Annotated in this window: 82 protein-coding genes and 9 tRNA genes (1 of these 91 running past the window's edge); 23 read left to right on the forward strand and 68 right to left on the reverse strand. The window is 63.8% G+C overall.

Features of this window, described 5'->3' with window-relative positions; translation table 11 throughout:
- Positions 1-467 precede the first annotated feature (467 nt).
- The 6 genes from J4P02_RS09585 to J4P02_RS09610 all read left to right on the forward strand — a co-directional run bounded on the left by J4P02_RS09585 (position 468) and on the right by J4P02_RS09610 (position 5,198).
- Positions 468-653, forward strand: a complete 186-nt coding sequence (locus J4P02_RS09585) for a DUF1843 domain-containing protein (RefSeq protein WP_426189488.1) — start codon at positions 468-470, stop codon at positions 651-653.
- Between the two features lie 35 nt (positions 654-688).
- Positions 689-1,312: a DUF1842 domain-containing protein gene (locus J4P02_RS09590; protein ID WP_426189489.1), complete on the forward strand. Its 624-nt coding sequence runs from the start codon at positions 689-691 to the stop codon at positions 1,310-1,312.
- Between the two features lie 42 nt (positions 1,313-1,354).
- Complete coding sequence (locus J4P02_RS09595) at positions 1,355-1,972, forward strand: DUF1842 domain-containing protein (protein ID WP_426189491.1); 618 nt, start codon at positions 1,355-1,357, stop codon at positions 1,970-1,972.
- Between the two features lie 124 nt (positions 1,973-2,096).
- Complete coding sequence (locus J4P02_RS09600; RefSeq protein WP_426189493.1) at positions 2,097-3,563, forward strand: GDL motif peptide-associated radical SAM/SPASM maturase; 1,467 nt, start codon at positions 2,097-2,099, stop codon at positions 3,561-3,563.
- A 204-nt stretch (positions 3,564-3,767) separates the two neighbouring features.
- Positions 3,768-4,181 (forward strand): VOC family protein, encoded by a 414-nt coding sequence (locus tag J4P02_RS09605; protein WP_426189495.1) that lies wholly within the window; start codon positions 3,768-3,770, stop codon positions 4,179-4,181.
- Between the two features lie 237 nt (positions 4,182-4,418).
- Entirely contained in the window at positions 4,419-5,198 is a 780-nt protein-coding gene (locus J4P02_RS09610) for a helix-turn-helix transcriptional regulator (protein ID WP_426189497.1), read from the forward strand.
- Between the two features lie 52 nt (positions 5,199-5,250).
- Here J4P02_RS09610 and J4P02_RS09615 read toward each other — a convergent pair whose 3' ends face one another.
- The 5 genes from J4P02_RS09615 to J4P02_RS09635 form a co-directional block, all read right to left on the reverse strand.
- Positions 5,251-7,209, reverse strand: coding sequence for a MacB family efflux pump subunit (locus J4P02_RS09615; protein WP_426189500.1), 1,959 nt, complete (start codon positions 7,207-7,209; stop codon positions 5,251-5,253).
- Between the two features lie 2 nt (positions 7,210-7,211).
- On the reverse strand, positions 7,212-8,363 hold the full coding sequence (gene macA / locus J4P02_RS09620; RefSeq protein ID WP_426189503.1) for a macrolide transporter subunit MacA: 1,152 nt from the start codon (positions 8,361-8,363) through the stop codon (positions 7,212-7,214).
- 121 nt (positions 8,364-8,484) lie between these two features.
- Positions 8,485-20,049 (reverse strand): amino acid adenylation domain-containing protein, encoded by an 11,565-nt coding sequence (locus tag J4P02_RS09625; RefSeq protein ID WP_426189506.1) that lies wholly within the window; start codon positions 20,047-20,049, stop codon positions 8,485-8,487.
- A complete protein-coding gene (locus tag J4P02_RS09630) occupies positions 20,046-33,167 on the reverse strand; it encodes an amino acid adenylation domain-containing protein (protein ID WP_426189508.1) in 13,122 nt (4,373 codons plus the stop codon). Before J4P02_RS09630 ends, J4P02_RS09625 begins: the two co-directional genes overlap by 4 nt.
- Positions 33,168-33,418: 251 nt before the next feature.
- On the reverse strand, positions 33,419-39,784 hold the full coding sequence (locus tag J4P02_RS09635; protein ID WP_426189511.1) for an amino acid adenylation domain-containing protein: 6,366 nt from the start codon (positions 39,782-39,784) through the stop codon (positions 33,419-33,421).
- A 592-nt stretch (positions 39,785-40,376) separates the two neighbouring features.
- Between J4P02_RS09635 and J4P02_RS09640 the strand changes: the two genes are divergently transcribed.
- Entirely contained in the window at positions 40,377-41,177 is an 801-nt protein-coding gene (locus J4P02_RS09640) for a helix-turn-helix transcriptional regulator (RefSeq protein ID WP_426189514.1), read from the forward strand.
- A gap of 49 nt (positions 41,178-41,226) precedes the next feature.
- Positions 41,227-42,639 carry an efflux transporter outer membrane subunit gene (locus J4P02_RS09645; protein WP_426189516.1) on the forward strand — a complete coding sequence of 471 codons (1,413 nt, stop codon included), beginning with the start codon at positions 41,227-41,229 and terminating at the stop codon, positions 42,637-42,639.
- A 4-nt stretch (positions 42,640-42,643) separates the two neighbouring features.
- Here the strand turns inward: J4P02_RS09645 and J4P02_RS09650 are convergent, their stop codons facing one another.
- The 6 genes from J4P02_RS09650 to J4P02_RS09675 form a co-directional block, all read right to left on the reverse strand.
- The gene (locus tag J4P02_RS09650) at positions 42,644-45,736 is read right to left on the reverse strand and encodes an efflux RND transporter permease subunit (RefSeq protein WP_426189518.1); all 3,093 of its coding nucleotides are present in this window, start codon (positions 45,734-45,736) and stop codon (positions 42,644-42,646) included.
- Positions 45,733-46,941: an efflux RND transporter periplasmic adaptor subunit gene (locus tag J4P02_RS09655; protein WP_426189520.1), complete on the reverse strand. Its 1,209-nt coding sequence runs from the start codon at positions 46,939-46,941 to the stop codon at positions 45,733-45,735. The genes J4P02_RS09650 and J4P02_RS09655 overlap by 4 nt, the downstream gene beginning before the upstream one ends.
- A 122-nt stretch (positions 46,942-47,063) precedes the next feature.
- Positions 47,064-47,675, reverse strand: coding sequence for a TetR/AcrR family transcriptional regulator (locus J4P02_RS09660; RefSeq protein WP_426189522.1), 612 nt, complete (start codon positions 47,673-47,675; stop codon positions 47,064-47,066).
- A 487-nt stretch (positions 47,676-48,162) separates the two neighbouring features.
- Complete coding sequence (locus J4P02_RS09665; RefSeq protein WP_426189524.1) at positions 48,163-49,383, reverse strand: MFS transporter; 1,221 nt, start codon at positions 49,381-49,383, stop codon at positions 48,163-48,165.
- A gap of 72 nt (positions 49,384-49,455) precedes the next feature.
- The gene (locus tag J4P02_RS09670; protein WP_426189974.1) at positions 49,456-50,280 is read right to left on the reverse strand and encodes a hypothetical protein; all 825 of its coding nucleotides are present in this window, start codon (positions 50,278-50,280) and stop codon (positions 49,456-49,458) included.
- Between the two features lie 22 nt (positions 50,281-50,302).
- Positions 50,303-51,499 (reverse strand): MFS transporter, encoded by a 1,197-nt coding sequence (locus tag J4P02_RS09675; RefSeq protein ID WP_426189526.1) that lies wholly within the window; start codon positions 51,497-51,499, stop codon positions 50,303-50,305.
- Between the two features lie 95 nt (positions 51,500-51,594).
- On the opposite strand from J4P02_RS09675, the gene J4P02_RS09680 reads away from it, so the two are divergent.
- Entirely contained in the window at positions 51,595-52,506 is a 912-nt protein-coding gene (locus tag J4P02_RS09680; RefSeq protein WP_426189528.1) for a LysR family transcriptional regulator, read from the forward strand.
- Between the two features lie 10 nt (positions 52,507-52,516).
- Here the strand turns inward: J4P02_RS09680 and J4P02_RS09685 are convergent, their stop codons facing one another.
- Together J4P02_RS09685 and J4P02_RS09690 are read right to left on the reverse strand one after the other, a co-directional pair.
- Positions 52,517-52,909 (reverse strand): VOC family protein, encoded by a 393-nt coding sequence (locus J4P02_RS09685; RefSeq protein ID WP_426189530.1) that lies wholly within the window; start codon positions 52,907-52,909, stop codon positions 52,517-52,519.
- A gap of 55 nt (positions 52,910-52,964) precedes the next feature.
- Positions 52,965-53,885 carry a hypothetical protein gene (locus J4P02_RS09690; RefSeq protein WP_426189532.1) on the reverse strand — a complete coding sequence of 307 codons (921 nt, stop codon included), beginning with the start codon at positions 53,883-53,885 and terminating at the stop codon, positions 52,965-52,967.
- A gap of 273 nt (positions 53,886-54,158) precedes the next feature.
- Between J4P02_RS09690 and J4P02_RS09695 the strand changes: the two genes are divergently transcribed.
- Positions 54,159-54,449, forward strand: coding sequence for a hypothetical protein (locus tag J4P02_RS09695; protein ID WP_426189534.1), 291 nt, complete (start codon positions 54,159-54,161; stop codon positions 54,447-54,449).
- Between the two features lie 421 nt (positions 54,450-54,870).
- Here the strand turns inward: J4P02_RS09695 and J4P02_RS09700 are convergent, their stop codons facing one another.
- The 10 genes from J4P02_RS09700 to thrS form a co-directional block, all read right to left on the reverse strand.
- Positions 54,871-55,983, reverse strand: a complete 1,113-nt coding sequence (locus J4P02_RS09700) for an acyltransferase family protein (protein ID WP_426189536.1) — start codon at positions 55,981-55,983, stop codon at positions 54,871-54,873.
- A gap of 1,878 nt (positions 55,984-57,861) precedes the next feature.
- Positions 57,862-57,938 (reverse strand) — tRNA-Pro (locus J4P02_RS09705).
- Positions 57,939-58,023: 85 nt separating this feature from the next.
- The gene (locus tag J4P02_RS09710) at positions 58,024-58,380 is read right to left on the reverse strand and encodes a MerR family transcriptional regulator (RefSeq protein WP_007920509.1); all 357 of its coding nucleotides are present in this window, start codon (positions 58,378-58,380) and stop codon (positions 58,024-58,026) included.
- Positions 58,361-58,663, reverse strand: a complete 303-nt coding sequence (gene ihfA / locus J4P02_RS09715) for an integration host factor subunit alpha (protein WP_002553164.1) — start codon at positions 58,661-58,663, stop codon at positions 58,361-58,363. The genes J4P02_RS09710 and ihfA overlap by 20 nt, the downstream gene beginning before the upstream one ends.
- 3 nt (positions 58,664-58,666) lie before the next feature.
- Complete coding sequence (pheT, locus tag J4P02_RS09720; RefSeq protein WP_426189539.1) at positions 58,667-61,045, reverse strand: phenylalanine--tRNA ligase subunit beta; 2,379 nt, start codon at positions 61,043-61,045, stop codon at positions 58,667-58,669.
- A gap of 35 nt (positions 61,046-61,080) precedes the next feature.
- Positions 61,081-62,097 carry a phenylalanine--tRNA ligase subunit alpha gene (gene pheS / locus J4P02_RS09725; RefSeq protein WP_011060419.1) on the reverse strand — a complete coding sequence of 339 codons (1,017 nt, stop codon included), beginning with the start codon at positions 62,095-62,097 and terminating at the stop codon, positions 61,081-61,083.
- Positions 62,098-62,206: 109 nt separating this feature from the next.
- Positions 62,207-62,563 carry a 50S ribosomal protein L20 gene (gene rplT, locus J4P02_RS09730; protein WP_016963673.1) on the reverse strand — a complete coding sequence of 119 codons (357 nt, stop codon included), beginning with the start codon at positions 62,561-62,563 and terminating at the stop codon, positions 62,207-62,209.
- A 30-nt stretch (positions 62,564-62,593) separates the two neighbouring features.
- On the reverse strand, positions 62,594-62,788 hold the full coding sequence (gene rpmI, locus J4P02_RS09735; protein WP_002553160.1) for a 50S ribosomal protein L35: 195 nt from the start codon (positions 62,786-62,788) through the stop codon (positions 62,594-62,596).
- A 60-nt stretch (positions 62,789-62,848) separates the two neighbouring features.
- Positions 62,849-63,400 carry a translation initiation factor IF-3 gene (gene infC / locus J4P02_RS09740; protein ID WP_169893379.1) on the reverse strand — a complete coding sequence of 184 codons (552 nt, stop codon included), beginning with the start codon at positions 63,398-63,400 and terminating at the stop codon, positions 62,849-62,851.
- Positions 63,400-65,322 carry a threonine--tRNA ligase gene (gene thrS / locus J4P02_RS09745; RefSeq protein ID WP_426189542.1) on the reverse strand — a complete coding sequence of 641 codons (1,923 nt, stop codon included), beginning with the start codon at positions 65,320-65,322 and terminating at the stop codon, positions 63,400-63,402. Before thrS ends, infC begins: the two co-directional genes overlap by 1 nt.
- A 374-nt stretch (positions 65,323-65,696) precedes the next feature.
- Here thrS and J4P02_RS09750 point away from each other — a divergent pair, with 374 nt between their 5' ends.
- Positions 65,697-65,996, forward strand: coding sequence for a hypothetical protein (locus J4P02_RS09750; protein ID WP_426189544.1), 300 nt, complete (start codon positions 65,697-65,699; stop codon positions 65,994-65,996).
- Between the two features lie 293 nt (positions 65,997-66,289).
- On the forward strand, positions 66,290-66,502 hold the full coding sequence (locus J4P02_RS09755) for a cold-shock protein (RefSeq protein WP_003179963.1): 213 nt from the start codon (positions 66,290-66,292) through the stop codon (positions 66,500-66,502).
- 71 nt (positions 66,503-66,573) lie between these two features.
- Here J4P02_RS09755 and J4P02_RS09760 read toward each other — a convergent pair whose 3' ends face one another.
- Both J4P02_RS09760 and J4P02_RS09765 read right to left on the reverse strand, forming a co-directional pair.
- Positions 66,574-66,885 (reverse strand): I78 family peptidase inhibitor, encoded by a 312-nt coding sequence (locus J4P02_RS09760; protein ID WP_426189546.1) that lies wholly within the window; start codon positions 66,883-66,885, stop codon positions 66,574-66,576.
- A gap of 161 nt (positions 66,886-67,046) precedes the next feature.
- Positions 67,047-67,352 (reverse strand): hypothetical protein, encoded by a 306-nt coding sequence (locus J4P02_RS09765; RefSeq protein WP_426189548.1) that lies wholly within the window; start codon positions 67,350-67,352, stop codon positions 67,047-67,049.
- 165 nt (positions 67,353-67,517) lie between these two features.
- Here J4P02_RS09765 and J4P02_RS09770 point away from each other — a divergent pair, with 165 nt between their 5' ends.
- Entirely contained in the window at positions 67,518-67,730 is a 213-nt protein-coding gene (locus J4P02_RS09770; RefSeq protein ID WP_426189550.1) for a hypothetical protein, read from the forward strand.
- 33 nt (positions 67,731-67,763) lie between these two features.
- Here the strand turns inward: J4P02_RS09770 and J4P02_RS09775 are convergent, their stop codons facing one another.
- The 8 genes from J4P02_RS09775 to J4P02_RS09810 form a co-directional block, all read right to left on the reverse strand.
- Positions 67,764-68,792, reverse strand: a complete 1,029-nt coding sequence (locus J4P02_RS09775) for a nucleoside hydrolase (RefSeq protein WP_426189552.1) — start codon at positions 68,790-68,792, stop codon at positions 67,764-67,766.
- A 42-nt stretch (positions 68,793-68,834) separates the two neighbouring features.
- Positions 68,835-69,239 (reverse strand): D-ribose pyranase, encoded by a 405-nt coding sequence (rbsD, locus tag J4P02_RS09780; protein WP_426189554.1) that lies wholly within the window; start codon positions 69,237-69,239, stop codon positions 68,835-68,837.
- Positions 69,236-70,153, reverse strand: coding sequence for a ribokinase (rbsK, locus tag J4P02_RS09785; protein ID WP_426189556.1), 918 nt, complete (start codon positions 70,151-70,153; stop codon positions 69,236-69,238). The genes rbsD and rbsK overlap by 4 nt, the downstream gene beginning before the upstream one ends.
- A 24-nt stretch (positions 70,154-70,177) precedes the next feature.
- Entirely contained in the window at positions 70,178-71,197 is a 1,020-nt protein-coding gene (locus J4P02_RS09790; protein WP_426189558.1) for a LacI family DNA-binding transcriptional regulator, read from the reverse strand.
- Positions 71,198-71,200: 3 nt separating this feature from the next.
- Positions 71,201-72,178, reverse strand: a complete 978-nt coding sequence (locus J4P02_RS09795) for an ABC transporter permease (RefSeq protein ID WP_426189560.1) — start codon at positions 72,176-72,178, stop codon at positions 71,201-71,203.
- Entirely contained in the window at positions 72,175-73,728 is a 1,554-nt protein-coding gene (locus J4P02_RS09800) for a sugar ABC transporter ATP-binding protein (RefSeq protein WP_426189562.1), read from the reverse strand. The genes J4P02_RS09795 and J4P02_RS09800 overlap by 4 nt, the downstream gene beginning before the upstream one ends.
- A gap of 57 nt (positions 73,729-73,785) precedes the next feature.
- Positions 73,786-74,742, reverse strand: coding sequence for a sugar ABC transporter substrate-binding protein (locus J4P02_RS09805; RefSeq protein ID WP_426189564.1), 957 nt, complete (start codon positions 74,740-74,742; stop codon positions 73,786-73,788).
- A 268-nt stretch (positions 74,743-75,010) separates the two neighbouring features.
- On the reverse strand, positions 75,011-75,475 hold the full coding sequence (locus J4P02_RS09810; protein WP_426189566.1) for a hypothetical protein: 465 nt from the start codon (positions 75,473-75,475) through the stop codon (positions 75,011-75,013).
- A 340-nt stretch (positions 75,476-75,815) separates the two neighbouring features.
- Between J4P02_RS09810 and J4P02_RS09815 the strand changes: the two genes are divergently transcribed.
- From J4P02_RS09815 to J4P02_RS09825, 3 genes are all read left to right on the forward strand, one after another.
- Positions 75,816-76,904 (forward strand): asparaginase, encoded by a 1,089-nt coding sequence (locus J4P02_RS09815; RefSeq protein WP_426189568.1) that lies wholly within the window; start codon positions 75,816-75,818, stop codon positions 76,902-76,904.
- Positions 76,905-77,102: 198 nt separating this feature from the next.
- Positions 77,103-77,372 carry a DUF1654 domain-containing protein gene (locus tag J4P02_RS09820; RefSeq protein WP_426189570.1) on the forward strand — a complete coding sequence of 90 codons (270 nt, stop codon included), beginning with the start codon at positions 77,103-77,105 and terminating at the stop codon, positions 77,370-77,372.
- Positions 77,373-77,376: 4 nt separating this feature from the next.
- Entirely contained in the window at positions 77,377-78,066 is a 690-nt protein-coding gene (locus J4P02_RS09825; protein WP_426189976.1) for an endonuclease, read from the forward strand.
- A 51-nt stretch (positions 78,067-78,117) separates the two neighbouring features.
- Here the strand turns inward: J4P02_RS09825 and J4P02_RS09830 are convergent, their stop codons facing one another.
- Positions 78,118-78,471 (reverse strand): SPOR domain-containing protein, encoded by a 354-nt coding sequence (locus J4P02_RS09830; protein WP_426189978.1) that lies wholly within the window; start codon positions 78,469-78,471, stop codon positions 78,118-78,120.
- Between the two features lie 270 nt (positions 78,472-78,741).
- On the opposite strand from J4P02_RS09830, the gene csrA reads away from it, so the two are divergent.
- Positions 78,742-78,936 (forward strand): carbon storage regulator CsrA, encoded by a 195-nt coding sequence (csrA, locus tag J4P02_RS09835; RefSeq protein WP_007920550.1) that lies wholly within the window; start codon positions 78,742-78,744, stop codon positions 78,934-78,936.
- A 234-nt stretch (positions 78,937-79,170) separates the two neighbouring features.
- Here csrA and J4P02_RS09840 read toward each other — a convergent pair whose 3' ends face one another.
- The 5 genes from J4P02_RS09840 to J4P02_RS09860 form a co-directional block, all read right to left on the reverse strand.
- Positions 79,171-79,602, reverse strand: a complete 432-nt coding sequence (locus J4P02_RS09840) for a VOC family protein (protein ID WP_426189573.1) — start codon at positions 79,600-79,602, stop codon at positions 79,171-79,173.
- A 79-nt stretch (positions 79,603-79,681) separates the two neighbouring features.
- The gene (locus J4P02_RS09845; protein WP_426189575.1) at positions 79,682-80,143 is read right to left on the reverse strand and encodes a DUF2214 family protein; all 462 of its coding nucleotides are present in this window, start codon (positions 80,141-80,143) and stop codon (positions 79,682-79,684) included.
- Positions 80,144-80,307: 164 nt separating this feature from the next.
- Positions 80,308-81,774: a carbohydrate-binding protein gene (locus J4P02_RS09850; RefSeq protein ID WP_426189577.1), complete on the reverse strand. Its 1,467-nt coding sequence runs from the start codon at positions 81,772-81,774 to the stop codon at positions 80,308-80,310.
- Positions 81,775-81,819: 45 nt separating this feature from the next.
- Complete coding sequence (locus J4P02_RS09855; protein ID WP_426189579.1) at positions 81,820-82,449, reverse strand: lytic polysaccharide monooxygenase auxiliary activity family 9 protein; 630 nt, start codon at positions 82,447-82,449, stop codon at positions 81,820-81,822.
- A 343-nt stretch (positions 82,450-82,792) separates the two neighbouring features.
- The gene (locus tag J4P02_RS09860) at positions 82,793-83,143 is read right to left on the reverse strand and encodes a hypothetical protein (protein WP_426189581.1); all 351 of its coding nucleotides are present in this window, start codon (positions 83,141-83,143) and stop codon (positions 82,793-82,795) included.
- A gap of 363 nt (positions 83,144-83,506) precedes the next feature.
- On the opposite strand from J4P02_RS09860, the gene J4P02_RS09865 reads away from it, so the two are divergent.
- Positions 83,507-84,640: an RNA ligase RtcB family protein gene (locus tag J4P02_RS09865; RefSeq protein ID WP_426189583.1), complete on the forward strand. Its 1,134-nt coding sequence runs from the start codon at positions 83,507-83,509 to the stop codon at positions 84,638-84,640.
- On the forward strand, positions 84,640-85,257 hold the full coding sequence (gene prfH / locus J4P02_RS09870) for a peptide chain release factor H (protein ID WP_426189585.1): 618 nt from the start codon (positions 84,640-84,642) through the stop codon (positions 85,255-85,257). The genes J4P02_RS09865 and prfH overlap by 1 nt, the downstream gene beginning before the upstream one ends.
- 164 nt (positions 85,258-85,421) lie before the next feature.
- Here prfH and J4P02_RS09875 read toward each other — a convergent pair.
- Positions 85,422-85,498 (reverse strand) — tRNA-Val (locus tag J4P02_RS09875).
- A 185-nt stretch (positions 85,499-85,683) separates the two neighbouring features.
- Here J4P02_RS09875 and J4P02_RS09880 point away from each other — a divergent pair.
- On the forward strand, positions 85,684-86,967 hold the full coding sequence (locus J4P02_RS09880; RefSeq protein WP_426189587.1) for an NAD(P)/FAD-dependent oxidoreductase: 1,284 nt from the start codon (positions 85,684-85,686) through the stop codon (positions 86,965-86,967).
- Between the two features lie 205 nt (positions 86,968-87,172).
- Here the strand turns inward: J4P02_RS09880 and J4P02_RS09885 are convergent.
- From J4P02_RS09885 to truA, 12 genes are all read right to left on the reverse strand, one after another.
- Positions 87,173-87,249 (reverse strand) — tRNA-Asp (locus tag J4P02_RS09885).
- Positions 87,250-87,339: 90 nt separating this feature from the next.
- Positions 87,340-87,416: transfer RNA gene (locus J4P02_RS09890), tRNA-Asp, on the reverse strand.
- Between the two features lie 59 nt (positions 87,417-87,475).
- Positions 87,476-87,551 (reverse strand) — tRNA-Val (locus tag J4P02_RS09895).
- A gap of 168 nt (positions 87,552-87,719) precedes the next feature.
- A complete protein-coding gene (locus J4P02_RS09900; RefSeq protein ID WP_426189589.1) occupies positions 87,720-88,496 on the reverse strand; it encodes an SDR family oxidoreductase in 777 nt (258 codons plus the stop codon).
- Positions 88,493-89,704 carry an O-succinylhomoserine sulfhydrylase gene (locus J4P02_RS09905; protein ID WP_426189591.1) on the reverse strand — a complete coding sequence of 404 codons (1,212 nt, stop codon included), beginning with the start codon at positions 89,702-89,704 and terminating at the stop codon, positions 88,493-88,495. The genes J4P02_RS09900 and J4P02_RS09905 overlap by 4 nt, the downstream gene beginning before the upstream one ends.
- A 36-nt stretch (positions 89,705-89,740) precedes the next feature.
- Positions 89,741-91,246 (reverse strand): amidophosphoribosyltransferase, encoded by a 1,506-nt coding sequence (gene purF / locus J4P02_RS09910; RefSeq protein WP_426189593.1) that lies wholly within the window; start codon positions 91,244-91,246, stop codon positions 89,741-89,743.
- Positions 91,247-91,287: 41 nt separating this feature from the next.
- Positions 91,288-91,845, reverse strand: coding sequence for a CvpA family protein (locus J4P02_RS09915; protein WP_426189595.1), 558 nt, complete (start codon positions 91,843-91,845; stop codon positions 91,288-91,290).
- A 97-nt stretch (positions 91,846-91,942) separates the two neighbouring features.
- Positions 91,943-92,599: an SPOR domain-containing protein gene (locus J4P02_RS09920; RefSeq protein ID WP_426189597.1), complete on the reverse strand. Its 657-nt coding sequence runs from the start codon at positions 92,597-92,599 to the stop codon at positions 91,943-91,945.
- Positions 92,583-93,890: a bifunctional tetrahydrofolate synthase/dihydrofolate synthase gene (folC, locus tag J4P02_RS09925; RefSeq protein WP_426189599.1), complete on the reverse strand. Its 1,308-nt coding sequence runs from the start codon at positions 93,888-93,890 to the stop codon at positions 92,583-92,585. Before folC ends, J4P02_RS09920 begins: the two co-directional genes overlap by 17 nt.
- A complete protein-coding gene (gene accD / locus J4P02_RS09930; protein WP_426189601.1) occupies positions 93,887-94,807 on the reverse strand; it encodes an acetyl-CoA carboxylase, carboxyltransferase subunit beta in 921 nt (306 codons plus the stop codon). The genes folC and accD overlap by 4 nt, the downstream gene beginning before the upstream one ends.
- Before the next feature lie 259 nt (positions 94,808-95,066).
- A complete protein-coding gene (locus J4P02_RS09935) occupies positions 95,067-95,699 on the reverse strand; it encodes a phosphoribosylanthranilate isomerase (protein ID WP_426189603.1) in 633 nt (210 codons plus the stop codon).
- A 63-nt stretch (positions 95,700-95,762) separates the two neighbouring features.
- Positions 95,763-96,587 (reverse strand): tRNA pseudouridine(38-40) synthase TruA, encoded by an 825-nt coding sequence (gene truA / locus J4P02_RS09940; RefSeq protein ID WP_426189980.1) that lies wholly within the window; start codon positions 96,585-96,587, stop codon positions 95,763-95,765.
- Positions 96,588-96,806: 219 nt separating this feature from the next.
- Here truA and J4P02_RS09945 point away from each other — a divergent pair, with 219 nt between their 5' ends.
- Positions 96,807-97,466, forward strand: coding sequence for a M24 family metallopeptidase (locus tag J4P02_RS09945; RefSeq protein ID WP_426189605.1), 660 nt, complete (start codon positions 96,807-96,809; stop codon positions 97,464-97,466).
- 66 nt (positions 97,467-97,532) lie between these two features.
- On the opposite strand, the gene J4P02_RS09950 is transcribed toward J4P02_RS09945, so the two are convergent.
- The 7 genes from J4P02_RS09950 to leuC form a co-directional block, all read right to left on the reverse strand.
- Complete coding sequence (locus J4P02_RS09950) at positions 97,533-100,112, reverse strand: FimV/HubP family polar landmark protein (protein ID WP_426189607.1); 2,580 nt, start codon at positions 100,110-100,112, stop codon at positions 97,533-97,535.
- A gap of 203 nt (positions 100,113-100,315) precedes the next feature.
- Positions 100,316-101,326, reverse strand: coding sequence for an aspartate-semialdehyde dehydrogenase (locus tag J4P02_RS09955; RefSeq protein WP_426189609.1), 1,011 nt, complete (start codon positions 101,324-101,326; stop codon positions 100,316-100,318).
- Between the two features lie 168 nt (positions 101,327-101,494).
- Positions 101,495-102,607, reverse strand: a complete 1,113-nt coding sequence (gene asd, locus J4P02_RS09960) for an aspartate-semialdehyde dehydrogenase (protein ID WP_426189611.1) — start codon at positions 102,605-102,607, stop codon at positions 101,495-101,497.
- Between the two features lie 54 nt (positions 102,608-102,661).
- Positions 102,662-103,744 (reverse strand): 3-isopropylmalate dehydrogenase, encoded by a 1,083-nt coding sequence (leuB, locus tag J4P02_RS09965; protein WP_426189613.1) that lies wholly within the window; start codon positions 103,742-103,744, stop codon positions 102,662-102,664.
- Positions 103,745-103,795: 51 nt separating this feature from the next.
- Positions 103,796-104,560: a class I SAM-dependent methyltransferase gene (locus J4P02_RS09970; RefSeq protein ID WP_426189615.1), complete on the reverse strand. Its 765-nt coding sequence runs from the start codon at positions 104,558-104,560 to the stop codon at positions 103,796-103,798.
- Positions 104,561-104,620: 60 nt separating this feature from the next.
- Positions 104,621-105,265, reverse strand: coding sequence for a 3-isopropylmalate dehydratase small subunit (gene leuD, locus J4P02_RS09975; RefSeq protein WP_426189617.1), 645 nt, complete (start codon positions 105,263-105,265; stop codon positions 104,621-104,623).
- A gap of 11 nt (positions 105,266-105,276) precedes the next feature.
- Positions 105,277-106,695 (reverse strand): 3-isopropylmalate dehydratase large subunit, encoded by a 1,419-nt coding sequence (gene leuC, locus J4P02_RS09980; RefSeq protein WP_426189619.1) that lies wholly within the window; start codon positions 106,693-106,695, stop codon positions 105,277-105,279.
- A gap of 152 nt (positions 106,696-106,847) precedes the next feature.
- On the opposite strand from leuC, the gene J4P02_RS09985 reads away from it, so the two are divergent.
- Together J4P02_RS09985 and J4P02_RS09990 are read left to right on the forward strand one after the other, a co-directional pair.
- A complete protein-coding gene (locus J4P02_RS09985) occupies positions 106,848-107,738 on the forward strand; it encodes a LysR family transcriptional regulator (RefSeq protein WP_426189621.1) in 891 nt (296 codons plus the stop codon).
- Between the two features lie 78 nt (positions 107,739-107,816).
- Positions 107,817-111,095 carry an EAL domain-containing protein gene (locus tag J4P02_RS09990; RefSeq protein WP_426189623.1) on the forward strand — a complete coding sequence of 1,093 codons (3,279 nt, stop codon included), beginning with the start codon at positions 107,817-107,819 and terminating at the stop codon, positions 111,093-111,095.
- Positions 111,096-111,144: 49 nt separating this feature from the next.
- Here J4P02_RS09990 and J4P02_RS09995 read toward each other — a convergent pair whose 3' ends face one another.
- From J4P02_RS09995 to J4P02_RS10035, 9 genes are all read right to left on the reverse strand, one after another.
- Positions 111,145-111,591: an Hsp20 family protein gene (locus J4P02_RS09995; protein WP_426189625.1), complete on the reverse strand. Its 447-nt coding sequence runs from the start codon at positions 111,589-111,591 to the stop codon at positions 111,145-111,147.
- 114 nt (positions 111,592-111,705) lie between these two features.
- A complete protein-coding gene (locus J4P02_RS10000) occupies positions 111,706-112,665 on the reverse strand; it encodes a tRNA dihydrouridine synthase (RefSeq protein WP_426189627.1) in 960 nt (319 codons plus the stop codon).
- Positions 112,666-112,777: 112 nt separating this feature from the next.
- On the reverse strand, positions 112,778-113,212 hold the full coding sequence (locus J4P02_RS10005; protein WP_426189629.1) for an acyl-CoA thioesterase: 435 nt from the start codon (positions 113,210-113,212) through the stop codon (positions 112,778-112,780).
- 47 nt (positions 113,213-113,259) lie between these two features.
- Positions 113,260-114,093 (reverse strand): alpha/beta fold hydrolase, encoded by an 834-nt coding sequence (locus J4P02_RS10010; RefSeq protein ID WP_426189631.1) that lies wholly within the window; start codon positions 114,091-114,093, stop codon positions 113,260-113,262.
- Positions 114,094-114,122: 29 nt separating this feature from the next.
- A complete protein-coding gene (locus tag J4P02_RS10015; protein ID WP_426189633.1) occupies positions 114,123-114,662 on the reverse strand; it encodes a TetR/AcrR family transcriptional regulator in 540 nt (179 codons plus the stop codon).
- A gap of 183 nt (positions 114,663-114,845) precedes the next feature.
- Positions 114,846-114,921: transfer RNA gene (locus J4P02_RS10020), tRNA-Glu, on the reverse strand.
- 75 nt (positions 114,922-114,996) lie between these two features.
- Positions 114,997-115,072: transfer RNA gene (locus J4P02_RS10025), tRNA-Ala, on the reverse strand.
- Between the two features lie 53 nt (positions 115,073-115,125).
- Positions 115,126-115,201: transfer RNA gene (locus J4P02_RS10030), tRNA-Glu, on the reverse strand.
- An 80-nt stretch (positions 115,202-115,281) separates the two neighbouring features.
- A tRNA-Ala gene (locus J4P02_RS10035) sits at positions 115,282-115,343 on the reverse strand; it runs 14 nt beyond the window's last position.

The raw sequence follows: 115,343 nt of genomic DNA on the forward strand, positions 1-115,343 counted from the left end.
GCAGCTCGGCATGGATGCCGAGCTAGCCGCCCCAGGCCATGGATGGCCTGTGGCGGCGTGCCCCCGGAGCAATGCCGGAGCGAGGGCACGCCGAGCCTTAGCGAGGCGCCGGATGCGGGGGCAGGAGGCCTTTGGTTACTTTGGGCCTTTTCCAAAGTGACTCGCTGTAAAAGCGAAACCGCCAGTGGCAACACCCGCAACAACGGATATGTACCCCGACCTCGCCGTGAGAGCGAAACCGCCACACCCGCAGCAACGAACATGCCCCTCAAATCGCCATCGGCAATCACCCCACCTCCCCCATATCGCCCTTTCGAATACCCCAAACCACCGCCCATCCGCCGTGAATCCACCGGTCGGAAATCCACATGTTCAATGTGCCATTAACCGGCCATTTCCAAGGGCGCTGCTTAACTGCAAAGGCTGCCAAACAGCACCCCCATCAACCCCCACGGAAGGCAAACGCCATGAGCAATGCACAGCATGTGATTCCACCCTACGGGGTGGCGATTCAATCGGCGATCTCCGAAGGCAAGCTGCCCCAGATGAAAGCCCTGCTGGCCAAACGCGACCCGAGCAAGAACGAACCCAAGGAACTGCACCACGCCTACGAACAGCTGGCCAAGGAAGTCGCCCGCCTGGAACGCCACTGATCGCGGTTCCCTGTCATTGAATGGAGGCAACACACATGTCCGCTAGCAACCCGCAAGCCGAAGGCCTGTTTCCCCTCAGCTACCGCATCGGCAACTCGCAACCCGGGGCCCCGACCCTGATCCTCAACCTGCTGGTCTACACCCCCGAGCTCAGCGTGCGCGGCACCTCGAGCATCACCCCGCCCGTGGACCTGCACAGCGATGTCTGGGGCCAGTACACCTACCTCACCGTGATGGACCCCACCAGCAGCAAGATCCTGATCACCGCCCAGGGTAACCAGGGTGGCCCCGGCTCCAACTCGATCATCACCTTCAAGATCCATCTCGTGGTCGGCGACGACTGGCAGCAAGGCATCGCCAACTACCAGTACTACAACGGCCACAGCTGGGTCTCGGTGAACAACGTACCGGCCCACCTGCAGGAAAGCGTGCATTCGAGCAGCTACTCGCAGCCGCAGGCCAGCGGCCGCAGCAACCACCCGCTGCCACCCATCTCGGCGCTGTACGCCGCACCGATCCACGGTGCCATCGCCAGTGGCGACCTGGCGCAGATGAAGAGCCTGCACCAGCTGGCCACCCAACAGCTGGAGCAGTTGCCGCTGATCCGCACCGCACTGGACGCGGCCAAGGCCGAGATCAACAAGCACGAGCGGCGCTGAGCGCGAAGCTGATTCGTTCTTCCAAGAATAAGGAGTCACAGCATGACAATCGGACTGTTCCACACCCGTCTCATCGTCGCCAACCCGGTGATCGGAGGCCCGGTACTGACCCTCGACCTGCTGGTCAACACCCCGCAAAAAAGAGTCAGCGGCGTAGCCCGGGTGACCCAGGCCACCTCGCCACCGGTGCACTTCCTGGCCGACGTCTGGGGCGACTACTCCCAGGTCAAGCTCGACCCCGCCAGTGAGGGACATATCGTCCTCAACCTGGCGGGCAACCCCAGCGGCCCCACCAGCCAGATCGCCGAGACCTTCCACCTGCAGGGCATTCTCGGCCTGGACTGGGTCAACGGCTTTGCCAGCTACCGCTACAACTACCAGGGCCACTGGCATGTGGTGCAACACGCCAGCGTGAGCCCGGCCCCCGTGGAGCATCCGGCCCCCGTGCAGCCCAAGGGCCAGGCCAGCAAGGGCGACCAGGCCTACCAGCACCCGCATCCGCTGTACGCCGTGACCTTGCAGCAGGCCCAGGCCAGTGGCGATCTGGCGCGGCTCAAGGCGCTGGTGGTCCAGGCCGAGCAGCAACTGGCCAACAGTGACCAGCTGAGCCAGGCGGTGCAGCAGTTGCAGACGGAAATCAAGCGTCTGGAACAACGCTGAACCCAGGCCCCGGGGCCGCCCGCCGGCCTCGGGGCTGTCACCGCTCGCGCCATTGCCGCGCGCGCAAGGCGCGCCGGCTTCCATGCTTTGCTGCCGCGCGCCGCCGGGTGCGCAAGGACCTCTCATGTCAGACCTGCTCCCCGCCCGCTACCTCAGCGAAACCGATATCAAGCGCTATGTGCCGGTGCATGTGGTCTGGGAAATCACCCTCGCCTGCGACCTCAAGTGCCTGCACTGTGGCTCCCGCGCCGGGCATCGACGCCCTGGCGAGTTGAACACCCAGGAATGCCTGGAGGTGATCGACGCACTGGCCGCCCTGGGCACCCGCGAAGTCACCCTGATCGGTGGCGAAGCCTATTTGCGCAAGGACTGGACGCGGCTGATCCAGGCCATCCACGACCACGGCATGTATGTGGCGGTACAGACCGGCGGACGCAACCTGACCCCGGCCAAGATGCAGGCCGCGGTGGACGCCGGGCTCGACGGCGTGGGCGTGTCCCTGGACGGCCTGGCGCCGCTGCATGATGCGGTGCGCAATGTGCAGGGCTCCTTCGACAAGGCCCTGGACACCTTGCGCCGGGCCAAGCAGGCGGGGCTCAAGATCAGCGTCAACACGCAGATCGGTGCCGCCACCCTGCCCGACCTGCCGGCATTGATGGACACCATCATCGAGGCCGGCGCCAGCCACTGGCAGATCCAGCTGACCGTGGCCATGGGCAACGCCGTGGATCACCCCGAACTGCTGCTGCAGCCCTATCAGTTGCTGGAGGTCATGCCGCTGCTGGCGCGGCTGTACCGCGAAGGCCTGGAGCGCGGGTTGCTGATGAATGTCGGCAACAACATCGGCTACTACGGCCCTTACGAACACATGTGGCGCGGCTTCGGCGACGACCGCGTGCACTGGAGCGGCTGCGCCGCCGGGCAGACGGTGCTGGCCCTGGAGGCCGACGGCACGGTCAAGGGCTGCCCGTCCCTGGCCACCGTGGGTTTCTCCGGCGGCAACGTGCGCAACATGAACCTGCACGATATCTGGCACTACAGCGAAGGCATCCACTTCGGCCGCCTGCGCTCGGTGGACGATCTGTGGGGCTACTGCCGCAGTTGCTACTACAACGATATCTGCCGTGGCGGCTGTACCTGGACCTCGCACTCGCTGCTGGGCAAGCCGGGGAACAACCCCTATTGCCACTACCGCACCCTGGAGTTGCAGAAACAGGGCCTGCGCGAACGCATCGTCAAGCTCGAGGAAGCCGGGCCGGCGTCTTTCGCCGTGGGCCGCTTCGACCTGATCACCGAGCGCATCGACACCGGTGAACGGGTTTCCAGCGTCAGCGACAGCGGCCAGGTGATCAAGCTGGCCTGGGCCAACCAGGGCCAGGCCGCGCCAGCCGAAGGGCGGATTGCCCCACGCCTGGCGCTGTGCCGCGAGTGCCTGCAGTACATCCATGCCCACGAGCACCACTGCCCCCACTGTGGGGCCGATGTGGCCGCCGCCGAAGCCCGCCACCAAGAGGACCGGCAACGCCAGCAGGCACTGATCAGCACCCTGCACCAGCTACTGGGCCTGCCCCAGGAACAGCCGCGGCTCTGACCCCGTCAGCCCTGGCCGTGTCCCGGTCGTACCCACAGGGGGGGCGACCGGGCGCTTGGGCATGAGCAGGCCTGGGGTCATGGAAAAAGCGTCTAAAAAAACCTCCCGCATGTCGGTCATAAGGGCTTTGCTATCAAGGTCGCTCGATGCGCCGAAGGGCCTGTCGACACCACCCGCCCCACTGCCTGCGACCGGGAGCCGAACATGAAAATCAACCCCTACCTGATCTTCAACGGCGACTGCAAAGCCGCCTTCACCTTCTATGCCCAGGCCTTGCAGGGCCAGCTGGACATGCTGATGACCTTCGGCGAAAGCCCGGCCAGCGCGCAGGTGCCCGCCAATTGCCAGGACCTGGTGATGCACACCCGGCTCAGCGTCGGCGACCAGGTGCTGATGGGCTCGGACACCACCCCCGACCGCCCGGTCCCGGGTTTTCATGGCTGCTCGGTATCGCTGAACGTGGACAGCGCCACCGAGGCCGAACGGGTGTTCAACGCCCTGGCGGTTGGGGGGCAGATCCAGATGCCCCTGGAGGCCACCTTCTGGGCCGAGCGCTTCGGCATGCTGGTGGACCGCTTCGGCGTGCCATGGATGGTCAACTGCGAAAAAACCCAGTAACGCCCCACCCCGCGGTCTTTTCCGGCCTTGGCGGCGGGTGCCCTGTCCCCCGGCATCCGCTGCCCTGTGCCATTCATCGGCGTTTTTTTGCCACTTCATCAAACATCCAGCAAAACCCTGTACTAGGATACGAAGCGGCCGCTTATCGATCCGTTGAAAACGGAGGTAAATCAACAGTTAGGCAAACTCGTTGGTATAAGACAGGCTTTTCGCACCTTCACATTCATGGATGAAATGATGAACTCACAAGCACTGTTCCCCCATATCGGCAAGGTCATCGCCAGTACCGGCAGCCGCAGCTTCCCGCGCATGCTGCACGACCTGATCCTCACCCAGCTGCCCGTGGACGCCACCCACATCACCCAGTTGCGGCTCGACCCGCAACAGCAGCCCGACAACAGTGCCCTGCACACCCGCAACCCGCTGTATGGCAACCCCAGCGCCAACGACCCGCTGCTGCGCGCCGGCTTTCCCGAACAGGCAAGCGATACCGCGCCGCGCCCCCGCGATGCCACCGAGGCCCCGGTGCAACTGCACCTCACCGGCCACAAGGATTCCTATCAGTACGTGGTGTCGCTGTACCGCAGCAGCCAATCCCGCAGTTTCTCGGCCCAGGAGCGCCTGTTGCTCGAAGACTTCTCGCCGCTGCTGTTGCCCATGGTGGAAAAGCACATCAGCGCCCTGCAACCCCAAGGCGTCGCGGTCGGCCAGGAGGGTGATGCCAGCGAGGGCCTGGAAACCCTGCGCCTGCGCTTTGCCGAGCGCCTGGAGCAGTCCGGCTTGCGCCTCTCCACTCGCGAGCTGGAAGTCTGCGTCGGGCTCTTGGCCGGGCGCACCGCGCCGCAGTTGGCCGAGCAGTTCCAGCTCAAGGTCAATACCGTGGAAAGCTACCTGAAGCGCGCAGCCGTCAAGCTCGGCATCAGCGGCCGACATTCGCTGCTGCGCTGGATGTACTCGCCCCAGCCCGCCGCCGCAGCGCCGAGCGACACCTCCCCGGCCGGTCCTTCCCCGGCCTGAGTGCTTCCACCCCGCCGGCGTACCAGGCCGGCGGTCCGTGGCTCGGCCCTGGTCAGTCCCGGGCCAGGGCCTCGATCGGGTCCAGGCGCGCGGCATTGCGCGCCGGGACAAAGCCGAAGACGATGCCGATCAGGGTCGAACAGGCGAATGCGGTGATGATCGAGCCCAGGGAGAACACCATCTCCCATTCCTGGATAAACAGGGTGAACAGGTAGCCGATGGCGAACGACAGGCCGACACCGATGGCCCCGCCGATCAGGCAGACCATCACCGCCTCCACCAGGAACTGCTGACGGATATCCGACTGCCGCGCCCCCACCGCCATGCGAATGCCGATCTCCCGGGTGCGCTCGGTGACCGACACCAGCATGATGTTCATCACCCCGATGCCGCCCACCACCAGGGAAATCACCGCGATCAGCGACAGCAGCAAGGCCAGTGAACGGCTGGTGCGCTGCACCGTCTGCATGATGCTGTCGAGGTTGTTGGTGAAGAAGTCCTTGGTGCCGTGGCGCTGCTCCATCAGCTTGCGCACATGCTCTTCCACCACCTTGCTCGGTTGCCCGTCCTTGATCTTCACGCTGATGCTGTCCAGGTGGCGCTGGCCCAGCACGCGCCCGGCAGCGGTCTCGTAGGGCATCCAGACGTTGAGCAGGTTGCTGGCGGCGAACAGGTTCTTGTTCTGTGCCGTAACCCCGATCACCGTACACGGCAGGTTACCCACCAGGACTACCTGCCCCAGGGGGTCGACATCCGGGCCGAACAGGCGCTGGCGGGTGTTGTGGTCGATCACCAGCACCTGGGCCTGGCGCCGGGCATCGTTCTCGCTGAAGGCGATTCCGGCTGCAAGCTTGAGATCGCGCACCTTGAAATACAGATGGCTGACGCCGTTGACCGAGGCATTGAGATCGATATTGCCGTAGCGCAAGAGCAGGCTGCGGCCGACCATCGGCGTGGCGCTGTCGACGTAGTACAGCTGGTTCAGGGCGGTGACGTCGGCCGGCATCAGGGTCTGGATGCCGGCGGCCCGGCTGTCGCCGAAACTGGCCCCGGGAAAGATGTCGATGGTGTTGCTGCCAATCGCCTGGATGTCCTTGATCACATAGCGCTTGGCGCCCTCGCCGATGGCCACGATGGACACCACCGAGGTGATGCCGATGACGATCCCGAGCATGGTCAGCAAGGTGCGCATGCGATGGGACACCAGCGCCACCCAGGCCATCACGAAGGCCTCCTTGAACAGCCCGAGGCTGGCCACCAGGCGCCGCGCGGCGGCTGGCCGGGCACTCACCGGCGGCGTTTCCGCGGCCTGTGGCGGCGGTCGCAGGTTGGCCCGGTCGCTGAGGATCTCGCCGTCGCGCACCTCGATGATGCGCTCGGCATTGGCCGCCACCTTGGGGTCGTGGGTGACGATGATCACCGTGTGCCCGGCGCCATGCAGTTCCTGGAGGATGTCCATCACCTCCTTGCCGCTGGCGGTGTCCAGGGCCCCGGTGGGTTCGTCGGCGAGTATCACCTCGCCGCCGTTCATCAGTGCCCGGGCGATGCTCACCCGCTGCTGCTGGCCGCCGGACAACTGGCTGGGGCGGTGCTCCAGGTGCCCGGACAAACCCAGGCGCGCCAGCAGTTCCCGGGCCCGGCTGTGACGCCGTGGCTCCGGGGTGCCAGCATAGATCGCTGGCATCTCGACGTTGTGCATGGCATTCAGGTGCGGCAGCAGGTGATAGCGCTGGAAGATGAAGCCGAAGTGATCGCGCCGCAGCTCCGCCAGGGCCTGGTCGTCGAGATCGCGGGTTTCCCGGCCATTGACCTGATAGCTGCCAGCCGTGGCGTAATCCAGGCAGCCGAGGATATTCATCAGGGTCGACTTGCCCGAGCCCGAGGCCCCGGTGATGGCCACCATCTCCCCGGCCTCGATGCACAGGTCGATCTGCTTCAGGGCCAGGAACTCGCGGTCGCCGGCAACGAAACTGCGGCTGATGCCCTTGAGCTGCAACAGTGGCTGGCTCATGTTCAGGCCCCCGCCTTGCCCGGCAGCGGATCGCCGATCACCACCTTGTCGCCTTCGCCCAGGCCGTCCTTGATCTCCACCTTGACGTTGTTGTTGATCCCGGCGCTGACATTGCGCGTCTGCGCATGGCCCTTGGCGTCCAGCACCCGCACCGCGAAACTGCCGTCGGCGTTGCGCGGGCCCAGGGCCGCCACCGGCACCATCAGCACGTCCTTGGCGGTGGCCAGCACGATGCGCACCTGGGCGGTCATGGCGATGCGCAGCCGGTGGTCCGGGTTGGGCACGTCGAACAGGGCGTTGTAGAACACCGCGGTGTTCTGCTTGGGGGTGCCGGCGGGCGGGGTTTCGAGGAAGTTCTGCGGCGCCGGCTCCGTGCCTCGCAGCTTGGCGTAGTAGCGCCGCTCGGCCTCGCCGAGGATGGTGAAGTACACCTCCTGGCCCGGAACGATATGGATCACGTCGGCCTCGGAAACCTGGGCCTTGACGGTCATGGTGTCCAGGTCGGCGAGCTTGAGCAGGATCGGCGCCAGCTGGTTGGCGATCACCGTCTGGCCTTCCTGGGTCACCACCCCCACCACATCGCCATCGATCGGCGCGACGATGCGGGTGTAGGCCAGGTTGACCTTGGCGGTGTCGATCTGGATATGCGCGCTCTTGATCTGCGCATCCAGGGACAGCAGGTTGGCCCGTTGCACCTCGTAGTTGGACTCGGCGGTATCGAAATCCTGCTGGGAGATCGAAGCATCCACCAGCAGGTCGCGGTAGCGCTCGTAGATGGCCTTGGTTTCCTTGAGCTGGGCCGCGGTGGCGCGGCGCTTGGCTTGCAGGTTTTCCTCGTCGACCTGGGCCTGGCGCAGGGTGTTCTGCAGCACCAGCGGGTCGATCTCCGCCAGCCACTGGCCCTTCTTCACCTTGTCGCCGACCTTGACCTTGAGGGACTTCAACTGCCCCGACACCTGGGCCCCGACATCCACCTGCTTGATGCCCTCCAGCAGCCCCGAGGCCAGCACCGCGTTCTCGATATCCCCCCGTTCGACCTTGGCGCTCAGGTACAGCGGCGCCTCTGCCGGTGCCTGCACCGTATAGAAAATCAAGCCGGCGACCACCACCAGCAACAGCCCCATAGCGATTTTGCGAAACTTCGATTTTTCCATGACTGACCACGAGTACGTTGAGGGTGGGGCCCGCCGGCCAGCGGCAGGCCCCCTTGAGGAACGCCCTACTGCCGCAGCGAGGAGCGTTCCCGATGGATAAACACCCGGGTTCAGCCGGCACTCATGACACCACCTCGTCCCGGGGCAGTGCCAGGCCATCGAGCCACCAGGCCGCCAGGTGATAGACGTTCGGTGCCTTGAGCAGGCTGAAGTGGTTGCCCGGGCCGTACCACAGCCCCAGGTCCGTCACCTGCTGCCGCCAGCCGTGGATCATCGCCTGCTGCTCGCGGCGGTTGCCGGCGGCGTCCAGGCTCGGGTCGTCCGCCAGCACCAGGCGCACCCGCCCCTGGTAGGGCTGCTGCGGCTGGTAGCGAGTGCGCAGGGCCGTGGCGAAGGTTCGCGCCGGCCCTTGCATCGCCCGCGGGTCGGCCCGCGACGACAGCAGGCCGACCCGCACCATGCCGGCGTGGAGCAAATGCATCTGCATGCCATCGTCCTCGGCGGCGAAGCGTTCCGGGTCCAGCCCCATGCTTTGCCCCGCCGCCAACTGCATGGACTCAATCAGCCGCCAGAGCACCGCGGTGCCGGTGTAGGGCCGCCCGAGCACGCCATTGCCAGCGGGGGCTTCGCTGTCGATCAGGGTCAGCGACGCCACCGGGCGCCCGACGGCCTGCAAGGCCCCGGCCATTTCGAAGGCCACCCAGCCACCGTAGGAATGCCCGATCAGGTGCAAGGGCCCGGTCGGGTACTCGGCCTCGATCGCTTGCAGGTAATGCCGGGCCGCCACCTGCACCTGGCCATGGGGCGCGCCCTGGCCATCCAGGCCCCGGGCCTGCAGGCCAAAGATCGGCCACTCCGGGCCCAGGGCCTCGGTCAGGCCGATAAAGCCGGTGATGCTGTCCCCGGCCCCCGGCACGCAGAAGATCGGCGCCTGCCCGCAACGGCCGCTCTGAATCCGCAGCAACGGCTGGTAGGGCCGTGGCGAACGCGCCACAGCGGCGGCCCGGGCCTGTTCCATGGCCTGCAGCATGGCCTGGCCCAGCGCCTGGATATGCGGCGCCTTCATCATGCTCAGGTGATCGCCGGGCACGCTGATGCAGTTCAGGCAGTCCTGGGCCAGCACCTCGCCCCAGCCCAGGGTCGGGCTGCGCCGCGACAGCTCGCTGGGTCGCTCGGCGGCGCAGAACAGCTGCACCGGCACCTCGATCGGGTGCAGGCGGTAATGGGCCAGTGCATGCCCATGGGCCACCTCGCGGTCCAGGTAATGCCAGAGCTGCTCGGGGCTGGCCGTGGCCAGTTGCTCGAACAGCAGCTCGCGCTCGCGCAAGCCTTGCAGCAGGCTGGCGAAATCACCGAGTTCCAGCCCCTGCTCCACGGTTTCCAGGGCCGCCAGCGCGGCCTGCCCCGCCGCACCCTGGGCGCTCCAGTAGGCGCGGCACTGCAGCAACAGGTGGCGCTTGTGCGCATGCTCCCCCGACCAGCGCGCCCGGCCCTGGTCGGTCAGGCGCGGCACATAGCTGTCGATCAGGCCGAGGAACTCCACCTGCTGGTCCTGCCCGAGCAACTGCTGGACGATCTCATAGGCCAGCACCCCGCCGAACGACCAGCCCGCCAGGCGATAGGGCCCCTCGGGCTGAACCTGGCGAATCAGCGCCAGCAAGCGTGCGGCCAGGCATTCCAGGGTGCGCAACTGCGGCTCGCCGAGCGCCAGCCCCGGCAGGCCATAGAGGGGGAAATCCCCCAGCAGATGCTGGCCCAGGGCCGGGAAGTACAGGTCCAGCCCAGTGAATTCGTGCACCAGGAACAGCGCCGGGCCGCGGCCGCCGAGGCGCACCGGAATCAGCTCCGGCAGTGGCTGCGGGGCGCTGCTGCGGTTGCTCAACAAACGCGCCATGGCGGCCACGCTGGGGTGCTGGAACAGCTCTGCCAGGGTTGGATCGAGCCCCGCCTGGTGCAGCCGGGTGAGCAACTGGATGGCCAGCAGCGAATGCCCGCCGCGCTCGAAGAAGTGCTCGTGGCGCCCCACCTGCGGCAGTTGCAACACCTCGGCCCAATGCTGTGCCAGGCACTGTTCCAGGGGCGTCTGCGGCGCCTCGTAGGTCGGGCCCGGTTGCGCCTGCCAATCCGGTGCCGGCAGCGCCTTGTGATCCAGCTTGCCGTTGGCGGTCAGGGGCAATTGCGCCAGCAGGACATAGGCCTGGGGCAGCATGTAGTCCGGCAACTGGCCCTGCAGATGGCTGCGCAACTGCTCTGCGGTTGGCTCTGGCACCTGAGCCTGGAGGCTGTAGTAGGCCACCAGGCGCTTGTCGCCGGGTTGCTCCTCGCGCACCAGGATCAGGCTGTCGCGCAGGCCGGGGAAGCTGGCCAGGCGCGCCTGGATTTCCCCCGGTTCGATGCGCAAGCCACGGATCTTCACCTGGTCGTCATTGCGCCCCAGGTATTCCAGCAGGCCGTCCGCGCGCCAACGGCCGAGGTCGCCGGTGCGGTACAACAACGCCCCGGGTTCGCTGCCGAAGGGGTCGGCGATAAACTTCTGCGCCGTGAGCTGCGGGCGGTTCAAGTAGCCCAGGGCCACGCCCTGGCCGCCGATATGCAGCTCCCCCGCCACGCCCACCGGCAGTGGCTGGCCCAGGCTGTCGAGCACGTACACAGAGGTGTTGGACAACGGCCGGCCAATGGGCAGGCTGTCGACATCCGCGGCCAACGGCGGCGGCTCGTGAGTGACGGCGAAGGTGGTGGTTTCGGTGGGCCCGTAGCCGTTCACCAGGCGCAGGCCCGGCACCTCGGCCTGCATCCGTCGGAACGCCGCCGGATCGGCCCGCTCGCCGCCACACAGCAGCATGCGCAGGCCCCTGAAAGCCTGGGGAATCAGCTGCACATACTGGTTGAACAAGCTGGTGGTGAGGAACAGCACACTGGTTGCCGAAGCCTTGAGCAATTGGCCGAAGGCCTGGGGGTCGAGCAGGGTCGCCTGCTCGACCACCACCACTCGCCCGCCATTGAGCAAGGGCCCCCAGACCTCCAGGGTGCTGGCGTCGAAGGCCGGGTTGGCGGCGAAGGCCACTCGGTCATCGCGGCCCAGGTCACTGTAGCCGTCGTTGAGCACCAGCCGAGTGATGCCGCGGTGCGGCACCAGCACCCCTTTGGGGGTACCGGTGGAGCCCGAGGTGTACATGATGTAGGCCGCCGCATCGGCCGATTGCGCAAGATCCGGGTTGTGCCCCGGCAGCCGGTCGAAACCCAGGCGATCCAGCTCGACCCGTGGCACCCGGGACTCCAAGGCCTGGCTGCTGCAACTGAGCAACAGCCGCGCCTGGCTGTCCTCGAGCATGAACAGCAGGCGCTCGGCCGGGGCATTGAGGTCCAGCGGTACATAGGCCGCCGCGCACTTGCCAATGGCCAACTGCGCGATCAGCAGGTCCAGGCTGCGCGGCAGCAGCAGCGCCAGGTTATCCCCCGGCTGCACCCCCAGTTGCAGCAGATGATGGGCCAGCTGGTTGGCCCGGGTATTGAGCTGGGCGTAACTCAATTGCTGCTCGCCCTGCACCGCCGCCACCTGCTGCGGATCGGCCTGGACCCGGGCCTCGAACAGCTGGCGCAAGGTCTGCCCACGGGGGAAGTCGCGAGTGGTGGCGTTGAAGGTTTCCAGCAGTTGCTGGCGCTCGGCGGCCGGCAGCACCGGCACCCGGCCGACGGCCAGCTGCGGGGTCTGCTCCAGGGCCTGCACCAGGTGCTCCAGGGCACAGTGCAGGTAGCCGCAGATGCGCTCGGCCGCGACCCCGGCCGCCAATGCATTGAGCATGAAGCCATCACCCAGGTCGTCGATGCTCAGGGTCAGCGGGTAGTTGCTGCGCTCTTCGCCCTCGAGCAGCTCGATGCCCTCCCAGGCTTCACTGGCCTGCCCGGCAAAAGCGGGCGCGGATGCGCTGTGGCGGTAGTTGAGCAGGCTGCTGAACAGCGGCGTGCCCGGCGCCACTGCGCTGCAACGCTGGACCAGGGCCAGGGGCGCCTGTTCGTGGCCAAGCAGTTGCGCCAGGCGCTGGTGGGTGTCCAGCAGCGCCTCGCGCACCGCCAACTCGCCCAGATCGACCCGCAGCGGCAAGGTGTTGATAAACACCCCCAGGGCCCGTTCGGCGCCCTCGCCGCCCTGCATCCGCCCCAGCAGCACGGTGCCAAACACCACCTGCTGCTGCCCGGTCAGGCTGCCCAGCACCCGGCCCCAGGCCAGGTGCATCAGGCTCGCGGCACTCACCCCCAGTTGTCGCGCCTGCAAGCGCAGGCGTCGGCTCAACAGGCGGTCCAGGGGCTGGCGTGCCTCGCTGAGCTCGACGCTGGCCCCCGGCACCTCGTGCAGGCCCAGGGGCAGGGTCGGCTGCTCGATGCTGCCGAGCATGTCGCTAAAAAACGCTTCGTGGTCCGCCTCGCCCATGCCCAGCTGTGCCTGGGCCACATAGTTGCGATAGGGCACCGCTGCACCCAGGCGCTGCTGCTGGCCCAGGAGGAAGGCTTGCAGTTCGTGTTGCAGCACCTCCACCGCCACGTGATCGAGCACCAGGTGATGGAACAGCAGCAATGCCACCAACCGCTGCTGGCCCGGGTCCCGGGCATACACCAGTTGCAGCAGCGGCGCCTGGGCGATGTCCAGGCGGTAGTGGCGGCTGTCGAAGCGCGCCTGCAAGCGCGTCAGCACATCCTCCAGCCCGGGTTCCAGCTCGACTTCCCGGCAGCTCAGCGGCGCTTCGCGCCAGACCACCTGCAACGGCTGCGCAAGCCCTTCCCAGAACACAGCGCTGCGCAGGATGTCATTGCGCTCGATCACCCCCTGCAAGGCCCGGGCAAACGCCTGCAAGCGCTCCAGGTCGGCAAAGGCGAAACGCGCCTGCAAGACATAGGGATCGCCCTGGGCGGCGGCCAGATGGTGATAGAGGATGCCGGCCTGCAAGGGCGCCAGCGGGTAGATGTCTTGCACATTGGCCACCCCGCCCGGCACCCGGGCGACAAGGCTGTCGATGGCCGGCTGATCCAGCGCCACCAGCGGCAGCAGCTCGGGGGTGATGCGCGGGCAGTCGCGGTAGATCAGGTTCTCCGGCACCGCCACCTCGGGGCTGCGGCCCACGGCCGCGGCCAGGGCCGCCAGGGTCGGCTGGCTGAACAGCACCCGCACATCCGCGCTCAAGCCGACACGGCGCATGCGCGCGATCAGGCTGACCGCCAGCAGCGAATGGCCGCCCAGTTCGAAGAAGTGATCCTGGCGCCCGACCCGTTCCACTTTCAGCAACTCGGCCCAGAGCTGGGCGAGCATGCCCTCCACCTCGCCCACTGGCGCTTGGTATTCGCGCACCTGTGCAGCGTCCAGCCCCGGGGCCGGCAGCGCCTTGCGTTGCAGCTTGCCGTTGGGGCTCAGGGGCAGTGCCTCCAGGTGCACATAGAGCGCCGGCACCATGTACTCCGGCAGCTGTTGCAGCAGCGCCCCGCGCAGCTGTTCCACCGGCAGGCACTGGTCGCCCTGGTGGGTGGTGTAGTAGGCCACCAGGCGCTGGTCGCCGGGCACATCCTCGCGGGCCAGCAGCACCGCCTCCTTGACCCCGTCCAGCTGGGTCAGGCGCGCCTGGATTTCCCCCAGTTCGATGCGCAGGCCGCGGATCTTCACCTGGTCATCATTGCGCCCCAGGTACTCGATATTGCCGTCACTGCGGTAACGAGCCAGGTCGCCGGTGCGGTACATCCGCGCCCCGGTGGCCGCGCTGAAGGGGTCGTCGAGAAAGCGCTCGGCGGTCAACTGCTCGCGGTTGAGGTAACCCCGGGCCACTTGCACCCCGCCGATGTAGAGCTCCCCCACCACGCCCCATGGCACCGGTTGCAGTTGCCCATCGAGCAGGTACAGACGGGTGTTGGCAATCGGCTTGCCAATCGGTGTGTTGTCCGGGGTCTGATCCAACGGCCCGCTGCAATCCCAGGCGCTGACATCCACCGCCGCTTCAGTGGGGCCATAAAGGTTGTACAGCCCGACTCCGGGCAACTGCTGTTTGAAGCGTCGCACCAGGCTGCCCGGCAACGCCTCGCCGCTGCACATCACCTGGCGCAGGCCCAGGGGTTCAACGCCCTCGCCATGGGCCAGGAACACATCGAGCATCGAAGGCACGAAATGCAGGGTGCTGATGCCCTCCTCGACAATGATCTGGCGCAGGTAGGCCGGGTCCTTGTGCCCTTCGGGGCGGGCCATCACCAACCGCGCACCGGTGAACAGCGGCCAGAAGAATTCCCAGACCGAAACGTCGAAGCTGAACGGGGTTTTCTGCAACACCGCGTCCGCCGCGCTCAGCGGGTACTGCTCCTGCATCCACAGCAAACGGTTGACCACCGCCCGGTGCTCGTTCATCGCGCCCTTGGGCTGGCCGGTGGAACCGGAGGTGTAGATCACATAAGCCAGATGACTCGGGGTCAGCCCGGCGTCCTCCAGGTCGCTGTCGGCCTGCGCCTGCCATTGCGGCCGGTCCAGTTCCAGCACCGGCGGCCGGCAATCCCCCAGCAACGGCCGGGTGGCCGACTGCGCCAGCACCACCAGGGGCGTGCTGTCTTCAAGCATGTAGGCGATGCGCTCCGCCGGGTAGCTCGGGTCGATGGGCACATAGGCGCCGCCGGCCTTGAGGATCGCCAGCAGGCCAACCACCATCGGCAGCCCGCGCTCGACGCAGATCGCCACCCGGACATCGGGCCCCACCCCCAGCCCACGCAGATGCCGGGCCAGCTGGTTGGCCTGGCGATCGAGCTGCCCATAGCTCAGTTGCAGCTCGCCCGCCTTGAGCGCAATCGCCTCGGGGGTACGCCGCACCTGGGCCTGGAACAGCCCGTGCAGGGTCTGTTCCAGGGGGTAGTCGCGGGCCGTGGCGTTGCAGCCTTCGAGCAACTGCCGGCGCTCTGTGGCGTCGAGCAGCGGCACCTGCTCCAGCAGCTGTTGGTCGTCGGCCACCATGGCCCGCAGCACCCGCTGCAGGTAGCCGACATAACGTTGCACCGTGGCCTCGTCGAACAGCGCCGTGGCGTATTCCAGGCTGCCTTCGATACGCTCCTGCACCTCCCCCAGGCTCAGCGACAGGTCGAACTTGGCGAAATGGCTGGCTTCATAGATGCCCTCCAGGTGCAGGTCTCCCAGCACCAGTTGCGGGGCATCGCCGTTGTGCCAGGTCAGCAAGGTCTGGAACAGCGGGCTGTGGGCCAGGCTGCGCACCGGCCGCAGAATCTCCACCACCTGCTCGAACGGCAGTTGCTGATGGGCCTGGGCTTCCAGGCTGCGGGCCTTGACCTGGGCCAGCAGGCTGTCGACCCGCGGCGCGGCGCCCAGGTCGACCCGCAGCGCCAGGGTGTTGACGAACAGGCCGATCAGCCCTTCGAGCTCGACGCGCATGCGGTTGGCCACCGGGGTGCCGACCACCACTTCCGACTGCCCGCACAAGCGCCCGAGCAACAGGCCCCAGGCGGCCATCAGGGTCATGTGCAGGGTTGTGCCGTGGCGCTGGCTCAAGGCCCGCAGGCCGGCGGTCAGCTGCGCGTCCAGGCGCACCGCAACACTGCTGCCGGCGTAGTCTTGCTGGGCCGGGCGCGGTCGGTCGCTGGGCAGCATCAGCAAGGGCGGCGCACCATCCAGGGCGCGCCGCCAGTACTGCGCCTGCTGCTCCAGCACCGCGCCACTGAGCCAGCGCCGCTGCCAGTGGGCAAAGTCGCTGTACTGCAACACCAGCGGCGGCAGCGGATCGGCCAGGCCCTGGCTGAAGGCGGCGTACAGCGCCACCAGTTCGCGGGTCAACAGGTTCATCGACCAGCCATCGCTGACGATATGGTGCAGGGTCAGCAGCAGCACATGGTGATCGTCCGCCAGCTGGATCAGCCGCCCGCGGATCAACGGCCCGCGCTGCAGGTCGAAGGGCGCCGAGGCCTCGCCCTGTACCAGGGCCTGCAAGGCCTCCTGGGCCTGGGGATGGCCGCGCAGGTTTTCCAGTTGCAGGTCCAGCCCGGCTTCCGCCGGGGCGATCAGCACCTGGGCCTCGTCGCCGTATTGGGCAAAGCGGCTGCGCAGGCTTGCATGCCGCGCAACGATGCGTTCCAGGGCCCGTTGCAGGGCCGCGCCATCCAGCTGGCCACGCAGGCGCAGGCCGATGGGTATGTTGTAGGCGGTGTTGGCGCCTTCCATCTGCGCCAGGAACCACAGCCGCTGCTGGGCGAAGGACAACGCCAGCGGCTGGTTGTGCGGCGCCGGCAACAGCTCCGGCAGGCTGCTGCGCTCGGCCCGCTCCAGGGCCGCCGCCACCGCGCTGAGTTCGGCATTGGCGAACAGCTCACCCATGGCCAGTTCCAGCCCCAGGCGCTGGCGCACCTGGGACAGCATGCGCATGGCCAGCAGCGAGTGCCCGCCCAGTTCGAAGAAATGGTCGTGGCGCCCAACCCGCGGCACCTGCAGCAGCTCTTGCCAGATCTGCGCCAGGGCGTTTTCAGCGGGGCCTTGCGGGGCCTGGTAGACACGGCTGAACAGCGCGTCCTGGTCCGGGGCCGGCAGGGCCTTGCGATCGACTTTGCCATTGCAGGTCAGGGGCAAGGCCGCCAGCCGTACAAAGGCCACTGGCACCATGTAGTCCGGCAACTGCGCCAGCAGTTGCCCACGCAGTTCGCCCACCACCACTGCCGCGCCTTGCTGTTCAGTGAAATAGGCCACCAGCCGCGGGTTGCCCGGCGGGTCTTCGCGGACCAGCACCAGCGCCTCCTGAATCCCGGGGTACTGGTTGAGGCGGGTTTCGATTTCCCCCAGCTCGATGCGCACGCCACGGATCTTCACCTGGTCGTCGTTGCGCCCCAGGTAGTCGATACGCCCGTCCGCCAGCCAGCGCGCCAGGTCACCGGTGCGGTACATGCGCGCCCCGGGCACCTGGCTGAAGGGGTCGTCAAGAAAGCGCTCGGCGCTCAGCTCAGGACGCCCGAGATACCCCCGGGCCACCCCGGCGCCGCCGACATACAGCTCGCCGGCCACCCCCACCGGCACCGGGCGCTGCGCTTCGTCCAGCAGGTAGATGCGGGCATGGGCGATGGGCCGGCCGATATCCAGCCCCTGCCCGGCCAGCATCGGCCCGGAGGTGGCCACCACCGTGGCTTCGGTGGGGCCGTAGTTGTTGATCAGGGCAAAACCCTGGTCGTGGCTGAACTGACGCAGTCGGTCGCCGCCGATCAACAGGGTTTTCAGGGTCGGGTGCCCGAGCGCCTGGCTGAAGGCGTATTCGGCCACCGGCGTCGGCAGGAAGCTGACGTCCAGTGGCTGCTCGCGCCACCAGGCGAGCAAGGCATCCAGGTCCTCGCTGCCGTCGCGGGTCGGCGCCAGGTGCAAGGTGGCGCCCACGCACAGCGCCGGCCACAGCTCCCAGGCCATGGCGTCGAAACCGAAACCGGCGAGGCTGGAGGTGTGGCTGCCGGCCTCCAGGTCGAAGGCCCGGCAATGCCAGTCCACCAGGTTGCCCAGGCTCTGGTGCTCCACCATCACCCCCTTGGGCAGGCCGGTGGAACCCGAGGTGTAGATCACATAGGCGAGGTTGGCCGGGGTCAGCCCCGGCACCTGGAGGTTGCCCTCGGCGCCGTCTTGCCAGAGCGCGGGGTCGAGTTCGAGCAGCGGCAAGCCCAGCGCCGGCAGGCGCGAGCGCAACTCGGGCTGCACCAGCAGTACCCGCGGCCCGCTGTCTTGCAGCAGGTAGTTCAGGCGTTCGCCAGGGTGCGCCGGGTCGATGGGCACATAGCTGGCCCCGGACTTGAGCACCGCCAGCAGCCCGACCAGGGTCGGCAGGCTGCGCCGGGCCACTACCGCGACCCGGTCGTCGGGGCGCACCCCCAGGGCCAGCAACTGCCGGGCCAGCACATTGGCCTGCCGGTTGAGTTCGCCATAGCTCAGGCAATCGCCCTGATACCAGGCGGCCGGGGCTTCCGGTCGAAGGGCCGCCTGGGCCTCGATCCGGGCATGAATGGTCAGTGCCTGGGGCCAGTCGCTGCTGCTCGGGTTGAACTGCACCAGCACTCGCTCGCGTTCGGCCCGGGGCAGGATCGGCAACTGCTGCAGAGGCAATTGCGGCGTCTGTTCCAGGGCCTGGTCCAGGTGTTCCAGGGCGCACAGCAGGTAGTCGAGGATCGGCCCCGGCTCGACCTGGGTACTGGCCAGCAGGGTCAGGCCGAAGTCATCGGCGAAGTCATCGACGCTCAGGGTCAGCGGGTAGTTGGTGCGCTCCTCGCTGTGCAGGGTCTCGATCCCGGCCCAGGCCGCCCGGGCCTCGGCACTGGCCCCGGTACCGCTGTGGCGGTAGTTGAGCAAGGCGCTGAACAACGGGGTCGGCGCCTGGACGCCACTGCAACGCTGGGCCAGGGCCAGGGCCGCGTGTTCATGCCGCAGTAGGCGGGTCAGGCGCGCGTGGGTGGCCTTGAGCGCCTGCTCCAGGGGCTGCTCGTCGACATCCTGGCGAAACGGCAAGGTGTTGATAAAGATCCCCAGGGCCCGCTCGGTGGCTTCGGCGCCTTGCAGGCGGCCCATCAGCACGGTGCCGAACACCACCTTGCGCTTGCCGGCCAGGGTGCCCAGCACCCGGCCCCAGGCCAGGTGGAACAGGCTCGCGGCGCTGACCCCGGCCTGCCGTGCGCGACTGCGCAGACGCTGGCTCAGGGCCGCCGGCAAGCGTCGGCTGCACTCGACGATGGCGCGGCCATCGCCCTGCACGTCCTGCAGGCCAAAGGGCAGGGTCGGCTCGTCGATATCCCCCAGCATCTGTCGGAAGAAGGCTTCGTGCTCGGCTTCGCTGGTGCCCAGGCGGGCCTGGGCCACGTAGTTGCGAAACGCCAGGGGCGGCCCCAGGCGCTCGGCCTGGCCAGTGAGCAGGGCCTGCATTTCCTGGCGCACCACCTCCAGGGCACTGTGGTCCAGGGCGATATGGTGAAACAGCAGGGTGGCAAGGATGCGCTGCCCTGCAGGGTCCGCCGCATGCACCAGGCGCAGCAGCGGTGCCTGAGCGAGATCCAGGCGATAGTGCCGGGCATCGAAGCGCCCATGCAGTTGGGCCAGCACATCGCCGGCCGCGGGGTCGAGGGCGACTTCCTCGAGCACCAGCGCGGCTTCACGCCAGACCACCTGCATCGGCTGTTCCAGGCCTTCCCAGAGCACGGCAGTGCGCAAGATATCGTGGCGTGCAATCACCCCACGCAAGGCCTCGGCAAAGGCCTGCAGGCGCTCGCCGCTGGCAAAGGCGAAGTGCGCCTGCATCACATAGGGATCGCCCTGGGCGGCGCTGACATGGTGATAGAGAATGCCTTCCTGCAGGGGCGCCAGGGGGTAGATGTCCTGCACATTGGCCACCCCGCCCGGCACCCGGGCGACGATGCTGTCGATGGCCACTTGATCGAGCCCGGCCAGGGGCAGCAGGTCCGGAGTGATGCGCAAGGTATCGCGGGTGATGCCATTGACCGGCACCTGCACGGTCCCGGCCTTGGCCGCCGAATAGTCGCCGGCCCTGATCAGCTCGATCAGCTCGGGCTTGGCTTCGCGCAACCGGGCCAGCAGGGCCGGATCGCTCAAGGCCGCCTTGTTGCCCTGGACCACCAGTTGCTCATCCTTGAGCACCAGTTGCACATCCTTTTCCTTCAGTGTCGCCAAGAGTTCGATCAGGCTCACAGGACGATCTCCATGCGTTCAGTCATTGCTGCGTAGCCCGCCAGGGTCGGCTGCTCGAACAGCGCCCGGACATCGGCCTCCATGCCTTCCTCGCGCATCCGGCTGATCAGGCTCACCGCCAGCAGCGAGTGGCCGCCCAGTTCGAAGAAGTGATCCTGGCGCCCAACCCGCTCCACCTTGAGCAGTTCGGCCCAGAGCCGCGCCAGGGTGATTTCCACCTCGCCCACCGGCGCCTCGTACTCGCGCACCCGCGCCGCCTCCAGCCCCGGGGCCGGCAGGGCCTTGCGCGCAAGCTTGCCGTTGGGGCTCAGGGGCAGTGCCTGCAGGTGCACATAGAGCGCTGGCACCATGTACTCCGGCAGCTGTTGCAACAACGCCCCGCGCAACTGCTCCACCGGCAGGCACTGGTCGCCCTGGTGGGTGGTGTAGTAGGCCACCAGGCGCTGGTCGCCGGGCACATCTTCGCGAGCCAGCACCACCGCCTCCTTGACCCCGTCCAGCTGGGTCAGACGCGCCTGGATTTCCCCCAGTTCGATGCGCAGGCCGCGGATCTTCACCTGGTCGTCATTGCGCCCCAGGTACTCGATATTGCCGTCACTGCGGTAACGAGCCAGGTCGCCGGTGCGGTACATCCGCGCCCCGGGGGCCGCGCTGAAGGGGTCGTCGAGAAAGCGTTCGGCGGTCAACTGCTCGCGGTTGAGGTAACCCCGGGCCACTTGCACCCCACCGATGTAGAGCTCTCCCGCCACCCCCAGGGGCACCGGTTGGCGCTGGCCATCGAGCAGGTACAGAAGGGTGTTGGCAATCGGCTTGCCAATCGGTGTGTTGTCCGGGGTCTGATCCAACGGCCCGCTGCAATCCCAGGCGCTGACATCCACCGCCGCTTCGGTGGGGCCATAAAGGTTGTACAGCCCGACTCCAGGCAACTGCTGTTTGAAGCGCCTCACCAGGCTGCCCGGCAAGGCTTCGCCGCTGCACATCACCTGGCGCAGGCCCAAGGGTTCAACGCCCTCGCCATGGGCCAGGAACACATCGAGCATCGAGGGCACGAAATGCAGGGTGCTGATGCCCTCGGCGCGAATCACTTCACGCAGGTAGGCCGGGTCCTTGTGCCCTTCGGGACGGGCCATCACCAGCCGTGCGCCGGTGAACAGCGGCCAGAAGAATTCCCAGACCGAAACGTCGAAGCTGAACGGGGTTTTCTGCAGCACCGCGTCCGCCGCGCTCAGCGGGTACTGCTCCTGCATCCACAGCAAACGGTTGACTACCGCCCGGTGCTCGTTCATCGCGCCCTTGGGCTGGCCGGTGGAACCGGAGGTGTAGATCACATAGGCCAGGTGGTTCGGCGCCACATCCGAGTACAGTGGGCTGCTCAGTGCCGGGCTGGAAAGCGCTGTGCTGCCCTGGAACTGTTGCTCCAGGTCCACCAGCGGCACCGCCAGCTCCCCCAGCAGTTGGCGGGTCGCGCCCTGGGCCAGCACCGCCAGCGGCGCGCTGTCTGCGAGCATGTAGGCGATGCGCTCCGCCGGGTAGCTCGGGTCGATGGGCACATAGGCGCCGCCGGCCTTGAGGATCGCCAGCAAGCCAACCACCATCGGCAACCCGCGCTCGACGCAGATCGCCACCCGGGCATCGGCACCCACCCCCAATTGCCGCAACTGCGCGGCCAGCTGATTGGCCCGCTGATCGAGCTGGCGATAGCTCATTTGCAGTTCGCCCGCCTTGACCGCGATGGCCTCGGGCGTGCGCGCCACCTGGGCCTCGAACAGCCCGTGCAGGGTCTGTTCCAGGGCATAGTCGCGGGCCGTGGCATTGAACCCTTGCAGCAGTTGCCGGCGTTCCTCCGGCGGCAGGATGGGGGTATCCCGCAGCGGAAGCTGCGGCCTGTGTTCCAGGTTATGCACCAGGGCCAGCAAGGCCTGCTGCATGAAGCCGCAGATTCGCTCGGCACCGACCCGCGCCAAGGTCATGGCGGTGAGGCGGAAGCCCTGGCCCAGGTCGTCGACGTTCAGGCTCAGTGGGTAGTTGGTGCGTTCCTCGCTGTGCAGGGTGTCGATTCCGGCCCAGGCCTGTTGCACGGTTTCGCTCCAGGGCGCGTCGCTGCCATGGCGGTAGTTGAGCATCGCGCTGAACAGTGGCAGCGGCGCCGCCACGCCGCTGCAACGCTGGGCCAGGGCCAGGGAGGCGTGCTCGTGCCCAAGCAGGGCACTGAGCCGCGCATGGGTGGCCTTGACCGCCGCCCGGGTGCCGCTGTGGTCCAGGTCGACCCGCAGCGGCAGGGTGTTGATAAACATCCCCAGGGCCCGGTCAGCGCCCTGCCCGGCCTGCATCCGCCCCAGCAGCACGGTGCCGAACACTACCTGCTCCTGGCCCGAGGCCAGGCTCAGGACCCGCGCCCAGGCCAGGTGGAACAGGCTCGCGGCACTCACCCCGAGCTGCCGCGCCTGGCTGCGCAGGCGAATGCTGAGATCGGCGTCCAGGGCCTGTTGCGCTTCCTCGATGGCCTCGCCGTCGCCCTGCACATCCTGCAGGTCGAAGGCCAGGGTCGGGGTGTCGATGGCGCCGAGCATGTCCTTGAAGAAGGCCTCGTGCTCCTCGCGGCTGACCCCCAGGCGCGCCTGGGCCACGTAGTTGCGATAGGGAATAGCCGCACCGCTGGGTGCCTGGCCCAGCAGGCAGGCCTGGATCTCTTCGCGCACCACGTCCAGGGCGGTGTGGTCGAGAACGAGATGGTGAAACAGCAGGATGGCGACGATGCGCTGCGCGGCCGGGTCCCAGGCGTGCACCAGGCGCAACAGCGGCGCCTGGGCCAGGTCCAGGCGGTAGTGCCGAGGGTCGAAGCGCGCTTGCAGTTGCTCCAGCACCGGCCCGGCGGCCAGCTCCAGCGGCACCTCTTGCAGGGCCACTTCAGCCCGGCGCCAGACCACTTGCAGTGGCTGCTTCAAGCCTTCCCAGAGCACTGCGGTGCGCAGGATGTCATGACGCTCGACCACCCGTTGCAAGGCCTCGACAAAGGCCTCCAGGCGCTGTCGGTCGGCGAACGCCAACTGCGATTGCAGCAGGTAGGGGTCGCCCTGGCGCGCACTCAGGTGGTGATAGAGGATGCCCTCTTGCAAGGGCGCCAGGGGGTAGATGTCCTGCACATTGGCCGCCCCGCCGGGCACTGTGGCCAGCACCTTGTCGATGGCCGACTGCTCCAGCTCGATCAACGGCAAAAGCTCGGGGGTGATCTGCGTGCAGTCGGCGCCGATGGGGTTGGCCGGCACCAATACCTCGCGTCCACTGCCCACTGCCGCTGCCAGTGCGGCCAGGGTCGGCTGGCCGAACAGCACCCGCACATCCGCCGTCAGGCCCACCTGGCGCATGCGCTCGATCAGGCTCACCGCCAGCAGCGAGTGCCCGCCCAGCTCGAAGAAGTGGTCATGGCGGCCCACCTGAGGCACCTCCAGCAGCTCGCTCCAGATCTGTGCCAGGGCAATTTCCACCTCACCCTCGGGGGCCTCGAATGCGCGGCTCAGCCAGGCCTGCGGGCCCGGTGGCGGCAGGGCCTTGCGGTCGAGCTTGCCGTTGCCGGTCAGGGGCATGGCGGTGAGCCCCATATATGCCACCGGCAGCATGTAGTCCGGCAGGTGGCCCTGCAGGTGGTCGCGCAGGTCGGCGGCGTCCGGCCCCGTGCCGGCCTCGTCCTGGCGGGTAAAATAGGCCAGCAGGCGCCCTTCGCGCACCAGCACCAGGGCTTCCTTGAGCGCCGGGTGAGAGAGCAGCGCGGCCTCGATTTCCCCCGGTTCGATGCGCATGCCGCGCACCTTGATCTGATCGTCGTTGCGCCCCAGGAAGTCGAGGCTGCCGTCGGCGCGCCAGCGGGCCAGGTCGCCACTGCGGTACATGCGGGCATTGGGCTCGGCGCAGAACGGGTCGTCGAGGAAGCGTTCGGCACTCAGTTCCGGGCGGCCGAGATAGCCCCGGGCTACCACGACGCCGCCTATGTAGAGCTCGCCACTGACCCCCAGCGGCACCGGGCGCTGCGCCTGGTCCAGCAGGTAGATGCGTGCATTGGCCATGGGCCGGCCGATATGCAGCGCGCCCCCGGCTTCCAGCACCCCGGAGGTGGCCAGCACCGTGGCTTCGGTGGGGCCGTAGTTGTTGAACACCTGGAACCCCGGGTCGCGGGCAAACTGGCGCAGGCGGTCGCCGCCGATCAGCAGGGTCTTGAGGGTCGGGTGGCCACGCCCCTGGCTCAAGGCGTATTCGGCCACCGGGGTGGGCAGGAAGCTGACATCCAGCGGCTGATCACGCCACCACTGCAGCAGTGCATCCAGGTCCTGGGTGCCGACCTCGGCCGGTGGCAGGTGCAGGGTCGCGCCACTGCACAGGGTCGACCAGATTTCCCAGGCCATGGCGTCGAAACCCAGGCCGGCAACGCTGGAACTGTGGCGCCCAGGCCCCGTGCCAAAGGCCTGGCAATGCCAGTGGATCATGTTCTCCAGGCTCCGGTGCTCGATCATCACGCCCTTGGGCTGACCGGTGGAGCCGGAGGTGTAGATCACATAGGCCAGGTGCGCCGGAGTCAGTTGCGCAACCTGGGGATTGTCCGGCTCAAGCTCGGCCCCGTCACAGCGCCGCAGGTCGATCTGCAGCACCCCGGGCAGGCCCGGCAGTGGCTCGCCCTGCACCAGCAGCGCTCGTGGCGCGCTGTCTTGCAGCAGGTAGGCCATGCGCTCCGGTGGCTGGGCCGGGTCGATGGGCACGTAGCAGCCACCGGCCTTGAGAATCCCCAGCATGCCGGTGAGCAGGTGGGGCCCACGGGGCAGGCACAGCGCCACCCGGTCGTCGGGGCGCACCCCCAGTTCCAGCAGTTGCCGCGCCAGGCGATTGGCCCGGCGGTTGAGCTCGCCGTAACTCAACTGCAACGGCCCCTGCACCAACGCCACGGCCTCGGGCGCCTGGCGTACCTGGACCTCGAACAGGCCATGCAGGGTGTGCCCGCGCGGGTAATCGGCCGCGGTGGCATTGCAACCCTCCAGCAGTTGCTCACGCTCGGCCGCAGGCAACACCGAGAGTTGCGCAAGGTCCAGCTCCGGGCTCCACTCCAGGGCGTCCGCCAGTTGCTCCAGGGCGCAGAGCATATAGCCGCCCATGCGCGCCGCGCCGATCTCGGCCCGGGCCAGCAGGGCCAGTTCGAAGCCCTGGCCGAGGTCATCCACGCTCAGGCTCAGGGGATAGTTGCTGCGCTCCTCGCCCCCCAGCAGTTCCACCCCCTGCCAGATGCCCTCACCGGCTTGCGCGCTGTGCTCGGCGGCGCTGTGGCGATAGTTGAGCAAGGCGCTGAACAGCGGCGAGCTGGCCGACACGCCGCTGCAGCGCTGGGCCAGGGCCAGAGAGGCGTGCTCATGCCCGAGCAGGGCGCTGAGCCGGGCATGGGTGGCCCTGACCGCGGCGCGCACACCGAGGCCGTACACATCCACCCGCAGCGGCAGGGTATTGATAAACACCCCCAGGGCGCGGTCGGCGCCCTCGCCGCCCTGCATGCGCCCCATCAGCACGGTGCCGAACACCACCTGCTTGCGGTTGGCCACCTGCCCCAGCACCAGGCCCCAGGCCAGGTGCATCAATGCCGCGGCACTCACCCCCAGCTGCCGGCTCTGCTCGCGCAAACGCTGGCTCAGCGGTGCCGGCAATGGCAGCCGGGCTTCCTCGATATCACGGCCATCACCCTGCACATCGGCCACACCGAAGGCCAGGGTCGGCTCGTCGATATCGCCGAGCATGTCGCGGAAGAAGGCTTCGTGCTCGGCCTGCCCCGCGCCCAGGCGCGCCTGGGCCACGTAGTTGCGATAGGGCACCGGGGTGCCCAGCGGCTGGCCGCGAGCGAACAGCAACTGGTGCATTTCCTCGCCTATCACCGCCATCGCGGTGTGGTCCAGGGCCAGGTGATGGAACAGCAGGATCGCCAGCACCCGCGCCTGCCCCGGCTGGCGGGCATAGACCAGGCGGATCAGCGGCGCCTGGGCCAGGTCCAGGCGCCAGTGGCGAGCGTCGAAACGCCTGTGCAGTTGCTCCAGCAGATCCCCCTCGGCAGGGTCCAGATGCTGCTCCTCGACCCGCAGCTCGGCGTGTCGCCAGACCACCTGCACAGGTTGCGGCAGCCCCTCCCAGAGCACCGCGGTGCGCAAGATATCGTGGCGCGCGATCACCTGTTGCAGGCCCTCGGCAAACCCCTGCAAGCGCTCCAGGCTGTCGAAGGCCAGGCGCGATTGCAGCAGGTAGGGATCGCCCTGCTCAGCGCTCAGGTGGTGATAGAGAATGCCCTCTTGCAGGGGCGCCAGGGGGTAGATGTCCTGCACATTGGCCACGCCGCCGGGGACGCTGGCCACCACCAGGTCGATGGCCGACTGTTCCAGCTCGATCAGTGGCAGCAGCTGCGGGGTGATCTGCGCGCAGTCGAGGGCGATGCGGTTGGCCGGCACCTGCACCTCGCGGCCACTGCCCACCGCCGCAGCCAGGGCGGCCAGGGTCGGCTGGCTGAACAGCACCCGCACATCGGCGCTGAAACCGATCTGGCGCATGCGCTCGATCAGGCTCACCGCCAGCAGCGAATGGCCGCCCAGTTCGAAGAAGTGATCATGCCGGCCAATGCGCTCGACCTTGAGCAGTTCGCTCCAGATCCGCGCCAGGGCGATTTCCACCTCGCCCTCGGGGGCGGCATAACCGCGACTGAGCAGGGTGGCCGCATCCGGCGCCGGCAGTGCGTGCTGATCGAGCTTGCCGTTGTTGGTCAGGGGCAGCGCCTCAAGCTGCACATAGGCCAGCGGCACCATGTACTCGGGCAACTGTTGCAACAGGCTTTCACGCAGCTGTTGCGCGGTCAGCGCCGGGGCCTGTGGCGCCTGGGTGTAATAGGCCACCAGGCGCTTGTCGCCGGGTTCGTCCTCGCGCACCACCACCGCCGCGTCCTTGATTCCGGCACAGGCCGCCAAGCGGCTCTGGATCTCCCCGGGCTCGATGCGCAGGCCACGGATCTTCACCTGGTCGTCCAGGCGTCCCAGGCACTCCAGCAGGCCGTCCTCGCGCCAGCGGCCGATATCCCCGGTGCGGTACAAAAGCCCGTCGGGGCGCTCGCTGAAGGGGTCGCGAATGAACTTCTCGGCGCTGAGCTCGGGGCGGTTGAGGTAGCCCAGGGCCACGCCGTCGCCGCCAATCACGATCTCGCCCTGAGCGCCAATGGGCAGCAGTTGCTGACGGGCATCGAGGACATACACCCGGGTATTGGCGAGCGGCCGGCCGATGGGCAGGCTGTCGGCCTCGGCCGGCACCTGCCGCGGCTCGTAAGTCACGGCGAAGGTGGTGCTTTCGGTCGGCCCGTAGCCGTTCACCAGGCGCAGTTGCGGCGCTTGCGCCTGCATCCGCCGGAAGGCCGTGGGGTCGGCCCGCTCGCCGCCGCACATCAGCATGCGCAAGCCCTTGAGGGCCTGGGGAATTGCCTGCACGTACTGGTTGAACAGGCTGGTGGTGAGGAACAGCAGGGTCACCCCGGCAGCGCCCAGCAGCTGGCCGAAGGCCTGGGGTTCGAGCAGGGTGTGGTGATCGACCACCACGACCCGGCCGCCATTGAGCAAGGGCCCCCAGACTTCCAGGGTGCTGGCGTCGAAGGCCGGGTTGGAAGCGAAGGCCACCCGGTCGGCGGCGCTCAAATCGCTGTAGCCATCGTTGAGCACCAGCCGGGTAATGCCGCGGTGCGGCACCAGCACCCCCTTGGGCGTGCCGGTGGAACCCGAGGTGTACATGATGTAGGCCACCGCCGCGGAGGATTGCGCCAGCGCCGGGTTGTGCCCGGGCAATGGCGCCAGCGCCAGGCGGTCGAGGTCGATGCGCCGCAGCGGGCTGTCCAGGGGCTGGTCGCTGCGGCTGAGCAGGGCCACGCTCTGGCTGTCCTGCAGCATGAAAGCCTGGCGCTCGGCCGGGGCGTTGATGTCCAGGGGCACATAGGCGGCGGCGCACTTGCAGACCGCCAGTTGCCCGACCAGCAGCTCCAGGGAGCGCGGCAGCAACAGCGCCACCTTGTCCCCCGGCTGCACCCCCAATTGCAGCAGGTGATGGGCCAGGCGGTTGGCCCAGGTATTGAGTTCGGCGTAGCTCAGGTTCTGCTCGCCATGCACCGCCGCCAGCCGTTGCGGATGGGCAGCGGCTTGCTCCTCGAAACGCTGCGCCAGGGTCTGCTGATGCGGGTAGTCACGAGCACTGGCATTGAACTCCAGCAGCAGTTGCCGGCGCTCCGCTGCGGGCAGGATCGGGATCTCCAGCAGGGCCTTGGCCGGTGTCTGCTCCAGGGCCTGGACCAGGTGACCCAGGGCGCATTCCAGGTAGGCGCAGACCCGCTGGCCATTGACCTGCTGCACCGCCTGCACGCCAAGGCGCAGGCCGCTGCCGTCATCGTCGATATTCAGGGTCAGCGGGTAGTTGCTGCGCTCCTCGGAAGCCAGCACGCGAATCCCTTGCCAGTTCGCCGGGCTGTGCTGGTCGTCGCCATCGAGCCGGGTGTGCCGGTAGTTGAGCAGGCTGTTGAACAACGGCTGCGACGCCGGCACGCCACTGCAACGTTGGGCCAGGGCCAGGGAGGCATGTTCGTGGCCGAGCAACTGGGCGAGCCGGCCATGGGTCTCGCGCAGGGCTTGTTCCACCCCCAGGCTGCCGAGGTCGATACGCAGCGGCAAGGTGTTGATAAACATCCCCAGGGCCCGGTCGGCGCCACTGCCGCCGTGCATCCGCCCCAGCAGCACGGTGCCGAACACCACCGCTTCGCCTCCGGCCAACTGCCCCAGCACCTGGCCCCAGGCCAGGTGCATCAGGCTGGCGACACTGACCCCGAAGCGCCGCGTCTGTTCCCGCAGGCGCCGGCACAGCGCCGCCGCCAGCAGCAGCCGCTGCTCATGGATGCCGCTGCCGTCGCGCTGCACGTCTTGCAGGCCAAAAGCCAGGGTCGGCTGCTGGATATCGCCGAGCATCTGCCGGAAGAACGCCTGGTGCTGCGCTTCACTCTGGCCCAGGCGGGCCTGGGCCACGTAGTTGCGATAGGGCACTGGCACCGGCAGTTGCCCGCCCTGCCCTTGCAGCACCGCACCGATTTCGCTCACCAGCACATCCAGGGACGTGTGATCCAGGGCCAGGTGGTGCAACAGCAGCATGCCCAGCCAGCGCGGCGATTGCCCATCCCGGGCCACCACCAGGCGCAGCAGCGGCGCCCGGGTCAGGTCGAGGCGGTAGTGCCGGGGGTCGAAGCGCTGTTGCAACTGCTGCAGCAACGGGCCGGCGGCCGGGTCCGGCTCCACCACTTCGACGGCCAGCGGCGCCTCGCGCCAGACCACTTGCACCGGCTCGTCCAGGCCTTCCCAGGCCAGGCTGGTGCGCAGGATATCGTGGCGCTGGATCACCTGCTGCAGGGCCAGGGTGAAGGTTTGCAAGGCATTGTCACTGGCGAATTCGAACTGCACCTGGAGCACATAAGGGTCGCCTTCGGCGCTGCTCAGGTGGTGGTACAGAATGCCCGCCTGCAAGGGCGCCAGGGCATACAGGTCCTGGACATTGGCGGTGCGGCCCGGCACCAGCGCCACCACCCTGTCGATGGCCGCCTGGTCGAGGTCGGCCAGGGGCAGCAGTTGCGGGGTAATGTGCTGGCAATCGGCGCTGATCAGGTTGGCCGGCACCGGCACCTCGTGCTGCCCGCCCACGGCGGCGGCCAGGGCTTGCAGGGTCGGCTGGCCGAACAGCACCCGCACATCGGCGCTGAGGCCGACCTGGCGCATGCGCTCCATCAGCTTCACCGCCAGCAGCGAATGCCCGCCCAGCTCGAAGAAGTTGTCCTGGCGGCCGACTTCCGGCAGTTGCAGCAGCTCTTGCCAGATGCCGGCGATGGTCTGTTCCACCGCGCCCACCGGCGCTTGGTATTCGCCCCGGGCCACGGCTTCGCCGTCGGGGGCCGGCAGGGCCTTGCGGTCGAGCTTGCCGTTGCCGGTCAGGGGCCAGGCGTCGAGCAGCACATAGGCGGCGGGCAGCATGTAGTCCGCCAGGTGCTGGCGCAGTTGCTCTCGCAGTTGCGTGGCGCCGGGCTGCGCACCGGGCCGAGGGATCACATAGGCCACCAGGCGCGGGTCGCCACCGGGCTCTTGCCGGGCAATCACCCGCGCTTCGCTGACCCCGTCGCAGGCTGCCAGGCGCGCCTCGATTTCCCCCAACTCGATACGGAAACCACGAATCTTCACCTGGTCATCGTTGCGGCCCAGGTATTCCAGGCTGCCGTCGGGCCGCCAGCGGGCCAGGTCGCCGCTGCGGTACAGCCGCGCCCCCGGCTGCTCGCTGAAGGGGTGGGCGATAAAGCGCTGGGCATTGAGTTGCTCGCGGTTGAGGTAACCCCGGGCCACCCCCGCACCGCCCACATACAGCTCCCCCACCACGCCGCACGGCACCGGCTGGCGCTGGGCGTCGAGCACATACAGCTGCAGGTCGGGGATGCGCCGGCCGATGGGGCTGCTGCCCACCAGCTGCGCATCCGCCGCCTGCAAGGGGCAATAGGTCACGTGCACCGTGGTTTCGGTGATGCCGTACATGTTCACCAGCTGGGTGCCGACGTTTTCCACCCGCGCGTACCAGGGCTTGAGCAGGCCCGGTTCCAGGGCCTCGCCACCGAAGATCACCTGGCGCAGGGAGTGCTTGAGGCGGCTCTGGCCCTGGGCGCTGATCAGCGCGCGAAAGGCACTGGGGGTCTGGTTGAGGATGCTCACCGAGGCCTCGCAGAGCAGCCGGTAGCAGGCCTCGGGCGAGCGGCTGACGGCCTGGGGCACGATCAGCAACTGGCCGCCATGGATCAGCGCGCCCCAGATTTCCCAGACCGAGAAGTCAAAGGCAAAGGAGTGGAACAACGCCCACACATCGCGCCAGTTGAAGTCGAACCCGTCGCGGGTGGCGGAGAACAGCCGAGCCACGTTGCGGTGCTCGATCATCACCCCCTTGGGCAGGCCGGTGGAGCCGGAGGTGTAGATCACGTAGGCCAGGTGGCTCGGGGTCAGCCCCGGCACTTCGGGGTTGTCCAGGGACTCGTGGGCCAGGGTGCGGCTGTCGAGGTCGATCAGCGGCACCCGCAGGTCGGCCACCAGGGCCTGGGTCTGGGCCTGTACCAAGAGCGCCACCGGCGCGCTGTCCTCCAGGGTGTAGGCGATGCGTTCGCGCGGATAGGCCGGGTCAATGGGCACGTAGGCGGCGCCGGCCTTGAGGATACCCAGCAGGCCGATGATCATTTCCAGGCCACGCTCGACACAGATTGCCACCCGCTGGTCCGGACGCACGCCCAGGGCCAGCAGCCGGTGGGCCAGTTGATTGGCGCGCTGGTTGAGCTGGCCGTAGCTCAGGCGCTGGCCCTCGAAGATCAGCGCCGGTGCCTCGGGCTGGACCCGGGCCTGGGCTTCCACCTGTTGATGGATCAGCGGGCTGTCGGGGTAGTGCCCGAGCGGCGTATTGAGGCCATGCAGCAGGTAGTTGCGTTCGCTGGCCGGCAGAATGTCGAGGCTGTGCAGCGGCGCCTCGGGGTTGTCCTGCAGGGCCAGGGCCAGGCTTTCCAGGGCGCACAGCAGGTAGCCACCGATACGCTCGGCGCCGATTTGCCGGTCCACCAGGGCGGTGATGCGCAGGTCGTCACCCAGGTCGTCGATATTCAGGGTCAGCGGGTAGTTGGTGCGTTCCTCGGCCCCCAGCACCTGGATGCCCGGCACCAGTTCCTGGACCTCGGCGGCGTCGGCGGCCTGGCTGTGGCGGTAGTTGAGCATGGCGCTGAACAGCGGGGTTGGCGCGGCCACGCCACTGCAGCGCTGGGCCAGGGCCAGGGAGGCGTGTTCGTGGGCGAGCAAGGCGCTCAGGCGACTATGGGTGGCCAGCACCCCGTCGCGCACGCTCTGGGCGCCGACATCGACCCGCAGCGGCAAGGTATTGATAAACATCCCCAGGGCCCGTTCGCCATCTTCGCCGGCCTGCATGCGCCCCAGCAGCACGGTGCCGAACACCACCGCCTCGCGCCCGGACACCTGCCCCAGCACCCGCCCCAGTGCCAGGTGCAACAAGCTGGCGACACTCACCCCCAACTGCCGGGCCTGGGCGCGCAGGCGCTGGCTGAGCGGCCGGTCCAGGGTCTGCCGGTGCTCTTCGATCACCCGGCTGGCGTCCTGCACCTCGCCGAGGCCGAACGGCAGGGTCGGCTCGTCGATATCACCCAGCATGTCGCGGAAAAACCCTTCGTGATGCGCCTGGCTCTGGCCCAGGCGGGCCTGGGCCAGATGGTCGCGAAAAGCCACCGGTGCCGGCAGCTGGGCCGTGCGACCAAGCAGGAAGGCCTGGACTTCCTGGCGCACCAGGTCCAGGGCCGCGTGATCCAGGACGGTGTGGTGGAACAGCAGCAAGGCCACCTGGCGCGACTGCCCGGGGTCGGCCCCATGCACCAGGCGCAGCAGCGGCGCCTGGCGCAGGTCGAGGCGGAAATGCCGGCAGTCGTAGCGCTGCTGCAACTGTTCCAGGGCCGGGCCACCCGCCGGGTCCAGCTGCACGGCCTCGCACAACAGCGGCGCCTGGCGCCAGACCACTTGCAGCGGCTCGTCGAGGTTTTCCCAGACCAGCGCGGTGCGCAGGATATCGTGGCGCTCGATCACCCATTGCAGGGCCCCGGCAAAGGCCTGCAGCAACTCCGGGCTGGCGAAGGCGAAGCGCGCCTGCAGCACATAGGGGTCGCCGGCGCTGGCCGCCAGATGGTGGTAGAGCATGCCTTCCTGCAGCGGCGCCAGGGGGTAGATGTCCTGCACATTGGCCGCGCCACCGGGCACCCCGGCAACGATGCGCTCGATGGCCGGCGGGTCCAGTTGCACCAGCGGCAGCATCTCGGGGGTGATCCTGAAAGCCGGGCTCAACCAACTGCCGCCCTGCCCGGCCACCAGTTGCAACAACTGCGCCTTGTGCAGCACCAGGCTGTCCCACAGACCGTCGTCCAGGGACTGGTCGTCACCCTGCACCAGCAGGTCCTGATCATCCTGCTGCAAACGGATCGCTAGGGTCGAAAGTACGGCCATCAATTCGCTGAACTGCATGGGTAACCTGCCTGAGTATTCGCCATGGGTGGAAGGAAAAACTGCACGTTGCCGAGGCCGCCCGCTGCGCCAAATGGCAGCGGCCGGCAGGCGCTTGGGAACGGCACGGCCGCCGGGATTCGCGCCAGCCGTGAGACGCTAGAACATCCGTTGTGGACTGTCTGGCGGGGGAAGCCGGGACAATCTCCCGGCCTGTCCCGCAGGCCCGCCACGCCATGCGTCGGCCTTGCAGCCGGCGCCCGGCGCGGGGTTCAGAGGCGCCGCTGGCGCTTGAGCTGGGGGATGCCGTTGGCGGGAATCTGCAGGCGCTGGGAACCTTCCCGGGTGTGGCTGGCCAGCGCCGCCAGGGTCGGCTGGCTGAACAGCAGCCGGGCATCGGTGTGCAGGCCCTCCTGGTGCATGCGCGCCACCAGGCTGACCGCCAGCAGGGAGTGTCCGCCCAGCTCGAAGAAGTGGTCGTGGCGCCCCACTCGTTCAACCTGCAGCACCTCGGCCCAGAGCCTAGCCAGGGTGTTTTCCAGTTCGCCCTGGGGCGCCTCGTAGGCGCGGCTGAGCAAGGCTTCGGCCCCGGGCTCGGGCAACGCCTCGCGCGCAAGCTTGCCGTTGGCGCTCAGCGGTAGCGCGTCAAGCTGCACGAAGGCCGCCGGCAACATGTACTCCGGCAGGCGTTCCAGCATATGGCTGCGCAGGGCCTCGATGCCCGGCGCCGGCACCCCGGCATGCAGGCTGAAGTAGGCCACCAGGCGCTCGTTGCGCAGCAGCACCGCCACTTCACGCAAGGCCGGATGTTCGGCCAGGCCTGCCTCGATCTCCCCCAGCTCCAGGCGCAGGCCGCGCAGCTTGACCTGGAAATCGTTGCGACCGAGGAACTGCAGGTTGTCGTCGGCGTCGTAGCGCACCAGGTCGCCGGTGCGATAGAGCCGGTCGCCGGCCACGAACGGGCTGTCGATAAAGCGCTCGGCCTGCAGCTGCGGCAAGCCCAGGTAGCCTCGGGCGACCCCGACCCCGCCGATATGCAATTGGCCACTGACACCCCGCGGCACCGGCTGGTCGTGGGCATCCAGCACATACAGCCGGGTGTTGCTGATGGCGCGGCCGATCGGCAATTGCCCCGGCGGCAGCGGTGCCCCGGGTTCCAGGGTCCAGAAGCTGCTGTCCACCGTGGCCTCGGTGGGCCCGTAGACGTTATGCAGCCGGGCCCAGGGCAGGCGTCGGCGGAACAGCCCGGCAATCGCCGCGGTGAGTTCGCCACCGCCGCAGAACACCTCGCGAAGGCTGTGGCACTGCGCCGACTCGGGCAATTGCAGGAACTGCAGGAGCATCGCCGGCACGAACTTGATCATGCTCACCTGTTGCTCCATCACCAACTGCGCCAGGTAGGCCGGGTCGCGCTGGCCACCGGGCCGCGCCAGCAGCAGGCGCATGCCGCTGACCAGGGGCCAGAACAGCTCCCACACCGAGCCGTCGAAGCTGAACGGGGCCTTCTGCAGCAGAGTGCCGCCCGCCGAGTGCGGACACAGCTGGGCGCCCCAGTGCATCAGGTTGCCCAGGCCGCGGTGCTCCACCATCACCCCCTTGGGCGTGCCGGTGGAGCCCGAGGTGTAGATCACATAGGCCAGGTGCGAAACCCTCAACCCCGGCACCTGCGGATCGTCCTCGCTCTGGTGCTGCCAGGTGCTGCGGTCGAAATCCAGCAGGGCCAGGTCCTCGCTGCGCAGCAGCTCGCGGGTCGGCTGATGCACCAAGAGCACCCGCGGATGGCTGTCTTGCAGCAGGTAGCGCAGGCGCTCGGTGGGGTATTGCGGGTCCAGCGGCACGTAGGCACCACCGGCCTTGAGAATGCCCAGCAGGCCGATCAGCAGCTCTGGGCTGCGCTCGACGCAGATCGCCACGCGCACATCCGGGCCCACGCCCTGCTCGCGCAGTTGATGGGCCAGCTGGTTGGCCCGCCGATTGAGCTGGGCATAGCTCAGCCGTTGCTCGCCGGCCTGCAGCGCAATGGCTTCGGGGGTACGCCGCACCTGGGCCTCGAACAGCCCGTGCAGGGTCAGCTCGCGAGGGTAGTCGCAGGCCGTGTCATTGAGTTCCAGCAGCAGGTGCCGGGCCTCGTCGGGGGGCAGGATAGGCAGGCTCTGCAGCAGGGTTTGCGGCGCCTGTTCCAAAGCTTGCAGCAGGCCCGTGAGGGCGCACTCCAGGTAGTCCAGCAGGCGCTGCGCGCCGATCCGCCGTGGGGCCCGAGTGCCCAGGCGAAAGCCTCGGTCGAGGTCATCCACCGCCAGCATCAGCGGGTAGCTGGCCACTTCCTGGCTGCCGAGCAGTCGCACCTCTGGCGGCAGCACGGCCCCGGCGTCGAGCCCATGCCGGTAGTTGAGCAAGGCGTTGAACAGTGGCGTTGGTGCCGCCACCGCGCTGCAGCGCTGCACCAGGGACAGCGGCGCATGCTCGTGGGCCAGCAGTGCGCTGAGCCGCTGCTGGGTCTGGCGCAGGGCATCGACCACGCTCTGCCCCGCCAGTTGCAGGCGCAGCGGCAGGGTATTGATAAACAAGCCCAGGGCCTGGTCGGCCCCCGGGCCGGCCTGCATGCGCCCCAGCAGTACGGTGCCGAACAGCAGGTCCTCGCGGCCGCAACTGCGGCCCAGCAGCAGGCCCCAGGCCAGGTGGAACAGGCTGGCGGCACTGACGCCATGCTGCTGTGCCTGGGCCCGCAGGCGCTGGCTCAGCTCGGCATCCAGCAGGCTGCCGGCCTCTTGCAGGCCAGCCTGATCACCCAGGCGCTCGGGCAGTTCGAAGGCCAGGGTCGGCGCATCGACCCCGGCCAGGTAGTCGCGGAAGAACTCTGCATGGTCGGCCTGCCCCAGGCGGGTGCGGGCCACGTAGTCGCGGTAGGCGAAGGCCGGTTGCTGGGGCGGCTGGCCACGCATATGGGCGGCGATCTCCTTCAGCAGCACAGCGGTGGAGGTGGCGTCATTGACCAGGTGATGGAAGCGCAGCATGGCGATCCAGCGTTGGTGTTGCGGGTCAAAGGCCCAGGCCAGGGCCAGCAGCGGCGCCTGGCGCAGATCCAGCGGCCGCTGCCGTGGCCCGTAGTGCTGGCGCAACTGCTCCAGCAGCGAACCGCCCGCAGCGCCCGGCACAAACTCCTCCACCCCCATCGGGGCCTGGCGCCAGACCACCTGCAACGGCGTGTCCAGGGCTTCCCAGGCCAGGCTGGTGCGCAGGATGTCGTGGCGCTGGATCAGCGCCTGCAGGGCCTGGGTGAAATCCTCCAGGGCCTGCCGACTGCTGAAGGCGAACAGCGCGTGCTGCTGGTAGGGGTCCTGCTCGGCAAAGGTCATGTGGTGATACAGCAGGCCTTCCTGCAAGGGCGCCAGGGGGTAGATTTCCTGCACATTGGCCGCGCCGCCGGGAATGCCTTGCAGCACCTGGTCGATCACGGCCTGCTCCAGGGTCACCAGGCTGAGCAGCGACGGAGTGATCTGCCGGCAGTCGGCCGGCACCCGGTTGGCCGGGATCGACAACGGCTGGCGGTCCTGCACCGCTGCCGCCAGGCTGGCCAGGGTCGGTTGCCCGAACAGCACCCGCACATCAGCCACCAGCCCTGCCTGGCCCATGCGCTGGATCAGTTGCAGGGCCGACAGCGAGTGCCCGCCCAGTTCGAAAAAGTGGTCGTGACGCCCCACCTGGGGCACCTGCAACACCTCGGCCCAGAGTTCGGCCAGCACCCTTTCCACAGGCCCTCGCGGGGCCTCGTAGACGCGGCTGACCAGGGCCTCGGGGCCCGGCACCGGCAGCGCCTTGCGGTCCAGCTTGCCATTGGCGGTCAGCGGCAGCGCGCTGAGCCGGACATAGGCCGAGGGCAGCATGTATTCCGGCAAGTGCTGGCGCAGGTAATCTCGCAGCTCGCTGGGCGCCAGCGCTTCACGGGCGCAGAACCAGGCCACCAGTTGCCCGTCGCACACCTGCACCAGGGCCTCTTGCAGCGCCGGATGGGCGCCCAGGCGAGTTTCGATTTCCCCCAGCTCGATGCGCTGGCCGCGGATCTTCACCTGATCATCGTTACGCCCCAGGTACTCCAGGTTGCCGTCGGCCCGCCAGCGAGCCAGATCGCCGGTGCGGTACATGCGCGCCCCGGGCTGTTCGCTGAAGGGGTCGTCGAGGAAGCGCTCGGCAGTCAATTGCGCGCGCTGGAAATAGCCCCGGGCCACCCCGCCGCCGCCGATATACAGCTCGCCGACGCAGCCGATAGGCAGCGGGCGCTGCTGCGCGTCCAGCAGGTAGACCCGGGTGTTGGCGATGGGCCGGCCGATATGCAGCGCCTGGCCGGCCTCGATAAGCCCGGAGGTGGCCACCACCGTGGCTTCGGTGGGGCCGTAGTTGTTGACCAGGGCAAAGCGTTGCGCCGCAGGGGCCTGGCGCAGGCGATCACCGCCGATCAGCAGGCTGCGCAGGGTCGGATGGCCCAGCCCCTGGCTGAACAGGTACTCGGCCACCGGGGTCGGCAGGAAACTCGAATCCAGGGGTTGGGCGCGCCACCAGGCGAGCAGCCCATCGAGGTCTTCGCGATCCTCGCCGAGCGGCGCCAGGTGCAGGCTGGCACCGGCGCACAGGGTCGGCCAGACCTCCCAGGCCATGGCATCGAAACCGAAACCGGCCAGGCTCGAGGTATGCCGGCCGGGCTGCAGGTCGAAGGCCTGGCAGTGCCAGTCCACCAGGCTCGACAGGCTCTGGTGCTCGACCATCACGCCCTTGGGCTCGCCGGTGGAGCCCGAGGTATAGATCACATAGGCCAGGTGCCGCGCGGTCAGCCCCGGCACCTGTGGCGCCTGCGCCGTGCCCTGCTGCCAGGCGGCACTGTCGAGTTCCAGCAGGGGCACCTTCAGCGGCGGCAGTTGCTGGCGCAAGTGGCTCTGCGTCAGCACCGCCAGCGGCGCGCAGTCCTCCAGCAGGTAGGCCAGGCGCTCGGGCGGATGGGCCGGATCGATTGGCACATAGGCCGCCCCGGCCTTGAGTATCGCCAGCAGGCCCACCAGGGTTTGCGGGCTGCGCCGGGCGACGATCGCCACGCGCTGGTCGGGGCCGGCCCCCAGCTGTTGCAACTGCAGCGCCAGGGTATTGGCCCGCTGGTCGAGCTGCTGGTAGCTCAGGCGCTGTTCGCCGTCCACCAGAGCAATCGCCTGGGGCGTGGCGCTGGCCCGGGCGGCGACCCGGGCGTGAATCCGCTGTTCGGCAGCCGGGGCCCGGGCGGTGGCGTTCCAGGCTTGCAGGCGCGTTGCCTGTTCCTGGCAGAGCAGCGAGAACTGCGCCGCCGACAGGCTGACCTGTTCCAGGCCCTGCTCCAGCACATGGATCAACCCGGCCGCCAGGGCCTCGATCTCCCAGGCCTGGAAAAACCGCGCATCGTAGACGTAGTGCATCCAGGCGCTGTCATCGAAGCTGTTGCTGCGCAGGTGGATGGCCAGGGGCGTGGGCTCGTGGCGGTTGGACACCTTCACCGAAGAGGCCGCCGCCTCGCCGTAGCGGTACTGCAGGTCTTCCAGCTCATAGGACAGCGACAGCTCGAACAACTGCCCGCGTTCTTCGCGCAGCAGGCCCAGGGCCCGATTGAGTTCGCTCAAGGGGAAGCGCTGATGGCGAAAATCCTGTTTCAGCACGTCGCGCACCGCCCCCACCAGGGCCTCGAAGCTCAGCTCGCGGGGGAAATCCATGCGCACCGCACTGACCTGGGTGAAGGAGCCGATGGTCACCTTGAAGGCGGCATTGGGCCGGTTCAGCACCGGCATCCCCAGCACCCATTCTTCACGCTGGTGGCTGCGGGTGAAGTAGACATGCAGCGCCGCCAGCAGCACATGGAAGGCCGAGGCGCCGGCGCTGCGACCCAGGGCTTTCATGCGCTCATGCAGTTGCGCCGGGAAGGCCTGCACCAGGGCCGCGCCCGGCGTGCTGCCGGCGGCCGGCGCCGGGTAGCGCGGACGCAACAGCGGCTCCGGCAGGCTGCGGTACTTGGCCAGCCAGTAGTCGCGGTCGCGGGCATAGCGGCTGGACTGCTGGTAGCGCTCGTCGTCGTCGATGAAGTCGACAAAGGACGGCGCCTGGATGTCGGGCTGCTCGCTCCGCGCCAGGGCGCTGTAGAGCTGGCTCAGGGATTGCGACAGCTGGGCAAAACCCCAGCCATCGAGAATCAGGTGGTGGATCTCGGACTGCATCAGGTGATGCTCGGGGCCCAGGCGGAACAGGGAAAAGCGGCACAGGTACTGGCCATCGAGGGCAAAGGGCTGCTGCATCTGCGCGCGCACCTGCGCCTGGGCGCTGGCCAGTGGATCATCCACGCCACTCAGGTCGTGGAACACCAGCGGCAGCGGGCCGTCGTGGTCGAAGTACTGCAGGGGCAGGCCATCGCTGCTGCCTTCAAGCGACAGCCGCGTGCGCAGCGCATCGTGCTTGCGAATCAGCAACTCCACGGCGGCCTCGATCAGCTCGGGCCGGAACGGCCCCTTGAGCTCGGCGTAACCACCGATGTTGTACAGCGGCGAGTCGCCACGGCTGAGTTGGTCGAGCCAGATATCACGCTGGCCGCTGGTCAGCGGCAGGCCCTGGGCCCGGTTTGGCGCGGCGTTCATGAGGGCACCCGGGCGGCACGGGAAACCAGGCTGGCAGACATGGAGGGGGCGATCGGATCGCTCAGGGTGGTGGCAGATACACGCGTCATAAGATCCTTCTCATGTGATGGCCCGGACACCGGCGTCCGCGGATTTAAGCATCGCCCCCCTACCCTGTATGTCACCCGAAACCCGGACAGTCCGGGGGCCCGCCGGGCCTGGGCCGGCGGCCTTGGCAGCGCGTGCCCGGGCACTGCTACCCGGTGCTGCGGATCAGCTGATTTGGCTGTAGGAAATTGACTATCCGTAGACGAGGCTCCTGACCAGAATCGGCTTTGCCTACCCTGCCCCCCAATCCCCTGGCGCCAGCCCCCGCAGCGGGCCCGGAGCGAACGCCTGCGGGCCCTGGCCGGCCCTGCACGACCCCGGCGCAGAGCCTTCGCCAGGGTCGGCATGGCCCGGGGTGTCCCGGTTACCCCCTACAGACGCCCCATCACCGCATAGGCTTAAATCCATCCCCTGGGACCGGATCAGGTTCATCAGCAAACTGGCGCGCATCGCCGCGACCAGCCCGTTTCGATAGCGATCTGTCTTGATCAAGGATGATAAGGATATGAATCCGACCCGCAGTATCACCCCCATGGAAACCCCACACTTCTACCTGGAGCTGGGGCAATTGATTTCCAGCACCGGCCAGGGCCGATTCGCCGCGAAGATGCTGCATCTGGTGAACCAGTTGGTGCCGGTGAATCAGCTGGTGCTCAGCGAATGGACCCTCGACGAGCCTCAAGCCTGTTCCCTGGAGATCACCGTGCTCGGCCGCGCCGGGCTGCAGGACGACCTGCCGCTGCCCGAGCCACCGCGCCGGCATGACCCGCTGTTGCACAAGATGCTGGACATGGACGACTCACTGTTGATCCAGATGAATGCCCAGGCCCGTGGCCGGGATGCGCGCCAGACGCCGCACCAGTGCCACCTGGTGTCGCGCAAGGCCAACCGCCGCAGTGTCATCACCCTCTACCGTGCCGGCAGCCAGGGCGGTTTTTCCCTGGCCGAACTGTCGTTTCTCAAGAGCCTCTCGGCGACCTTGCTGCCGCTGCTGGAACGCCATGCCCAACTCCATCGGCAACAGGCCCTCAAGCAACTGCGCAGCTGGAGCGTGCAGCCGCTGGACGGACGCCAGCGCAGCCCGCTGCAACGGGAGTTCGACGAGCGCCTGTCACTGGGCGACATCAACCTCTCGGCGCGGGAAAAAGAGGTGTGCCTGGGGCTGCTGACCGGTGGCACTGTGCCGGAAATGGCCCAGCGCCTGAGCGTCAAGAACAGCTCCATCGAAACCTATCTCAAGCGCGCCGCCGCCAAGCTCGGGGTCAGTGGCCGTCACGGCCTGGCCAAATGGATGGTGGGCGCCTGAAACCCCGCGGCGCCCCCCTGGCGTTGCGGCCCTGTCACGAGGCTGATCCATGCGTCACTCCCCACTGTTCCTGGCGACCCTGGTGCTGGCCCTGGGGGGCTGCTCGCTGACTCCCGACTACCAGCGCCCAGAGGCGCCGGTACCCGCGCAGTACCCCTCGGCCGCGGCCGATACCGCAGCCAGCGGGACTGCGGGCAGCGACTGGCAGGGTCTGTTCCAGGACCCCTTGCTGCAGCAGTTGATCCACAGCGCCCTGGAGCACAACCGCGACCTGCGGGTGGCGGCCCTGAATGTGGCCGCCTACCAGGCCCAGTACCGGATCCAGCGTGCCGACCTGCTGCCGGCGGTGACCGCCGGGGTGTCCGGCAAGCGCCAGCGCCTGCCGGAGCAGATGACCGGCGGCAAGGCGCTGATCAGCCAGAGCTACGCGGCGAACCTGGGCATCAGCGCCTATGAGCTGGATTTCTTCGGCCGCGTGCGCAGCCTCAGCCAGCAGGCGCTACTGACTTACCTGGCCAGCGAGCAAGGCCGGCGCAGCACCCAATTGAGCCTGGTGGCCAATGTCGCCAGTGCCTACCTGACCTGGTGCGCCGACCAGCAGTTGCTGGAACTCAGCGCCAAGACCCTCGACACCTACCAGCAGAGCCTGCGCCTGACCGCACGCAACAGCAGCGCCGGCAAGGTCTCGGCCCTGGACCTGGCCCAGGCCCGCACCAGCGTCGACAGCGCCCGTGCCAGCCTGGCCCGCTATCAGCGCCAGGTGGCCCAGGACCTGAACAACCTGACCCTGCTGGTGGGCGCGCCGCTGCCCGCCGACCTGCCACCGCGCCCGCTGGCCGAGGAGATGCTGGCCCGGGTGCCGGCCGGGCTGCCGTCGAGCCTGTTGCAGCGCCGCCCGGACATTCTCCAGGCGGAGTTCAAGTTGCAGGCGGCCAACGCCAATATCGGCGCGGCGCGGGCGGCGTTCTTCCCCAGTGTCAGCCTGACCGCCAACGCCGGCAGTAGCAGCAAGGAGCTGTCGGGGCTGTTCAAGGGCGGTGCCGGGGCCTGGACCTTCCAGCCGCAGATCAGCCTGCCGATCTTCAATGCCGGCAACCTGCGGGCCAGCCTGGACTACGCCCGGCTGCAGAAGGACATCGGTGTGGCGCAGTACGAAAAGGCCATCCAGACCGCCTTCCAGGAAGTGGCCGACGGCCTCGCCGCGCGCCAGACCTACCACCAGCAACTCAACGCCCAGGACAACCTGGTGCAGGCCAGCCAGCAGTACTACGACCTGGCCGAGCACCGCTATCGCATCGGCGTGGACAGCAACCTGGTGTTTCTCGACGCCCAGCGCTCGCTGTTCAGTGCCCAGCAGGGCCTGATCAACGACCGCCTGGCACAGTTGCTGGCGGAGGTCGATCTGTACCGGGCCTTGGGCGGCGCCTGGGAAACGCAGCCGCACCTGGCGCGCAATCGCTAGCCGCTCAGGGCCGAGCGGCGGCACGATCCTCGGCGGTGACCGAGGTCAGCCGCGCCAGGCGTGGCGCCAGCCACTGGTTAAGGTCGTCGAGGTAGCTGAACAGCACCGGCACCAGCACCAGGCTGAGCAGGGTCGAGGTGACAAGCCCGCCGATCACCGCCACCGCCATCGGCGCGCGGAACCCGGCGTCGGCACCGCTGACCAGCATCGCCGGGACCATGCCGGCGATCATCGCCAGGGTGGTCATGATGATCGGCCGTGCGCGCTCGGCCCCGGACTGGATCAACGCCTGGTGCCGGGACAGCCCGGCGCGGCGTTTTTCAATGGCGAACTCCACCATCAGGATCGAGTTCTTGGTGACGATGCCCATCAGCATCAACAGGCCGATGACCACCGGCAGGTCGATGGCCGCGCCATACAGCAGCAGGCCGCCAATGGCCCCGCCGATGGACAGCGGCAAGGCGCTGAGGATGGTCAGGGGTTGCAGGAAATCGCGGAACAGCAGCACCAGCACCGCGAACACCATCATGATGCCCAGGGTCATGGCCAGGCCGAACTTGTCGAACATCTCGTTCATGTACTCGCCATCGCCGTACTCGACCCGGCGCACGCCTTCGGGCAGCTGCTGCAAGGCCGGCAGTTGCTCGATGGCCGCCAGCGCCGCGCCCAGGCTGAGCCCGGCCAGGTCGGCATCCACCGACACCCGGCGCAACCTGGCGAAACGCTCGATCCGCGCCGGGCCGCTGCCGTAGCCGATATCGGCCACGGCGCTCAACGGCAGCACCGCGCCGCTGGCGCTGCCCACACCCAGGTTGCCCAGGGCGTTGAGGTCGCCCTGTTCGATCAGCGGCATCAGCACCCGGATCGGCACTTGGCGGTCGTGGAAATTGAAGCGCGCCGAGCTGGCGTTGATCTCGCCCACCGTGGCGATGCGCGCCACATCGCCGATGGCCTGGGCGCTGACCCCGGCCCGGGCGGCTTCGTCCAGGCGTGGCTGGATCAACAGCTCCGGGCGCGCCAAAGGTTCGTTGACCTGCACATTGGCGATGCCCTGGAGGCCGCGCATCTGCCGTTGCAGGGCATGGGCGGCCTGGCTCAGCAGCGGGCCGTCGGGCCCCACCAGGATGATCGACAGGTCCCGCGCGGCGGTTTCGCCACGAAAGGCGTAGCGCAGGTCGGCAAAGCCATCGAGCAGCGGCCGCAGGGATTGCTCGAAGGCTTTCTGGCTGAGTTCGCGCTGGTGCGCCGGCAGCAGGCGCACCAGCAGTTGGCCGGTGGCGACATCGGTGGCCCCGGAGGCATCCTCGCCGCCGGCGGTGGCGAACACCGAGAGCACTTCGGGACGCTGGCGCAGTTGCCCGGCCATGCTGGCAAGCACCTGGTCGGTGCGAGCCAGGGGCGTGCCCGGCGGCAGGGCGACATCGATCCGGCTCAGGCTCAGGTCGTTGACCGGCATAAAGCCCGAAGGCAGCAGCGGCACCAGGGCCAGGGAGCCGAGCAGGAACAGCGCGGCCAGCCCCAGGCTGCTGCGCCGGTGGCGCAGGGCCCACTCCAGCAGCCGCAGGTAGCCGGCCAGCCAGCGACCGGGGGGCGCTGCAGCATGAGCGGTGCCCGCTGCCTTGGGTTGCAGCAGGTAGGCCGCCAGCAGCGGCGTCACCAGCCGCGCCACCAGCAGCGAGGCCAGCACCGCCGCGGAAACGGTGATACCGAAGGGGGTGAAGTACTGGCCGACAAAGCCGCCGATAAAGCTCACCGGCAGGAACACCGCGACAATCGTCGCGGTGATCGCCACCACGGCAAAGCCGATGGCGTCGCTGGCATCGATGGCCGCCTGATAGGGGCGCTTGCCCTGGTCGAGGTGACGCTCGATGTTCTCGATCTCGACGATGGCGTCGTCCACCAGGATGCCGATCACCAGGGTCAGGGCCAGCAGGGTGATGCTGTTCAGCGAATAGCCCAGCAGCGCCATCACGGCGAAGGTCGGCAGGATCGACAGCGGCAGGGCAATGGCGGCCACCAGGGTGGCGCGCCAGTTGCGCAGGAAGATGAACACCACCAGCACGGTCAGCAGCGCCCCTTCGATCAGGGTCATCAGCGTGGCGTCGTAGCTGGCCAGGGTGTAGTCCACCGAGGACCAGAGCGGGCGGATTTCCAGGTCCGGATGCTGCTGTTGCAGGCGCGCGATGGTCGCCTGCACCGCGGCGGCGACTTGGGTGTCGCTGGAGCCCTTGGCGCGAAATACCGCGAAACCCACCACTTCCTCGCCGTCCAGGCGTGCCTGGGAGCGGGCCTGGCTGGCACCATCGTGGACCCTGGCCAGCTCCTCCAGGCGCGCCCAGCGGCCCTCGGCCAGGGCGATCGGCATGCTGCCCAGGGCCTCTACCGTCAGCGCGCTGCCCAGGGTGCGGATCGACTGTTCGCTGTTGCCCAGCCGGGTGCGCCCGCCAGGCAGGTTGATATTGCTCTGCAGCAGTTGTGCATTGACCTGCTCGGCGCTGATGCCCAGGGCTTGCAGGCGCTCGGCCAGCAGCTCGACCTTGACCTCGCGCTCGACCCCGCCCAGGCGCTGCACCTTCTGCACCCCGGGCAGCGCCAGCAGTTCGCGGCTCAGGGTGTCGTCGACGAACCAGGACAGCGCCACCAGGGACCGCGCACTGCCCTTGACCGAGTAGTTGAGGATCGCCCCGCCTTCGACATCGATGCGGGTGATCATCGGTTCTTCGATGGTCTGCGGCAGGTCGGCGCGGATCAGCGCGATGGCATCGCGGATATCGTTGGCGGCGCGCCCGGGGTCGATCCCCAGCTGGAATTCCACGGTGGTTACCGAGATGCCGTCGGCCACCGTGGAGCTGATGTGGCGGATACCGGCCAGGCCAGACACCGCGCGCTCGACCCGCAGGGTCACCCCATGCTCGAGCTCGGTGGGCGCCGCACCGACCTGGGACACCAGCACCGTGATCACCGGGAAATCCACCCGGGGGTTGGCATTGATCGGCAACTGCAGGAAAGACAGCCAGCCGGCCACGCTGAGCACCAGGAACAGCACCAGGGTCGGGATCGGCCGGCGGATCGCCCAGGAAGAAATACCCAGGCTCATGGCTGCAGCTCCTCATCGTCGGCCAGGCGCACCTGGTCGCCGTCACGCACGAAGGCCGCGGCCCGGGCTACCACCCGCTCGCCCTCCACCAGCCCGGACAGCACCTGCACCTGGCTGCCGTCACGCTGGCCAACCCTGATCTGCCGCAGGCTGGCGTTACCCGCCTCGTCCAGCACCACCACCGAGGCCTGCTCGTCACTGGCAAAGGTCAGGGCCCGTTGCGGCAGCACCAGGCCCGGGGTCTGCTGCGGCAGTTCCAGGCTGGCGCTGGCGAAACTGCCGGCGCGCAACCCGGGCTGCTCGGCCAGGGTGATGCGCACCCGGCCACGGCGGCTGGCGGGGTCGACCTTGGCCGCCAGCAGGCGCACCTGCCCGGCCACCGGGGTTGCCAACCCGACCACTTGGACCGGCACCCGAGTGCCGACCTGCAGGGCGCGCAAGGCGCTTTCGCTGAGCTCGCCGTCGAGTTCCAGCTGGTTGTCGCGAATCAGCCGGAACAGCGGCTCGGCACCGCTCAAGGCACCGACCCGGGCCAGGCGCTCGGACACCACCCCGGCCACCGGGGCCAGCAGCGTGGCCTTCTGCCGTTGCGCCCGGGCATCCGCCAGTTGCGCCTGGGCCTGGGCCTGCTCGGCTTGGGCCGCCGCCAGGGCGGCCTGGGTGGAACGTGCCTGGGCCCGTTGCTGGTCCACTTGCTGGGCGCTGGCGGCGCCGATGCCGCCCAGTTGCTCCAGGCGCTGGTGGCTGGCCCGGGCTTCGGCGCTCAGGGCCTGCTGCTGACGAATCAGCGCCGCCGCCCGAGCGAGCGCGGCCTCGGCCTGGCGCACCTGGGCATCGAGATTGACGGTTTCCAGTTGCGCCAGGACTTGCCCGGCTTCGACCCGGTCGCCCTCCTCCACCTGGATCGAGGCCAGGCGCTGGTCCTGCAGGGCGGTGCCGACCGCGATCTCTTCCCGCGGCACCAGGTTGCCGCTGATAAACACGCGCTGGCCGACGTGCCCGGCCTGCACCCGCACAGTGCTGACCTTCATGGTCGGCGGTTGCTCTGGGCCGCCTTCCGGCAGTTGGGTTTCCGGCAGCCACAGGGCCAGCAGCGCCAGGCCCAGGGTCAGCAGCGTGCCCAGCAACAGCCGCGGGGTGTGTTTGGCCAGGCGCCGCAAACGCTCGGCGCGACGCTGTTCGGGGGTGGCGGCAATCGGGTTCATGGCATGGCTACTCGAGGGTTCAGCGGCGCCCGCATCACGGGCACAGGGCTCCGGCCGGAAACCGGCGCGGGAGGTGCTGGGGCAATTCGACAAGGGCCGACGGGCCCTTGCCGGGCGGCGGATCAGCCGGGTTCGGGCGGCTGCACCGCAAGGAAGCGGCGGATGATCAGGCGCAACATCGGTTCATGGGCTCGGGGCTGGAACCCCTCCTCCATCACCACCCGGGCAATCGCCCCTTCGCTCAGCGCCAGCAGCCACACCGCGGCCATGGCCGGGTCCAACTGCGGGTCGATCTGCCCGGCGGCCATGCCACGTCGCAACAGGGCGGCGAGGTCGGCCTTGACCCGCGCTTCATTGGCGGCGAACAGCGCGCCCACCTGCGGATTGCGCGTGGCTTCGGCCGCCACTTCGATGCTGATGCGCGCCAACAACGGATCGCTGCTGGCCTGCATCATCGCCAGGGCGATGCCCTCGATGGCGTCCAGGGCATGCTCGGTGCCGGCCCATTCGGCGAACAGACGGCTCATGGCCTGGTGGTCTTCCTCGGCGATGGCTTCGATGATCGCCGCCTTGCTCGGGAAGTAATGAAACAGGTTGCCCGGGCTCATGCCGGCGGCGGCGCAGATCTGCGCGGTGCTGGTGGAATGGAAACCCTGCTCGGCGAAACAGCTGACGGCTGCGGCGAGGATCTGCTGGCGGCGGAGTTCGGTCTTGCGCGGATCGGCGACTCTCATGCGGCACCTTGATAGCCCGGACTTTGCCGGTGCATTCATAGACTGACTGATCGATCTAGTATTGCCTCGCGGTGCAGCCGCAACCCTTGCCGCGAGGGCGTTCCGGTGCAACTGCAGGCAGTGCCCACAGGCTAGCGCGGAGGTTTTCCGCGAGCTGTAAATCTGTGTGAAAAATCGTGCAGGAATGCGTACGGCAGGCCGTGGCGGGAGTGCTTGGGGGAGTGCCATACCCACTGCAGAAGGCAGTGGGCATGGCACAGATGGGCACCGGATGAAGTGCCGTCCACCCTGACCAGTGGCCCCGCTTGACGCGTTGCCTATGGCCCCAGGCCGGGTGAACGGGGGCGATTCTAGGGAGTGATCCAGATGGCGTATGTAGGAAAATTCTTAATATCGCCTCTCCAGTTCCTTGCCATGATCAGAGTAATCAAACCGCACTGTAGAAACTGCGCTCGATAAATCATCCCTGGCATCAGGCCTTCCAGCCTCAGCCAGCTTGCCCCGACAAACCCGGGGCGGCATCCAGGCCCCGTTGCACTGACCAGGACAGCGGTAATGTCAGCAACAGGGTCGCCGACAGGGCCATCAGCGCCAGGGCAATGCCGATGCTGTCGCCCAGGCTGCCGAACAGCATCGGCGCCAGCGCCCCGCCGCCAATGGTGCCGGTGTAGAACAAGGAGAAGGCCTGTTCGCGCTGGCCGGCGCCGGCCAGGTCCGGCACCGCACCATAGAGCACCGAGGAGGTGCCGTTGAGTACCAGCCCGAGCAACGGCAACATCAACATCAGGCCGCCATAGGGCAGGAACACCGCCAGCACTATCAGGCTGGCGGTGCTGGACTCGGTGATCCACACGGTCTTCATCATGCCTATGCGCGCCCCGAGATAACCGCAGAACAGCTTGCCGAAGGCACCGCCGACAAACAGCAGGGTCAGGGCCAGGCCGATACCGGCGGTGCCGGCGCCCTTGGTCTTGAGCAGGAACGGCAGGAAGGTCAGGAAACCCATGCGCACGGCGCTGTCCAGGGTGCCGGTGAGAATCAGCGCGCGCAGGCCGCTGGCCGAGCCCTGGCCCCGGACCGTCTTCGGTGCCTGTTCATTCATCGCCAGGGTGCTGGCCCGGGACGGTATCAGCCACCACAGCAACAAGGCCGCCGCCAGCCCCAGCAGGCCGATCAGGCTGACGCTGGTGCGCCAGCTGACCAGGGTCAGCAACAGGCCCACCAGGCCGGGGATCAGGGTCTTGCCGATATCACCGGCAAAGTTGTACTGCGACAGGGCTTCCTTGACCCCGCCGCCGGCTTCGTGGGTGTCGGTGATCAGGGATGACGCCAGGGGATGCTGGGTACTGGCCCCCAGGCCGCCAAGCAGCAGTGCCAGCAGCAGCACGCCAAGCCCCGTGGCCTGCCCCGCCAGCAGGTAGGCCAGCCCCGCCAGGGCGGTGCCGCCCACCAGCAGAGGCTCGCGCCCCCAGCGCTTGGCGGCGCGGCTGGCCAGCAACTGGAAGCCGGCCATCATGCCCGAGTAGGCACCGCGCAACAGGCCGACCTGGGCATAGCTCATGGCGAACTGGGCCTGCCAGATCGGCAGCAGCACATAGATCACATCCGTCAGGCCGTCGTGTACCCCATGGGCGCTGCAGCCGGCCAGCAGGGAGCGGCGGCGGATAGCGCCATGGGCCGACGGGGGTTGGGACTGTGGTTTTTGCATGGCATGGACCGCCTGGACAATCGAGTGAAATGAGCCTTGAGCAGTGTGGGTGAACAAGGTGCCGGGGCGCTCTCAGGCGCTTGGCCGTTGCAGGCAATCACGCATGACCCGGGCTTTGCGCTGCAGGTATTGGACGAAGATTTCCCGCGCTGCGTGCTGGTTGATGCTGCAGCTCATGGCATCGGCGTAACCGGCCAAAGCCTCTAGGGCGTGGACATAGTGTTGATTGGGAGCCACTTCGGCCTGCACCTTGGCCCAGGCCACCGTAGCCCAGGCCACCGCCACCGGCATGCCCAGGTCGCGGGTCAGCCATTGTCGATACAGGGGGCCGATGAACCGGGCTTCGCCATGGCTGTAGATCCTGTGGATCAGGCTCAGCAGCAGCCCCTGGGACAGGTCGCGATCACGCAGGCAACGGGCCTCGATCCAGTACCGGAACATCTGCGCCGAAGGCTGGCTGTTGGCCTTCAGGCGCCACTGATCGCTGCCGCAGATAGTACTGGCCATGTTGTCGAACAGCTCCGGATACGGGGTATTGCCTGACGCCCCCAGCTCCTCGTCGGTGATCCGTTGCAGGCTGCCGCAGGCCCGATACAGCGCAGCGGCGGATTCGTCGGGGCCGGAACGCGCCAGTAACGTCAGGCGGTTGCCGAGGCCCGCCAGGCTGCCGAGATGATGATGAGTCAACGACCAGCTGGCGAAGAATTGGCACAGTGCCTGGGGCTCGGGCCGCATGGCGGTGAGAGCCTGGAAGGACTGTTCGATGCTCACCAGCCCGGCCTCTTCACTCCAGAAGGCTTCGAACAACATGTGCTTCAACGCACAGGCGGGCATGTCGTTCAGCAGCGGTTCGAGGTGTTTCAACAACTGGCTCTGCTGGCACAGCAGATCACTCATGCTCATCTGGAAATCTCCTTGTTCACGGATGCAGGTGTCGCTTGCAAGTACTCGGAGCGCTCTCGCTCGCCACTCCCGGCAACGGCTTCCAGCCGCCCCAGGCGATCAACCACGACAGCACCTGGAACACCACGATCAGCGCCACGCAGCCCGGCCAGCCCCAGCGGTTCCAGAACAGCGCCGGGACCAGGGCGCCGAAGCTGCCTCCCAGGTAGTAGAACGTCAGGTACAGGCCCACCGCGCCGGCCTTGTTGTGCCGCGCGGTGGCGGTGGTGAAGGCGTTGGCCGCGGCCTGGGCGAGGAATACTCCGGTGGAGCTCAGGGCCAGGCCCAGCACGATCAGCCACAGCGAGGGCAGCAGGGTCAGGGCCGAGCCGCTGACTCCAAGCAGGGCCGAGGCCACCAGCAATTGAGCCTGGGGCCGAGATTTGCCCAGGCGCCCGGCGATGGGTATCACCACCAGCGCCAGCAGAAACACCGTGTAGATCGCCCCCAGGGCCGCAGCGCCGAGGTCGAACGGTGCCTGGCTGAGGTAGATTCCGGCGTAGGTGAAGGTCGCCACTTGCGAGAACAGCACGCAAAAACCCACACCGTAGGCGGCCAGCAACGGCCTGCGGCACAGTTCGCGCAGCCCGCCGGGCACGCTTCTGACGGGTAGCACAGGGTTGGCCGGCAGCAGCCAGTGGATGGCCACTCCCAGCAGCAGGCTCAGGCCGGCCAACAGTACAAAGGCCTCGCGCCAGCCCTGGTACTGGGTCATCAAACCCGTGAGAAAGCGCCCGGCGAAACCGCCCAGCACGGTGCCGGCCACATACAGGCTGGTGACTTCGGTGACGCTGCCGCCACTCCAGCGCTGACCGATATAGGCCACGCTGGTGGCGAATACCACCGGGATCAGCATGCCTTCGGCAAAGCGCCAGACCAGCAACTGATTGAGGCTGCTGGCACAGGCTGCCAGCGCCGCCGGCAGGGCCAGGAGCAAGGCCGCCAGCACTATCACCGAACGTTGCTGGAAAGCGCCGCTGAAACGACTGACAAAGGGCGCGGTAATGGCCACCGCCAGGGTGGTGAGGGTGATGCTCCAGCCCACCTCCCGGGTGCTGGCGGCGAAGCTCTGGGCCAATTCCTGGAGGATGCCCTGGGTGGCATAGAGGTTGAGAAAAGCCGCGCAACCACAGAGAAACAGGGCGCTGCGGGCACTATGCTGACGCGAATTCATGAAGCCTCTCGTTTTATGCCGAGAGGCCTTTATAAAATGCGCCGTCGATCCAAGACCAATACCGATTTACGACCGATCAATACCCAGGGAACAGGATGCTCGATCTACGCAAATTGCGGTACTTTCTGACCGTCGCCGAAGAGCTGCACTTTGGTCGCGCCGCCCAGCGCCTGCACCTCGCGCAACCGCCTCTGACTCGACAGATCTCGGCCCTGGAAGGCGAGCTGGGCTTTCGCCTGTTCGACCGCACCAGCCGCAGCGTGTCGCTTACGGCCCAAGGCCGGCACTTTCTGCCCTATGCCCGGGCCGTGCTGGAGCAAATGGAACTGACTCAGGTGATGGCCGGCAAGCTGGCCAAGGGCTGCGCCGGGCAATTGGCTTTGGGCTACGCCAGCTCGATCGCCCTCTCGGATTTGTTCAGCCAGGCGCTGCAGGCCTTTGCCCTGCGCTTTCCCGATGTCCAGTTGACCCTGGTGGAAGGCGCCTCGGTCAGCCAGTGGTCGCAGATTGTCGATGGGCGCATCGATATCGGCATGGGGCGGATGCAGCCCCCCGATGAGCAACCTGAGATCCAGGCCCTGTCCCTGGGGGACGAGCCCTTGGTGGCGGCCATTTCCAGTGATAGCCCGTTGGCTGCCCGGGACCAGGTGAGCCTGGCCGAGCTCAGCGAGTATCCCCTGATCCTGTTTCCGGCGGACTACGGTTCAGGGCTCAACGAAGCGATCGAGCAACTCTACCGGCGCAATGGCCTGCCGTTGCGGCCAGGCCCCAGCGGGCGGCAGATCACCTCGATCATCGCCCTGGTGGCCGCCGGCCAGGGCATCGCCCTGGTACCAAGCTGCACCCAGACCCTGGCGAAAAACGGCGTGACCTACAGGCCCCTCAGCGACCCCGAGGCCACCGCGCAGTTGCTGGTGCTGACCCGTCGGCAAGGCCGCAGCCCATTGGTGGAGGCATTTCTGGCGGTGCTCGACGAGTTGCAGCGGACGCAGCCGAACAGCGGCTGACGCCAATGGCTCACTGCCCGACCGGGGTACACAGTTCGATCAGGATTCCGGCCGGGCAGCGCACATAGGACACCACCTGCCCCCAGGGTTTGTGCTGCACCGCGGCATGCTCAGTGGCACCGAAGGACAGGGCCTTGGCATGTGCCTGGGGCACGTCGTCGGTAACCAGGGCGATTTCCATGCCCAGGGCTTTCTGCCCGGGGTTGCAGAACTGATAACCACCTTCCCCGTGGGACTGCGCCAGGCCGTGACTGGCGAATGCCAGGGTGGTGGCGCCGCTGTCGAGCTCGCCGTAATCGCCGGACTCATGCAAAAAGCGTCGGGAGAAACCGAAGGCCTGCTCGAAGAAACGGATCGAGGCTTCGACATCGGGGACATAAACAATGGTGTAGCCGAACTTCATCGCGAGATTCCTTTCATTGATGTGTGCATGCAGCTGGCGGCGCCAGCCGGGCAACTTATCGACAAACCACCTGGGAGTCCACACCGCCCAGGGCGATCATCAGATCATTGCCGTTAGCATCAGTGCCCACGAATTCACTGCTATAGGAATACACCTGCCGATACGTCTTGCCGTCGTAACGGTAGTAACTCAGGAAGTGTTCCCCCACACTGACCCGGGCGCTGGTCATCAGGTCGGGCATGCTGTTGCAGGTGGTTTCGAGCACCGCCAGGGGGCCCTCCTCGGTCGCAAACAGCGGTTCGGGGGGCGTCTTGCTGGCCCGGAAAAGCCATTGCTGGGCATTGACCTGGTTACCGCTCATGGCACAGCTGACAAACAGCCACTTGCCATGGGGGCCACGACAGGTCGTCGCAAGTACTTCGTCTTCGGCGCATGCGTCCGTGATCGCTTTACTTGAATCCGGAGCCAACAGTGCCAGCACCTTGTTGGCAGGTGTCTCGGCCGGTTCGCCAGTGCACAGCCCCTTGCCCCTGGGCCATTGTTGCCGGGCACCGAGGTACACCGGTGACAGAACGGCAATTGTGCGATCCAGTTCCCGCGCCAGGCACTGAGTGTCCTGGCATCGACCGATGGCCTGCTCCTGCCGGACGATCTGCGGATCGAGCCGCCATGGGTCATTGATCATGGCCGGTGTCGCATTCAGCAGAAACCGCGCCTTGAACAGTTTTTCCACCAGGGCAGCATTGGCACAGGTGCCCGCCGGCAGCGCCTTTCGTGCGGCGGCGGCGCTGCGCTGCGCATTCTCGTCATCGGCGAACCCCAGTGCTCCTATATCCGCACAGGGCTTGAGCAACAGTTGCGAAGAAAGGTAGCCAGCGGTGGCCTGTTCGCTGCTCGGGATCAGTCGCTTGCCTTGTGCCCAGGCAGGCACGGCCAGCGCCAGGGCGCAGGCCAACAACATAATGTCGCGTTTCATTACTGCTCTAGCATCCATGTGATTTGCTGCGAAGGTTGCCGCTCTTTCGATCTGTCTTTGCAGGGCTCGGTGGCATTGCAGCGGCCGTACATCCTGTTGGCTGGTGGGCCACAGAGCCTGCTATATCAACAGATTCCTACGCGGCTGTGCGGAGTATATTGCGCGAGGGCGTTTGAGTCGCGGCGCGCCCCAGCAGCTCGTGCAACCGACTTCGTGTGAAGCTGAAAAATGCAACCAACCCTTGCTCTGTATGCCAACCACTGAGTGTCAACCATGGCGATATCAATCTTTTTCAATGGGCACACTGAAGACATTACATCTCGGGAAGAACTGAGGGAGGCACTGGAGCGCTTTGATGAAGTGCCCCAATTTGAGCTTTGGGTGTCAATCACCGACGGACCAAGCATCTGCATGTTGCGAAACGGCGAACATGCCTGGCTGATGTACCTGCGGTATGAGGGTGACAGCGGCTTTACATCGCAGGGTGATGCCAGCCAGTTGGACGATTGCTGCACTTGGCTAAAGTTTGATTCATGGCCTTCATATACCAACATCAGCCACTGAAAAATCGAGAAACTGGTGTCAGGATATTCCTCTCACCAAAATTTTTATTACCCGCTCAACGCTCTCCTTGCCCAAGGCAAGCGCAGGTGTGAACAACAACCAGACCAGCACTCGCGAGAAAACGGCTCTCTGCCATTGATCGACGATTAGCCTGACTGTAGCGCCTGCCAAGGTCAGAACCTCAATATAAAAAATAACCATCTGCCAAGCTTTTGGGTCGGATATTGCACCAATATCCTAGATTCGCCCGGTATGGTCCGCGCATTAATCTCATGGGCGGACCATCACCAAGCTGCGGACTACGCAATCTACTTAGGCCCACCTCCAAAATAAAAACCTAGTAGTTCAAGCACTGATAATCGATATGACTTTTCTCAGCAAAGGAAACCCGCTGAAGCGGTCTTTACCCTTTTTCACATATCTAAATCGGAGCAGAAGGTGTTTTGGCCCGGACAAAAAAAGGCAACATACTAAACTTTTTTCCGAACGCGCTACCTGGCTTTTCGATCACATGATAGGTGAGCAACGAAATACAACATGACGTGATCGTGACTATAGCGAAAAACGCAAAACTGTACTCATCCAGACCAGAGAACAACCTCGAGATCAAATTAATTATTGGCATATGGCAAAGATATATCCCATAACTAATAGCCCCAAGCATCATGACAGGTCTATTAGCCAAAAAAACCTTGAACAGACAGCTCTTAAGGGTTCCAAAAACAATAAGCACAAACGTAATTAACGACATCAGGAAAAAGTCATTTCTAAAAACCTTGTTAACTAATGACGGAAAAGCACAATAAAAAACCACCAAAGCAACAGTAGCACAAAGTACAACATCACCAATTTTCGACGACTGAGGAAAATGTGCTCTCAACCTAAACGCAGCCACACCCAAACAGAAATTAAATAAATATGGAACTGGGCTCCAATGCATCGCTAAAGCCGAATCAACCGCTGGAACTGGGAGTATGTTCGTATTCTTCACAGCAATCGCATAGATTGCTGCACTCGCGACAACCATCACTAGTGCCAATATATTATTTCTACTTAGAAAGACGAAGAGCGGCACAAACAAATACCAAAACACCTCTATCGAAATTGACCACTCAACACCCAGAATTGAATTTGTAATCCTGTAATCCGCAAAGCTAACAAATCCCAAATGCATAATAATATTATAGGCATCCACGACAACCCCAAATTTATTCTGCCAATAGGTCGCTGTTACAGACAGCATGATTGACAGCACAATCCAAAAATAATATAGCGGTGCAATTCGCCAAATCCGCTTATTTAGATAATCTAAATAACCACTCGATGTAACTAACGACTGAGCAACACTAAAACCTGATATTACGAAAAAAACATAGACTCCGGATTTCCCAAGGTCGACGAAATTATTCGCCATACCACCGAACTCCCTCAAACCCGCTCCACCAGTATGAATGAACAGAACTGCGATTGCGGCTAACGCTCGCATACCTGTTATGAAGTCAGTATCACCATACGATTTCGAAGTAAAAAACATCTATGCATCCCTATTCATCGACCCTGCATTATGTACTATTTCGTATGATAATTGCACCAAAACCGATACATTTCAGAGCATCGCCTTACGAATGCATCTAATCTTCAACCCAAATCAGCTCTCTCAAGACTGAAACTCTCCAGTCAATCATTGAAAACAAAGAGTCAATTTTCTTAGCTCACGGGCAGCTAAAGTGCCCCCAAGAGACTCAACCCCCTAGGCTTTGGTGGCTTCATCGTGACACATACGGAGTTGCGGACGACTAGATCAAGTGAATAAAAAAGGCTCCCCCACTAATAACTTATGTTCCTCTGACCACCGATAAAATATTGCATCATACCCCCTATCAAGTTGAACCCAATCATTGCATCCCGCATTAATGGACAGGCAGCATCACTTAGAATTAACTTTTAATCTGCTATCGCCAACCAACAACTGCACCACCATTGCAAAATTTAATACCACTTATCTTTTCGAGAACACGCACTTCAACGCCAACTACCACCCTGGCAGCAGCCGCAATTACGCGACAGCTCAAATTAATACAATTAGAAACTAAGCCCTACATATAACAATGTTCCACCTTACCCTCCCTCCTCCCCAAAGCACCTTCAATCTCATGCCAGCCAAACCTCAGAAGGGAGCCCACCTAGAAACCAACGATAGTGACCGGCTAGCGACTCAAATGATAGAAATCCATCTCCACCACAATCTTGCTAAAGCCCTGTTCGATGTCAGGAGTCCTGGTAGGTTGGTGACGAATCCTATTCAAATGTAGGTTGCTCAGGTGCTCAAAGAGCGTCATCCCGATGACCACCTTTCAGGTATCAGTGCATGAACCTTCGTACTCCGGACAGGATGCCATCCTGAATAAGCAATATCGTTCAGCCTACATCGTCACAAGTCGTTTTCGAGGCACGACAGCAGCTATTCATCAAGGATCAGTGCATTTCTATCCAGAAAAGAATTGTTGATCCATATCGGACCAAAATCCGCTTAAAGGGAGAGCGGCTGGCTAGCGCCATGCTCTCATCACAGCGTCGAATACGCCGGACAACTACCAAGGAGCCCTGACATTCTTCATAAGAAACATCCATATCATCGCTAAATTAGGCGAGCGGCCAGCTGGTTGTGCCCGGCTGACTGTTCGAGCGTCTCACATGCGGCGAGAAGGACTTCAATACCCCGACCAAGAAGATTAAAGATTTGCAGACGACAGCTGTCTTCTTTGGTGATGCAACCGTGAAGGCTGGAGCCATGGCCCAGCAGATGCATGAGCCAGGGGGGAAGCGCCCTTTGTGGCTGACGACGGCATTGCCCCAGATGATTTCCGGTCGCCGGCGCAGGGTACCTCATCGACGGGCATTGATAGTTTTCGGTCAAGACGCTCGGCAGAACCCCGTCAGCCAGGCAGCAGTAGCGGCGTTACACAAGAATGGATCGAACCTCTGGGGTATACGTTGTATGCCTATGTGGCGCTGGAGCCATTGTCCAGACCATACAGGCTACCCCGCCTCATGGTGGCGCAGTTCTGGGACAGTGGCTAAGGGACACGGAGTGAAAACGATAGCGGACGAAAAGCACTGGGATGATCATGACAGACACAGCGTCTTGCGCTGATTTGCTCGCGGCGCGCCAAGATCAGGCGCCCCACTACTCAGCAACCATAGCGGTTCATTGAGGATGAGACTTGAGCACACTGAGCACGTCATGCTCCCTTCATCGAAGCGGAGGTGGAGGTGGAGATCTGCGGCGAGATATGGAGCAATGCCCTCCAATAGATGCAGCTATCACAACTGCGCGGGAGGAAACATGGACGTGCTTTCCAGAAATGAAAAAGCCCAACCTTTTCAGATTGGGCTAAGTCATTGAAAAATATGGTCGGGACGGAGTGATTCGAACACTCGACCCCTAGCACCCCATGCTAGTGCGCTACCGGACTGCGCTACGCCCCGACTAGGCGTGAAACCTGTTTCACTTCTCAGGAAACGCTGAGGAATATACCGCAAGCTTTTGAAAAGTGGAAGTATTTACCCTGAATTATTTCTTGAGCACCACAAGCACATCTTCCAGCTCAGAGATCATCTGACGGATCAGTTGCTTGTACTGGGTAGTGTCGTCCTTGGCCTCATCACCGGAAAGTCGCAGACGCGCTCCTCCGATAGTGAACCCTTGGTCGTAAAGCAACGCGCGGATCTGCCGGATCATCAGCACGTCTTGGCGCTGATAATACCGGCGGTTTCCGCGGCGTTTGACGGGGTTGAGTTGAGGAAACTCCTGCTCCCAATAACGCAGCACATGCGGTTTGACCGCACAGAGCTCGCTGACCTCACCGATGGTGAAGTAGCGTTTACCCGGAATAACCGGCAGCTCGTCGTTATGACTTGGTTCCAGCATAAGCCTCAACTCGGGCCTTCAACTTCTGCCCTGGACGAAAGGTGACCACACGGCGAGCCGTGATCGGGATTTCCTCACCCGTTTTCGGGTTACGGCCAGGACGCTGGCGTTTATCCCGAAGGTCGAAGTTACCGAAACCGGACAATTTGACCTGTTCGTTATCTTCGAGAGCGTGCCTGATTTCCTCAAAGAACAGCTCGACCAATTCCTTGGCCTCGCGTTTGTTCAGGCCTAGCTCTTCGTAGAGACGCTCGGCCATTTCAGCTTTCGTCAGAGCCCCCATACGTCACTTCCTTAACGTGGCGTTCAACCTTTGTTCAAGCGAGGTGAGGATATTTTGCGTCGTGGAGTTCACCTCATCGTCATTAAGAGTGCGCGATGGATGCTGCCAGGTCAAGCCGACGGCAAGGCTTTTTCTATGCGGATCAATGCCTTTACCCTGATAGACGTCAAACAGCCTGAGGTCCGTCAGCCACTCGCCTGCATTTTCACGAATCACGTCCAATACCGCGCTGGCCGCCACATCACGATCGGCCAACAAAGCCAGGTCACGACGGACTTCCGGGAAGCGCGACAGCTCGTGGAACTTCGGCAAGCGACCTTGAGCCACCTCGCCCAGAACCAGTTCAAAGACGTAGACCGGACGATCCAGGCCCAGGCTCTTCGCCAACTCTGGATGGATAGCCCCCAGATAACCGACTTCACGACCATCACGCTCGATACGCGCAGTCTGGCCAGGATGCAGTGCTGGATGCTGTCCCGGCACAAAAGTGAATGCATCCAAAGCGCCGGCGAAACCCAGCACCGCTTCAACGTCCGCCTTGACGTCAAAGAAGTCCACGCCATCACGGCCTTGCGCCCAACCTTCCGGCAGGCGACTGCCACACACGACACCCGCCAGCATTGGCTGCTGCTTCAGGCCTTCCAACTGACCGACAAAGCGCAGGCCGCTTTCAAACATGCGGACGCGATCTTGTTGACGGTTCAGGTTGTGCTGAAGCGCCTTGACCAGGCCGGGCCACAACGAGGAGCGCATGGCCGCCATATCTGCCGAGATCGGGTTAGCCAACAGCAAAGGCTCGACACCGGGGCTGAACAGTTCGAACAGCTTCGGATCGATGAAGCTATAAGTGACAGCTTCCTGATAACCACGAGCCACCAGCAAACGCCGCAGCGCTGGCAAATCGCCCTGGGCTTCAGCCTTGGCCTGAGGGGCCAGACGAGCCTGCGGGTAACGAACCGGCAAGCGGTTGTAGCCATAGAGACGCGCAAGCTCTTCAATCAGATCGACTTCAATACTGATGTCGAAGCGATGACTTGGCACCTGGACGCGCCACTGCCCTGCCCCTTCGGCGGTCACAGTCAGGCCCAGGGCGCGCAGCAGACGCTCGACCTCGGCAGCATCCATTTCCATGCCCAGCATTTGCGTGATGCGCTCGGCACGCAGGGTCACTGGCGCAACCGATGGCAGATGCTGCTCGCTGACCGTCTCAATGATCGGGCCTGCCTCACCACCGGTGATTTCCAGCAACAGACCGGTTGCACGCTCCATGCCTTCACGCGCCAGTTGCCAATCCACGCCACGCTCGTAGCGATGGGAAGCATCAGTGTGCAGCCCATAGGAACGGGCCTTGCCCGCTACGGAAATCTGGTCGAAGAAGGCACTTTCCAGAAACACGTCACGGGTATTGGCAGTCACACCACTGTGCTCGCCACCCATCACGCCAGCGATTGCCAGGGCCCGAGTATGGTCGGCAATCACCAGGGTATCGCTGCGCAGGGTGACTTCCTGACCATCGAGCAGCACCAGCTTCTCGCCCTCTTCCGCCATGCGCACGCGAATGCCGCCATTGATCTCGGCGAGATCGAAGGCATGCAGCGGCTGGCCCAGTTCGAGCATCACGTAGTTGGTGATGTCCACGGCAGCGTCGATACTGCGCACGCCTGCCCGGCGCAGGCGCTCGACCATCCACAGCGGAGTGGGCTTGGACAGGTCGACATTGCGAATGACCCGGCCCAGATAACGTGGGCAGGCAGCAGGTGCCAGTACTTCTACGGGACGCACTTCATCATGTACGGCGGCCACGGCTTTGACTTCCGGACGCTGCACCTTCGCGGCATAAAGCGCGCCAACCTCACGCGCCATGCCGGCCAGCGACAGGCAATCGCCGCGGTTGGGAGTCAGATCGACCTCGATGCTGGCATCGTCCAGGCTCAGGTAGTTACGAATGTCCTCGCCCACGGGAGCATCTGCCGCCAGCTCCATCAGACCATCGTTGCCTTCACCAATCTGCAGTTCCGCCTGGGAACACAGCATGCCGTTGGATTCGATACCACGCAGCTTGGCCTTCTTGATCTTGAAGTCGCCAGGCAGTTCGGCGCCAATCATTGCGAACGGAATCTTCAGGCCCGGGCGCACATTGGGCGCGCCGCAGACCACCTGGAAGGTCTCCGAACCATTGCTGACCTGGCACACCCGCAGTTTATCGGCATCCGGATGCTGTTCGGTGCTGAGCACCTCGCCCACCACCACGCCACTGAAGGCACCGGCGACTGGCGTAACGCTGTCAACCTCAAGACCCGCCATCGACAGACGAGCCACCAGCTCGTCGCGGCTTACCTGCGGGCTAACCCAGCCGCGCAGCCATTGTTCACTGATTTTCATCCTGCTCTCCTAATAGATTCGTTACGGACGCGCGACTAGCGAAATTGCGCAAGGAACCGCAAGTCGTTGTCGAAGAACAGGCGCAAGTCATTGACACCGTAACGCAGCATGGCCAGACGCTCGGCGCCCATGCCAAAGGCAAAGCCCTGGAATTCTTCCGGGTCGATCCCGGACATACGCAGCACGTTCGGGTGAACCATGCCGCAGCCCATGACTTCCAGCCAACCGGTCTGCTTGCAGACACGGCAGCCTTTACCGCTGCACATCACGCACTCCATATCGACTTCGGCGGATGGCTCGGTGAACGGGAAGTACGAAGGACGGAAACGCACCGCCAGTTCTTTTTCGAAGAACACCCGCAGGAACTCTTCGATAGTGCCCTTCAGGTCGGCGAAATTGATGTCGCGATCGACCAGCAGGCCTTCGACCTGATGGAACATCGGCGAGTGGGTGATATCGGAGTCGCTACGATACACACGGCCTGGGCAGACGATGCGAATCGGCGGCTGCTGCGATTCCATGGTGCGGACCTGTACCGGCGAGGTATGGGTACGCAACAGCATGTTGGCGTTGAAATAGAAGGTGTCATGCATCGACCGGGCCGGGTGATGGCCTGGGATGTTGAGCGCCTCAAAGTTGTGATAGTCGTCTTCGACCTCTGGGCCTTCGGCGATGCCGTAGCCAATATGGGTGAAGAACTGTTCGATACGTTCCAGGGTCCGCGTAATCGGGTGCAGACCACCAGAGGTCTGGCCACGGCCCGGCAGGGTTACGTCAATGCACTCGGCGGCGAGCTTGGCGCTGAGTTCCGCCTCCTCGAAAGCCGCTTTGCGGGCATTGAGAACCTCTGTTACACGCTCCTTGGCAACGTTGATCAGCGCACCGACTTGCGGACGCTCTTCGGCAGGCAGATTGCCCAGGGTCTTCATCACCTGAGTCAGTTCGCCCTTCTTGCCAAGGAAGTGAACCCGGATCTGTTCCAGGGCATTGATGTCTTCAGCGTGTTGCACGGCCTCAAGAGCTTGAGAAACCAGCGCATCCAGGTTTTCCATGTACAGACTCCAGATACAAAATAGGGGAAGAGCTTGAAGGCTCTTCCCCTATTTATGACGTTTAACATCAGAGCCCACGAAAGTGAGCCCGGATGACTGTCGGGGGTACTTAAGCCAAGGTGGCTTTAGCTTTCTCGACAATCGCAGCAAACGCCGCTTTTTCGTTCACTGCCAGATCAGCCAGAACCTTACGGTCGATCTCGATGGACGCCTTTTTCAGGCCAGCGATCAGACGGCTGTAGGACAGGCCGTTGGTACGAGCACCAGCGTTGATACGAGCGATCCACAGAGCGCGGAACTGACGTTTTTTCTGACGACGGTCACGGTAGGCGTATTGGCCTGCCTTGATTACCGCTTGCTTGGCAACACGGAATACGCGCGAGCGAGCGCCGTAGTAGCCTTTAGCAAGTTTCAGAATTTTTTTGTGACGTTTACGGGCAATGACGCCACGCTTTACACGAGCCATGAGTTACTTCCTCTATTCTTGATCCAAAAATTAACGAAGGCGCAGCATGCGCTCGACTTTTGCCACGTCAGACGGATGCAGCAAGCTGCTACCGCGCAGTTGACGCTTACGCTTGGTCGACATTTTGGTCAGAATGTGGCTCTTGAAAGCGTGCTTGTGCTTGATACCGTTAGCAGTTTTCAGAAACCGCTTAGCAGCACCACTTTTGGTTTTCATCTTTGGCATGTTCGGATACTCCGCATTCAGTTGATAAACATAATCAGAAGGCCTGCCGTGCCCTGTTGATTACTTCTTCTTTTTCGGGGCGATGACCATGATCAGCTGGCGTCCTTCCATCTTCGGATGCTGTTCGACCGAACCGTACTCTTGCAGGTCAGCTTCAACCCGCTTGAGGAGTTCCATCCCCAGCTCCTGGTGGGCCATCTCACGGCCGCGGAATCTCAAGGATACCTTGGCCCTGTCCCCGTCACTCAGGAAACGTACCAGGTTGCGTAGTTTTACCTGGTAATCCCCTTCCTCCGTCCCTGGACGAAACTTGATTTCTTTAACCTGAATCTGCTTCTGGTTCTTTTTCGCGGCGGCAATCTGCTTCTTCTTCTCGAAGATCGATTTGCCGTAATCCATCACCCGACAAACAGGTGGGACCGCATCGGCGGAAATTTCCACCAGATCCAGCTTGGCTTCTTCAGCGATACGAAGCGCTTCATCAATCGAGACGATGCCAATCTGCTCGCCGTCAGCGCCAATTAACCGAACCTCGCGTGCCGAGATATTCTCGTTGATCGGGGCTTTCGGTGCAGCTCGTTTATCTTGTCTCATATCACGCTTAATAATAATTACTCCGAATCTTGGCGACCACGCCGGGAAACCGCTTGTGCGAGCAACGCCGAGAATTGGGCGACAGGCATCGAGCCCAAGTCTTCACCTTCACGGGTACGCACAGCGACAGTCTGCATCTCGACCTCCCGATCTCCAATAACCAAGAGATAGGGAACCTTGAGCAAAGTATGCTCGCGGATTTTAAAGCCGATCTTTTCATTTCTCAAGTCGGACTTGGCACGAAATCCGCTTTGATTGAGTGTTTTTTCCACTTCAAGGGCAAAATCGGCCTGCTTGTCAGTGATATTCATGATCACCGCCTGGGTTGGCGCCAGCCAAGCCGGGAACACGCCCGCGTAATGTTCGATCAGCATGCCGATGAAACGCTCGAACGAACCGAGAATCGCGCGGTGCAGCATGACCGGACGCTTGCGGTTGTTATCTTCGGCGATATAGCTGGCATCCAGGCGTTCTGGAAGGTTTGGATCGTACTGCAGGGTACCGCACTGCCAGTTACGACCCAGGCAGTCACGCAGCGTGAACTCGATCTTCGGACCGTAGAACGCACCTTCACCCGGCTGGTACTCCCACTCCAGGCCAGATTCGTTCAGAGCATCGGCCAGGGCACTTTCGGCGCGATCCCATAGCTCTTCAGAACCCACACGCTTGACCGGACGGGTCGACAGCTTCATCGCGATGTCACTGAAACCGAAGTCCTTGTAGACATCCAGGGTCAGCTTGATGAAGTCGGCAGCTTCTTTCTTCACCTGATCTTCGGTGCAGAAGATGTGCGCGTCATCCTGGACAAAACCGCGCACGCGCATGATGCCGTGCAGGGCGCCGGACGGCTCGTTACGGTGGCAGGCACCAAACTCGGCCAGACGCAGCGGCAGGTCGCGGTAGGACTTCAAGCCCTGATTAAACACCTGCACGTGACACGGGCAGTTCATCGGTTTGACCGCGTAGTCGCGACTTTCCGAGGAAGTAGTGAACATGTTCTCGGCGTAGTTGGACCAGTGCCCGGAACGCTCCCAGAGGATGCGGTCGACAACCTGCGGAGTCTTGATCTCGAGGTAGCCGTTTTCGCGCTGGACATTGCGCATGTACTGTTCGAGCACCTGGTAGATAGTCCAGCCATTGGCGTGCCAGAACACCATGCCTGGCGCTTCTTCCTGCAGGTGGAACAGATCAAGCTGCTTGCCGATCTTGCGATGGTCGCGCTTCTCGGCTTCTTCGATGCGCTGGATGTAGGCGGCCAGTTGCTTCTTGTCCGCCCAGGCAGTGCCATAGACTCGTTGCAGTTGCTCATTCTTGGCATCGCCACGCCAGTAGGCGCCGGACAGCTTGGTCAGCTTGAATGCCTTGAGGAAGCGGGTGTTCGGCACGTGCGGGCCACGGCACATGTCGACGTATTCTTCGTGGAAGTACAGGCCCATGGCTTGTTCATTGGGCATGTCTTCAACCAGGCGCAGCTTGTAATCCTCGCCACGACTCTGGAACACCTCGATGACCTCGGCGCGCGGCGTCATTTTCTTGATGACGTCGTAGTCCTTTTCGATCAACTGGTGCATGCGCTGCTCGATGGCGCTCAAATCGTCCGGAGTAAAGGGACGCTCATAGGCGATGTCGTAATAGAAGCCTTCATCGATCACCGGACCGATCACCATCTTGGCGGTCGGGTACAGCTGCTTCACTGCGTGGCCGATCAGGTGGGCGCACGAGTGACGGATGATCTCCAGTCCCTCTTCATCTTTTGGGGTGATGATCTGCAAAGCGACATCGTGTTCGATCAGGTCACAAGCATCGACCAGCTTGCCATCGACCTTGCCGGCCAGGGTGGCCTTGGCCAGGCCTGCGCCGATCGAGGCGGCAACTTCGGCTACGGACACGGCCTTGTCAAACGAACGCTGACTGCCATCGGGAAGAGTAATAGTGGGCATGGCGCCTCCTCTCCTAGTGGTGACCCCTACCAAAGGTCACGTGGGTTGGGATGAGCCAGTACAAGATCCGCCCTGCCTTTCCCGCGGGAAAGCCTGCCTCACAGTGGCAGAGACCTTTCGGCCTGCCAGGGACGAACCAGAGTGACTGGGATTCAAATAAAAGAAGGTATCGAGCGCACGGGTGGAACCCCTGCTAAGCCTGAAATACCCAAGCGCGGCATGCTAGCACAGATAAATCGCAGGCACTGCGCGGCAAATTTCCGAAATAGCACTTTCCGGTCTTTTATTGAAGAAAGTGAACTTGAGATGTACGTCGAACCTCAAATACCCCGAGAATCGTCGTCTTTGTTATCGACTTCAGGAGAACCCGACTCATGCGCCTTAACCGACTGTTCGCCCTCGCCGCCCCTATCGCCCTCCTCCTGCCCTTGAGCGCTCATGCCGCATGGCCTGCCGGTGCACGCGCCGACTACATGAAGGATTGCACCGCAGCCGCCAGCCAGAGCATCGACGCCAAGAGCGCCGAGAAGCATTGCGCCTGCGGCGCAGACAAGCTGAATGAGAAGTTCACCACCGATGAAATCAAGGAGCTGATGAGCAAAACCAAGCAGCCCAGCGCAGAACTACGCACCCGGGCGCTGGACGCCATTGCCGCGTGCCGGGTAACCAAGTAACCCGCCAATACGTTAAAAGGGCCGCCCTCAGCGCTGTCTCTCGCGCCTGAAACAGGACTTTTTGCATAATTTACGCAGTTTTTATGGGTTTTTTTATCACCTCCTGTTTTGCCTCAAAGCCCCTTAAACCGGGGCCTGTAGCCTGTACAGAAGACAAAACACTGACCTGTGTCGGGTAAACAACGACTACAGGGGGCTCCCAAGCCGAACATTTCGACTATGATAGCTCGGTGTGCCCAGTTGGCCTGAGCAGCACAGCACTACTGAAAATATATGTTTCTTGGAGATACACCATGTCTAATCGCCAAACCGGCACCGTAAAATGGTTCAACGATGAAAAAGGCTTCGGCTTCATCACTCCTCAAGGTGGCGGTGACGACCTGTTCGTACACTTCAAAGCTATTGAAAGCGACGGTTTCAAAAGCCTGAAAGAAGGCCAGACCGTTTCCTTCGTGGCTGAGAAAGGCCAAAAGGGTATGCAAGCTGCACAGGTTCGCCCTGAGTAATTTCTCAGCGAGCTAAAAAAACCCCGTCCAAGTGACGGGGTTTTTTATGGGTGCTCGGAAAACCTCAACCGTCAGCCACAATTGACCCGGTTCACCACCAGGTTGGCGTCGGTATTGAGGTTCAGGCGCTCGGAACGGTACTCCAGGGTGATCATGTCGTTGGGTTTGAGAAACCGAGCATATTGCGCACCAGCACGAGTACGGGCCTGCTCCAACAACTCGGGAGAGGCCTTCTTGCCAATGGCGAATTCGGCAGCTGTTGCTTCACAACGTGTGTGCCCGGACTCAGCAGCCACAGGCTCCTTTGTCGACCCGGTGGCGCTGCATCCACTGAGGACGACGGCGGCCAACAAGGTAGTGAATGAAGCGAGCTTCCAAGGCATGCAGCCTCCTTTCAAAAATTAAGCAGAGATCGTGCGACAGCCAATTTGGCTTTTGGTTTCAACACAAATGGCCTTTTGCCCTATACCACGGGCGGCGACCAAGTCTGCCTCAGGCGCCACAGCGGATTCACAGGACAATCGTCACTGAATATGAACGACGCTCAATAAACGTCGATGTAATCGAACGCCGGCTTCGGCCAGTTCTGTTTGAGCGCATTGAAGATCTGCATCACCCAGACCCCATCGCTGGCCGCTATCGGCCCCACATAGCCAGAGCCGGCCGCCCAGGTCTCCAGGCGAAACAGCAGTCCTTCGATCTCGGCACCACCCACGACTCCGGAAGAGATGTAGGCAATCCCGCCCCTGGTCACGCGCAACTGGGTATGCACCTTGTCGCTGGCCGAAGCCAGCAGTTGACGCACCGCCTCCAGGGTCAAGGCGTCAGGCTGATTCAAGTCGATCTGCACAGGGAGTTCCTTGCGTACAGGAAAAGCGCCAGTGTCGCACAGCCCGAACTTGATGCCTAAGTCGCAGTGCCAAAGCCCTGGCAACATGGTTAACTCTGCGCTTTGGCAAGCACCCGCCCAGGAACCGTCCTGGCAGCCGCCCTATCCGATTTTATGAGATATTTCATGGCCACCCTGAGCATCGACGCCGACATCAAAGCCAAATGGCCCCAGGGCCAGTGCTCCTACAGCCCGGGAAGCCCGGAAGAGCTGGCAATCATTGGCATAGACCTGCTGGTCAAGGAACTGGGAACCCAGTCCGCCCGGGCATTTATCGAGCAGGTCCTGGAAAAGTACCCGCCCGACCACCCGGGCGTCCTGACCCCGGATTGGGACTAGCACCCCGCGAGCTGGCACCCGCGGGGATACGCCTTACTTGAGACGCGCCAGGCGCTCGGTCAGCAGATCGAAGAAGCCCTGGGCATCACCGCTCTCAACCCAGAACACGTTCTTTTCCTGCTTCAGGCCGTCGTACCAGTCGACGATGGTCTGGCCGAAGGTCGGCCCTTCGCGGCTGTCGATAACCATATTGGCCTGACGCCCACTGAACAGCTCGGGCTTGAGCAGATAGGCCACCACCGTGGCATCGTGCACCGGGCCACCGGGAATGCCGTAGTGCTCCATATCACCCTTGACGTACTCGTTGAGGATATCCCCCACCACCTTGCTGGCATTGTTGTTCAGGGCCGCGATCTTCTGCAGGCGTGCCTCGCTGGTCAGCACCTTGTGGGTCACGTCCAAGGGCAGGTAGGTCAGCTTGACCCCACTCTTGAGCACCACCTCAGCAGCCTGGGGGTCGGCGAACAGGTTGAACTCGGCCACCGGGGTGATATTGCCGCCATTGAAGTGCGCACCGCCCATCACCACCACTTCCTTGATGCCCTGGGTGATGTCCGGCGCCTGGATCAGCGCCAGTGCCAGGTTGGTCTGTGGTCCGAGCATGGCGATGGTGATGCTGTGGGGCTTGGCCGCGCGCAAGGTATCGATCAGGTAGTTGATCGCACTGCCCTTGGCCAGAGGCGCCTTGGGCTCATGCACGGTAACCCCGGAAATCCCCTCCTTGCCATGGATGTTCTCGGCATAGATAGGCGTACGCAGCAGCGGCTTGGGCGCCCCGGCGTAGACCGGCACCTCATCGCGACCGGCCCACTCGCGCGCCAGCCGGGCATTACGCGAGGTCTTGTCCAGGCGCACGTTGCCCGCCACGGTGGTCAAGGCGCGGATATGCAACTCCTCGGGCGATGCCAGGGCGAAGAGCAAGGCCACCACATCGTCGGCCCCCGGGTCGGTGTCGATGATCAGATCGATTTTTTCCGCCGCCTGAGCGCCGGTAGCAGTAAGCAAAGACAAGAGCAGCAGACTCCTGAACCAGTGTTGAAACAGCTGAGCATAGCGGTGCATGGCGCACTCCTTGTGCAGAAAGGGAAACAGGCCGACAGCAGCCTAGAAGGTCACCCCGGCAACCAGGGCAATATTGCAATACGGCTGGCACTCTCCGGTACGGATCACCGCCCGGGCCTGCCGATTGAGCAGTTTGAATTCCTCGTGACTCATCAGTTGGCGCTGCCCCAGCTCACCGCCAGAGGCCAACGCCTCAAGCCCCGCCAGCGGCGTCGGCTGCTTGAGCAGGATCTCTTCGGCCAGCACATGGCGCTCCACCTGCATCTCGCTAAGCAGCACCTTGAGGGTGCCGAGAAAGTCGGGAACGCCATGGGTCAAGGCCAGGTCGATCAGCTCGACCCCGGGCGGCACCGGCAACCCGGCATCGCCGATCACCACGATATCGCCGTGCCCCAGGGACGCCACCAGGCGCGACAGGGCAATGTTGAGCAAAGGTGTTTTTTTCATGAAGGGATAAAGGCCTGAACGTCGGACTGCGTGGGAATGGAGGGCTGCGCACCGGCGCGGGTCACCGACAACGCCGCGGCGACCTGGCCGAAACCTATGGCCTCGGCCTCGCTTCTGCCGGCCGCCAGGGCCGCGGCGAAACCACCGACAAAGGTGTCCCCTGCCGCCGTGGTATCAATCGCCTGGACCTTGGGCGCCGGAAAATGCCGGAAGCTCTTGCCATCGGCAAACAGCGAACCTTGCGGCCCCAGGGTGATGATCACCTTGCCCGCGCCGGCAGCGATCAGGCGTGCGGCGGCCAACTCGGCACTGGCCAGGGAATCCACCGTCACTCCGCTGAGTGCCGAAGCTTCGCTTTCGTTGGGAATCAGGTAGTCGATCGAGGCGTACCACTGCGGCGGCAGCGGGCCATTGGCCGGCGCGGGATTGAGAATCAGCGTCTTGCCCAGCTCGCGCCCCCGCTTGAGGGTGTAGCCCACGGTGTCCAATGGCACTTCGAGCTGACAGATGATCACATCGGCCGCCTGCAGCACCGCATCGAACGCAGCCACCTTCTGCTCGGTCAGTTGGCCATTGCCGCCGGCAACTATGACGATCGCGTTCTGACTGCTGTCATCCACCACAATCAGCGCCACGCCGCTGGAGCCCGGCACCACGCTCACCGCCTGGCAATCGATGCCCTCGGCGAGCAAGGCGTCGCGCAGTTGCTGGCCATAGGCGTCGTCGCCGACACAGCCGACCATCGACACCTGCGCGCCCAAGCGCGCCGCTGCCACCGCCTGGTTGGCGCCCTTGCCGCCGGATACCGTGGCGAAGGACTTGCCCGTCAGCGTCTCGCCCCCTCGGGGCAGGCGCTCGGCCCGGGTCACCAGGTCCATGTTGAGGCTACCCACTACCGCTACTTTTGCTGACATACATCGCTACTCAATCAATGGGGTTCAGCGGTACTCGGCGAATGCGCCACCAAGCGGCGCCGTCGACTCCCGCAGGACAATACTCGGTGTCACGATGCGCTGGTCCACCGGCAGCTCCCGCGTGGCAATGCGGCGCAACAGCAACTCGGCGGCGGTCTCCCCCAACTGCAGGATCGACTGGCCAACCGTGGTCAAGGCCGGATAGACATAACGACTCATGAGAATGTCGTCGAAACCTATCACCGAGAGTTCGCCGGGTACGCGGATATTGCGTTCGGCCGCGGCGCGCAGCACGCCGATGCCCATCATGTCGTTGGCCGCGAAGATCGCGCTCGGCGGTTGCCCGTCGAGCAACTGCGCCGCCGCGTGATAACCGCCGGTGCTGCTGAAATCGCTTTCCAGAATGCGCCCGGCCGGCACTTCGACACCCGCCTCCTGCAATGCCTGGCGAAAGCCCGCCAGACGCATCTGCGCCACGCTGGTATCGGCCGGACCGCCAATGCAGGCAATGTCCCGATGCCCGAGCTCCAGCAGGTGCCGGGTGGCCAGGTAGGCGCCATGATGGTGATCGATGCGCACCAGGTCGGCGTTCACCCCTTCCAGGCCACGGTCGACTATCACCATCGGCGTGCGCACCCCGGCCAGCCCCTCGGCCAGGCCACGATCACCGCCCGCCGAAGTCACGATCAGCCCGTCGATGCGCTTCTCCAGCAATACCCGCAGGTAGTTGCGCTGCTTGTCCGGGTTGTCATCGGAATTGCAGAGGATCACGCAGTAACCATTGCGCTCACAGTAATCCTCGATACCCCGCGCCAGCTCGGCGAAATAGGGGTTGAGGCTGTTGGGCACCAACAGGCCGATGGTCGCGGTGGTCTTGGCCTTCAGGGAGCGGGCCACGGCACTGGGCACATAGTCGAGGCTCTTGATCGCCGCCTCGACCTTGCGCCGCACCTCTTCGCTGACCGGACGTGTCTTGTTCAGTACATGGGACACCGTGGTGTAGGAAATCCCCGCCAGCGCTGCCACATCCTTGATTGTTGCCATGAATCAAACCCGCCGATTGGCGCGCTGGCTGCGATAGGTATCCAACACCACGGCAATCACTATGACTGCGCCGGTGATGATGCGCTTGGTCGGTTCGGATGCACCGATTTGCGCCAGGCCTGCAGCCAGCACGGAAATAATCAAGACGCCGAAGAAGGTGCTGATCACCGAGCCACGCCCGCCCATCAGGCTGGTGCCGCCAATCACCACCGCGGCGATGACTTGCAGCTCCAGGCCGGAGCCCGCGTTCGGGTCTGCCGCTTCCAGGCGAGAAATCTGAAACAGTGCAGCGATGCCCGCCAACAAGCCCATCAGGCTGAACACCAGGATCTTGTAGGGTTTGGGGTTGATCCCCGCCAGGCGCACCGCCTCTTCGTTGGTGCCTATGCCGATCAGGTAGCGGCCGAACACGGTGCGGGTCAGCACCGCCTGGGCCAGGAAGATAATCAGCAGGGCAATGATAAACGACGGCGAAATGCCAAAGGCAATCGGATTCGACAGCCAGGCAAAGGCATCGCCGATATAGGCCGTGCGCGAGCCGGTCATCTGGTAGGCCACGCCCCGGGCCATCTCCAGCACCCCCAGGGACACGATGAACGACGGAATGCGCCAGGCCACGGTGATCGAACCGGTGACGGTTCCCGCCAGTGCCGCACAGGCCATGCCCAGCAGCGCCGCCGGCAACACGCCCCAACCCCAGCCGAGGATCGCCACGCTGACCGTGGACGCCGCTAGGGCCAGCACCGAGCCCACGGACAGGTCGATGCCACCGATGATCAGGACGAAGGTCATGCCCACCGCCAGCACCATCAGGTCGGGAATCTGGTTGGCCAGCGTGCTGAAGGTGTCATAGGACAGAAAATGGCTGCTGAGCAGGGAGAACAGAACGATCATCCCCAGCAGCGCCCCGGCCAGCCCCAGGTAAGTGCCCAGGCCATAGTAATGACCGCTTCGCTTGCTGCTTACCGCTGCAGTTTTCATGATGCATTCCTCGGCGCCGCTTCATTGAGCAACGCATCGCGTTTTTGATAGCCGGCAAAGGCGGCGGCCAGCAGTTCGTCCTGGGTCCAGCTGTCCCGGTCGAACGTGTCGATCAGGCGCCCGGCCGAGAGCACGCCGATGCGATCACAAATCAGCATCAGCTCCCGCAGGTCGCTGGACACCACCACCAGCGCCTTGCCCTGACGGGTCAGCTCGCCCAGCAGGCCATAGATATCGAACTTGGCGCCAACATCGATGCCCCGGGTGGGCTCGTCGAACAGCAGCACCGAGCAATCACGCTCGAGCCAGCGACCGATCACCACCTTCTGCTGATTGCCGCCGGACAGCTCGGACACCAGTTGCGCCGGGCCCGAACTGCGGATGCGCATGGCTTCGATCTGACGCTGGGCGAGCAAGGTTTCGTCCTCGGACTTGACCAGGCCGCCACTGGAAATCGCCGGCATATTGCCCAAGGCGATATTGGCGCTGATCGACTGGGTCAGCAGCAGCCCCTCGCCCTTGCGATCCTCGGTGATCAGGGCAATGCCATTGGCCACCGCATCCACCGGCGAAGCAATGCTCACCGTGCGGGCCGGCGAACCCAGGGCAATGCTGCCGCTGTCGGCGACATCGGCACCGAAAATCAGCCGCAACAGCTCGGTGCGCCCCGCGCCGATCAGCCCGGAGATGCCGAAGATCTCGCCGCTGCGCACCTCGAACGACACATCACGGACCTTGTCCGCGCGACTGAGGTTGCTCACAGTCAGCGCCGGCGCGCCGATCTTGCGCTCGCCCAGGTCGATATGCTCGCCCAGTTCACGGCCAACCATCAGGTTCACCAGCTGCTCGCTGTTGTAATTGGCCATAGGCTCGACACACACCAGGCAACCGTCACGCAGCACGGCAATGCGCTGAGCCACCCGGGCCAGTTCTTCCAGGCGATGGGAGATGTAGATGATCGACACCCCACGGGCCTGCAGGCGGGTGATCTGCTCGAAGAGCATCTCCACCTCGCGGGAGGTGAGCATGGCGGTCGGCTCATCGAGTATCAGCACATGACAATCGCCGATCAGGTTGCGGGCGATCTCCACCATCTGCTGATGGCCGATGCCCAGCTCGCCCACCAGGGTATCGGGGTCGATGGCATCCAGACCGACCTGGGCCATGGCCTCGATCGCCGCCTTGCGCAGTTGCTTGCGGCTGATCCAGCCACCGCTGCTGGGCAGGTTGTCGAGGAACAGGTTCTCGGCCACCGACAGGGTCGGCAGCAGATTGAGTTCCTGCATGACCATGCGGATGCCCAGGTCTTCGGCCTGGGTCCGGCTGCCGGGGCGGTAGTCCTGGCCATTGAACTGCATATGGCCGGTGGTGGGGCTGACCAGGCCGCCGATGATCTTCGACAAGGTGCTCTTGCCGGCGCCGTTTTCCCCGGTCAGGGCCAGCACCTCCCCACGCAACAGCGTCAGGTCGATGTCGCTCAATACGGGTTGCGCATAGGTCTTGCCGATACCGCTGACCGAGAGGACAGCGTTCGCAGCGGAAACTGACATAGGAAACTCTCCATGCGCTCGCCTGTGCAGGCGAGCGCCGTTGTGCCGCCGTAATGACTACTGGGTGACCAGCTCAACCGGAGTTTCGATCACGCCATTGGCGCTGCTGTCGACCTTCTCGCCCTTGATGATCTTCAGCGCGGTCTCGATGCCGAACACCGCCTGCTTGGCGGCGAACTGGTCGGCGGTGGCCAGCACTCGGCCGTCCTTGAGCATCGGCTTGATGGCGTTGATGTTGTCATAGCCCACCACCTTCACCTTGCCTGCCTTGCCGGCCGCCCGTACCGCGGAAACCGCGCCCACCGCCATGCTGTCGTTGCCGGCCAGCAGCGCCTTGAGGTTCGGGTATTCGCTGAGCATGGCCGAAGCTACACGGTTGCCGGCATCGATCTCCCAGTCACCGGACTGCAGCGACACGACCTTGATCTGCGCGGCGTCCATTGCATCCTTGAAGCCTGCGGTGCGTTGCTGCGCGTTGGTGGTGGTGGACACCCCTTCGATGATCCCCACTTCGTCACCGGCCTTGAGTTGCTTGGCCAGGTATTCACCCACCAGGCGCGCGCCCTTGCGGTTGTCCGGGCCTACGAATGGCACGCTGATGTTCTTGCTTTTCAGCACGCCAGGGTCGAGCTGGTTGTCGATGTTGATCACAGTGATCCCGGCATCCACCGCCTTCTTGATCACCGGCACCATGGCCTTGGAGTCGGCGGGCGCAATCACCAGGGCGTTGACCTTGGAGACGATCATCTGCTCGACGATGCGGATCTGGTTGGCCGTATCGGTTTCGTCCTTGATGCCGTTGGACACCAGATCGAAATCGGCGGAGTGCTCTTTCTGGTAAGCCTTGGCGCCATCTTCCATGGTCAGGAAGAACTCGTTGGCCAGGGATTTCATCACCAGGGCGACCTTGGGTTTTTGCGCGGTATCGGCCAGGGCCGAGGAGAGAGGAAGCGCGGCGGATGCGGCAGCCAGAACGGCAACAGCGAGTAAACGTCCAGCGAATGGCAGCTTCATGGATTCACTCCGATCTTATGATTATTGTGAGCAGCGAACGTGCGATGAGGCGGTTGCCGATAGCGCCGGGCGATCCGCGTCGTGCCTGGGAAAGATAGACGATTGTCGCCTTCCAAGGGTCGCGCAAACGTTTGCGTAAAACGAACTATGCGAAGCTCGCCTACGTTTGTCAACGCCAATCAGAGATCGGAAAAGAAGCTGGGCCGACCGCGAAAGCCGGCGACCAGAACGCCAAAGCCGCCCGGCGGCAAGCGCCGGGCAGAGGTGCTCAGACGGTGGTGCTGAGCAGGTTGCCCGCGCCCGAAGAGGTTTCCTTTTCCAATTCCTTCACCAGGTTGCCGGACACTTCCGCCAGCGCTCCAGCGGTATTGGAAATCTGCCCTTGAATGGCCATGACCGCGGTCTGCTTGGCTTCCGGGCTCGAGTAGTTCGCAGCCTGGGCCGCAGCCATTTGCTGCTGTTGCTCCTTGAGCTGCGCCTGCAATTCCTTCATGCGCTTGAGCAGCATCTGTACGACGATGCTATGGGTGCTCTTGGCTTCCTGCTCCGAATCATCGGACCCCGATTTTTCCGCCTGCTTGCCGGAACCGACCCTGAGGGTGCCGGACTCATCGGTCCCCAGTGCCTCCGAAGCCTGTTCGGCCGTGGCGCTACTCAAGGCATCGATGGTCGCCGGGGATTTGCCATTGATCAAGATGGTTGGTGATCCTGAAAATCCGACTGACAGTGACATGTGAGTTCCCTATTGAAAAAGTCCTGAATAGGCCATCGACCGCATCCGGGCATTCTTTAACCTCTCTGTAAATGCTCAACCCCGAGGCTTGGAGAGGGTTCTATCGGATTGCCGAACGGCCAGGCGCGAAATGTTCGGAAAGCCGGACGCAGGCTTTTCGCCCGCCATTAATAAATGAAATAAAATTGATATAAATCAGTAACTTAAAATACTTAGGCGACCAAGGTAGCGCTGGTACAGATCCTGCTCCATCCCCACTGCCCCGCCGCATACAGATCTGCGGCCGGGGTGTTTCTAGATGAACCTGCATCAGCACCGTCTCACTACTAGAGAGCAAATAATGAAATCTGCCTTCAAATCCTTCGCTCCGGGCGCCTTGGCCCTCCTCCTGCTTCTACCTGCAGCGCTGCAGGCCAAAGAGGCTGAAACCCAACAGAAACTCTCCAACGTCGTGGTCCTCGCCACCGGCGGCACCATTGCCGGTGCCGGCGCCAGCGCGGCCAACAGCGCCACCTATCAAGCCGCCAAGGTCGGCATCGAACAACTGATCGCCGGCATCCCCGAGCTGAGCCAACTGGCCAATGTTCGTGGCGAGCAGGTGATGCAGATCGCCTCGGAAAGCATCACCAACGAAAACCTCCTGCAACTGGGCCGCCGCGTCGCCGAACTGGCCGACAGCAAGGACGTCGATGGCATCGTGATCACCCACGGCACCGACACCCTGGAAGAAACCGCCTACTTCCTCAACCTGGTGGAAAAGACCGACAAGCCAATCGTGGTGGTCGGCTCCATGCGCCCAGGTACCGCAATGTCGGCTGACGGCATGCTCAACCTGTACAACGCGGTGGCCGTGGCCGGCAGCAAGAACGCCCGGGGCAAAGGCGTTCTGGTGACCATGAACGACGAGATCCAGTCGGGTCGTGATGTCAGCAAGATGATCAATATCAAGACCGAAGCCTTCAAGAGCCCATGGGGCCCGCTGGGCATGGTGGTGGAAGGCAAATCCTACTGGTTCCGCCTGCCCGCCAAGCGCCACACCATGGATTCGGAATTCGACATCAAGAACATCAAGAGCCTGCCTGACGTAGAAATCGCCTACGGCTACGGCAATGTCGGCGACACCGCCTACAAGGCCCTGGCCCAAGGCGGCGCCAAAGCTATCATCCACGCCGGCACCGGCAACGGTTCGGTGTCTTCCCGCGTAGTGCCGGCCCTGCAGGAACTGCGTAAGAATGGCGTGCAGATCATTCGTTCTTCCCACGTCAACGCCGGCGGTTTCGTACTGCGCAACGCCGAACAGCCTGACGACAAGTACGACTGGGTTGTGGCTCACGACCTGAACCCGCAGAAAGCCCGGATCCTGGCCATGGTCGCCCTGACCAAGACTCAGGACAGCAAAGAACTGCAACGCATGTTCTGGGAATACTGATGCACCCCGCTCGACCGGCCCCGGTCGAGCACCCTCCGCCACTCGCCCACTCGGGCGGGTGGCCCAGGCTCCAATGCCTTCTTTTCCCCTCCATACAGTAAAAAATCTCTGCGCCTTGTGAGACAAACTCGCAAAACGTGGTCAGAGGAACTTCTTGAATTCTAAGCAGTTGCGAAATGTCCTACAGTTAAATACTGTATGCACGTACAGCTTATTAAGGATTGTTCCGTGGCCACGACCCAAACGCCCCTCAGCTCCTACGAACGCCTGGGCATACGCATCCAGAAAATCATCAACTCCCCCACCGCACAGAAAGCCAAGGCCGCACTGATTTTCCGTCTCGCCGATGAACCCCAGGACGAATGGGAGCAACTGCTGGAGGAAATCGCCGAAAACGACAACGTCACCCTCGCTTATCGCGACGATGGCGGCGTGCAGATTTTCTGGGTCGTGCCGAAGGAAGACTGAGTTGATAAGTGTTCGTTGTTTTACCGCATTACTGCTGTTCCTTGCCTGCACCGCCCACGCCGACGCCCCTCGCACCTTCAACGAAGCCAAGAAGGTGGCCTGGAAGCTCTACGCCCCGCAGTCCACCGAGTTCTATTGCGGCTGCAAATACACCGGTAACCGGGTGAACCTGGCAGCTTGCGGCTATGTGCCGCGCAAGAACGCCAAGCGCGCGGAACGCATCGAGTGGGAACACATAGTGCCGGCCTGGCAGATCGGCCACCAACGCCAGTGCTGGCAACAAGGCGGGCGCAAGAACTGCACGCGCAGCGATACGACCTACCAGCGCGCTGAAGCCGATTTGCACAATCTGGTACCGAGCATTGGCGAAGTGAATGGCGATCGCAGCAACTTCAGTTTCGGCTGGTTGCCGGAGCAATCGGGACAATATGGCTCATGCCTGACCCAGGTGGACTTCAAGGCCAAGAAAGTCATGCCCCGCCCTTCGATCCGCGGCATGATCGCTCGCACCTACTTCTACATGAGCCAGCAGTACGGGCTGCAGCTGTCGAAACAGGATCGACAATTGTTCGAAGCCTGGAACAAGACCTACCCGGTGCAGGACTGGGAACGCCAACGCAACCAGAGCGTGGCCTGCGTGATGGGGCACGGCAACCCATTCGTCGGCGCGGTCAACCTCAAGAGCTGCGGCTGAACCAAGGGCGCCCGCAAGCTGCGGGCGCCACTGCCGGCTTTCGCCACAGGCTTATTCCGCGCCCGGGTGCTGGATAACCGTGACATCGATATTGCGCATCTTGGCCTTGGCCAGTTTCTCGATCACCTCGGCCTTCTTGGCGTCGGCCTCGGCCTGGGAAGCAAATGGCCCCACCAACACCCGCTGCTTGCCGTCCAGGGTCACCACCCTGGAAATAACCCCGTGCTCGATCAGCCAACCGGTCAGATCGCTCACTGCCTGGGGCAACTCGCTGCCCACCAGCACATCCCACTGCGCTGCGGTGGTGGCCTGAGCCGGTTGAACCTGGGTTACAGCCGCGCTCTTACCGGCCTCGGCCCGCTTGCCTTCGCCACAACCCGCCAAGGCCAATACGGCCATCATCATCGCTACTGTGCGCACAACTCACCCCTAGAAAGTCTGAGGTGGCGATTTTAGCACTCGAGGCACGAGAGACTCCGTCACAAAATCGGACCGAAACAGGAAGAATGAAATTTATTGGCTCTGTATAGTTGCGCCTGGGGAATTAATAGATTGCCTGCGCGTCAGAAAGAGGCATCCACTGCGTGGAACTTCGCACTAATCTATATCTATACCTAAGACCGATCTCTGCACTGTTTAAATCTGGTGCCCTACCAAGCTATCAAGGAGAAGATCATGCTGATACTCACCCGCAAAGTCGGTGAAAGCATAAATATCGGTGATGACATTACGATCACCATTCTCGGCGTCAGCGGCCAACAGGTTCGCATTGGCATCAATGCACCCAAAGACGTTGCAGTACACCGTGAGGAAATCTATCAACGAATCCAGGCCGGACTCACTGCCCCGGACAAACGCGAAACCCCTTGAACAGCATGAGCACCCGCCCTTTGCCCTTGCACAAAGGCTGGCGCGGCGCGCCTTTTGTGAGCCTTGAGCCTTTCTCCATAAACCGCTTGCCGGTCCCGAGCAGATCGCGACTATTGCAGACGCCCAGCCACTTTCCCCAGCTCCATCCTTGATCCTCGCCCGTCCTCGGACGGCGAATCCGATCACTGATTCCCCCTGCGCGACGCCGCACTCTTGCAGGCGTCGCACCGGGAATCAGCCTTCCACCAGCGACCTTGCGCCAATATTCTGGTTAAAGCGCAACAGATAGCCATCCGGGTCCTGCACCAGCAGATTCAACTGACCGCGCAACCGCTCGTCCTGCCGATACCAGCACTCCTGGATTTCTCGGCGCAGGGCGATCCCGGCCTGGGCCAGAGCAGCGGCCAGCCGGTGAATGTCAGGACACTCGATGGACAGGTTCATGCCACGACCAAAAGGCGCCTGCAGGGGGCCGACACGCCATGCCGAGTCCTCCTCGTCGTCCTGCTCCAGCATCAACTGGCTGCCGTGAAAGGAGAGAAAGGCAAACAACTGTTCCGGGCGCTCATACTCCACCTGGAAGCCCAGGGTATCGCGATAGAAAGTCAGGCTGCGCTGCAGATCCGTAACCAGCAGCTCCGGCACCAGCTTGTTCATTTGCAACATCGTCAGCATCCATTGCCCATTGTTCGAGCCGCGAGCCTACTCCCAAGTCGAACCCGAGTGCAGCAGCGCTTACCAATGATTACAAATGCTCCCAGGTCACCCCTCGCGCCATGCCACTGGCCGCCACCACCATCAGCAGCACCAGCAACCCCTGGAGATGACTGATGCCAGCGAACAGCCGAGCCCTCCCGGTATCCAGTGCCTTGCCACGGACCTGCGCAATCCGCCATTTGATCAGGGTCAGCATGGGCAGCACTTCCAGCAACAGAATGCTGATGAACAAGGCCATCTTCAGCTGGAACAACGGTTGCTGCAGGTAATAGTCCGTACCCTTCTCGTAGCCGGCGAACGCCCTCATCCAGCCGCTGACCAGCAGCACCAGAGCCGACACGCCCCAAAGATTGTCGGCCCATAGCGCCGCCCTGGGCAGCGCGGTGCCGTCGGCCAAACGGCGCAATGCCGTGCCACGGGCCAGCACCGCGGCGAAAGCACCGGCAAACGCCAGCAAATGCACCGCCGCCAACATCCAATGCATCAACATTGTCTCGCCTCCAGTTGCTCGAGCGACAGATTCGCGCAGCTGATTAATAGCTCATGTCCCGGGCCTACGCCTGGACCATCACAGCAAAAAAAACGGCCCGCATGCGGATCGGCAAGATCCGTGCGGGCCGTCGGGTCATTCAATCCAGCAATGACCCGCAAGGTTCAACCATGGCGCTCCAGCAGCACCTTGCTCCACAAGGTGAAGGCCGCCGTTGGGGTCCAGGCCGGATTGGAGGTGTGCTCCTGCAGGCACAGGTACCTGTTGCCTTCGTAGCTCACCCCATCGCCCTTGAGATAGCGCTGGCTGGTGCTCCACTCAGGGAAGCTTGGATCGACCACACCGCCTGTGGTCCTGGCACTCAGGCTGCGGCTGGGCAACGACTCACGCCCCTGGGTATCAGTGGCCGTGACGAAGTAGCTGTACTGGGTATCGGCGCTCAAGCCCTGATCCTCGATGTTCGGAGTGGGCGTGCGAGCCACCGCATTGCCGTCCCGATACAAGGTGTAGAACTCCACCGGGCGCACTCCACCGGCAACACCCCAGCCCAGACTGATGCTGTTGCGACTGCTGCCCAGCAGCTGCAGGTTGCCCGGTGCGCCAGGGCGCTCCGGTTCGCCGACCTCACCGTGGATCAGCGGCGCATAACGGTTACGGAACTCCCAGTTGTAGTGCACGCCCTGGCGATTGATTCCGGCATCCCAGTTCACCGACCAGGTCATCAAGCCCTTGATCCCATGGCCCGCACCCTGCAAGCGCTTGAACGCATTGTTCAGCGCCGCCGGGTCGATGACATAGCCGGTGGCAGCGGCATCGACGTTGCTCGGCAGGCCGATCACCAGCTTGTCCGCGGCAATCCGGGTGAAGCCCCGGGTACCCGAGGCCAGGCTATCGCTCAGGTAGAAGAGGAAGTCCTCCTTCATCTGATCGTTGTTCTGGGCGATCCAGGCGCCCGCGCCGCCATTGGCCTCCTGTACCCAGAGCCCATCGCCGCCCTGGTTGTAATACTGCGGCGCGATAAAGTCGTAGTAGCCCTCCAAAGCCTGCAGATAGGCCACGTACTTGCCATTGCTGGTCAGGTACGGGAACTCCGGCGCCATGCTGATGATGAAATGCTTGCCCTGGCCGGCGTAATGATCCTTCACCAGCTTCAAGGCCGCCGGCAGCACGCTCTTGTTGTCGGCAAAGTCGATGGCGCTCTGCTCCAGGTCGATATCCAGGCCATCGAAGCCGTAGGTTTCCACCAGACGGATGATTTCATTGGCCAGGGGCTGCTCGCTGCCCTTGTGCAACTCGATATGCGCATCGGCGCCCCCCAGGGAAATCAGCACCGCCCGCCCCTGGCTGTTGAGCACCCCGACCTGACGCCGGAATTCGGCATCCGACAGGTTGTAGGGCTTGAACGTGGGAATGCCGTTGCCCTTCATAAAGGCCACCGCCACCACGTTGTACTCCTTGGGCACATCCACCAGGTTGAGGTTGGCGAACTGGCCGCGCTGGTAGCCGTCGGCCGGGCCGGCGGCCCAGTTGTGCCAGAAACCCATGAGGATCTTCTTGCCGGCAATGCTCGGCATCAAGGATGCGGCATCCGCGGCTTGAGTATTGATCGACGTGAAATCGATTTTGTCCATGTTCTATTCCTTCAGAACCATTAAACACTGTTGTAAAACTGCGACTTACTTGAAGTCCAGATCGAAAGCCTGATAGAAACCATTACCGGTATTGGCCACATTCCAGATCAACACCACTACATGGTGGCCCTTCTTGTTCTTTGGCAGCACCACTTCATGGTCGGTCTTGGCTTTCAACACCGAACCAAACTTGTCGTATGGAACTTCAGTATAGAAGTCCTGATAAAACGCCTTGGGCTCCAGTTGTGCACGACTGATACGCTGCTGCGGGTCCCAGCCATCTTTGGTGATGAACCAACTGTAGCCACGGGTCACGTGCGGTGCGGTATATACCCATTGCACCCGGAACACCTGGCCTGGGTCGACACTCACCAGCGGCCAGTTGAACGGACGCTTGAGTTTCTTCGACATTTCCTCGTTGGTGAAGTTGATGCAGTCACGCTCATCAACCTTGCCGCCGCTGAGAATATGGCCATCGGCGGGTGGCGCAAAGCTTGGCACATCGCTGTCGTAGGGCTTCGGGAACGGTCCGGCGGCCAACGCCGGGAAGTTTTTCCCGCCTTCCATTTCGTTTACCTGCCAGGTAGCCAGCACTCCCAGTTCCACGGCGACCGAGCCGCGACTGGAAGGCGAAACAACACGACCGTGTTTGAGTTGAGCTTGTGGGTTGTTCATATCTTTCACTCCATTGATTAATTAACGCTCGCTGTTTTGTCGAGCACTTGTAACTTAGCGCACTTTTTTCGACTTTTTTCATCGAGTTAAAAATTAACCAACCGGAACAATTTACAAAACTTCGCGCCAGCCCTATTAAACCCTGAACTTTCTTATTTGCACTGACAATTCAAAGAGTCAATGTATTACAAGCTTTTCTATGCGCGAATCGGCTATTTTCGCAAATAAACAAGATCCAGCCGTGCAACTAGTTGAAAAGCCCGCCGCCAGAAAAAACAAAACCCGGCCAAGGCCGGGTCGAAGATTGAAAAGTTCAGGCTATCGCGCCATGCGCCAGAACCAACTACAGGCAAGTTGCCAAAGCCGCCAGACGCCGCTTGGTGACAGCGCCTTCCGTAGCGGCATAGAAGCTCACCAGAGTTGCCGACGCCTGCGCCTTGATATCGACAAAGCTTTCCGCGCCACGGGTGTACACGGTGTAGCCGCCACCCTTGCCGGGCTGCAGGTAGGCCGCAGCGTCGACGCCGAATACCGCCTCGTCCTGCCAGGCGAACTGCACGCACTGCGCCACCAATTGATCGGCCTTGGCCGAGGTCAGGGTCTTGTTGGGAGTTTTTGTCCGAGCTTCGTCCATGCTGGAACTCGCGCAACCGGCCACTGCCAGTGCAATCATTGCCGCCATCAAAACCCGCATGCTGCCACCTCGTCCGGAAAACCCGGGAGTATCGCTCAGGCAGCGGAAAAAAGCCTTCAGGGGCCGAGAAAAACCCTCAGGGGCCTTACCGCCGCCAATGGCAGCTGACTCCTGCCCAGAGAACCTCAGCGTCGCCGCCCCTACCGTTCATCAGCAAATCCCATTGCCAGAGCCCGGGCAAAGGATTAACCTTCGCGCCCCTTTCCACACTTTTGCCAAGGAGATCCACCATGCAACAGCTGATCACCCCTTGCAGGACGTGCCTGGTTTAAACGCTGTATCCGCTACTTAGCTAGCGTCTTCGCTTAACCCCTCGCTGCGTCCTGCCATTACCTGAATATTTTTTCCAATCAGGAATTGGACATGGACACTTGCATCCGTCATTTGTCGAACGGCGTCTCTCTGATCGCCTCCGACACCACCTGGATCGAAGACAAAGCGCTCCAGCAACTGCACACCACCGCTCAACTGCCCGGCATGCGCCAGGTTGTCGGCATGCCGGACCTGCACCCAGGCCGAGGCTATCCGGTGGGCGCGGCATTTTTTTCCACCGAGGTGATTTACCCGGCCCTGGTGGGCAACGACATCGGCTGCGGCATGGCGCTGTGGCAAACCGACCTTTCCAGCACTCGCCTCAACCTGGACAAGCTGGAACGCAAGATCGGCAACATCGACCTGCCCCTCGATGAGCAGTGGGATGAACAACGGGCAGAGCTGGCTCTGCCCGCCAACGGCCACGAACACTCGCTGGGCACCATAGGAGGCGGCAACCACTTTGCCGAGCTGCAGCAGCTCGACCAGGTCTACGACGCCAGCGCACTGCAAGCCCTGGAGCTGAATCCAAAAGCCCTGTTGCTGCTGGTGCACAGCGGCTCCCGGGGCCTGGGGGAAGCCATTCTGCGCGGCCACGTCGAGCAGCACGGGCATGCCGCCCTGGTGGTGGACAGCGCCGCCGGCACCCAGTACCTGCAACAACACGAGCAGGCCCTGCGCTTTGCCGAAGCCAACCGACAACTGATTGCCGAACGCCTGCTGCACAACCTGCGGGCCAAGGGCAGCTGCGTGCTGGACATCAACCACAACCTGGTGTCTGCGGCGAACATCGATGGCACGGCAGGCTGGCTGCATCGCAAGGGCGCCACGCCCTCGGATCAAGGTCCAGTGGTGATACCCGGCTCCCGCGGCGACTACAGCTATCTGGTGCAACCCATTCCGGCCACTACCAGCCTGTACTCGCTGGCCCACGGCGCGGGGCGCAAATGGCTGCGCAGCGACTGCAAGGGCCGCCTGGCGGCACGCTTCAGTTTCGACCAGCTCAAGCGCACCCAACTGGGCAGCCGAGTGATCTGCGAAGACCGTGGCCTGATGTACGAAGAGGCTCCTGAAGCCTACAAGAGCATCGACAGCGTGGTCGGCAGCCTGCGTGACGCTGGACTACTGCACGTCATCGCCCGGCTCAAGCCGGTACTGACCTACAAACGCCGAGGGTGCTGCTGATGCTGTTATTGCAACTGTCCTCCGCCCAAGGGCCCAGCGAGTGCGAACTGGCGGTGACCAAGGCCCTGCGCCGACTGCATCAGGAGGCCGAGGCGCAAGGCGTGCGCCTGGACATCATCGAGCAGGTTGCCGGCTATGAACGCGGTAGCTACAAGTCGGTGCTGCTCAGCCTCGATGGCGAGCACGCCATGCAACTGGCCAGGCACTGGAGCGGAACCTTGCTGTGGACCTGCAAGAGCCCCTGCCGCCCCGACCACAAGCGCAAGAACTGGTATTTCGCCGGCCAACTGTTCGAGACCCCACAGGACAGCGTGGACGGTCAGATCCGCTTCGAAACCATGCGCGCGTCCGGCCCCGGCGGGCAACACGTCAACACCACCGACTCAGCCATACGCGCCACGCACCTGGCCAGCGGCATCAGCGTGAAAGTGCAGTCCGAACGCAGCCAGCACGACAACAAGCGCCTGGCACGCCTGTTGATCCAGCAACGGCTGGCAGAACGACAAGAGCAATCCGCGCAAGCCCAGCGCCTGCAGCGTCGCGATGCCCACCATCGGGTCGAACGCGGTAACCCGCTGCGCACCTTCAATGGCAGCGCCTTTACAGCCGTAGGCTGACTCACCCTCGAAGGAAGCCGCGCCATACCGCGGCTTCCACTATCAACCAAGGCATTCCCTGGATTAGCGAGTCACTCACTTGAAACTTCAGGACCGCCAAAACAAAAAAGGGGTTCACCTTTCGGTGAACCCCTTCTAGACCGCCCAGCAGAGCGGATTTTGTTTGGTAGGCGCGATTGGACTCGAACCAACGACCCCCACCATGTCAAGGTGGTGCTCTAACCAACTGAGCTACGTGCCTGCTGTGAGGCGGCATTCTACGGAATTCCAAAGGGGTGTCAACACCTTTTTTGCAGCTAAGCCTATGAATATGCGAATTTTTTAATTTTGTGCCTGTGAAGAAGTTTTTCCCCGTCTGGCAGCCCTTTTGCAACTCAGGTAGCATCGACGCGGTCGTAAAATATATTAAACACACGAGGTCGCAGGATGGCGCATATTCCCTACCCAGAGTCTTACTACGCGGCTTCCGCCAATGCGGCCCCCGAACGCCTACCACTGGAAGGCGAGGTTGAAACCGATGTGTGCGTGATAGGTGCGGGCTACACCGGCCTGTCCAGCGCCCTGTTTCTGCTGGAGCACGGTTTTCGTGTCACCGTGCTGGAAGCCGCCAAGGTCGGTTTCGGCGCCTCCGGGCGCAATGGCGGGCAGATCGTCAACAGCTACAGCCGCGATATCGATGTGATCGAACGCAGTGTTGGCCCCAAGCAGGCACAGTTGCTCGGGCAGATGGCCTTCGAGGGCGGCAAGATCATCCGCGAGCGCGTGGCCAAGTACCAGATCCAATGCGACCTGAAGGACGGCGGCGTGTTCGCTGCCCTGACCAGCAAGCAGATGGGCCACCTGGAGTCGCAGAAACGCCTGTGGGAGCGCTATGGCCACTCTCAACTGGAACTGCTGGACGAGCGACGGATTCGCGAGATCGTGGCCTGCGATCAATACAAGGGCGGCATGCTCGACATGAGCGGCGGCCATATCCACCCACTGAACCTGGCCCTGGGCGAAGCAGCGGCCGTGGAGTCCCTGGGCGGCACCCTCTACGAACAATCCCCAGCCGTGCGCATCGAGCGCGGCGCTAATCCCGTGGTGCATACGCCACAGGGTAAAGTGCGCGCCAAGTTCATCATCGTTGCCGGCAACGCCTACCTGGGCAACCTGGTCCCGGAGCTGGCCGCCAAGTCCATGCCCTGCGGCACCCAGGTGATCACCACCGAACCCCTGGGCGACGAATTGGCCGCCAGCCTGCTGCCACAGGACTACTGCGTGGAGGACTGCAACTACCTGCTGGACTACTACCGCCTTTCCGGCGACAAGCGCCTGATCTTCGGCGGTGGCGTGGTATATGGCGCCCGCGACCCGGCCAACATCGAAGCGATCATCCGTCCGAAGATGCTCAAGGCCTTCCCACAGCTGCAGAACGTGAAGATCGACTACGCCTGGACCGGCAACTTCCTACTGACGCTGTCGCGCCTTCCCCAGGTAGGTCGCCTGGGAGACAACATCTACTACTCCCAGGGCTGCAGCGGCCACGGCGTGACCTACACCCACCTGGCCGGCAAGCTGCTGGCCGAGGCCCTGCGCGGCCAGGCAGAGCGCTTTGACGCCTTTGCCGACCTACCCCACTACCCTTTCCCCGGCGGCCAACTGCTACGCACGCCATTCACCGCCCTGGGCGCCTGGTACTACAGCCTGCGAGACAAGCTGGGCTTCTGACCAGGTGCTTTTTCAAGCACAAAAAAACCGCCTCACAGGCGGTTTTTTCATGATCGATCAGCGCATTCAAAAAACCCCGACGGATTTCAAGAACGGCAGAAACAAAAAACCCCGGTCTTTCGACCAGGGTCTTTGCTATCTATACAAAACAGGCCTTAGGCCTACTTCGCTGTTTCAAGGCGTTCAGTGGTCCTTGAAACTGATATGGCGCAGCGGACGGGACTCGAACCCGCGACCCCCGGCGTGACAGGCCGGTATTCTAACCGACTGAACTACCGCTGCGTATCGCTTGGACTTGCGTCCAGTAACTCGTCTGATCGAAGTACCTTAGGGCTTCCGATCTCAAACCAGGCGAACCTGACTTGTAAAATATGGCGCAGCGGACGGGACTCGAACCCGCGACCCCCGGCGTGACAGGCCGGTATTCTAACCGACTGAACTACCGCTGCGCGTCGGTTGGAGGCTTCCGTGGAAGCTTCCGTCTTTCTTGCGAAAGACACTCAGGAAGTGGTGGGTGATGACGGGATCGAACCGCCGACCCTCTGCTTGTAAGGCAGATGCTCTCCCGGCTGAGCTAATCACCCTTTGCTTCGCTGAGGCCGCGAAATTTACGCAGCTAGCGATGCTAAGTCAATAGCAGGATTGAAGTTTTTTCAAAAACAGCTGCAAGCGCATAGCTGCAAGCCACAAGAAAAACCACTGACACCCTGCCGCTTACCGCTTACCGCTGAAAGCTTGAAGCTTGATCTGCCTTACGGCTGATAAATCATTTTCTTGCTCATGCCACCGTCCACCACGAACTCCTGGCCGGTGACGAACCCTGAACTGCGCGACAGCAGCCAGGCCACCATCGACGCCACATCCTCCACCGTACCCACCCGCCCTGCCGGATGCTGCGCGTGGTCGGTATCGGACAGAGGCTCGGCACGCCGTACCGCGGGATCACGGGCATCGATCCAGCCGGGGCTCACCGCATTCACGCGAATTTCCGGCCCAAGGCTGATCGCCAAGGCATGGGTCAAGGCCAGCAGGCCACCCTTGCTGGCCGCATAGGCCTCGCTGTCCGGTTCAGACTGGCGAGCCCGGGTCGACGCCAGGTTGACGATGGAACCGCCATGAGCGCGCAGATAGGGCGCACAATGCTTGGCCAGCAACATCGGCCCACCCAGGTTCACCGCCATTACACGATTCCAGTACGTCAGGCTCAGGCTTTCCAGGGTGATATTGTGCGGATCGGCCACCGCTGCATTGCACACCAGCGCATCCAGGCGCCCGAACTGCCCCAGCACCTCGGCCACGCCCTGGGCCACCTGCTGCTCATCGGCCACGTCCATGGCGATGAACCAGGCATTGCTCCCCAGAACCTTGGCCACCCTGGAGCCACGCTCGCGATCCAGGTCGGTCAACACCACCTGCCAGCCTTCGCTGAGCAGCCAGGCCGCAATACCCAGGCCAATGCCCCGCGCCGCGCCGGTCACCAGCGCGACACGTCCATTGCCACCGCCCTGGGGCGTGGACAACTCGATCACAAGGCAGCCAGACCGCGAGCCAGATCGGCTTGCAGGTCAAGCACATCCTCCAGGCCCACGGCAATCCGGATCAGGCTGTCGCGAATCCCCGCAGCCTCGCGCTCCTGGGGAGCCAGGCGGCCATGGGAAGTGGTGCTCGGATGGGTGATGGTGGTCTTGCTGTCACCCAGATTGGCGGTGATCGAGATCAGTCGAGTGGCATCGATAAAGCGCCAGGCGCCCTCCTTGCCACCCTTGACCTCGAAACTCACCACTGCACCGAAACCCCGCTGCTGACGCTTGGCCAACTCGTGTTGCGGGTGACTGGCAAGGCCTGCGTAATGCACTTTCTCAACGCCATCCTGCTGCTCCAGCCATTCGGCCAGGGCCAAGGCATTGGCGCAGTGGGCGCGCATGCGCAGGCTCAGGGTTTCCAGGCCCTTGAGGAAGATCCAGGCATTGAAGGGGCTCAGGGTCGGGCCTGCGGTACGCAGGAACCCCACCACTTCCTTCATCTGCTCGCTGCGCCCGGCCACCACCCCGCCCATGCAACGACCCTGGCCGTCGATGAACTTGGTTGCCGAATGCACCACCACGTCCGCCCCCAGCTTCAGCGGCTGTTGCAGCGCCGGGGTGCAGAAGCAGTTGTCGACCACCAGCATCGCGCCCTTGGCGTGAGCCACTTCGGCCAGGGCGGCAATGTCCACCAGCTCGGCCAACGGGTTGGACGGCGACTCGACGAACAGCAATTTGGTATTGCCCTTGATCGCCGCATCCCAGCCGGACAGGTCCGCCAGGGGCACGTAATCGACTTCCACGCCAAAGCGCTTGAAGTACTTCTCGAACAGACTGATGGTCGAGCCGAACACGCTGCGCGACACCAGCACATGATCGCCAGCGCTGCACAGGCTCATCACCACCGAGAGAATGGCCGCCATGCCGGTGGCCGTGGCCACCGCCTGCTCCGCCCCTTCCAGTGCGGCAATGCGCTCTTCGAAGGAACGCACCGTGGGGTTGGTGTAGCGCGAATAGACGTTGCCCGGCACCTCGCCGGCGAAGCGCGCCGCCGCATCAGCGGCGGTGCGGAACACATAGCTGGAGGTGAAGAACATCGGATCACCGTGCTCGCCTTCCGGCGAACGGTGCTGACCGGCGCGCACCGCCAGGGTATCGAACGCTACGCCTTCAAGGTCGCTGTCCAGCCGACCGGCATCCCAATCCTGACTCATGCCGCCTACTCCTAATGCCTGTTCAAATGCTCTGGATCAGTTGTTGTACAGATCGATGATGGCGCTCACCGCCTGAGTCTTGACCTTGGACGCGTCGTTACGAGCGTTCTCGATCTTGTTCAGGTAGGCCTCGTCGACGTCGCCGGTGACGTACTTGCCGTCGAACACCGCGCAGTCGAAGTTCTCGATCTTGATCTTGCCGCCACCCACGGCCTCGATCAGGTCCGGCAGGTCCTGATAGATCAGCCAGTCGGCGCCGATCAGGTCCGCCACGTCCTGGGTCGAACGATTGTGCGCGATCAACTCGTGAGCGCTCGGCATGTCGATGCCATACACGTTCGGGTAGCGCACGGCCGGGGCCGCGGAGCAGAAGTAGACATTCTTGGCGCCGGCTTCGCGGGCCATCTGGATGATCTGCTTGCAGGTGGTGCCGCGCACGATGGAGTCGTCCACCAGCATCACGTTCTTGCCGCGGAATTCCAGCTCGATGGCATTGAGCTTCTGGCGTACGGATTTTTTCCGCGCAGCCTGGCCCGGCATGATGAAGGTGCGACCGATATAGCGGTTCTTCACGAAGCCTTCGCGGAACTTCACACCCAGGTGGTTGGCCAGCTCCAGGGCGGCGGTGCGGCTGGTGTCGGGAATCGGGATCACCACGTCGATATCGTGCTCGGGACGCTCACGCAGGATCTTCTCTGCCAGCTTCTCGCCCATGCGCAGACGCGCCTTGTACACCGAAACGCCGTCGATGATCGAATCCGGGCGCGCCAGGTAGACGTGCTCGAAGATGCACGGAGTGAGCTGCGGGTTGGTGGCGCACTGACGGGTATAGAGCTTGCCCTCTTCAGTGATGTACACCGCTTCACCCGGAGCCAGGTCGCGAATCAGGGTGAAGCCCAACACATCCAGGGAAACGCTTTCCGAAGCGATCATGTACTCCACGCCTTCGTCGGTATGACGCTGGCCGAAGACGATCGGACGAATACCGTGCGGATCACGGAAACCGACGATGCCGTAGCCGGTGATCATCGCCACCACCGCATAACCGCCAACGCAGCGGTTGTGCACGTCGGTCACCGCGGCAAACACGTCTTCCTCGGTAGGCTGCAGCTTGCCGCGCTGGGCCAGCTCGTGGGCAAACACGTTGAGCAGCACTTCAGAGTCGGAGCTGGTGTTGACGTGGCGCAGGTCGGACTCGTAGATCTCCTTGGCCAACTGCTCGACATTGGTCAGATTGCCGTTGTGCGCCAGGGTGATGCCGTACGGCGAGTTGACGTAGAACGGCTGGGCCTCGGCCGAGGTCGAGCTGCCCGCGGTCGGATAACGCACATGACCGATGCCCATGTGACCGACCAGGCGCTGCATGTGCCGCTGCTGGAACACGTCACGCACCAGACCATTGTCCTTGCGCAGGAATAACCGGCCATCGTGGCTGGTCACAATACCGGCAGCGTCCTGGCCGCGGTGCTGGAGCACGGTTAGCGCGTCATACAGCGCCTGATTGACGTTCGACTTACCGACGATACCGACGATGCCACACATGCGACGCAACCCCTACTTAATGAAACTGAACTGAACCCATCTTACTGAGGCGTTTTGGCCGGTAAGAGGTGCTCCTTGAACGGTATGTCAGCGGGTACGCTGATACCGCTGGCCAGCCACTGACTGCTCCACCCCAGAAAGAGGTTCTTGGACCAGTCTGCAACCAATAGAAATTGTGGCACCAGTCGCGACTGCTGCCACCAGGAATCCTGCTGCACCGGCCCCAGGCTCAAGAGCCCGACCGCCACGACCACCAGCAACGCGCCACGCGCCGCGCCGAAGGCCATGCCGAGGAATCGATCGGTCCCGGAGAGGCCGGTGACGCGAATCAATTCGCCGATCAGATAGTTGATCATTGCCCCCACCAGCAAGGTGGCGACAAACATGATTGCGCAGCCCGCGATCACGCGAGCCGAAGGAGTTTCGATGTAGGCGCCGAGGTACTCGGACAATGAGCCGCCGAACATCCAGGCTACGGCTCCGGCGATGATCCAGGTAAGCAGCGACAAGGCTTCCTTGACGAAACCACGGCTCAAGCTGATCAAAGCGGAGATGGCGATTATTGCAACGATCGCCCAGTCGACCCAGGTAAATGGCACGGTGCAGCCTACAGACGGATAAGGCGGCGCATTTTAACAGAGCGCTTGGCTGTCGGTAAGCTGCGATTCACTGTGCTTTTGCAATCAGGCACTTGCCTCAGCCACGCTCAGGCTGAAAGCGCACCACGAAGCCCTTGAGGTTGTGCTGGCGACCCAGCAGGTCACGCAGGCGATCCGCCTCGGCACGCTCGATCAGCGGCCCGACAAAGACCCGGTTCTTGCCATCGGCGGAACGGATATAGGCGTTATAGCCCTGGCTGCGCAGGGTTTTCTGCAGGGATTCCGCACCCTCGCGGCTCGACAGGCTGGCCAACTGCACCGACCAGCTGACGGATAAGCCATTGGCGTCGATCCGGCTGGGACGGGTATCGGGCTTGGCACTGGCCACCGGTTGCGGTTGCGGCTGCGGCACAGGCACTGGCGTCGCCACCGGCTTGGGGGCCGGCACCGGCTTGCTGGCCACCACGGGCGCCACCACTGGCGCGATAGGCTGGGAGGGTGCAGCTTGCTGCTGAACCACCGGCTCGGCTACCGGCACCGGCTCCTGCGGCAGAACCTGCTGCTCCGGCACCACCACCGGCTCGACCTGAACCTGCGGCATCACCGACGCCTGCGGCGCGGCAGGCGCTTCCACCGTCACCTGACGCTGCTCGTCCTCACGGGAGAACAGCATCGGCAGAAAGATCACCGCCAATGCCACCAGCACCAGGGCTCCGACCATCCGCTGCTTGTAGACCTTATCCAACGTAGCCATGTGCAGCTTCCTCCGTGGAGCGCCGGGCCAGCCATTCGAGCGCCTCGGCAACACAATAAAAAGATCCGAACAGGAGGATTTCGTCATCCTCGCCGGCTTGCCCGCACTGAGCCTCCAGGGCCTCAACCACGCTGGCATAGGACGTCACGGCCGCGCCAAGGTTCTCCAGCGCGGCTTGCAGTTCCTGCACGGGACGCGCCCGAGGCGAGTCCAGGGGCGCTACCGCCCAATGCTGGACCACCGCCTGCAGGCTGGCGACCACCCCAGGCAGATCCTTGTCCGCCAACAGACCGAACACCGCCAGGCGCCGACCAGTCAGCGGACGGCGTGCCAGACGCTCGGCCAGGTACTGCGCCGCATGCGGGTTATGGCCGACATCCAGCAACAGGCTCAGGCGCTTGCCCTGCCAGCTGATCTGCCGCCGATCCAGGCGCCCGGTGACCCGGGTCTGCTGCAAGGCCGCGCGAATCTGCTCAGGCTGCCAGGGCAGACCGCTGAGCAGGTAAGCCTGCAAGGCCAGGGCGGCGTTTTCCATGGGCAGGTCCAGCAGCGGCAAATCCCGCAGCTCGACCGGATTGCCCTGGGCATCAAGGCCGCGCCACTGCCAATGCGCATCGGTAAGTGCCAGGTCGAAATCCCGGCCCCGCAGGAACAGCGGGCAACCCAGCTCCCGTGCCTTGTCCAGCAAGGGTTGCGGCGGGTTCAGGTCGCCGCACAGCGCTGGCGCGCCAGGACGGAAGATCCCGGCCTTCTCGTAAGCCACCGATTCCCGGGTATCCCCCAGGTACTCGATATGGTCGACGCCGATGCTGGTGACCAATGCCAGGTCGGCATCCACCAGGTTGACTGCATCCAGGCGCCCGCCCAAGCCGACTTCCAGCACCACCGCATCCAGATTGGCCCGCTGGAACAGCCAGAAAGCCGCCAGGGTGCCCATCTCGAAATAGGTCAGGGAAGTGTCGCCGCGACCGGCCTCCACCGCGGCGAAGGCTTCGCACAGCTGCGAGTCGGAAGCCTCGACGCCATCGATTTGCACCCGCTCGTTGTAGCGCAGCAGGTGCGGCGAACTGTAGACCCCCACCTGCAGGCCCTGGGCCCGCAGCAGCGAGGCGACAAAGGCACAGGTAGAGCCCTTGCCGTTGGTACCGGTAACCGTGATCACCCGGGGCGCCGGCTTGCCCAGCCCCATCCGGGCCACTACCTGTTGCGAGCGCTCCAGCCCCATGTCGATGGCCGAAGGGTGCAACTGCTCAAGGTAGGCGAGCCATTCGCCCAGGGTGCGCTGGGTCATAGGTTGGCTGGAGCCGGTGGCACCACGATCGGCTCGACGGGCGCAGCCACGAACTCCGGCGTCGGCAGGCCCATCATCTGCGCCAGCAGGTTGCCCAGGCGTGGGCGCAATTCCTGACGGGAGATGATCATGTCGATGGCGCCGTGCTCCAGCAGGAACTCGCTGCGCTGGAAGCCTTCAGGCAGTTTTTCCCGCACGGTCTGCTCGATCACCCGCGGGCCGGCGAAGCCCACCAGGGCCTTGGGCTCTGCAACAATCACATCGCCGAGCATCGCCAGGCTGGCGGAAACACCCCCGTAGACCGGATCGGTCAGCACCGAGATAAACGGAATGCCTTCTTCACGCAGACGCGCCAGCACGGCGGAAGTCTTGGCCATCTGCATCAGGGAGATCAGCGCTTCCTGCATCCGCGCACCACCGGAGGCAGCGAAGCAGACCATCGGGCAGCGGTTTTCCAGGGCATGGTTGGCGGCGCGGACAAAGCGCTCGCCGACGATGGCGCCCATGGAGCCGCCCATAAAGGAGAACTCGAAGGCCGAAACCACGATCGGCATGCCCAGCAGGGTGCCGCTCATGGAGATCAGCGCGTCTTTCTCGCCGGTCTGCTTCTGCGCCGCGCTGAGGCGGTCCTTGTACTTCTTGCCGTCACGGAACTTCAGGCGGTCCACCGGCTCCAGGTCGGCACCCAGCTCAACCCGGCCTTCGGCATCGAGGAAAATGTCGATACGGGCCCGCGCGCCGATGCGCATGTGGTGGTCGCACTTGGGGCAAACGTCCAGGGTCTTTTCCAGCTCCGGACGATAGAGCACCGCCTCGCAGGACGGGCACTTGTGCCAAAGACCTTCAGGCACCGAGCTTTTCTTCACCTCGGAACGCATGATCGAAGGGATCAGTTTGTCTACTAACCAGTTGCTCATGCTTTCTTTCTCCAGTACCGGCGGCCCGAACACTGTGGTTCAGAGCCCCGCGTATGCCCTTGAGCTAAATTCATGTGTGCGGCGATGAACCCTTCGCTGCCGCGGTCAGCACCTGGCTCGACCTGCCTGCAACGAAGCTTCCCTCAGCCATCCCGACAACCCGCAATAGAGCGGTTGCCAATCGATTTCGACCCCGCCTGAAAGCGACGCCTGCCTGTTTTGTACAGTGGTGTTATGGACGGCGGCAGATTGCCAACCGTCACATCGACTCATTGCTGTGACGCACCGCCCGCATAAATGCCTGGATCTTCTCCGGGTCCTTGATGCCCTTGCTCTGCTCCACGCCGCCGCTGACATCCACCGCATAAGGACGAACTTGGGCAATGGCCTGGGCCACGTTCTGCGCCGACAGGCCACCCGCAAGAATGATCGGTTTGCTCAGGCCCTGCGGTACCAGGGACCAGTCGAAGGCCTCACCGGTTCCCCCGGGCACGCCCTCGACATAGGTGTCGAGCAAGATTCCGCTGGCCCCTGGATAAGCCCTGCAGGCCGCGGCGATATCGTCCCCGGCCTTGACCCGCAGCGCCTTGATGTAAGGACGGTGATAGCCCTCGCAATCCGCCGCCGTTTCATCACCGTGAAACTGCAGCAGGTCCAGCGGCACGGCATCGAGGATTTCCCCCAGCTCGCAACGACTGGCATTGACGAACAGCCCGACCGTGGTCACGAACGGCGGCAAGGCGGCGATGATCGCCCGCGCCTGCTGCACCGTCACCGCTCGCGGGCTCTTGGCGTAGAACACCAGCCCGATGGCATCGGCCCCTGCCGCCACCGCCGCCAACGCATCCTCGATGCGGGTAATACCGCAAATCTTGCTGCGAACAGCTGGCATATCGTTTGAACCCCAGGGGCAAATTCGGAAAGTTCCGGATGGTAGCAAATGCTTTTCCGGGCGTCAGCCGTCCAGGCCCGAGAAACCCGTGAGGAAATGTGGCCCGATAAATCGTTCGGGCAATGGGAACTCATCCTTGTATTCGACCTGTACCAGGTACAGCCCGAAAGGATGGGCGGTGACCCCGCCGGTGCGGCGGATGCGGCTTTCCAGCACTTCCCGCGCCCACTCCACCGGACGCTCGCCAGCACCGATGGTCATCAGTACACCGGCAATGTTGCGCACCATGTGATGCAGGAAAGCGCTGGCACGAATATCCAGGACGATCATCTTGCCGTGACGGGTGACCCGCAGGTGATGGATCTCCTTGATCGGCGACTTGGCCTGGCACTGCCCCGCCCGGAAGGCGCTGAAATCATGGGTGCCCACCAGGAACGCCGCCGCCTGGGCCATGCGCTCGACATCCAGCGGCCGATGATTCCAGGTGACCTCTTCATTGAGATGGGCCGGACGGATCTGATCGTTGTAGATCACATAGCGATAGCGCCGGGCGATTGCCTTGAAACGCGCATGAAAATCCGCCGGCATCTCCTGGGCCCAGCTGACGCTGATGTCGTGGGGCAGATTGATATTGGCCCCCATGACCCAGGCCTTCATCGAGCGCACCGCCTGGGTGTCGAAATGCACCACCTGGCCGCAGGCATGCACACCGGCATCGGTACGCCCCGCACAGGACAGGGTGATGGGTGAATCCGCCACTCGCGACAACGCCTGCTCCAGGGTGGCCTGGACACTGGGCACGCCAGAGGCCTGACGCTGCCAGCCGCGATAGCGCGAGCCTTTGTATTCAACACCCAGAGCGATTCGGGAAAAGCCTGCGGCCGCCATTTCGGCGGCCGGGTTATCTATGTTTGCCAAGAACTTACAGCCTGCTGATATACGCAAAGGCGCACATTATAAGGCCGCGACCCGCCAACGGCATGCACCGCCGCGCTTTAGTTGCAGATTGATTCTTCCGTCCAGAGATTGCGCCCAGCCCCAGGCCAGCGCTATATAGCCATTCATATAGCGAAAAAGAACAAAAACACCCTGATCGAGAGCCGATAAATGATCACCACCGACAAACAAGCCGTGGGCCTGGCCTACAGCCTGGAAGGCATGCTGCATGCCAAACGCATGACCTGGGAAGCCGTGGCGCAGATGGCCAGGCGGATCAAGCCGGGCATGCACGAATCCGCCGCCAGGGAAATGGGCCTGCAAGTGCTGCAAGAGCTGGGCATGGAACGGATCTGGCACCCGCTGCTTATCCGCTTTGGCGCCAACACCCTGAAGACCTTCAAGCAGAAATCCGCAGGCGACCCGGTGCTGGCCGACAACGACCTGTTCTTCATTGACCTGGGCGTGGTCTGGGAGCGCCACGAAGGCGATTGCGGGGCCACTTTCGTGGTCGGTGACGATAGCGAAATGCACGCCTGCGCCGCAGCGGCCAAGCAACTCTTCGATCAGGTGCACCAGCACTGGAAAACCCACCAGGTGGCCGGCGCCGAACTCTACCGTTATGCCCAGAAGCAGGCCCGCGAGCTGGGCTGGGTGCTCAACCTGGAGATCAAGGGCCACCGGGTCAGCGACTTTCCCCATGCCATCTATCGTGCCGGCGACCTGGGGGACTTCGCCGACTGCCCGCAAGTAGGCCTGTGGATCCTGGAAATCCAGATCGCCCACCCTACCCGCCCCTTCGGCGCCTTCTACGAAGACCTGTTGGTCTGAACCCGCCCCGCACCAACAAAAACGGCAGCCTGATCGGCTGCCGTTGTGTTTACCTCTGGAGCAACTTCAAGCCAGGCGCGCCAGCATCTCCTGAGCTTCGTTCTTCTGCCCTTCACTGCCCTCGCTGAGCACTTCACCGAGGATGTCCCGAGCGCCGTCGTTGTCACCCATATCGATATAGGCCTGGGCCAGATCGAGCTTGGTGGCCACTTCATCGTTGCCGGACAGGAAGTCGAAGTCCGCCTCGTCGCCACCCATCGCGGCGTCTTCAGCGGTGAAGCTAGGGCCCTGTGGCGAATCGAGATCCATGGCCAGGCGATCCAGCTCGGCGTTGACGTCGTCCAGTTCGGAGGCGAAGGCATCCTTGGGCTCGGCGGCGTCCATTTCATCGGCCAGGGACAGGTCGAAGTCCGCCGAAAGATCCAGGTCATCCAGGGCGGCTTCGGTAACGGTCGGCACATCGCCGGCCGGCAGGTCCTTGAGATCGTCGTCCAGGCTCAGCAGGAAATCGTCGTCGCTCTGAGGCGCCGCTGGCAGCTCGGCCCCCAGATCCAGATCGAAATCATCCAGATCGTCGAGGTTTTCCGCAGCCGCGGCCTGCTGCTCGAGCACCGCACCGAAGCTCAGGTCATCGTCCTGGGGAAACTCATCCAGCTGGACTTCAGGCTCGGGCGCAACCACCGCCGGCGAGGTCGCCTCCAGGTCATCCAGGCTCAGATCGAAATCTGCATCCAGACCTTCGAGCGCATCTACAGGTTCAGACGCTGGCGGCTCGTCCTGCAGCAGCTCCTTGACGTACTCGGCGTCCAGCTCGGCGGCAACCGCCGCAGCCGCCAGACCGGCAGTGGCTGCCACGGCGACCATTGCCGGGAAGCGGCTCTTGAGCTGCTCGACCCGGGCATGATTGTCACCGTTGGCCACCAGCTGCCGCTCCTCGGCGACAAAGGCACTGCGATCACCCTGGTGCGCGTAGACCTCCATCAGCTTGAGTCGCAGGTCGCTGCGCTGCGGCTCCAGCTTGACCGCCTCCTCAAGCAGCGCCGCCGCCTGATTCAAACGCCCGGCATCCAGATGGTTCTGCGCCTGGCCCAGCACATCGGTGGCGCGCTCGACCGGCGCTGCCGGTACCGGCGCAACCACGGCCACCGGCGCTGGAGCTGGAGCTGGAGCTGGAGCTGGAGCTGGAGCGAGCTTGACGCTTGGCGGCGGAACTTCAAGGCCTTCGAAGCTGCCTTCCGGCAGGTCCAGCTCTTGCTCGAAATCGGTGTTTTCCTCGGACAACGCCCGCGCCATGCGCAGGTGTTTTTCCGCTTCCTGCTGCGCCTTGCGTCGGCGCGCCCACAACAGCAGCAACAGCAGCAACGCCACCAGCGCACTGCCGGCCGCCAGGCTCACCAGGATCGGGTTGCTCAGCAGGTCGCTGTATTGATTCTCTTCGGCCTGGGGCGCCGCTTCCGGTGCGGGAGTGGCCACTGGCTCCACCACAGGAGTTGCGGCAACCACAGGTGCCGCCGGAGCTTCAGGCTGAGCCACCAGTTGCGCCGGCATGGCCGGAGCCGGAGTTGGCGCCGCTGGTGCTGCGCCTTCGGCTTGCAGCTTGGCCAGCTGGTTGTTCTTCAACTCGATCAGGCGCTGCAGCTTGTCCAGCTGGCTCTGCAGATCCGTCATGCGTTCCTTGAGCTCGGCATTGTCGCGACGGGTGGTGTCCAGGCTTTCCTGGGTCACCGCCAGCTTGTTGCTCAACGCCTTGCTGTCTCCCGCAGCACCCTTGCCACGATGCTTGCCGTTTTCCGCAGAAACCAGGCTCAGGTTGTCCTTGGCGTTGACCTGCTTGGGCGCCTTGTCGGCCCCCCCGCGGCGGGTCGCGTCCACTTGCTGCTGGGCCCGGGCGCCGCCACGGCGACCCTGACGCCAGGCGGCATTCTGCGCCGCAACCTCGGCAATCGCCTTGGGCTGCGGCAAGGCAGTGCTCTGCACCACATCGGGCAGGCGCAGCACTCGCCCGGTCTTCAGGCGATTGATGTTGCCGTCGATAAAGGCGTCCGGGTTCAGGGCCTGGATGGCCAGCATGGTCTGCTGGATCGAGGCACCGTTGCGATTCTTGGCGGCAATTTCCCAGAGGGTGTCGCGGGATGCCGTGGTGTACTGCGCCGGCTTGTCAGCCTTGGAACCCCGAGTGACCGGCGCATTCACCGGCGCTGCGCCAACAGGCGCAGTCTGCGCCGCTGCAGCGGTTTGCGAGGAGAACTTGTAAGGGTCCAGCAGCACGCTGTAATCGCGCAGCAGGCGACCGTTGGGCCACATCACCTGCACCAGGAACTTGACCATAGGTTCCGACAGCGGCTGGCTCGACGTTACCCGCAGCACGCTCTTGCCACCGGGGTTGAGCACCGGGGTAAAGCGCAGGTCATTGAGAAAGGCCTGGCGATCGACGCCGGCCTTGGCGAACTCGTCTGCCGGGGCCAGGCTGGGCACCACTTCGGCGGCCGTCAGGTCTTTGACATCGAGCAATTCGATTTCTGCTACCAGAGGCTGGTTCAGACTCGACTTCAGGGTCAGCTCCCCGAGCCCAAGCGCCTGCGCCATACCGGAGGACAGCGCCGAGGCGGCCGCTATTGCTAACACCAGTTTGCGAACTTGAACCATAGCCTCATCCTTTGTTTGAACGTTCCTCGGCCAGCGAGAAGGTTTTGTAGCGGCTGCCAATAGGCAATGCGCGGCATCATGAACGACCGCCGCGCGAAATTATTTACTGCAGGCTCAAGGAGCGCCCGACGGCCACTCCCAGAGCGACCTGCCAAGCATAGCGCCCAGCTAGATTCATTCTGCAAATTGTTGCCAAGTATCTTTTACAGCAGGTCTTTTATCAACAATTCAGCCAGCTGCACAGCGTTCAACGCCGCGCCTTTACGGACATTGTCCGAGGTCAGCCACAGATTCAGTTCCGTCGGATCGTCGACACCGGTACGAACCCGCCCCACATAGACTACGTCCTGGCCCACGGCGTCACCCACGGCGGTGGGATAATCGCCGGGCTCCACCAGTTCCAGACCGGGAGCCGCCTCCAACGCCGCGTTCACCGCAGCCAGATCGACCTCGGCAGCCGACTGCAGAGTCACGCTATAGCTATCGCCAAAAAACACCGGCGCTTGAATGCAAGTGACAGAAATCTTTAATAAAGGTTGCCCCAGCACTTCACGCAACTCTCGGACCAGGCGCTTTTCCACCAGGGTGTGGCCCTGGGCATCCGGCGTGCCGACCTGGGCCAGCAGATTGAACGCCACCTGGCGATCGAAGAAACGCGGCTCCATGGGGCGCACGTTCAACAGCTCGGCGGTCTGTCGCGCCAGTTCGCTGACGGCTTCACGGCCCTGGGTGGACATCGCCAGGCTGGCGCAGAGGTTCACCCGCTGGATATCCAGCAGGCCTTGCAGGGGCGCCAAGACCACCGCCAGGGCCGTGGCCGAGGCGCTGGGGCTGCTCAACTGCACCGGCTTGCGCAACCCCGCCAGCACCTGGGCGTTGGCCTCGGGCACCACATTGGGCGCCTCGGCCGAAGGCAGGGCCCCGGACAGATCGATCACCGCGCAATTGGCCGCCGCGGCGCGGGGCGCAAAGCTCAGGGTCACCGCTGGACCGGCGGCAAAAAACGCCAGCTGGACCTTGGCGAAGTCGAACTCGTCGACCTCGCGCACGCGGATATTCTTACCGCGAAAAGCCACCGCCTGCCCCGCCGATTCGCTACTGGCCAGCAGATGCAGGTTGGCGATGGGGAAGTCCCGTTCTTCGAGAATCTGCACCAGGGTTTCGCCGACCGTGCCGGTGGCGCCGATCACGGCGATATCAAGGGTTTGGGTCATGCTGCAGCCTCAGGCGAAACGGGGGGAGCGGCACTTTACCCGGCACCGGGTGACGAGGCAATTCGCACCGGGATCAACGGCTATTGCATCGGTGCACTGGCAGCGGCAACCGGCATAAAAAAACCCGCGACCTGGGCAGGACGCGGGTTGTTTCAAGCACTCAGCGGATCAACGCTCCAGCAAGATCCGCAGCATGCGCCGCAGGGGCTCAGCCGCGCCCCACAGCAGCTGGTCGCCCACGGTGAAAGCACCGAGGAACTGCGAACCCATGTTCAGCTTGCGCAGACGACCCACCGGAATGTTCAGGGTGCCGGTGACCTTGGTCGGGCTCAGCTCCTGCATGCTGATCTCGCGCTGGTTCGGCACCAGCTTGACCCAGGGGTTGTGCTGGCTGATCAGCCCTTCGATATCGGCGATCGGCACGTCCTTGTTGAGCTTGATGGTCAGCGCCTGGCTGTGGCAGCGCATGGCGCCGATACGCACGCAGATGCCGTCCACCGGGATCGGGCTCTTGAAGCGACCGAGGATCTTGTTGGTCTCGGCCTGGGCCTTCCACTCTTCGCGGCTCTGGCCGTTGGGCAGTTCCTTGTCGATCCAGGGGATCAGGCTACCGGCCAATGGCACGCCGAAGTTCTCGGTCGGGTAGGCATCGCTGCGCATGGCTTCGGCCACCTTGCGGTCGATGTCGAGGATGGCGCTGGCCGGGTTGGCCAGGTCATCGGCGACCGCCGCGTGGGTAGCGCCCATCTGCTTGATCAGCTCGCGCATGTTCTGCGCACCGGCGCCCGAGGCCGCCTGGTAGGTCATGGCGCTCATCCACTCCACCAGGCCGGCTTCGAACAGGCCGCCCAGGCCCATCAGCATCAGGCTGACGGTGCAGTTGCCGCCCACGTAGTTCTTGGTTCCGGCATCCAGCTGCTGGTCGATGACCTTGCGGTTCACCGGGTCGAGGATGATCACCGCGTCATCCTGCATGCGCAGGCTGGAGGCGGCATCGATCCAGTAGCCTTGCCAGCCGGCTTCACGCAGCTTGGGGAAAACTTCGCTGGTGTAGTCGCCACCCTGGCAGGTCAGGATCACGTCGAGGGTTTTCAGCTCTTCAATGTTGTAGGCGTCCTTCAGTGGAGCAATATCCTTGCCCACCGACGGCCCTTGGCCACCGACATTGGAAGTGGTGAAAAACACCGGTTCAATAAGATCGAAGTCCTGCTCTTCCAGCATCCGCTGCATGAGGACGGAACCGACCATACCGCGCCAACCGATCAGACCTACACGTTTCATCGCAACTACACCTATACAAAAGTGGGCCACTGTCTGTGCAGTGGGCCCAGAAGATTACAGATTCCGCAGCGCGGCGACTACTGCATCGCCCATTTCCTGCGTACCGACCTTGGTGCAACCGGCCGACCAGATATCGCCAGTGCGCAAGCCCTGGTCCAGCACCCGGCTCACCGCCTGCTCGATGGCGTCTGCCGCCACGTTCAGGTTGAAGCTGTAGCGCAGCATCATCGACACCGAGAGGATGGTCGCCAGCGGGTTGGCAATGCCCTGGCCGGCGATATCCGGCGCCGAACCGTGGCATGGCTCGTACATGCCCTTGTTGTTGGCATCCAGGGAGGCCGACGGCAGCATGCCGATGGAGCCGGTGAGCATCGAGGCTTCATCGGACAGAATGTCGCCGAACATATTGTCGGTGACTATCACGTCGAACTGCTTCGGTGCGCGCACCAGCTGCATGGCGGCGTTGTCGACGTACATATGGCTCAACTCGACATCCGGGTAGTCCTGGGCCACCTGCTCGACCACTTCGCGCCACAGCTGGCTGGAGGCCAGGACGTTGGCCTTGTCCACCGAGCAGAGCTTCTTGCCGCGCACTCGGGCCATGTCGAAACCGACCCGGGCAATGCGGCGGATTTCACTCTCGCTGTACGGCAGGGTGTCGTAGGCCTGGCGCTCGCCATTTTCCAGCTCGCGAGTGCCGCGCGGGGCACCGAAGTAGATGCCGCCGGTCAGCTCGCGAACGATGAGGATATCCAGGCCGGAGACGATTTCCGGTTTCAGGCTCGAAGCATCGGCCAGTTGCGGATAAAGGATCGCCGGACGCAGGTTGCCGAACAGGCCCAGTTGCGCGCGGATTTTCAGCAGGCCGCGCTCGGGGCGAATATCACGCTCGATCTTGTCCCATTTCGGGCCGCCCACGGCGCCCAGCAGCACCGCATCGGCTGCACGGGCGCGATCTAGGGTCTCGTCGGCCAGGGGCACGCCATGCTTGTCGATGGCCGCGCCGCCGATCACATCGTGGCTCAGTTCGAAGCCCAGGCTGTACTTGTGATTGGCCAGTTCCAGCACCTTGACCGCCTCGGCCATGATTTCCGGACCAATACCGTCACCTGGGAGAATCAGAATCTGCTTGCTCATGCGTTCCTCATTTGCTCTGTCGGCCCGCCCGCAGGCGTGCCCGGAAAAGTTCTAGCGTTCGGCCCACAGCACCAGTACATCAGTACTGAACGAACCATCGGCCTCGATCTGAAAATATTCGCGCACTTCATTGCCCATCGCCTGCTGCAATTGGCGGATCGCCACCCGCAGCGGCTCCGGCGTACGCATGCGCTCGACCCAGGAGCTGTATTCCAGGCGCAGGCGCTGACGCGCGGTACTGCGGGTATGCAACCCGGCCTCACTGACCTGGCGCAGCCACTCCCCTGCCGAATAGTCGCGCACATGGCTGGTGTCGCGCAGCACTTCGACGCTCTGCAGGTAAGTGTCCAGCAGCGCATTGCCCGGCGACAAGACATCGATAAAGGCCACCACGCCACCCGGCTTGAGCACCCGGCGCACTTCCCGCAGGGCCAGGCCCAGGTCGCTCCAGTGGTGCGCCGAGTAGCGGCTGAAGACGAAGTCGAACTCGCCATCTGCGAACGGCAGGCGCTCGGCGGCGCCCAGCACCGTGCGGATATTGCCCAGGCCACGCTCCTGCGCCGCTGCAGCCACCACATCGAGCATCTGCTGGGAGAGGTCGTAGGCCACGACCTCCTTGACCTGCGCCGCCACATGAAAGCTGACATGGCCGGCACCACAGCCCAGGTCCAGGAGCCGGGCGGCGTTGTGGCCCGCTACTTCGGCCTGCAGCAAGGCGAACTCGGCGCCCTGGGCATGCACGGCACTGCTCAGGTAGGCCGCGGCCTGTTCACCGAACTGCTTCTGTACCACCTGGCTATGGGCGTTGCTGGTCATGCTCTGGTCCTTTTGCTCAAGGGGAACGGCGTTCGCTGGCAAGCCAGCGCCTACAGATGATCAGGCGTCGCGGAACAGCCAGGGCTGGCTGGCGCGGTGCTTGGCTTCGAAGGCGGCGATGGCATCGCTGTCCTGCAGGGTCAGGCCGATATCGTCGAGGCCGTTGAGCAGGCAATGCTTGCGGAAGGCATCGATCTCGAACTTCAGCACCTTGCCATCGGGACGGGTCACGGTTTGCGCCTGCAAATCGATCTGCAACTGATAGCCCGGGGTGGTTTCGACCTGCTGGAACAACTCGTCGACTTCCGCGTCGCTCAGGATGATCGGCAGCAAGCCGTTCTTGAAACTGTTGTTGAAGAAGATGTCGGCATAGCTGGGCGCGATGATGCTGCGGAAACCGTACTCCTCCAGGGCCCAGGGCGCGTGCTCGCGACTGGAACCGCAGCCGAAGTTTTCCCGGGCCAGCAACACGCTGGCGCCCTGGTAGCGCGGGGCGTTGAGCACGAAGTCCTGGTTCAACGGGCGCTTGGAGTTGTCCTGGTAAGGCTGGCCCACATCCAGGTAGCGCCACTCGTCGAACAGGTTGGGACCGAAGCCGGTGCGCTTGATCGACTTGAGAAACTGCTTGGGAATGATCTGGTCGGTGTCGACATTGGCACGATCCAAAGGCGCGACCAAACCATTGTGCTGGGTGAAAGCTTTCATGCTGCGCTCCTTTAGATCAATTCACGGACGTCGACGAAACGCCCGCTGACAGCGGCGGCGGCGGCCATGGCCGGGCTCACCAGGTGGGTACGACCACCGGCGCCCTGGCGCCCTTCGAAGTTACGGTTCGAGGTGGAAGCGCAATGCTCGCCGGATTCCAAGCGGTCCGGGTTCATTGCCAGGCACATCGAGCAGCCCGGCTCGCGCCATTCGAAACCGGCTTCGAGGAAGATCTTGTCCAGGCCTTCCGACTCGGCCTGCGCCTTGACCAGGCCCGAGCCCGGTACCACGATCGCCTGCTTGATGGTGGCGGCCACCTTGCGGCCCTTGGCGATCACCGCCGCGGCACGCAGGTCTTCGATCCGCGAGTTGGTGCAGGAGCCGATAAAGACCCGGTCCAGCTGAATGTCGGTAATCGCCTGGTTGGCGCTCAAGCCCATGTATTTCAAGGCGCGGACGATGGAGTCGCGCTTGACCAAGTCCATTTCCTGGGCCGGGTCCGGCACTTTCTGGTCCACCGCCAGGACCATTTCCGGCGAAGTGCCCCAGCTGACCTGCGGCTTGATGGCTGCCGCGTCGAGTTCGACCACGGTGTCGAACAGCGCATCGGCGTCGGACACCAGGTCTTTCCAGGCCTCCACCGCCAAGTCCCATTCAGCGCCCTTGGGGGCGAACGGACGACCCTTGACGTAGGCCACGGTCTTCTCATCCGCCGCCACCAGGCCCACCCGGGCACCGGCTTCGATGGACATGTTGCAGATGGTCATGCGGCCTTCGACGGACAGCTCGCGAATCGCGCTGCCGGCGAATTCGATGGCATGGCCATTGCCGCCAGCGGTGCCGATCTTGCCGATCACCGCAAGCACGATGTCCTTGGCGGTCACGCCGAAGGGCAAGGTGCCTTCCACCCGCACCAGCATGTTCTTCATCTTCTTGGCCACCAGGCACTGGGTGGCGAGCACATGCTCCACCTCGGAGGTGCCGATACCGTGGGCCAGGGCGCCGAAAGCGCCATGGGTGGAGGTGTGGGAGTCACCGCAGACCACGGTCATGCCGGGCAAGGTGGCGCCCTGCTCCGGGCCGATCACGTGGACGATGCCTTGGCGCACGTCGTTCATCTTGAATTCGACGATGCCGTATTCATCGCAGTTGTCATCGAGGGTCTGCACCTGAAGGCGCGACACCTGGTCGACGATGGCTTCGATGCCGCCCTTGCGCTCCGGGGTGGTCGGTACGTTGTGGTCCGGGGTGGCGATATTGGCGTCGATGCGCCAAGGCTTGCGCCCGGCCAGGCGCAGGCCTTCGAAAGCCTGAGGCGAGGTCACTTCGTGGATGATGTGACGGTCGATGTAGATCAGCGCCGAACCATCGTCGCGCTGCTTGACCAAATGCGAATCCCAGAGCTTGTCGTAGAGCGTCTTGCCGGCCATCGAAGCATTCCTCATCAGCTTGTTTCTATGCCCTGGGCCCGATCGCCTGCCGATCAATGACCCCTTGGCTTGTGAGGCTGATGCTATGGCGTTAGATTAAATAACTCAAATTCATATTTTTCATGCTTTGGATAACCAACTGGAATACAACCATGGACCTGGCCAACCTCAATGCCTTTATCGCCATCGCCGAAACCGGCAGCTTCTCTGCGGCCGGCGAACGCCTGCACCTGACCCAGCCAGCCATCAGCAAACGCATCGCCGGGCTTGAGCAGCAGCTCGACGTACGGCTGTTCGACCGCCTGGGACGGGAAATCGGCCTGACCGAGGCCGGGCGGGCCCTGCTGCCCCGGGCCTACCAGATCATCAACGTGCTGGACGACACCCGCCGGGCCCTGACCAACCTCAATGGCGAAGTCAGCGGCCGCCTGACCCTGGCCACCAGCCATCACATCGGCCTGCACCGCCTGCCGCCGCTGCTGCGGGCCTTTACCCGGCGCTATCCGCAGGTGGCGCTGGACATCCAGTTCCTCGATTCCGAGGTGGCCTACGAGGAAATCCTCCATGGGCGCGCCGAACTGGCGGTGATCACCCTGGCCCCCGAGCCCCACAGCCTGGTCAAGGCCACGGCGGTCTGGGACGACCCCCTGGACTTCGTCGCGGCGCCGGAACACCCGTTGGTCAGCAACGGCCAAGTGAGCCTGGCGGATATCGCCCTGCATCCGGCGGTTTTTCCCGGCGGCAACACCTTTACCCACCATATTGTCCAACGCTTGTTTGAAGCCCAGGGCCTGACGCCGAACATCGCCATGAGCACTAACTATCTGGAAACTATAAAGATGATGGTTTCCATCGGCCTGGCCTGGAGCGTGCTGCCGCGCACCATGCTCGACGATCAGGTGGCGCGCATTCCTTTACCGGGCATACAGCTGCGACGCCAGCTAGGCTATATCCTGCACACCGAACGGACACTGTCGAATGCTGCGCGGGCTTTCATGGCCTTGATGGATGCACAAGTCGATTGGCCAGGGAACCCGGCATGACTTTTCCGGGTATTGCCCGTGCCACGCCGCCATGAGTATCCCGCGCGAACGAATGACTCAGCTGAAGGCCTGACACCCATGCCAAAACCCGCTGACCGTATTCCGCCCATGCCGCGCATCCACGCCGTCGACCCCAAGGAGTCGGAGCAAAGCTGGGAAAGTGCGCCACAACTGCTCGCCGCGCTCAATGGCGCGCGGCTGGGCGCCTGGTACTGGGATATAGAAAGCGGGCAGATCAGCTGGTCCCGGGGCACCCAGGCGCTGTTCGGCTTCGATCCACGCCAGCCGCTGCCGAAAAACCTCGAATACCTCGACCTGCTGCCCGTCGAAGACCGGGCCCGGACCATGCGTGCCTTTCACTCGGTGCTGGCCGGTGCGCCCCTGGAACAGGCCATGCACCACCGCATTCGCTGGCCCGATGGCAGCCTGCACTGGCTGGAGATCAATGGCAGCGTGTTGCCGGACAAGCACGGCAAGCCCCGAATGATCGGGGTGATCCGCGAGATCACCCACCAGCGCCAGCGCGAGGAAGCCCTCAGCAGCTCGGAGAAACGCTTCGCCACGCTGTTCCACCTGTGCCCCAACACGGTGCTGCTGACCCGCCTCGAAGACGGCCTGATCAGCGAAGCCAACCAGTACTTCGAAAGCCAGTTCGGCTGGCCCGCCGAGCACGTGATCGGCCGCACCACCCTGGAAATCGGCTTGTGGGTCAATCCCGAACAGCGCGCGCAACTGATCAAGGCAGTGCAACGCAAGGGCCAGGCCGCCAGCCTGGAGGTGCAGTTTCGCGCCAGCAACGGGCAGATCCACGACGGCATCCTCAGTGCGCAAAAGGTCGAACTGGAGGGCAAGGCCTACCTGCTGAGCACCTTTCTCGACACCAGCGAGCGCAAAAGAGCCGAACAGGCCCTCAAGGATAGCCAGGAACGCCTCGACCTGGCCCTGGACTCGGCGCAGCTGGGCACCTGGGACTGGCACATTCCCAGCGGCATGCTCTACGGCTCGGCCCGCGCCGCGCAATTGCACGGCCTGGAACCGGCGCCCTTCCACGAATCCTTCGATGCCTTCTTCGAGGGCGTGCCCACCGAAGAGCGCGACAGCATGCGCGATGCCTACCGCAGCCTGCGGGAAGGGCCGGCAGGCAACTATCAACTGACCTACAGGGTGCAACTGGCGGACGGCAGCTCGCGCTACCTGGAAAGCCGCGCCCGGCTCTATCGCGATGAACAGGGCCTGCCGCTGCGCATGGCCGGTACCCTGCTGGACATCACCGAGCAGGTGGAGCGCGAACAGCGCCTGATCACCTCCGAAGAGAAATTCGCCAGCCTGTTCCAGGTCAGCCCGGACCCGATCTGCGTGACCCTGCTGGAAACCGGCCAGTTCATCGAGATCAACTCCAGCTTCACCCAGACCTTCGGCTGGACCCTGGACGAGGTGATCAACCGCAGCGCCGAGCAGATCGGCCTCTGGGAAGACCCCGCGCCGCGCCTGCGGCGGATCGAACAGGTGATTCGCGAACAGGCCCTGAACAATGTGGCGGTGGTGGTCAACCACAAGAACGGCCAGGCCCTGACCTGCATCATTTCCAGCCGCCAGATCACCGTGGACAAGCAGCCCTGCATTGTCACCAACCTGCGGGACATCACCCAGCAGCAGCGTTCCGAGGCCGCCCTCAAGGCCAGCGAGGAGAAGTTCGCCAAGGCCTTTCACTCCAGCCCGGACGCCATCACCATCACCGAGCGCGATACCGGCCGCTACCTGGAGGTCAACGACGGCTTCTGCCGCCTGACCGGCTATCGCACCGACGAAGTGCTCGGGCACAGCATGCATCAGGTCGGTATCTGGGCCGACGAAAGCCAACTGCATTTGCTGTTGAACGAGCTCAAGCTCAAGGGCCGGGTGCACCACCTGGAGATGCTCGGGTGCAACAAGCGCGGGGATGTCCTCACCCTCGAGGTGTCGGTGGAGCCGATCATCCTCAATGAAACCCCCTGCCTGCTGCTGACTGCCCGGGATGTCAGCCTGCTGAAGAATGCCCAGGCGCAGATCCGCCACCTGGCCTACCACGACCCATTGACCAACTTGCCCAATCGCGCCCTGCTGATGGACCGCCTGAGCCAGCAGATCGCCCTGCTCAAGCGTCACAACCTGCGCGGCGCGCTGCTGTTCCTCGACCTGGACCACTTCAAGCACATCAACGATTCCCTGGGCCATCCGGTGGGCGACACGGTGCTGAAGATCATCACCGCTCGCCTGGAAGCCAGCGTGCGCATGGAGGACACCGTGGCGCGCCTGGGCGGCGACGAATTCGTGGTGCTGCTCAGTGGCCTGGAGGGTTCGCGCAACGAGGTCAGCGAGCAGGTGCGGCAACTGGCCGGCACCCTGCGCGAGCTGCTGTCGGAGCCGATGTTCCTCGACGGCCAGCGCCTGCAGGTTACCCCGAGCATTGGCGTGGCACTGATTCCCGACCATGGCTCGACCCCCACCGACCTGCTCAAGCGCGCCGATATCGCCCTGTATCGCGCGAAGGACTCAGGGCGCAACACCACGCAGATGTACCACAACACCATGCAGAAGGCCGCGAGCGAACGCCTGCGCATGGAGACCGACCTGCGCCTGGCGCTGTCTCGTGGCGAATTCAGTGTGCATTTCCAGCCCCAGGTGGATGCCCGGGACAATCGCATCGTCGGCGCCGAGGCCCTGGTGCGCTGGCACCACCCGGAGCTGGGCGCGCAGTCGCCAACGGAATTCATCAAGGTACTGGAGGACAGCGGGCTGATCCTCGAAGTCGGCACCTGGATTCTCGACGAGGCCTGCCTCGGGTTCAGCCAGTTGATCGAGCAGGGGCTGGTGGATCCCCGTCATTTCAGCCTGTGCGTGAACATCAGCCCCAGGCAGTTCCGCCAGAACGACTTCGTCGAAAGAATCGAGCACAGCCTCAACGCTTTCGCCCTGCCCTTCTCCCTGCTGAAACTGGAAATCACCGAAGGCATAGTGATCCAGAACCTGGACGACACCATCAGCAAGATGCGTCGCCTGAAGAAACTCGGGGTCAGCTTCGCCATGGATGACTTCGGCACCGGCTATTCCTCGCTGACCTACCTCAAGCGCCTACCGGTGGACACCCTGAAGATCGACCAGTCCTTTGTTCGTGACGCCACCCACGACCCCAACGATGCGGAAATCATCCGTGCCATCGTCGCCATGGCCCGCAGCCTGGAGTTGAAGGTGATAGCCGAAGGGGTGGAAACCTCACAGCAGCTGGAATTCCTCCAGGGGCTGGACTGCCATCTGTACCAGGGCTATTTCCACAGCCGGCCACTGCCCCTGAGCGAGTTCAAGAAACTGTTGATCTGACAGGCACAAAAAAGGGCGCCACCTGGGCGCCCTTTTTCCTGCAGCGATCTTAGTGCTGCAAAGCCGGCTGCTGCACCCCGTTGATCGGGATGCGCTTGGGCTTGGCTTCTTCCGGTACGACCCGCAGCAGGTCGATATGCAACAGACCGTTGCTCAGGGCCGCAGCCTTGACCTCGATATGGTCGGCCAGGCGGAAGGACAGCTTGAACGCACGCTGGGCGATGCCCTGGTGCAGGTAAGTGACACTTTCATTGGCGTCGCGCTTGCCACCACTGACGGTCAACACGCCTTTTTCCACTTGCAGCTCCAGGTCTTCTTCCTGGAAGCCGGCGGCCGCGATCACGATGCGGTATTGATCATCGGCGTGCTTTTCAACGTTGTAGGGTGGGTAGCTGCTGCCCGGTTCGTTGCGCAGTGCCGATTCGAACAGGTCGTTGAAACGGTCGAAGCCGACAGAGGAACGGAACAGTGGAGCCAGGGAAAATGCAGTACTCATGGGTCAATCTCCTGATGGTTCAGCGAGTGGTTATCTCCGCGACCCGAATTCGGCATCGCGTACCCAAGAGATAAGGATCGACCTCGGCATTTCAAGAGAAGCCGGCTGAATTTTTTACGCCGCCTCGCTCAGGGGCATGCCCAGCAGGCGCCCGACCTGATCCAGATCGGTTTCCCGGCGCAGGGCGGTGAACAGCTCCACCGCTTCCGGGTAGTTGCGGGTCAGCATGGCCAGCCACTGCTTCAAGCGCCCTGGCGCCGAACGCGGCGTCAGTTGCACCACCACCTGGGCCCAGAAGTCCTGGAGCAGGGGCTGCAGATCGGCCCAGGACATTTCCACCACCTCTTCCCCGGCCCGCGCCGCGGCGATCTGCCGGGCCAGGTCCGGGCGCGACACCAGCCCGCGACCGAGCATGATGTCCTCGACGCCACTGATCTCGCGGCAACGGCGCCAGTCCTCGACGCTCCAGATATCACCGTTGGCGAACACCGGCACCTTGACCACTTCCTGCACCCGGGGAATCCACTCCCAGTGCGCCGGCGGCTTGTAGCCATCGACCTTGGTCCGCGCGTGCACCACGATATGCTCGGCACCGCCTTCGGCCAGCGCCGTGGCGCACACCAGGGAACCGTCCGGGCTGTCGAAGCCCAGGCGCATCTTCGCCGTGACCGGAATATGCGCCGGCACCGCGCGCCGCACGTGCTCGACAATCTGGTTGAGCAGCTCGGGCTCCTTGAGCAGCACCGCGCCACCGCGGGACTTGTTCACGGTCTTGGCCGGGCAGCCGAAGTTCAGGTCGATGACCTCGCTGCCGAGCTCGCAGGCCAGGGCGGCGTTCTCTGCCAGGCACACCGGGTCGGAGCCCAGCAATTGCACCCGCAGCGGGACGCCGGCTGCGGTGTGCGCACCTTGCAGCAACTCGGGGGCGAGCTTGTGGAAGTAGGCGGGCGTCAATAGGCGGTCATTGACCCGAATGAACTCGGTAACGCACCAGTCGATCCCGCCAACACGGGTCAGCACGTCCCGCAGGATGTTGTCGACCAACCCCTCCATGGGCGCCAGGGCAATTTGCATGAAACACACTCAACGAAAAAGCGGACGAAAAAACGTCCGCCAGTCTACTGGGTTTCACCCCGTTATAGGAGCCGGCTGACCGGCGTTCCTGGCCAGCCAGGGACACAAGCGTTCAGGAAAGTTGCAGGGCCGAGCCATATCCCTCGAGAAACTCCACGGGCATGCGCTTGGGTTTGCCGCTGGAAAGGCCAATGCAGACGAAGGTGGTCTGGGCCCGCAGCAGGGTGGTGCCATCGCTCGGACGCACCAGCTGGAAGCGCCGGGTCATCTTCAAGCGCTGATCCCAGTCGACGATCCAGGTGGCCAGTTGCAACTCGTCGCCCTCAAAGGCCGCGGCCAGGTAGTCGATCTCGTGCCGCACCACCGCCATGGCCCGGTCCAGGCGCCGGTACTCGGCCAGGTCCAGCCCCAGGCGCTGCGAATGCCGCCAGGCACAGCGCTCCAGCCAAGTCACGTAGACCGCGTTGTTGGCGTGCCCCAGGCCATCGATATCCTCGGCCGCCACCTGCAGGTCGATGACGAATGGTGTTGCCAGATCCCAACTCATGCGCAACTCTCCGGTCCGATTTTTGACCGGGGCAGTGTAACGGAAGCTCAGGCCGATTGGCGCGTCGAGAGGTGCTGTCCGCTGACCAGGGCGAGCACGGCCTCGATCGTCCGCGGGTCAGCCAGCACGCGCTGGTGACCGCCCTCTTTCAAGCGCAGCAGGCGGCTGTCGAACCAGGCCTGGTGGATCAGCTCCGACTCCTTGACCAGGACGAACTGATCGTCTTCGGCATGAATGATCAGGCCCGGCATCTCCAACTGGTAAAGGGCTACATCCAGGCTGGCGGCGCGCATGCCAACTTCCTTCTCGACCCGGCGGATAAAGGCCGAGCGCGCCTTGGGCGGCAGGCGCATATAGCTGGCAAAGCCACGCAGCACGGCAAGAATGCGCGCCGGCGCGGCGATGCTGACCAGGGTTTCAGTGTGCAGGCCCATCTGCACCGCGAGCATGGCGCTGGCGCCACCCATGGAATGCCCGATCACCGCCCGCAGTGGCGGCAGTTCCGCCGCAGCCTCGAGCAGCGCCCGGGCAAACAGCACCACATTGGCCTGGTCCCCCGGCGAGCGGCCATGGGCCGGCCCGTCCAGCGCCACGACGGTATGGCCGGCGGCCACCAAGGCCTGGATCAAGCTGGCGAACTGCGTCGGCCGCCCTTCCCAACCGTGCATCAACAGCACCGTTGGGCCCTGCCCCCAGCGCAGGGCCGAAAGCCCGAAACGCAGGGTCAGGCGCTCGGCGTTCTCCAGCAGCGGCAGCTCCCAGTCCCGGGGTGGCAATTCCCGCGGGGTCATGAACAGTTGATGCATGCGGTTCGCCGCCCATTGCGGCGCAACCCAACCCAGCGTGCCGTTAACCCCACGAATCCAGCTCAAGCCGTTCATCATCCGCCACCTCGCTACAGCACGTCAGGTCATAGAACTGCCGATTTGGCAGCACGCAACAAACGATCGGACAACTCGCCCGGCCCCAGGGCGCGGGCCAGGGATAGCCCGCCAATCATCAACGCCAGGTCGGCCAGGGCCTTGTCGGTGTCTTCGGGGCAGGTGGCCAGTTGCGCCACCATCAACTCCATATGTTCATTCAAGGCTTTGCGAAAACTCTCCGGCAACCGCCCGAACTCTCCAACGGATGCCGGGATAGGACAGGCCTGCTCGGTGGAATCGCGATGCTTGCGCGACAGATAGAAGGCCGCCGCCAGAGCCCGCCGCTCTTCGCCGCTCAGGCTCGGATCCATTTGCTCGAGCAGGCTGCGGCGGTTGGCCAGCAGTTGGCTGAAGGCTTCGAGCATCAGCGCATCCTTGCTTTCGAAATGCGCATAGAAGCCACCCACCGTAAGCCCGGCGGCGCCCATTACCTCGCCCACGCTCGGCTCGGCCGGACCGCGCTGGATCAGCGCAGAACCGGCAGCCTGGAGAATGCGTTCGCGGGTTTGAGCTTTTTTATCGTTCATCGTTGCCTCCGAATATTACGAAGAAAATATTATTCTCATAATAATTTTCCGCAAGTCGCCTGCATGACCGCCGGTCAGAAGTGCAGATTGAGAAAGAGAGCGAGAATTGGCTGAACGCCAGAAAAACAAAAGGGCCATTCAATGATTGAATGACCCTTAAAAATCCCGCAGAGCGGGCAAACCTGGCGTCCCCTAGGGGACTCGAACCCCTGTTACCGCCGTGAAAGGGCGGTGTCCTAGGCCACTAGACGAAGGGGACACAAACCTTCTACATCTGACCAGTGCTGAGTACTGGTCGCTTCAAGGCCGGTGTGGCCAGGCCTTGAAGATGAATTGGTGGAGCTAGACGGGATCGAACCGTCGACCTCTTGCATGCCATGCAAGCGCTCTCCCAGCTGAGCTATAGCCCCAGATTTTTCGCCTCGCGGCGCAGCGACATCTTGCAACATCGCTTGTGTAAAACTGGCGTCCCCTAGGGGACTCGAACCCCTGTTACCGCCGTGAAAGGGCGGTGTCCTAGGCCACTAGACGAAGGGGACGCAAACCCTTCTATACAACTGACCAGTGCTGAGTACTGATCGATTCAAGGCCGGTGTGGCCAGACCTTGAACTGCAAATTTGGTGGAGCTAGACGGGATCGAACCGTCGACCTCTTGCATGCCATGCAAGCGCTCTCCCAGC

This window comes from Pseudomonas sp. NFXW11, assembly GCF_049887815.1.
Taxonomy (GTDB): domain Bacteria; phylum Pseudomonadota; class Gammaproteobacteria; order Pseudomonadales; family Pseudomonadaceae; genus Aquipseudomonas.

Coding starts and splice junctions, on each gene's coding strand:
- J4P02_RS09585 (WP_426189488.1), top strand. CDS start 468: ATGAGCAATGCACAGCATGTGATTCCACCCTACGGGGTGGCGATTCAA.
- J4P02_RS09590 (WP_426189489.1), top strand. CDS start 689: ATGTCCGCTAGCAACCCGCAAGCCGAAGGCCTGTTTCCCCTCAGCTAC.
- J4P02_RS09595 (WP_426189491.1), top strand. CDS start 1,355: ATGACAATCGGACTGTTCCACACCCGTCTCATCGTCGCCAACCCGGTG.
- J4P02_RS09600 (WP_426189493.1), top strand. CDS start 2,097: ATGTCAGACCTGCTCCCCGCCCGCTACCTCAGCGAAACCGATATCAAG.
- J4P02_RS09605 (WP_426189495.1), top strand. CDS start 3,768: ATGAAAATCAACCCCTACCTGATCTTCAACGGCGACTGCAAAGCCGCC.
- J4P02_RS09610 (WP_426189497.1), top strand. CDS start 4,419: ATGAACTCACAAGCACTGTTCCCCCATATCGGCAAGGTCATCGCCAGT.
- J4P02_RS09615 (WP_426189500.1), bottom strand. CDS start 7,209: ATGAGCCAGCCACTGTTGCAGCTCAAGGGCATCAGCCGCAGTTTCGTT.
- macA (WP_426189503.1), bottom strand. CDS start 8,363: ATGGAAAAATCGAAGTTTCGCAAAATCGCTATGGGGCTGTTGCTGGTG.
- J4P02_RS09630 (WP_426189508.1), bottom strand. CDS start 33,167: ATGCAGTTCAGCGAATTGATGGCCGTACTTTCGACCCTAGCGATCCGT.
- J4P02_RS09635 (WP_426189511.1), bottom strand. CDS start 39,784: ATGAACGCCGCGCCAAACCGGGCCCAGGGCCTGCCGCTGACCAGCGGC.
- J4P02_RS09640 (WP_426189514.1), top strand. CDS start 40,377: ATGAATCCGACCCGCAGTATCACCCCCATGGAAACCCCACACTTCTAC.
- J4P02_RS09645 (WP_426189516.1), top strand. CDS start 41,227: ATGCGTCACTCCCCACTGTTCCTGGCGACCCTGGTGCTGGCCCTGGGG.
- J4P02_RS09650 (WP_426189518.1), bottom strand. CDS start 45,736: ATGAGCCTGGGTATTTCTTCCTGGGCGATCCGCCGGCCGATCCCGACC.
- J4P02_RS09655 (WP_426189520.1), bottom strand. CDS start 46,941: ATGAACCCGATTGCCGCCACCCCCGAACAGCGTCGCGCCGAGCGTTTG.
- J4P02_RS09660 (WP_426189522.1), bottom strand. CDS start 47,675: ATGAGAGTCGCCGATCCGCGCAAGACCGAACTCCGCCGCCAGCAGATC.
- J4P02_RS09665 (WP_426189524.1), bottom strand. CDS start 49,383: ATGCAAAAACCACAGTCCCAACCCCCGTCGGCCCATGGCGCTATCCGC.
- J4P02_RS09670 (WP_426189974.1), bottom strand. CDS start 50,280: ATGAGTGATCTGCTGTGCCAGCAGAGCCAGTTGTTGAAACACCTCGAA.
- J4P02_RS09675 (WP_426189526.1), bottom strand. CDS start 51,499: ATGAATTCGCGTCAGCATAGTGCCCGCAGCGCCCTGTTTCTCTGTGGT.
- J4P02_RS09680 (WP_426189528.1), top strand. CDS start 51,595: ATGCTCGATCTACGCAAATTGCGGTACTTTCTGACCGTCGCCGAAGAG.
- J4P02_RS09685 (WP_426189530.1), bottom strand. CDS start 52,909: ATGAAGTTCGGCTACACCATTGTTTATGTCCCCGATGTCGAAGCCTCG.
- J4P02_RS09690 (WP_426189532.1), bottom strand. CDS start 53,885: ATGAAACGCGACATTATGTTGTTGGCCTGCGCCCTGGCGCTGGCCGTG.
- J4P02_RS09695 (WP_426189534.1), top strand. CDS start 54,159: ATGGCGATATCAATCTTTTTCAATGGGCACACTGAAGACATTACATCT.
- J4P02_RS09700 (WP_426189536.1), bottom strand. CDS start 55,983: ATGTTTTTTACTTCGAAATCGTATGGTGATACTGACTTCATAACAGGT.
- J4P02_RS09710 (WP_007920509.1), bottom strand. CDS start 58,380: ATGCTGGAACCAAGTCATAACGACGAGCTGCCGGTTATTCCGGGTAAA.
- ihfA (WP_002553164.1), bottom strand. CDS start 58,663: ATGGGGGCTCTGACGAAAGCTGAAATGGCCGAGCGTCTCTACGAAGAG.
- pheT (WP_426189539.1), bottom strand. CDS start 61,045: ATGAAAATCAGTGAACAATGGCTGCGCGGCTGGGTTAGCCCGCAGGTA.
- pheS (WP_011060419.1), bottom strand. CDS start 62,097: ATGGAAAACCTGGATGCGCTGGTTTCTCAAGCTCTTGAGGCCGTGCAA.
- rplT (WP_016963673.1), bottom strand. CDS start 62,563: ATGGCTCGTGTAAAGCGTGGCGTCATTGCCCGTAAACGTCACAAAAAA.
- rpmI (WP_002553160.1), bottom strand. CDS start 62,788: ATGCCAAAGATGAAAACCAAAAGTGGTGCTGCTAAGCGGTTTCTGAAA.
- thrS (WP_426189542.1), bottom strand. CDS start 65,322: ATGCCCACTATTACTCTTCCCGATGGCAGTCAGCGTTCGTTTGACAAG.
- J4P02_RS09750 (WP_426189544.1), top strand. CDS start 65,697: ATGCGCCTTAACCGACTGTTCGCCCTCGCCGCCCCTATCGCCCTCCTC.
- J4P02_RS09755 (WP_003179963.1), top strand. CDS start 66,290: ATGTCTAATCGCCAAACCGGCACCGTAAAATGGTTCAACGATGAAAAA.
- J4P02_RS09760 (WP_426189546.1), bottom strand. CDS start 66,885: ATGCCTTGGAAGCTCGCTTCATTCACTACCTTGTTGGCCGCCGTCGTC.
- J4P02_RS09770 (WP_426189550.1), top strand. CDS start 67,518: ATGGCCACCCTGAGCATCGACGCCGACATCAAAGCCAAATGGCCCCAG.
- J4P02_RS09775 (WP_426189552.1), bottom strand. CDS start 68,792: ATGCACCGCTATGCTCAGCTGTTTCAACACTGGTTCAGGAGTCTGCTG.
- rbsD (WP_426189554.1), bottom strand. CDS start 69,239: ATGAAAAAAACACCTTTGCTCAACATTGCCCTGTCGCGCCTGGTGGCG.
- rbsK (WP_426189556.1), bottom strand. CDS start 70,153: ATGTCAGCAAAAGTAGCGGTAGTGGGTAGCCTCAACATGGACCTGGTG.
- J4P02_RS09790 (WP_426189558.1), bottom strand. CDS start 71,197: ATGGCAACAATCAAGGATGTGGCAGCGCTGGCGGGGATTTCCTACACC.
- J4P02_RS09795 (WP_426189560.1), bottom strand. CDS start 72,178: ATGAAAACTGCAGCGGTAAGCAGCAAGCGAAGCGGTCATTACTATGGC.
- J4P02_RS09800 (WP_426189562.1), bottom strand. CDS start 73,728: ATGTCAGTTTCCGCTGCGAACGCTGTCCTCTCGGTCAGCGGTATCGGC.
- J4P02_RS09805 (WP_426189564.1), bottom strand. CDS start 74,742: ATGAAGCTGCCATTCGCTGGACGTTTACTCGCTGTTGCCGTTCTGGCT.
- J4P02_RS09810 (WP_426189566.1), bottom strand. CDS start 75,475: ATGTCACTGTCAGTCGGATTTTCAGGATCACCAACCATCTTGATCAAT.
- J4P02_RS09815 (WP_426189568.1), top strand. CDS start 75,816: ATGAAATCTGCCTTCAAATCCTTCGCTCCGGGCGCCTTGGCCCTCCTC.
- J4P02_RS09820 (WP_426189570.1), top strand. CDS start 77,103: ATGCACGTACAGCTTATTAAGGATTGTTCCGTGGCCACGACCCAAACG.
- J4P02_RS09830 (WP_426189978.1), bottom strand. CDS start 78,471: ATGATGATGGCCGTATTGGCCTTGGCGGGTTGTGGCGAAGGCAAGCGG.
- csrA (WP_007920550.1), top strand. CDS start 78,742: ATGCTGATACTCACCCGCAAAGTCGGTGAAAGCATAAATATCGGTGAT.
- J4P02_RS09840 (WP_426189573.1), bottom strand. CDS start 79,602: ATGTTGCAAATGAACAAGCTGGTGCCGGAGCTGCTGGTTACGGATCTG.
- J4P02_RS09845 (WP_426189575.1), bottom strand. CDS start 80,143: ATGTTGATGCATTGGATGTTGGCGGCGGTGCATTTGCTGGCGTTTGCC.
- J4P02_RS09850 (WP_426189577.1), bottom strand. CDS start 81,774: ATGGACAAAATCGATTTCACGTCGATCAATACTCAAGCCGCGGATGCC.
- J4P02_RS09855 (WP_426189579.1), bottom strand. CDS start 82,449: ATGAACAACCCACAAGCTCAACTCAAACACGGTCGTGTTGTTTCGCCT.
- J4P02_RS09860 (WP_426189581.1), bottom strand. CDS start 83,143: ATGCGGGTTTTGATGGCGGCAATGATTGCACTGGCAGTGGCCGGTTGC.
- J4P02_RS09865 (WP_426189583.1), top strand. CDS start 83,507: ATGGACACTTGCATCCGTCATTTGTCGAACGGCGTCTCTCTGATCGCC.
- prfH (WP_426189585.1), top strand. CDS start 84,640: ATGCTGTTATTGCAACTGTCCTCCGCCCAAGGGCCCAGCGAGTGCGAA.
- J4P02_RS09880 (WP_426189587.1), top strand. CDS start 85,684: ATGGCGCATATTCCCTACCCAGAGTCTTACTACGCGGCTTCCGCCAAT.
- J4P02_RS09905 (WP_426189591.1), bottom strand. CDS start 89,704: ATGAGTCAGGATTGGGATGCCGGTCGGCTGGACAGCGACCTTGAAGGC.
- purF (WP_426189593.1), bottom strand. CDS start 91,246: ATGTGTGGCATCGTCGGTATCGTCGGTAAGTCGAACGTCAATCAGGCG.
- J4P02_RS09920 (WP_426189597.1), bottom strand. CDS start 92,599: ATGGCTACGTTGGATAAGGTCTACAAGCAGCGGATGGTCGGAGCCCTG.
- folC (WP_426189599.1), bottom strand. CDS start 93,890: ATGACCCAGCGCACCCTGGGCGAATGGCTCGCCTACCTTGAGCAGTTG.
- accD (WP_426189601.1), bottom strand. CDS start 94,807: ATGAGCAACTGGTTAGTAGACAAACTGATCCCTTCGATCATGCGTTCC.
- J4P02_RS09935 (WP_426189603.1), bottom strand. CDS start 95,699: ATGCCAGCTGTTCGCAGCAAGATTTGCGGTATTACCCGCATCGAGGAT.
- truA (WP_426189980.1), bottom strand. CDS start 96,587: ATGGCGGCCGCAGGCTTTTCCCGAATCGCTCTGGGTGTTGAATACAAA.
- J4P02_RS09945 (WP_426189605.1), top strand. CDS start 96,807: ATGATCACCACCGACAAACAAGCCGTGGGCCTGGCCTACAGCCTGGAA.
- J4P02_RS09950 (WP_426189607.1), bottom strand. CDS start 100,112: ATGGTTCAAGTTCGCAAACTGGTGTTAGCAATAGCGGCCGCCTCGGCG.
- J4P02_RS09955 (WP_426189609.1), bottom strand. CDS start 101,326: ATGACCCAAACCCTTGATATCGCCGTGATCGGCGCCACCGGCACGGTC.
- asd (WP_426189611.1), bottom strand. CDS start 102,607: ATGAAACGTGTAGGTCTGATCGGTTGGCGCGGTATGGTCGGTTCCGTC.
- leuB (WP_426189613.1), bottom strand. CDS start 103,744: ATGAGCAAGCAGATTCTGATTCTCCCAGGTGACGGTATTGGTCCGGAA.
- J4P02_RS09970 (WP_426189615.1), bottom strand. CDS start 104,560: ATGACCAGCAACGCCCATAGCCAGGTGGTACAGAAGCAGTTCGGTGAA.
- leuD (WP_426189617.1), bottom strand. CDS start 105,265: ATGAAAGCTTTCACCCAGCACAATGGTTTGGTCGCGCCTTTGGATCGT.
- leuC (WP_426189619.1), bottom strand. CDS start 106,695: ATGGCCGGCAAGACGCTCTACGACAAGCTCTGGGATTCGCATTTGGTC.
- J4P02_RS09985 (WP_426189621.1), top strand. CDS start 106,848: ATGGACCTGGCCAACCTCAATGCCTTTATCGCCATCGCCGAAACCGGC.
- J4P02_RS09990 (WP_426189623.1), top strand. CDS start 107,817: ATGCCAAAACCCGCTGACCGTATTCCGCCCATGCCGCGCATCCACGCC.
- J4P02_RS09995 (WP_426189625.1), bottom strand. CDS start 111,591: ATGAGTACTGCATTTTCCCTGGCTCCACTGTTCCGTTCCTCTGTCGGC.
- J4P02_RS10000 (WP_426189627.1), bottom strand. CDS start 112,665: ATGCAAATTGCCCTGGCGCCCATGGAGGGGTTGGTCGACAACATCCTG.
- J4P02_RS10005 (WP_426189629.1), bottom strand. CDS start 113,212: ATGAGTTGGGATCTGGCAACACCATTCGTCATCGACCTGCAGGTGGCG.
- J4P02_RS10010 (WP_426189631.1), bottom strand. CDS start 114,093: ATGAACGGCTTGAGCTGGATTCGTGGGGTTAACGGCACGCTGGGTTGG.
- J4P02_RS10015 (WP_426189633.1), bottom strand. CDS start 114,662: ATGAACGATAAAAAAGCTCAAACCCGCGAACGCATTCTCCAGGCTGCC.